This is a genomic window from Nonomuraea sp. NPDC049625, from assembly GCF_040675285.1.
Taxonomy (GTDB): Bacteria; Actinomycetota; Actinomycetes; order Streptosporangiales; family Streptosporangiaceae; genus Nonomuraea; species Nonomuraea angiospora_A.
Map to the genome: position 1 here is coordinate 648,945 of NZ_JBFAOQ010000004.1, position 112,504 is coordinate 761,448.

Consider the following 112,504-nt stretch of genomic DNA (forward strand, 5'->3'; position numbering starts at 1 on the left):
GGGTCCCCGTGTTGGGTGGTCCGGGTGGTGGGTGCTTGCTGGGATGGGAGGCGGGTGCGCCGCAGTATGGGTCGGGCGGGCCAGGCAACGGCTGCTGCGGCCAAGGCTGTGGACAGGGCGACGATCAGGGCTGTGCGGGCGGAGCAGCCGAGTAGGACCAAGGCACTTGCCCAGGCGGCCAGTGCGGGGAGGATGAGGGGCCAGGTGCGTTCACGCTGGGCAGTGTCGGGATCGGGGTGAGTGGCTTCGGTGTTCGTGCTGGCTCCGTCGGAAGAGCTGGCGTTGTCGGCAGGCCGGGCGCTGTCGGCAGGCCGGGCGCTGTCGAGTGGAGAGTTGGTGTTGTCTCGGCTTGGGGGTGTTGGGCGGGTGTCGTCGGTACGCGGGGTGGCCATGTCAGACGCGGACCTTTGGCTTGAGTTCGTCGTACTTTCGTGGGCCTATGCCGGTCACCTCGCGTAGTTGTTCGACGGTGGTGAAGCCGCCGTGGGTGTCTCGGAACTGGGCTATGCGGGCTGCCAGGACTTCGCCCACTCCTGGGAGTTGTTCGAGTTGGTCGGTTGTGGCGGAGTTGAGGTCGAGCACGGTGGTGGCCGGGTCTGTGATGGGTGAGGCTTGGGTTGCCTGGCCGGCGGGGGTGCCTACAACTATCTGTTCGCCGTCGATCAGGCGTCTGGCGAGGTTGAGTGCGCCTGTGGAGGCGCCGCGGGACACTCCTCCGGCTGCTGTCACCGCGTCCGTAACTCGGGCGCCTGTGGGGAGTAGGTAGACGCCCGGTTTGCGGATCTTGCCGGTGACGTGGACGGTCACCTTGGCGACGGCGGTCGGGGACGGCGACCTTGGTGGGTGTGAGATCGGGGTGGGAGGCGGCAATGGCTCCGGTGAAGGCTGGGAGCGCCAGAGGAAGAACGCTGCTACGGCTGCGGCGAGGGCTCCCAAGGCCAGCAGGACTCGGAGGCCGGGCTTGCCTGGGTCGAGGGCTGGGGCCTGGGAGGTGAGGGCTGCGCGGAATGCCTGGAAGGTGGGTGGTACGGGGGCGGGTCCGCGCTTTTGGTCGGGTGGTGGTGATGCGTTTGATCGTTGGTGGGGGATTTGGTGGGATGCGCGTGAGGTGACGGCATCATCATGGTCATGTCCCTCTGGAGGCGTTCGTGAGGGAGTGTCGTTCCAGCGGCTTTCCTCGCCCTCGCCTGATGCTGCGGGTGCAGGGTCCTCCCAGCGGCTTCCCTGGCGCAGGGTGGTGAGGGCGGCATCGTCCCAAGCTTCTCCCTCACGGGGCTCGGTTGAAGGTTGTCCGGGTTGGTGTGCTGAGGCGTGGTTCCGCGCCTGGGCCCCGGCCGTTGGCTCGGCCATGGCGCCAGTGAGCCGACCGAGAGAGCGGCGGGAGCGGCGGGAAGGCGCGGTGATCGACCGTAGCCGGGACTCGGCTATGGTCCGCTCCGCCGTGGGGTCGGGGGTTCGCACGGCTGAGAACGTAGATCCTCAGCGGTTCTCGGGGAGGTCCCGAACCGTGTTCTGGGGATGGGGTGGGAGATGAGCGAAGGGGGTGTGGACAACCAGGTCGGCATGATCAAGGTGAGCGTGCACGTAAGCAAGTTGAGGATCGCGCTCAGGAGGATGCGGGCAGGGCGCGGGGGACTGAAGGACTGCGCAAGAGGCTGAAGGGTCATGCTGAGCGTCGCAGGGCTGGGGGCTGTTGTGTTTGGGGTAGCCGGGCTGGAGGGGTACGCTCGGCCGCCTCAGGGCCGAACGGCTCTGCCGGGCATCGCAGGGCTGGGAAGTTGTAGTGCTGGGCGTCGCCGGACTGGAGGGGTACGCTCGGCCGCCTCAGGGCCGAATGGCTCTTCAAGGCGTCGCAGGGCTGAAGGTGCCGGGCGTTGCTGGGGTGAGGGCCATGCTGGGCGCGGACGGAGGGCCATGCTCGGCGTCGGAAGGCCGAGGGGCCTGCTGGTCGTCAGGGCCGAAAAGCCATGCCGGGCCACGGAGTAAAGGGTCCTGCTGGGCCTCGGAGAGTTAAGGGGCCTGCTGGGCATCTGATGGCTGAGGGTGTGGTGGGCCGCTGAAGGCCAAGGGCGCTGCTGCTGCGCCGCTGAAGGCCGAGGGTGCTGCTGCACCTCTGAAGGCTGAGGCTCTGCTCGGGCATGCAGGCTTGAGGGTTCTGCTGGATGTCGCAGGACTGAGGGTTCTGCTGGGCTTCAAGGGGTGAGGGGCCTGCTGGGTGACTGGGGGTATCGGTCCCTCAGGCAAGGTGGTGTGCGTGCGGCCTCGGCAAAAGGTCAGAGGGTGCCGGATGTGACCGTGAGGCCCAGCATGCCGGGCCCCACGTGGACGCCGATCACCGCCCCCACCTCCACCACCCGCAACTCCACCAGCCCGGCCAGCCGCTTCGGCAGGCGTTCTGCCAGGGCCTCGGCGCGGTCGCTCGCCCCCAGGTGCTGTACGGCCACCTCCACGGGCCCCTCGCCCGCAGCGTGGACGGCGAGGGCCTCCAGGCGGGCGATGGCGCGGGAGGACGTGCGGACCTTCTCCAGAAGCGAGATGCGGCCGTCCACGATGTGGAGCAGTGGCTTGATCATGAGGGCCGAGCCGACGAGGGAGGCGGCGGTGCCGATGCGGCCGCTGCGTCGTAAGGCGTCGAGGGTGTCCACGTAGAAGAACGTCCGGGTGGTCTCCATGCAGCGGCGAGCCGCTGCCGTCACCGTCTCCAGGGCGGCTCCGCGAGCGGCGGCGCGGGCGGCGGCCAGGACCGGGTAGCCGAGGCCCATGGCGATCGAGCGGCTGTCGATCACTTCCACGGGCACGGGCGCATCGGACGCGGCAGTCTGGGCGGAATCGGCGATGCCGGACATATCGCGGGAAACGTGGATCGAGATGATTCCTGTCGCGCCCGCGGCCGCCAGGGAGGCGTAGCAGGAGGCGAAGCTCTCCGGGGCGGGGCGGGAGGTGGTAGCCGTGGTGAGGTCGCCGGTGAACAGCGGCTCGTCGCACGAGACCCCACCGGCGATCACCTGGACGGGGACGACCGTGACACCCGGCACGGCAGGCAGGTAGGCGGTCGAGTCGGTGACCACGGCGACCGAGGGCGGCATAACCCCGAGCGTAACTACTGGACCGGCGTCCCACCCCGCCACACGCGGCGCGGCTTGAGACCGAAGGACCAGGCGAAGGCGCCCTCGTGGTCGGCGTCCCACTGCACGATGTCGGCCAGCCGGCCCGGCGCCAGGACGCCGCGGTCGGGAGCGCCCAGGACGGTGGCGCCGCCGAGGGTGGCCGCGCGCAGGGCGTCGTTGACGCTCATCCCGAACGCCGACACCGCCATGGCGATGACCAGGGACATCGAGGTGATGCCGCAGAAGCCGGGGTTGTGGTCGCTGCCGAGGGCGATCTGGACGCCGTGCTTGATCATCTGGCGGACCGGCGGGAGGTGGCCGCGCTGCAGGGCCGTGGCCGGGCAGACGACGGCGGGCACGCCGTAGCGGGACATGATCGCGATGTCCTCGTCCGACATGTGGTGCAGCCCGTCGGCGGAGGCGCAGCCGAGCTCGGCGGCCAGCTGGACGGCGCCGCGGCGGCTGAAGATGCCGGCGTGGATGCGCGGCAGGAGCCCGACGTTGCGGCCCGAGGCCAGCACCCAGCGGGACTCCTCGGTGGTGAAGTGGCCCTCGTCGCAGTAGACGTCGACGCTGTCGGCGCCCGCCGCGGCGGCGTCGGCGCACCAGGCGCCCACGGCCTCGACGTATTCGCGCTGACGGCCGAAGTATTCGGGTGGCACCACGTGCGCCGCCAGGAAGGTGACGTGCACCCGCGGCATCATCGGCTCCTTCTCCAGCTCGCGCAGGAGCCGCACGTCGGCCAGCTCGCCGTCGCGGGTGAGGTGGTAGCCGGTCTTGGCCTCGACCGTGGTGGTGCCGCTGAGCAGCCAGCCCCGCAGCCGCTCGCGCACGCCGTTGCACAGGGTCCACGGGTCGGTGCCGCGGGTCACGGTGACCGTGGAGCCCACGCCGCCGCCCGCCGCGGTGATCGAGGCGGCGCTGGAGCCGCCGGTGCGGATGGCCAGCTCGGCGTAGCGGTTACCGGCGTAGACGGGGTGGGTGTGGGCGTCGATGAGACCGGGCGTGACGAGCGCGCCGCCGAGGTTTTCGACGTGGTCGACGTCGACGATGTCGTCGACGACTCCGGGGACGCTCTGCGGGAGGTCTGGCGCGCGCCCGACCCACGCGATGCGGTCGTTGTGCACGAGGATGGCGGCGTTGCTAAGGACCTCGTTACCGGTCCACAGGCGGCCGATGTTGGTCAGCAGTCGAACGGTCACCGCATCACCGCCCTGCGTGAGCCCCCGCCCGCGCTCCGGCATGGGCGCAGCGCACAGCTCAGGGGCTGTGCCGCGCCCACTGAGTCCGCTCCGGGTCCGGACGACATGGGGGGTCTCCTGCTCTCATCCGCATCGAGTTGTGCGGTGACCGTATCGCCAGAGTCATGATCCGGCGATTTCAGTTCAGTTACGTTATTTCACAGCTGGGCTTGCTGTACAGGGTTATTCGGAAGAAAGACCACTGATCCCAACCGTCACCCAGCCCCACCTCGTCCCCAAGGCCCCCGTTGACGACTTTGATCACAAGAGTCATCATCCGAAACCTAGACCCAACCCTAGAAACCCGACCGCGTAAGGGGTCTGGCCGATTCTAGCAATCCCAGGGTTCGGGGACCACTGCCGCTTTTGGGTAGCCATGAGTGCTTTGCGGCGAGGGCCACCCCACAACGTAACGTTCGCCGCCGACGTTCCAGCCTGCCACACGCCGCCGTCGCGCCCGACCGGTGTCATCGTTCGCCGACTGTCACGGCAGTCCCGCCCGGACGTGCTCGGCCGGGCGACCCCACCGTACCGCTTGCGTGGGAGTCGCCCGGCCGCAACGACGGAACCGGGGGGTGACCGGAGGGTTAGAAGACCCGCTCCACGGGCTTGCCGACCCGCTCGAGCTCCTGCCACAGACTGGGCAGCACCCGGGCGTGCAGGATCGTGCCGTCCTCCACGTGCTCCACGGAGAGCACCTCGCCCTCCTTGTGGGCCCGGGAGATCAGGTCTCCCCTGTTGTACGGCACCAGCAGCTGGATCTCGTGGTCCAGCCGGGGCAGCTCCCGCTCGATGACCGCCATCAGCTCGGGAATGCCACGGCCGGTCCGCGCCGACACCACGACGCAGTCGCGCTCGCGCCGCATGATCCGGTCGATCACGTCCTGCTCGGCCGCGTCGGCCTTGTTGATCACGACGATCTCGCGGATCTCGGAGGCGCCCTCGATGTCGGCGAGCACCTCGCGCACGGCGGCCAGCTGGCCCTCGGGGTCGGGGTGCGAGCCGTCCACCACGTGCAGGATCAGGTCGGCCTCGGCGACCTCCTCCAGCGTCGAACGGAACGCCTCGACGAGCTGGTGCGGCAGGTGCCGCACGAAGCCCACGGTGTCGGCGATCGTGAAGAGCCGGCCTTCGGCCGTGCGTGCCCGGCGTACGGTCGGGTCGAGGGTGGCGAACAGCGCGTCCTCCACCAGCACCCCGGCTCCCGTGACGCGGTTGAGCAGCGAGGACTTCCCCGCGTTGGTGTAGCCGGCGATGGCCACGGCGGGGACCTCGCGCCGCTGGCGCTGGTAGCGCATCGTGTCGCGCGAGGTGGACATGCCGCTGATCTGGCGGCGCAGCTTGGCCATGCGCTCGCGGATGCGGCGCCGGTCCAGCTCGATCTTGGTCTCACCGGGGCCACGGCCGCCGATGCCGACGCCGCCCGCGGCGCGACCGCCGACCTGCCTGGACAGGTTGCCACCCCAGCCGCGCAGGCGGGGCAGCAGGTATTGGAGCTGTGCCAGCTCGACCTGGGCCTTGCCCTCGCGGCTCTTGGCGTGCTGGGCGAAGATGTCGAGGATCAGCGCGGTGCGGTCGATGACCTTGACCTTGACCGTCTCCTCGAGCTGGCGGAGCTGGCCGGGGGTCAGCTCGCCGTCGCAGATCACGGTGTCGGCGCCGGTCGACTCGACCACGTCGCGCAGCTCGAGCGCCTTGCCCGAGCCGATGTAGGTGGCCGGATCCGGCTTCTGGCGGCGCTGGATGAGGCCGTCGAGCACCTGCGACCCAGCCGTCTCGGCCAGGAGCTTGAGCTCCAGCAGGGAGTTTTCCGCGTCGTCCACTGTGCCTGACGTCCAGACGCCGACGAGGACGACCCGCTCCAGCCGCAGCTGCCGGTACTCGACCTCGGAGACATCCTGGAGTTCGGTGGAGAGGCCCGCCACGCGGCGCAGCGCCTGGCGCTCCTCGAGGTCCATGTCGCCGGTCTCGAACTCGTCGAGGTCGAGCGCGGTGTAATCGTGCATTCGTGTCATCTCTATTAGGGAACGTCTGGACACCTCGGTGTCTTCCCACGATGGTGGCACGACACCCCCGCCACAATCACCCCCTTATCCGGCAGCCACTGTGACGTCGCCGGATCCGGCCTTGAGCGAGATCTTGTGGGGAGAGGAGCTGTCCTTCTTGACCGAGACGTTCGCGTCGCCGGACCCCACCTGGGTCTTCACGTCGTAGGCCCCGTCGGGGACGCGGAGCACGATGTCCCCGGAGCCGGCCTGCAGTTCGGCGCTGCCGGGCGCGGCGGTGTACTTGAGCTCGATGTTCCCGGACCCCGCCTCCGCGACGACCTTCTTGCCCGCCAGCTCCGCGGCGTCGAGGTCGCCGGAGCCGACGTGTACGCCGAGCTCCCCGGTCAGGCCCCTGAGCGTGATGTTGCCCGAGCCGTTGTCCAGGTCGACGGTCAGCCCTTTGGGGATCTCGATCTTGTAGTCGACGCTGCAGCTGCCCAGGCTCGACGGGCAGTCGTACGAGAGGCGCAGCGCGTCGCCCTCGACGCTGTGCTCCGGCTTCGGCTTGTCGTCGCCGCGCCAGCGCAGCGTCTCGGTGACGCGTACGGCGCTGCCGCCGGTCTCGGTCACCTCGGTATCGCCCGCGCCACTCTTGACCTGCAGCCTGACGACCTTGTCCGTCACCTCGTACGACGCGGTCTCCTCGCTGCTCGGGCCGGCGATGCTCGCCATCCCGCACCCCGTCAACATCAGCGCGGAGGCCAGCAGCCCGCCCGCGATCGCGATGGTCTTCATGCCCCAATCCTGTCCGGGAAGAACCCCGGCCACATCGGGGATGCCCCCGACGACTCCCCGAAGGAACCCCAACCTTTGACCCGGGACTACCAGGGGAGTAACTTCACTTCCACAATCCAGAAGTCATTTTCCACGAAGCGGAAAGGCACCCCATGGAGATCACCGGCCCGATGCTCGACCGGTTCGACGAGATCCTCACTCCTGAGGCGCTCGATTTCGTGGCGACTCTCCAGCGGGAGTTCGGCGCCAGGCGGCTGGAGCTGCTGGAGGCCCGTCAGGCGCGGCAGGCGGAGCTGTCCGCGGGCGGCCTGCTCGACTTCCTGCCGGAGACGAAGCAGGTCAGGGAGGCCGACTGGCAGGTCGCGCCGCCCGCGCCCGGTCTGGAGGACCGCCGGGTGGAGATCACCGGCCCGGTCGACAAGAAGATGACCATCAACGCGCTCAACTCCGGCGCCAAGGTCTGGCTGGCCGACTTCGAGGACGCCAACTCGCCGCTCTGGGAGAACTGCGTGAGCGGCCACCTCAACCTGCGCGACGCGCTCGACCGCGCGATCGACTTCGAGACCGGCGGCAAGTCGTACGCGCTCAGGCCCGACGACGAGCTGGCCACGGTCGTCGTGCGCCCGCGCGGCTGGCACCTGGACGAGAAGCACGCCCAGGTGGACGGGCAGCCGGTCTCGGGCTCGCTGTTCGACTTCGGGCTCTACTTCTTCCACTGCGCCCAGCGGCAGATCGACAAGGGCAAGGGGCCGTACTTCTACCTGCCCAAGATGGAGTCCCATCTGGAGGCGCGGCTCTGGAACGACGTGTTCACCAGGGCTCAGGAGCTCCTCGGCATCCCGCACGGCACGATCAGGGCGACCGTCCTCATCGAGACCTACCCGGCCGCGTTCGAGATGGAGGAGATCCTGTACGAGCTCCGCGACCACTCGGCGGGGCTCAACGCAGGCCGCTGGGACTACCTGTTCAGCGTGATCAAGAAGTTCCGGACCCGGGGCCGCGAGTTCCTGCTGCCCGAGCGGAACGCGGTCACGATGACGGCCCCGTTCATGCGCGCGTACACCGAACTGCTGGTGCGCACCTGCCACAAGCGCGGCGCGCACGCCATCGGCGGGATGGCGGCCTTCATCCCCTCGCGGCGCGACCCCGAGGTGAACGCCGTGGCGCTGGAGAAGGTGCGGGCGGACAAGACGCGCGAGTCGGGCGACGGCTTCGACGGCTCGTGGGTGGCGCACCCCGACCTGGTGCCGGTGTGCCGTGAGGTGTTCGACGGCGTGCTGGGGTCGCGGCCCAACCAGCTCGACCGGCTGCGCGAGGACGTCAGCGTGACCGCGGCCGAGCTGCTGGCCGTCTCCGAGACGCCGGGCGAGATCACCGAGGCCGGGCTGCGCAACAACGTGGACGTGGCGCTGCGCTACCTCGCCGCCTGGATGGGGGGCCTGGGCGCGGTGGCGATCCACAACCTCATGGAGGACGCCGCCACCGCCGAGATCTCGCGCTCGCAGATCTGGCAGTGGATCCACAACGACATCACGCTCGCCGACACGGGCGCCCAGGTGACGAAGGAACTGGTCGAGCAGATCATCGCGGAGGAGCTCGCCAGGATCGCCGAGGAGCCCGGCCACGACGACAAGCTGTACGGTCAGGCGACCGCGCTGTTCAAGCAGGTGGCGCTGGACGACGACTTCGCCGAGTTCCTGACGCTTCCCGCCTATGCTCAAATGCCGTAGAACTAGGAAAAAGAGGGGGATCGGGTGCTGGAAACGCTGACAGCGGCCCTGCGCTCGCTGCTGCCCCATGACTCGGTGATCACCGATCCGGTACGCCTGCGCACGTACGAGTGCGACGGCCTCACCTACCACCGGGCGACCCCCGGCGTGGTCGTGCTGCCCGACACGGCCGAGCAGGTCGCCCGCGTGGTACGCGTGTGCAACGACTTCGGCGTGCCCTTCGTGGCCAGGGGCTCGGGCACCGGCCTGTCGGGGGGCGCGCTCCCCCGCGAGGACGGCGTGCTCATCGTCACCTCCAAGATGCGCGGGATCCTGGAGATCGACCTGGACAACCGCCGGGCGGTCGTCGAGCCCGGCGTCACCAACCTGGCCATCACCGAGGCCGTGCGCGACCGGGGCTACTACTACGCGCCCGATCCCTCCAGCCAGCAGGTCTGCTCCATCGGCGGCAACGTCGCCGAGAACTCCGGCGGCGCCCACTGCCTCAAGTACGGCTTCACGGTCAACCACGTCGAGGCCTGCGAGATCGTCACTCCCGACGGCGACCTGGTCACGCTCGACCGCATGGACCCCGGCTACGACCTGCTGGGCGCGTTCATCGGCTCCGAGGGCACGCTGGGCATCGCCACCAAGATCACGGTACGCCTCAGCCGCGCGCCGGAGGCCGTGACCACGGTGCTGGCCGCGTTCGAGAGCATCGAGCAGGGCGGCCAGGCCGTCTCGGCGATCATCGGCGCGGGCATCGTGCCCGCCGCGATCGAGATGATGGACGCGCTGGCCATCGAGGCGGCCGAGGCGGCGGTGGCCTGCCGATATCCCGAGGGCGCGGGCGCCGTGCTGATCGTGGAGCTGGACGGCCCGCGGGCGGAGGTGGACGAGCAGTTCGCCCGGCTCACGGAGATCTGCTCGGGCGCCTTCGAGCTGCGGGTGGCCGCCGGCCCGGACGAGCGGGCGGCGATCTGGAAGGGCCGCAAGTCGGCGTTCGCCGCCGTCGGCCGCATCAGCCCGGCCTACATCGTGCAGGACGGCGTGGTGCCGCGAACGTCCCTGCCCGGCGTGCTGGCGGCCATCGACCGGCTCTCGCACGAGCACGGCATCAGGGTCGCGAACGTCTTCCACGCGGGGGACGGCAACCTGCACCCGCTCGTGCTGTTCGACGACGCGGAGCCGGGGGCCGGCGAGCGGGCCGAGGTGGTCTCCGGGGCGATCCTCGACCTGTGCATCGAGCACGGCGGCTCGATCACGGGCGAGCACGGAGTCGGTGTGGATAAATCCCGCTATATGCCGAAGATGTTCAGCGCGGACGACCTGGACACCATGCAACTCGTCCGGTGCGCGTTCGACCCCCGCGGCCTGTCGAACCCGGGCAAGGTGTTCCCCACCCCGCGCCTGTGCGGCGAGGTGCCGGGAGTGCGCAAGGGCGTGCATCCGCTGGTGGAGTCGGGGAAGGCGGAGCAGTTCTGATGCTGGCCGACACGGGGGTGACCATCAGGCAGGCGGACGCCGACGACGCCGTCAACGGCGTGCCGCCCCGCTGGGTCGCCCTGCCCGAGACGGTCGAGGAGATCTCGGCCGTGCTGCGGGCCTGCGCCGAGCAGGACCTGGCGGCGGTGCCCGCGGGCGGCGGCACGAAGCTGCACTGGGGCGCCCCGCCCGAGCGCTGCGACGTGCTCATCGACCTGTGCTGCATGAACTCCCTCATCGAGCACGCCGCCGGCGACCTCGTCGTGCGCGCGCAGGCCGGGCTGACCATGGACGCGCTGGCCGCCGCGCTCGCCGAGCAGGGCCAGGAGCTGGCGCTCGACCCGCCGTTCAGGGAGCACACCACGGTCGGCGGCACGCTCGCCACCGCGACGGCGGGCCCGCGCGCCTTCCGAAACGGCACCGCCCGCGACCTGCTCATCGGCATCACGGTCGTGCTGCCCGACGGGACCGTCGCCAGGTCCGGCGGACGGGTGGTCAAGAACGTCGCGGGCTACGACCTCGGCAAGCTCTTCACCGGCTCGCAGGGCACGCTCGGCGTGATCGCGGAGGCCACGTTCCGGCTGCACCCGCTGCCCGTGGAGCGGCGCTGGCTCGTGGCGACCACCGAACCGGCCGACGACGTGCTGCTCCGCCTGACCTCCTCCCAGGCCGAGCCGTCCGCCGTGGAGATCGACTGCCCCGACGGCAAGGAGACGACGGTCGCGGTGCTCGTGGAGGGCTCGGCGGCCGAGCAGCGCGCGCTGGCGCTGCGCGAGGTGCTGGGCGAGGGCACGGTCACGGCCGAGGCGCCGGAGTGGTGGGGGCTGATCCTCAGGGACGACGTGCTGCTGGAGGTCCGGTTCCCGCCCGCGCGCGCGGCCGGGGCGCTGGCCGCCGCCGGGGAGGCCGGGTTCGCCTTCCGCGGGTCGGCCGCGGCGGGGCGGGCGTACCTGGAGCTCTGGGACGAGGTCTCGGAAGAAGAGCTGGCGGCGACCGTCTCCCTGCTGCGGGGCCGGATCGAGGCGCTGGGCGGGCGGCTGAACGTGCTGGCCACGCCGTACGAGGGCGTCGACAGGTGGGGGCAGGTGAGCGGGCTGCCGTTGATGCGGCGGGTCAAGGAACGGTTCGACCCCGGGCGCAGGATGTCTCCCGGCCGGTTCTTGGGAGGCATTTGACATGGACCCCGAGCTGATCAACGACTGCGTGCACTGCGGGTTCTGCCTCCCCACGTGCCCGACGTACGTGCTGTGGGGCGAGGAGATGGACTCGCCGCGCGGACGCATCCACCTGATGAAGCAGCACGTCGAGGGCACCCCGGTCACCCCGGAGATGGCCGGGCACTTCGACGCCTGCCTGGGGTGCATGGCGTGCGTCACGGCCTGCCCGTCCGGGGTCCGGTACGACCGCCTGATCGAGCAGACCAGGGCCGAGGTGGAGCGCACGCACGCGCGGGATCCGCAGGAGCGGGCCGTGCGCGGGATGGTGTTCAGCCTGTTCCCCTATCCGCGTCGGCTCCGGCTGCTGCGGCCGGGGATGTGGCTGGCCGAACGCATGGCGCCGTTCCTCGCCAGGGCCAATCCGAGCCTCGGCGCCATGGCCGCGCTCGCGCCGCGCGTCGAGCACCGGCAGCGGATGCCGCGCGTCGTCAGGGCCAGGGGCGAGCGCCGGGCCGTGGTGGGCATGCTCACCGGATGCGTGCAGGGCGAGTTCTTCCCCCAGGTGAACGCGGCCACCGCCCGGGTGCTCTCCCTGGAGGGCTGCGACGTGGTCATCCCGCGCGGTCAGGGCTGCTGCGGGGCGCTCAGCGTGCACTCCGGGCGCGAGGACCAGGCCAGGCGGCTGGCGCGCCGCACGGTCAGGACGTTCGAGCGGGCCGGGGTGGACACCGTCGTGGTGAACGCGGCCGGCTGCGGCTCGTCGATGAAGGAGTACGGCGAGCTGCTCGGGCGCGAGCCGGGGTTCAGGGTGGTCGATCTGTCGGAGTACCTCGCCGAGCTGGGGCCCGTGGCCAAGCGGCACCCGCTGCCGCTCACCGTCGCCTACCACGACGCCTGCCACCTGGCCCACGCCCAGGGCGTGCGCGCCCAGCCGCGCGAGTTGCTGGGCGGCATCCCCGGCCTGGTGGTCCGCGAGATCCCCGAGTCGGCCATCTGCTGCGGGTCGGCGGGCACGTACAACATCTTCCAGCCGGAGGCCGCCCGCGACCTCGGCGACAGGAAGGCCGGCGCGGTCGCCACGACCGGCGCCGAGCTGCTGGTCTCGGCCAACCCCGGCTGCACGATGCAGATCGCCGCGGCCATGCGGCGCGCCGGCTCGGACATCAGGGTGGCCCACACGGCCGAGGTGCTCGACGCGTCGCTGCGCGGGGTCGCCCTATGAGCGTCCAGTCGGTGGAGCGGGCGCTGGACGTGCTGGAGGCGCTGGCCGAGCACGGGGGTGAGGCGGGCCTGTCGGAGATCGCCGCCAGGACCGGCCTGCCGTACGGGACCATCCACCGGCTGCTGCGCACCCTGCTCGCCCGCGGCTACGTGCGCCAGGAATCCGACAAGAGGTACGCCCTGGGCGGCGGCCTCGTGCGGCTGGGCGGCATCGCCGAGAGCATGGTGGGCGTGTGGGCGCAGCCCTACCTGACCAAGATGGTCGAGCTGTCCGGCGAGACCGCCAACCTGGCCGTGCTCGAAGGCGACTTCGTCGTCTACGTGGCGCAGGTGCCCTCGCCGCGCAGGCTGCGGATGTTCGCCGAGGTGGGCCGGCGGGTGCTGCCGCACAGCACGGCCGTGGGCAAGGCGCTGCTGGCCGGGCGGCCCGCGGCCGAGGCGGTGGCCGTCTTCGAGCGCACCGGCATGCCCCGCCGCACCCCCAACACGATCACCGACCTGACGGCCATGCTGACCGAGCTCGAGCTCGTCAGGGCGCAGGGTTACGCCATGGACCTGGGCGAGGAGGAGCTCGGCGTGCACTGCCTGGCCGTGCCCGTGTGGGACGGCGAGCGGGTGGTGGCCGCGATGTCGGTCTCCGGGCCCGCCGAGCGGATCGACGCGATCGACCGCGACGACCTGGCCGAGGGCATGCGCAAGATCGCGCTCGACTTCGGCAACGAGCTCGGCCCGGCGGTCGACGCACGCTGAACGAAGTTACGGTTAGGGCATGTGTAGAAGCATCAAAACCCTGCGCCCCCCGTTCACCGAGAGCGTCACCGAGGAGGACGTGCGGGCGGCGGCGTTGCAGTACGTCAGGAAGATCTCCGGCTTCCGCGCGCCCGCCGCGCACAACGCCGAGGCGTTCGAGCGGGCGGTGGAGACGATCACCAAGGCGTCGGAGGAGTTGCTCGGAGCTCTCCAAGTTCGCGGATCGCGTTGACAGGCACCCGCGGTCGGTGAAGTGTTCCCTCGTGTAGGCCCCGAGCGAGGGAGCGCCCATGATCAGCGGGCTGTACCAGGGACAGGACGGCGACTCGCAGCTGGCGCTCCGGGTCGACGTCGACGGGGCCAGGCCTACCGGGCGGGTGAGCGGCGACCTGTTCACCGTGGCGGGCGCGACGACCTCCTACGCGGGCTCGTTCGTGGTCCACGCGCCCACCGTGCAGGAGTCCCGGATCCAGGGGCGCGGGGTCTTCACGTTCGACACTCCGGTGAAGGACGTGAGCGTCACGATCGCCGACGGGTCGGGCACGGCCGAGGTCGCGGGGCGCACGTACCAGGTGGCCTTCGCCTCTCCGTACTTCCGCAGCGTGCTGCTGGAGCAGGACTCCGTGATCGGGACCGTGCCGTTCGTGTCGTACCAGACCGGCACGCTGCCGGGGCCGGGCGGCTCGCCGGTCAGGGAGCTGAGCGTGCCGGCGGCGTACGCGGAGGCGGGCATCGAGCTGACCCTCGCCCAGCCGGGGGTGATCCCGGTGGACGGGTCGGGCGCGGACCTGGCGTGGGACGACGCCGAGCTGCATCACGCGATGACGCAGCAGTTCAGCGGGTTCGGCGACGCGCCGGCCTGGCGCGTGTGGCTGCTGGTGGCCAGCAAGCACGTGGGCGGCTACCGGGGGATCATGTTCGACTACAACGACGCGCACCAGCGGCAGGGGTCCGCGGTGTTCTACGACGTGATCAAGGGGGCCACGCCGCAGGCGCAGCGGGCGCAGCTGCGTACGTACGTGCACGAGCTCGGGCACGCCTTCAACCTGCTGCACTCCTGGCAGAAGAACCTCGGCACCCCGCCCCAGCCCCTGGGCCCCGACGGCGGCTTCGGCGATCTGTCGTGGATGAACTACGTGCAGAACTACCGCCCGGGCGGCGAGCCAGGCTACTGGGCCGCCTTCCCGTTCCACTTCACGGACCCGGAGCTGATCCACCTGCGCCACGGCTTCTACCGCGACGTGGCCATGGGCGCGAACGCGTTCGGCACCGGCGCCGCCGAGATCGCGCCGTTCGAGCAGCCCGTCGAGGACCGTTCCGGGCTGCGGCTGGAGCTGCGCGCCAAGGAGTCGTTCGAGCTGGGCGAGCCCGTCGTGGTCGAGTTCAAGCTGTCCTGCGCCGGCGAGCCCCGCGTCACGCACGGCCATCTGCACCCCGACACCGAGTTCACCCAGGTGTCGATCACGCAGCCGGGCGGCAGGACCGTGCTGTACCGGCCGATGATGCGGCACTGCGTGGACACCTCGCCGGAGATCCGGCTGGACGAGGGCAACCCGGCCATGTACCGCAGCGCGTACATCGGGCACGGCCGCGACGGACACTACTTCCAGCAGCCCGGCGAATACCACGTGCGCGCCCAGTACATCGCCGCGGACGGCTCCCGCATCGTCTCCCCCGCGTGCCTGGTCAGGGTGCGCTTCCCGGTCAGCCGCGACGACCACCAGGTGGCCGAGCTGATGCTGGGCGAGGAGCAGGGGCAGCTGTTCTCGCTGCTCGGCTCCGACTCGCCCGCGCTGCGCTCGGGCAACGAGGCCCTGGACGAGGTCATCGACCGGTACGGCGCCCACCCGCTGGCCGTCTACGCCCGCATGGTCAAGGGGCTGAACGCCGAGCGCGAGTTCAAGGCGGTGACGGCGGGCAAGCGGCTGCGCGTCCGGCCGCCGGATCCCAAGCAGGGCATCGAGCACCTCAGCCAGGTCGCCCGCGACGCGAGCATCGACAACATCACCCTGAACCTGGTGATGCGCCGCCTGGCCAGGGCCGAGGCGCGGCAGGGGGACCTGGACCGGGCGAACGCGGTGATGGACCAGATGGTCGCCACGTTCCAGGCCAAGGGAGTGAACCCCGTCGTCCTGGGGCAGATCCAGCGCCAGGCGGAGCTGACGAAGACAGCTCTGAGCGCGGAGGCCTAGATCATTCGAGCAGGCGGTGCTGGGCGGCGAGGAAGCCCGCGTGGAAGCGGGTCCTGGCGTCCAGGCGCTCGCACAGCATCTGGACCCGGCGCTGCACCGTACGCGGGCTGAGCCCCAGCTGCCGGGCGATGGCGTCGTCCTTCATCCCGGCCGCCAGCAGCGCCAGCACCTCCGTGTCGGGGGTGCGCGGCCACACCTCGGGCTCCAGGCCGTCCGTGGCGGTCAGGCGGAGCGGCACGGCGGCCCGCCACAGCGTCTCGAACAGCCCCACCAGAGCGTCCAGCAGCGCGGACGGGTGCACCACGAGCGCGCTCTCCACGGCCTGGTCCTCGTCGGAGACCAGGGGCAGGATGGCCGTGCGGGCGTCGGCGATGGCCAGCTTGACCGGCACCTGCCCGAGCCTGGCCTGCTCGCCGTCGGCGATGGCTCGCCGCGTGTGGGCCAGCATGCCGGGGTGCTCGAACGCCTGCGGACCGTAGATGCCGCGGATGGGCGCCCCCTGCCGGGCCGCCCGCCTGCGGTTCTCCCGGTCGTCGCTGACATCCACCGCGTACGGCGGATGCACCAGCACGAGCATCTCCCGCGTGGCGTTGCGCTCCAGCTGGAGATAGCGGCGGGCCACGGCGTCGCGCCCGCTCACCACCTCCAGCACCTCCTCCGGGTGCGGCCCGTTGCGCTCGGCGACCTCGGTGGCCAGCAGCGCGGCGGCGGCCCTGCTGTGCGCGATCTCCTCCTGGCGGCGCGCGACGAGGATGTCGATGGCGACGTTCGGCGGAGTGGCGATCAGCCGCAGCGGCCGGCCGGCCACGCGGGAGATGAGGCCTAGGTCCTCCAGCCTGGGCAGCATGCGGCGAATGGCCGCGGCGGACGAGCCGGTCTCGGCGGCGAGTTGGCTCAGCGTCGCCGGTCCGTGCCTGAGCAGCGCGCGGTAGGCGGTCTCCTCGGCGACGGTGACGCCGAGTCCCTCCAGCAAGCGCCGCTGCGCCATGTCCCCTCTTTCCGACATGCCATGATCCACGTTCAGATTAAGGCAGCCTTGCCCGGAGGTGCACAGGGCCCTATCCACGGCAAAACGGTGAAGCGGCACCCTGGACGCGTGATAGAGCCTTTTATGGGCACTTGACCTAGACTTTACGAAGGTTCGGCGAAGTCTGGGGAGTGGGCGTGGGGCGGCGGGTTCGGGCGTTCATGGCCGGTGCGGCCACGGTGGCGGTGCTGGCAGGCTGTGGCGGGCTGCAGGGGCAGTCCTCGGCCGGCACCGACAAGGGGGGCAAGTCCGACTCGGTGTCCGTCTCGGACGCCCGCAAGAAGCTCGCCAAGTTAACCGTCAAAGGCCGCGCTCCGAAGACCGGGTTCGACCGGGACAAGTTCGGCCCGGCGTGGTCGGACGTCGACCACAACGGCTGCGACACCCGTAACGACATACTCAAGCGGGACCTGGTGGACGAGAAGTTCAAGGCCGGGACCCACGACTGCATCGTGCTGAGCGGCACGCTGCACGACCCGTACAGCGGCAAGACGATCAACTTCAAGCGCGGCCAGGACACCAGCACCGCCGTCCAGATCGACCACGTGATCCCGCTGTCGGACGCCTGGCAGAAGGGCGCGCAGCAGTGGGCGGCGGACAAGCGCAAGGAGTTCGCCAACGACCCGCTGAACCTCATGGCCGTCGACGGCCCGCTCAACGGCCAGAAGAGCGACTCCGACGCCGCCACCTGGCTGCCGCCGGTCAAGTCGTACCGGTGCACCTACATCGCCCGCCAGATCGACGTGAAGACGAAGTACGCCGTCTGGGTGACGTCGGCGGAGAAGGACGCCATGGAGAGCATCCTGTCGAGCTGCTGAAGATCTATACGAACAGTCACGCGGTCCGTAAGATCCGACGGCATGCATGCGACAAAACGGATCAAAGTGATGATGGCCGCGGCGGTCACGGTGCTCGCCTCCACCGCCCTGCCCGTCCCGGCGCACGCCACGACGAACCTCGTGGTCCTCGACTGGAACGTCGCGGGCGACACCGCCGACATGAAGGCCATCGCCGCAGTGATCCGCGGCAGCGGCGCGAACATCGTGACCGTGCAGGAGATCCATCGCAAGCCGGAGGCCGACCAGGTCAAGCAGTTAGCCGACGAGCTCGGCTGGGACATCACGGCCAACGCCCACTTCGGCGCGGGCGACAACCCCGGCCCCTGCGACGATCCGCAGCCCGGCAAGGCGGGCAACGCGATCCTGTCCTCGTTCAAGATCCTCGAGCGCGTGACGATCCCGATCAGCGACTTCGAGACCTGCCCGGTCAACCGCTCCATGGCCGGGGCCAAGCTCGACCTCGGCGGCGGCTCGACGATCACGGTGTTCACCACCCACCTGTCCCCCGGACTGTCGGCCACCTCGGTGGCCCGCCGCGAGGCCCAGGCGGACAAGGTGCGTAATTACCTCGCCAACCGGTCCCCGCTGATCCTCACCGGCGACTTCAACGCGCCGCCCACGGACGCGCTGTCGAAGAAGTTCGTGAGCGCGGGGTGGGTGGACACCGGCGCCAGGTACGCCAACCAGCCGACCCACGGGGACGCCCGCATCGACTACATCTACACCAAGGGCGTCACCACCACGAGCGGCTCCGTCCTGTCGAGCACCCTGTCCGACCACCGTCCGGTCGTCATGAAGATGACCCGCTGACGGCCGGAAGGCCCACCGCCGCGCGCGGTGGGCCGGTGGCCGTGGGGGGATGCCGTCAGTCGTCGTCGTGGTCGTCGTGGCCGTGGTCGTCGTCCCTGTCCGTCTGGTGCTTGATGACCTTGCCGGTGGCCGCGTCCACGTCCAGTTCGTGCCGTTCCGTACCCTTGGTCAGCTCGACCTCCCACGCGTCGGGCCGCGTACCCCTGCGCTGGTAGTCGATCTCGCTGACCCAGGCCCCGGCCACCTCCCTGTGCGCGATCTCCATGGCCTGCTCGGCCGTGACCTTGGGTGCGGCGGCCGTGGACGTGGTGGCGGCGAAGGCGACGCCCCCGCCCGCGACCAGCGTGACGATCCCGGCACCGACGACGATGAACTTCTTCGTGATCTGCATGACTCCACGAAATCGCGATCGCCGATAATCGCGCGCTAAGCACCGGTTAAGACCATCTCCACCCGCGCGCCGCCCCCTTCTGGCGTGGAGACGGCCAGGTGGCCGCCCGAGGACTCGGCGGTACGGCGGGCAATGTCGAGGCCGAGGCCGGTCGAACCGCCCCCGCTGTTGCCCCGTTCCAGCAGCTCCGGGTCGAAGCCCGGCCCCGAGTCCTCGACCGCCAGCACGGCCCCCGACGGGTGCGGCGTGAGCCGTACCGCCATGGAGGCCCCTTCCGGGGTGTGCGCGAAGACATTGCCGAGCAGGGCGTCCACGCAGGCCGCGAGCTCCTCGGCGCTCACCGCGACGGGCAGCGGCCCGTCGGGCAGCGAGATCGACACCTCGCGGCACTGGTCCTCCGCCAGCACCGACCAGAACCGCACCCGCTCCCCGACCACCGCCGCCGCGTCGCAGGACGCGCGCCCGGCCGAGCGGCGCCGCGCGTCCGTGATGACGGCGCTCACCGCCCGTTCCAGGGCGTCCACGCGGGCCTGCAGCCGCGCCGCCTCCTCCGGGTCCCGCAGCGACTCGGCGTCCAGCCTGAGGCCGGTCAAAGGGGTACGCAACCGGTGCGACAGGTCGGCCACCGACTCCCGCTCCGCCACCAGCAGCTCGTCGATCCGCCCCGCCAGATGGTTGAGCGCCAGCGCCACCGAACGCACCTCAGGAGGCCCGCCCGGCTCCGCCCGAGCCGTCAGGTCGCCCCCGGCCAGCCGGTGCGAGACCCGGGCCAGCCCGTCCACCGGCCGCGTGACGGCCAGCGCCAGCCGGTCCGCCAGCACGATCCCCAGCACCACCAGGACGATCCCCAGCACGAGCAGCCCGAGCCACGCCTCGCGCACGCCCTTCGCCAGCTCCGCGTCCGGCACGAACACCCTGATCACCGCCGTCCCCCCGGACGACTGCGCGGAGACCAGCACCTCCCTGCCGCCGGAGGTCACGGCGGTGACGCTGCGCCCGGTCGCGGCCAGGCGTACCGCGTCGGTACGGGCCGCCGCCGCGCCCACCGAGCGCCCGCCCGGCAGGAACACCGTCACCGGACGCGGCACCTGCGCCATCGCCAGCTCCAGGTCGGGCGTGCCCACCGCGACCGCCACGGACTCCGCCGCGGCGGTCGCCCTGCCCATCGCGCCGTTCTCGGCCACGGCCCGGATGAGCAGCGCCATCGGCACCAGCAACGCGATCAGCACGAGGGACGTCGTGGCCGCCACCAGCAACGCCAGCCACCGCCTCACGCCCGCCCCCTCCACGCCTCTGCGGCCGCCGTCATCTGCGTCATGACGGCTCGACCAGCTTGACGCCGACCCCGCGCACGGTGTGCAGGTAGCGGGGCTCCGCGGCCGTCTCGCCCAGCTTCCTGCGCAGCCACGACAGGTGCACGTCCACGGTCTTGTCCGCGCCCCCGTACGGCAGCTGCCACACCTCCGTCAGCAGCTCCCGCTTCGTCACCACCTCGCCGGGCCGCGCGGCCAGATAGTGCAGCACGTCGAACTCGCGCGGCGTCAGATCCAGCGCCGTCCCGCCGAGCGTGGCCGTACGCGCCCGCGGGTCCACCCGCAACGCCCCCACCGCCAACGCCGGCTCCGGCGCCGACCCCCCGGCCCGCCGCAGAACGGCCCGCACCCGCGCGTCGAGCTGGGCCGCGCTGTACGGCTTGACCACGTAGTCGTCGGCCCCCGCGTCCAGCACCGGCACCATCTCGGCGTCCCCGTCACGCGCGGTCGCCACGATGACCGGCACCCTGCTGACCGCCCGCAACATCCGCAGCAGCTCCACCCCGTCCAGATCCGGCAGGCCCAGGTCGAGCACGATCAGGTCGGGACGGTCCTGCACGGCCAGCCGCAGCCCGTCCAGCGCCGTCGGGGACGAGGAGACGGCGTGACCGAGCTCGCGCAGGCCGCGGCTGAGCGCCGTACGGATCGCCACGTCGTCCTCGATGAGCAGGATGTCAGCCATATACAAGAACGTAGACGGTCGATGACGATGCCCCGAGCAGCCTTAGCACCGCCTTAACCTGGCGTTAGCCGTACATGGGGGATGGTTGTCGACCATGAAGAGACTCGTGCTGGCCTGGGCCGCCACCGCCGTCGCCGCGACCGGCGCGGCCGTGGCGGTGCTCACCCTGCTCGGCACCGGCCTCACCGGCGACTCCGGCCACGTGCTCAGCCCGGCCGAGGTCCGCGCCGCCCTGAACACCGCCACCCAGCGCGCCACCGGCACCCCGGCCGGCGAGGCCACCCCGACGGCGGGGACGCCGCAGCAGACGGCCCAGGGCAAGCTGATCCGCACCGCGGGCGGCACCGTGATCGCCTCGTGCGAGGGCGACCTGGTCACGCTGCGCTCGTGGAGCCCGGCCCAGAACTACTCGGTGGACCAGGTCGAGCCGGGGCCCGCCCGCAAGGCCAAGGTGGAGTTCGAGCCGGAGGAGGGGGCGGAGGTCGAGCTCAAGATCGAGTGCTCGGCCGGCCGGCCGGTGACCAGCTTCGGCTCGTAGCCGCCCGCGTCAGGTGAGCAGCACTCCGCCGTCCACCGGAAGCGTCACCCCGGTGATGTACGAGGCCGCGTCGCCGGCCAGGAAGACCGCCGCGGCCACCAGTTCCGCCGGATCGCCCGGCCGCTTCATCACCACCCTGGACTCGACGACCGCCTCCACGTAGCCGGGCTTGAACTGCTCGGTCATCTCCGAATGGAAGAACCCCGGCTCCAGGCAGTTGACCCGGATGCCGCGCCGGCCGGTCCACTGCTGCGCGAGGTCCCTGGTGAGGCCGATGATCGCCGCCTTCGAGGCGCTGTAGGCGGCCTGGGGCAGCCCGGCCGTGGTCTCGCCGAGGATGCTGCCGATGTTCACGATCGACGAGCCGGGCCGCATCACGCGTGCGCATGCCTGGGCCATCCAGTACGTGCCGAGCAGGTTGACGTCGATGACCTGCCGGAACTCCTCGGGCGTCTCCCGCAGCGCGGGCACGGCGGTGCCGATGCCGGCGTTGTTGATCAGCACGTCCACGGCGCCCATGGCGTCAACGGCGGCGGCCACCAGCGCGTCGCAGTCCTCCGGGCGCGCCACGTCCGTCTGCACGGCCAGGCACCGGCGGCCGGTCTCCTCGACCAGCCGCTGCGTCTCCTCCAGGCGGTCGGCACGCCGGGCTCCGATCACGACGTCGGCGCCGGCCTCCGCGAGACCGCGGGCGAACGCGACACCCAGCCCCGAGGACGCGCCGGTGACGATGGCCACCTTGCCGTCGAGCGCGAACCGCTCCAGCACGTCACATCCCGCCTTCCCGCTCACCTACACGCGCCACTTCCCGGGAAAGGGCACCACGCGCGGGTGATGCCCTTCCGTGGTCCGGGACGCAGCCGTCAGAGGCCGTATTCCTTGACGATCCGCTCGTGCCGCTCGACCTCGACGTCGATCTCGCGGGCCAGGTCGAGCCAGGCCAGCGGGTGCACCCACCGCTCCGTGGCGTCGTCGAGCAGCGCGTCGACCTCGGAGGCCGACACGTTCGGCGGGACCGCGACCCAGCCGAACACCCCGGGCAGCGCCTCGCCCGAGCTCGGGTGGGTGATGGTGTAGTTCTCGTCGCTGTAGACCCACATGGGCCAGCCGCGCTCGGCCATGACCTCGGTGAACTCCGCCCAGTCCTCCTCGCTCGGCGCGGCGCCGTCGAAGAAGTAGCTGGTGTAGCCGCCGGGCCGCAGGATGCGCACCGCGGCGAACGGCGGCACGAAGTTCTGCTGCTCCTGCGGGTCGTCGGGCACCGGCTCCAGGAGCTGCGGGTCGAAGACGACCAGGTCGCCGGCGTTGTAGTCCATGCCGCGCGGCTGGGGCAGGGCGAGCCGGGCCGTGGCGGGGCCGGTGCGGATGGACAGCACCTGGCGCTGGCCTCCGTCGGGCGCGGGGAGGATGAGCCGGATGAGGCCCATCTCCTCCTCGATCGGGCCCTCCTTGGACTTGATCGGCATGCCGATCTTGGCCGCGCCCTTGCGTACGGTGTCCCAGTCCTCCGCCGAGGTGGCCATGACGATCATGCGCCAGACGTCCTCGTCGACAAGCTCGTCGATCACCTCCAGCAGCACCTCCGCGGCCCTGGAGTTGGCGTCGAGCTGCTGGGCGGCGCCGGACAGCAGGCGGCGGGCCTCGATCCCGGCGCCGGCCGCGACGGCGTGCTCGGCGGCCTCCACCGTCTCCTCCCAGCGCTCGCGGGCGCTGTGCAGCCGGGCCAGCGTGAGGTGCTGGGCGGCGTGCGGCAGCATCGCGGCCATCTGCTCCAGCCGCTCGTCCTGGCGGGCCTCGACGAGCAGCGTGGTCAGGTAGGCCACGTCGTCGGAGTCGGCGCCGGCGATGTCGCCGGTGTCGACCAGCATCTTCCAGTAGATGTCGGCGCCGGTGGCGGGGTAGCCGAGGAAGCCGAGCGTGGTGGTGTGGCGGCGGGTGGCCTCCAGGTCCTCCCCGGACAGCGGCGCCAGCCAGCCGACCCACCGCTCCGGGTCGGCGTTGAAGCCGTCGGCGGCGTCGAAGAGGCCGACGCGCTCGCCGAGCGGGCCCGGGGCCTCGGGCTCGGAGGTGGCGTCGGCGGCGGCCCGCAGAGCGGCGACCCGGTCGGCGACACCCTCGGTCTCGCGCAGCTCGGCGGCGGCGGACTCGGTCAGGTCGGCCAGCAGCCTGGCCTGCCACACACCCTGCCTGGCGATGGCCAGGTCGCCGGCGACCAGCGCGAGCTCGACGCGGGCGCGGTAGCCGCCCATCATGCCGAAGTAGTCGATCCACTGGCGCAGCACGCGGCCGAGCTGCCAGGTGTTGGTGATCTGGGACGAGCCGGCCAGCTTGCTGACCGCCTGCGACCACTCCACGAACACGCGCGGGTGCTCGCCGACCACGTCGAGGTCGGGCAGCGCGTCCACGGCCTCGGCGGTGCGGCCGAGCGTGGCGAGGATCAGGGCCCGGCGCACGCCGTCGCGGTGCTCCTTGGCCACCGGGTCGTCGGCCTGGAACTCGGCCGCGGCCTGCAGCGCGTTGAGGGCGTCCTCGGCGCGGCCCGCGGCGAGCAGCGCGCGGGCGCTCTCGGCGCCGAGCTCCCAGCTGGCCTCGCGGCCCGCGACCCGCAGCCGCTCGACGGCGGACTCGGCGTAGGTCACGGCCTCGCCCGCCTTGCCGGCGTCGATGAGCGCGGCGACGTATTCGGTGACCAGGCCCGTGAAGGCGGGCTTCTCCGGGCTCATGCCCTCGATGTGCGCCCCCAGCGCCTCCAGGCGCTCGCTCGCGTAGCCGGGGCCGTCGGTGTTGGCCCAGGCGATGGCGAGGGCCTCGACGGCCGCCGGGGCGGCCGGGCAGTCGCGTACGTCTTCGCGCTGGGCGAACGCCAGCAGCTGCTGCGCGTCGTCCACGGCGACCGCGCCCTGGGCCCGGTCGCCGATGCGGCCGATCAGATGCCAGTAGCGGGCGTAGAACTCGAGCCAGGGCAGCTCAAGGGCCTCGGCCTGCTGCGCGATGGCCGGGGCCATGACGTCGAGCTGCGGATATCGGCCCTCATAGGCCTGTGCGGGGAGGTCTCCCAGCGCCATGGCGAGGCCAACGTTGCCCGCCTCGGAAAGCTGCTGCTGGGTTTCGCCGACCCAGGCCCAGATGTCCACGTCCATGGGGAGCCAGTCTGCCAGGTCAACGAGCGTCCCCAAAACGCAGAAGGCCGATCAGCTCGTCCGTTTCGCTGCTGTCAAGGACCGAAAATGCCGATGCCATCAGGTCGTCCGTCGTCTCCTCCACCGCGGCGCGGCGCGCCACGACCTCCGGGCCCGGCGTGGCGTACGGCTCCGGCCACTGGAAGAACTTGGCGATCATCTCTCCCGTGGTGGCCCCGAACGGGGTCGCGTCGTGGCCGCTCGCGAGCGTGGCCTCCAGCGGGTGCAGGCCGGCCGCGATCACGGCGTTGGCGTGCAGTCCGCCGCGCAGCTCGCGTACGACGTGCATGAGCTGTACGGCCCGCGCGGGCGGGTCGTCGGGCAGCGGCACGGCCCGCCAGCCCGCGAACAGCGGGACGCCCGCGCACGGGGCGGCATCGACGACCGGCTGGAGCAGCTCCGCGAGCCGCGCGCAGCCCTCGTAGCCGCCAAGTTTGCGCCGCCCCCAGGCCCCGCAGACCTCGGCGTACAGCTCGACGGCCTGGTCGACGGGGAGCTTGCGGCCGCCGTTCCAGCTCTGCTCGACGTGGTCGGGCGGGAAGAAAACGGCGACCGAATTGACGACGTCGGCGTCGCATTCGCCGAGCACGCCGCAGCGCCCCCGGAAGTAGAACTCGCGGGCGCCGAGGCCGTACTCCTCGCAGACGGCCTTGGCCTCTCTGGAGATCATGAACCCGCCGCCGTACTGGCCGATCGCCGCTTTGACCTGCCTCGCGGTGGTGCGTGGGTCAGCCATGGTCCACCTCTCAGTTCGCGAAGTGGACCCAGCATCCCTCAAGAGAACATTATTCTGCAAGCATCAGCTCGCCCCGGGCCACGATGACCGCGGGGCCGGAAAGGTAGCTCGTCTCCTCGTCCAGGACGACGGTCAGCGTGCCGCCGGGCACCTCGATCGTCCAGGTGCCGGTGGTCTCGCCCGACAGGGCCGCGGCGGCGACCGCCGTGGCCACCGTGCCGGTGCCGCAGGAGCGGGTCTCGCCGCAGCCGCGCTCGTGGACGCGCATGACCGCGCGGCTGATGCCGACGGGGTTGAACAGCTCGATGTTGACCCCGGCGGGGAAGACGCCGGGGTCGAAGCCCGGCTGGTAGTGGAGGTCGAGCTGGGCGACGGGGTCGCCGATGGCGCAGGCCAGGTGGGGGTTGCCCATGTCGACGTGGAGCCCCGTGTATTCCTGGCCGCCGACGGTGGCCCAGCTCTCGCCGCGCACGACGGGCTTGCCCATGTCGACGGTGATGTCGCCGTTGGGCTCGACGAGGACCCTGCGTACGCCGCCCCTGGTGGCCAGCATGAACTCGCCGGGCTTCTCCAGACCCTCGTCGAGCAGGTAGCGGGCGAACACGCGCACGCCGTTGCCGCACATCTCGGCCACGCTGCCGTCGGCGTTGCGGTAGTCCATGAACCACTCGGCCACGGCGGCGTGCTCGGCCACCTCAAGGCTCTCCTTGGTGCGCGTCACCACCAGCACGCCGTCAGCCCCTAGGCCGGCTCTCCTGTCGCAGATCTTGGCGACGAGCGAGGCGGTCACGCCTGTCTCTCCGCCAGGGTCGGGAAGGATGACGAAGTCGTTCTCGGTGCCGTGCCCCTTAAGAAACCGCATCTTGCAAGCTTATGCGAACGGGTTTGCGGAGATCAGCGCCAGGGACCTCTCAAGCAGATCAGGCGCGTCGTACGGCAGCCAGCGCACCCGGGGATCGCGGCGGAACCACGACTCCTGGCGGCGGGCGAAGCGCCTGGTGGTCCTGACGGTCTCCTCGATCGCCTGCTCCTCGCTCCACTCCCCCTCCAGAAAGCGGATGACCTGGGCGTATCCGAGGGCACGGCTCGCCGTACGGCCCTCGGCCAGGCCCTGCCCGAGCAGCCCCCGCACCTCCTCGACCAGGCCCGCCCGCCACATGCGCTCGACCCTGAGCGCGATCCGCTCGTCCAGCTCCGGCCTGGGCACCTCGAGGCCGATCTGCACGCTCGGGTAGACGGCGTCGTAGCCGGGCATGGTGGCCGAGAACGGGCGGCCGGAGTGCTCGATCACCTCCAGCGCGCGGACGATGCGGCGGCCGTTGCTCGGCAGGATCGCCGCCGCGGCCACCGGGTCGAGGTCGCGCAGGCGCTCGTGGAGCGGGGCGGGGCCGCGCTCGGCCAGCTCGCACTCCAGCCTGGCCCTGATCTCCGGGTCGGTGCCGGGGAACTCCAGCTCGTCGATGGCCGCCCGCACGTACAGGCCGCTGCCGCCGACCAGCACGGGCACCGCGACGGAGTCGATGACCTCCCTGGCCAGCTTCTGGTATTCGGCCACGCTGGCCGTGACCGTGACGTCCCAGACGTCCAGCAGGTGGTGCGGGACGCCGCGCTGCTCGGCGGGGGTGAGCTTGGCCGTGCCGATGTCCATGCCGCGGTAGAGCTGCATGGAGTCGGCGTTGACGCACTCGCCTCCGAGGCGGAGCGCGATGTCCACGGCGAGGTCGGACTTTCCGGCCGCCGTGGGGCCCACGACGGCGATGACTGGCTGCTGACGCACGAGAACAAGTTTGCTAGAGATCGAGGAGTGTCGGCTGCAGGTACCCCTCGTGGGTGAGCAGCCAGCGCTTGGTCTCCACGCCCTCGCCGCCGCTGAACCCGCCCAGGCCGTTGCCCGCGATCACGCGGTGGCAGGGCACGATGATGGGGATGGGGTTGGACCCCATGATCGAGCCGATGCCGCGGGCGGGCACGCTGGAGCCGCTGCGCGTGGCCAGTTCGCCGTACGTGACGGCGGTGCCGTACGGGACCTCGTGCAGCGTCTGGAGCACCCGCAGCCGCGAGCCGGACATCAGCCGCCAGTCCACCGGCGTCTCGAAGGTCTTCAGCTCACCGGCGAAATAAGCACTCAGCTCGGAGACCACGAAGGCCGTACGATCCGAATCATGGACTTCAGCCAGGGCGAGCCGCTCGTCCAGCCGCGGCCGGGACCTCCAGCCCGACGCGACGAGCCCGACCTCGGTGACGGCCAGCACGAACGGCCCGACCGGCGTCGGCACTTCGGCGAACGCGACTGTGGTCATCATGTCCTCACGTGAGTTGGTGGTGCTGGGCACTTCCAGCGCGGTTCCTACCCGACACCGTAACCACAACGGTTACCTTCTGCGCTGGGATGGACAAGGCTTCCTTTTCGACCCAGGCGAGGGCACCCAGCGGCAGATGCTGCACGCCGGGGTGAGCGCGAACGACGTGCACTGGATCTGCGTCACGCACTTCCACGGCGACCACTGCCTGGGCGTGCCCGGGGTCGTGCAGCGCATCGCGCGTGACAGGGTCAGGCATCCGGTGCGCGCCGTCTTCCCCGGCTCCGGCACCGAATACTGGCGCAGGCTCCGCCACGCCGCCGCCTTCGCCGACACCTCGGTGATCTCCGAGCACCCGCTCTCCGGCGACCTGGCCACCGTCGGCGCACTGACCGCGCGCCGCTTGTCCCACCCGGTCGAGTCCTACGGCTACCGCGTCCAGGAGCCGGCCGGCCGCACGATGCTGCCCGACCGGCTGGCCGCGTACGGCATCCGCGGCCCGGAGGTCGGCGAGCTCCAGCGCACCGGCTCCGTGCGCGGGGTGACGCTCGACCGGTGCAGCGTACCCAGGCCGGGGCAGAGCGCGGCGTTCGTCATGGACACGCGGCTCTGCGACACCGTGTTCGAGCTGGCCTCGGGCGTGGACCTGCTGGTGATCGAGTGCACGTTCCTGTCGTCGGAGAGCGCGCTGGCCAAGGAGTACGGGCATCTGACGGCGTTCGAGGCGGGGCTGGTGGCGGCGGACGCGGGGGTGCGGCGGCTGGTGCTGACGCACTTCTCCGAGCGCTACGGGTTCGCCGACGAGCCCGCCTTCGTGGCGGAGGTGCGCCGGCACTTCGACGGGGAGGTCGTGCTCGCCCGCGACCTGATGAAGATCCCGGTGCCGAAGCGTCAGGTCCACAGGCCGGCGACGTAGCCCACGCCGTACGGGGCCGTCTCCATGAGCAGGCGGCCCTCGTACCTCTGCGTGCCGGCCGCGCCGGCCAGCACCTGGAGGGCGGCCCGCCCGCCGACCCACAGCCGGTCCGCCTGCGCGGGGTCGAGGGCGGCGAGGGCGCCGGGGTCGGCCTGGGCGACGGCGTTCGCGATCAGGTGGTTGTACGGGCCCGCGGCCTCGTCGTACTTGCCGGGAGCCCTCGGGCTGAGGCAGGCGGAGCCGTCGGCCATGACCAGCAACGCCACCTTTTGCGCGATTTTTCCTAGTTTTTCGCCCGACAGGAGGCATTCGGCGCTCGGCGCGTCGAGCGCGACGGACCGGAAGCCGTCCGGGGCACGGTCGCCCAGCAGCCAGCGGCCCACGGTCAGGGACAGCGGGAGCACGGGGTCCTCGCCGCCGGCCGTGACGTCGATCCCCCACGGGCGGAGGGTGCCCGCCGCCTGCCCTCCGTACGCGGCCGCCGTGTCCGCGCCGCCCACCACGATCAGCGCGTCGGGACGGGCGTCATGGAGCGCGGCGATCGCCGTGTGACAGGCCGAGCGGAGCTCGTCGAGCTGGAGCGTGATCAGCGGGGTGGGCGGGCAGACGGCCGCGGCGACAAGCACGGGGCAAGCGTACGCGGCGGCCCCCTCAGTACGGACTGCGACCTGCCCTGACCTTCGCGAACAGGCCCTGGGCGTAGACGTGAACAGCTTGGTGCAGCCCGCTGCCGAAGCTGATCCGGGCCACGCCGAGCTCGGCCAGCCGAGCCGGCTCCGCGGCGCCGGGCCGGACGTAGACGTTCACCGGCGCGCCCAGCTCGCTCACCAGCGCCCGGATCTCGTCCTCGTCGGCCAGCATGATCGGGTAGACGCAGTCGGCCCCCGCCGCCAGATACCGCCGCCCGCGCTCCAGCGCCGCCTCGCGCGTCTTCGGGCCGAGCAGGTAGGTGTCGACCCTCGCGTTGATCACCAGCGCCTGACCCGCCGCGGCCCGGACCTCGGCCAGGAAGTCGGCCTGCTCGCCGGGATCGATCAGCCCGCCGGCGCCGGAGTCCTCCAGGTTGCAGCCCACGGCTCCGGTGGCGAGCAGGCGTTCGACCAGTTCGGCGGGCTTGAGCCCGTAGCCGCGCTCGATGTCGGCGGTGACGGGCGCGTCCACGACCCTGGCGATGCGGGCGACGGCCGCCATCATCTCGCCGACCGGCGTCCGCTCGCCGTCCTCGTACCCCAGGACCCGGGCGACGGCGGCGCTGCTGGTGGCCACGGCGGGGAACCCGGCCTCCCGCACGGCCAGGGCGGAGGCGGCGTCCCAGACGTTCGGCAGGATCACGGGGTCTCCCGGCACGTGCAGCGCGCGCAGGGCAGAGGCTCTGTCAGTCGTCATGGTGCGACTCTACGGACCGGGGCGGCTCCCGCCGTAGGTCCAATGCCACCGATAAACGCCGAGCCACTTGACCAGGCCGGATCAGCACCCGCTCTTGGAGCACTGGCCGCTGAGCTCGCCCGCCGGACCGTCGGCGGGGTTGTCACCGTCGGACGGCTGCGCCGACTTGGTGGGGGCCGACTTGGTGGGGCCCGGCTTGGCGGGGGACGTCGTGGCGGGCCGCTTGCCGCCCGTGGAGGAGTCCGTGCCGCGGTCGCTGCCCGTGGGCTCGTCGCCCGTGCCCAGGTCGGGGGCGGCGTCGCCCACGCTGCCATCGTCGGGGGCGCCGTCGGGGGCGTCGGTGGTGACGTCGCCCATGGTGGCGTCGTCGTCGCCACCGAGGTCGTCGTTCCCCGCCGTGCTCTGGGCGGGCGCGGGACGGGCGCCGCCCGGCTGGACGGTGCCGGCGGGGTTCGCGGCCAGCATGTAGCCGACGCCGCCCGCCGCGAGCACGGCGACGAGCGCCGAAGCGGCGATGGCGATGGTCTTCTTCGTGCTCTTCGGGGGTTTGTCCGCCGGGCGGGTGTCCCCGGGCCCGGACAGGATCTCGTGACGATCCGGCTCGATCGGATCTCGCATGGTGGTACAGCTCCCTGCGGTCGTATCGGCGAAAGCTAACCGGCTTCCGCGGGTGATGGACCACACTAGCCGCAACGGATGAATGCTCGCACACCAATCACAAAGGAATCACGACATGTCCCCCCGTGGATCCGTTTACCCAGGTCGCCGCGCCCACCTCGCACCGGTCGCCGGAGTCGCCGGGGTGCTCGCGACCGCGATCGCGGGCATATTCCTGGCATTTACCAACTCCGCCGAACCACCCGCGCAAAGCCCACCGGAATTCGATCAGAAAAGCCCGCTTACCCCAAGATCGAATTCTCCTTCCGCGATACCGAGCCCGGATCAATCGCTTGGATCGTTCCAGGAGCTCTCGTGGATCCAGGCCGTTCCCTCACCCGGTGCGCCGGCCACGGCGGACCCCCTGGCCTCGCTCTACGACGTACCGTCCCTCGACCCGGGCCCGCTGGCCTCGGTCTACGGCGACCCGCCGCTCCCTCCGGCACCAGTCCCGGACCGGCTCACCCCTACGACCCGGCCTCCCGCCTCGGTCGCCACGACGCCACCGCCCGCGAGAACGGCCCCGAAGCGCTCGGCGCCACCCCGGAACGAGGTGGCCGTGCCGCCACCGGCGAGCTCACCCACGCCCCAGGCACCGCCCGAGGTGCGCTCCGCCCCGGAGCCGGACCGGCGCGCTGACCCGCCGCCGGCGATCTCGGGAGGGGCCGATCCCTGCGCCACGTTCCACGACTTCCGCCGCGAGCCCTGCTACGCCTACCTCAACCGCCTCGCCCGCTGACCGGGCCCAGGGCGGCGTTCAGTGCGCCGAGCAGGCTCCGGAAGGGGCGGCGGGGGCAGGGGCCGGGCGGCCGATGGTGGGCATGCCCAGCAGAACCCCCGGCGCGGGCTTCGCTCCGCCCTGGCGGGCCTCCCAGGCGTCGCCGGCCCTCGTGCGCCGGACCGTCGCCGCCGGACCGTCGGCCACCAGGTGGTGCGGGGCCGCGTACGTGACCTCGACCGTGACCATGTCACCGGGCCGCGGCGTCTCGGCGCCGACCGCGAAGTGGACCAGGCGGTTGTCGGCGGCGCGGCCCGACAGGCGGCGGGTGGCGTCGTCCTTGCGGCCCTCGCCCTCGGCGACCAGCACCTCCAGCGTGCGCCCCACCTGCCTCTTGTTCTCCTCCCAGGAGATCTCCTCCTGCAGGGCCACGAGCCGCTCGTAGCGCTCCTGCACGACCTCCTTGGGCACCTGGTCGGGCATGGTGGCCGCCGGGGTGCCGGGGCGGATGGAGTACTGGAAGGTGAAGGCGTTGGCGAAGCGGCTCTCGCGGACCACGTCTAGCGTGCCCTGGAAGTCCTCTTCGGTCTCCCCCGGGAAGCCGACGATGATGTCGGTCGAGATGGCCGCGTCGGGCATGGCCGCGCGCACCCGCTCGATGATGCCGAGGTAGCGCTCCGCCCGGTAGGAGCGGCGCATCGCGCGCAGGAGGCGCGAGGAGCCCGACTGCAGGGGCATGTGGAGCTGGTGCATGACATTGGGCGTCTCGGCCATGGCGGCGATGACGTCGTCGGTGAAGGCCGCCGGGTGGGGCGAGGTGAAGCGCACGCGCTCCAGGCCGTCGATCGTGCCGCACGAGCGCAGGAGCTTGCCGAAGGCCAGGCGGTCGCCGAACTCGACGCCGTAGGTGTTGACGTTCTGACCCAGCAGCGTGACCTCGAGCACACCCTGGTCGACCAGCGTCTGGACCTCGGCGAGGATGTCGCCGGGGCGGCGGTCCTTCTCCTTGCCGCGCAGCGACGGCACGATGCAGAAGGTGCACGTGTTGTTGCAGCCGACCGAGATGGACACCCAGGCGGCGTAGGCGGACTCGCGCTTGGTGGGCAGCGTGGAGGGGAAGACCTCCAGCGACTCCTTCAGCTCGACCTGCGCCTCGCCCTCGATGCGGGCCCGCTCCAGCAGCACCGGCAGCGAGCCGATGTTGTGGGTGCCGAAGACCACGTCGACCCACGGAGCCTTGCGGACGATCTCGCCCTGGTCCTTCTGCGCCAGGCAGCCGCCCACCGCGATCTGCATGCGCGGGTTGCTCACCTTGGCGGGCCGGAGATGGCCGAGGTTGCCGTAGAGACGGTTGTCGGCGTTCTCCCGCACGGCGCACGTGTTGAACACGACGACGTCGGCGGTCTCGCCCTCGGTGGCGGGCACGTAGCCGGCGTCCTCCAGCAGACCGGACAGCCGCTCGGAGTCGTGCACGTTCATCTGGCACCCGTATGTGCGCACTTCGTATGTGCGGGCGCCCTCCTGGGTCACAGTCATGGCACGTTCAAGGGTAGTCGCTGTCCGGCTCCACATAGTCCCGACTGCGCTAAAAGGCCAGCTTGGTGGCATGATGTGATCGGATCGGTACCGCTTGGTTAGTGACCAGCGTTCTAGAGACCCTTACGGTTTGACCCATGACGGAGAACGGTAACGACGCTCCACTCGTACGGTTGGAGAACGTCAACAAACACTTTGGGGCGCTGCACGTCCTGAAGGACATAAACCTGACCGTCTCCCGCGGCGAGGTGCTGGTCGTTATCGGTCCCTCGGGCGGCGGCAAGTCCACGCTCTGCCGCACGATCAACCGTCTGGAGACGATCAGCGAGGGGCAGATCATCTTTGACGGCCAGGTGCTCCCCCAGGAGGGCAAGGGGCTGGCGAAGCTGCGCTCCGAAGTCGGCATGGTCTTCCAGTCGTTCAACCTGTTCGCTCACAAGACCATCCGTGACAACGTCACGCTCGGTCCGCTCAAGGTGCGCGGCGTCTCGAAGGACGCGGCCAACAAGCGGGCGATGGAGTTGCTCGAGCGCGTGGGCATCGCGGCGCAGGCGGACAAGTATCCGGCCCAGCTCTCCGGCGGCCAGCAGCAGCGTGTCGCCATCGCCAGGGCACTGGCCATGGAGCCGAAGATGATCCTGTTCGACGAGCCGACCTCCGCTCTGGACCCCGAGATGGTGCAGGAGGTGCTCGATGTCATGATCGGGCTGGCTCGCGACGGGATGACCATGATGGTCGTCACCCACGAGATGGGCTTCGCCCGGAGGGCCGCCAACAGGGTGGTTTTCATGGCCGACGGCCAGATCGTGGAGGAGAACACCCCCGACGAGTTCTTCACCAACGCGCAGACCGACCGGGCGCGTGACTTTCTTTCCAAGATCCTCACGCACTGATCATTGAGGCAGGTATACATGCACATGCGTCATATGGGAGCAGTGCTCTCAATTGCGGCACTCGCCGCCGGTCTGACCGCTTGCGGCGGCGGGAGCAAGACTTACGCCAGCGTGGTGGACAAGGTCAAGGACGGCGGCACGATCGTCGTCGGCACCAAGTGGGACCAGCCGAGTCTGGGCCTGAAGGCGGCCAACGGGCCCGAGGGCTTCGACGTCGACGTGGCCAAGGCCGTGCTGAAGCAGATCAACGGCGGCAAGGACCCGCAGATCAACTGGAAGGAGTCGGCCTCGTCCAACCGCGAGCCGTTCCTCCAGAACGGCACGGTCGACATCATCTTCGCCACGTACTCCATCACCGAGGAGCGCAAGGGCAAGGTCACCTTCGGTGGCCCCTACGTCGTCGCCCACCAGGACGTGATGGTCCGCAAGGACGACACCGCGATCAACGCGCCGCAGGACCTCAAGGGCAAGAAGATCTGCAAGGCGGCCGGCTCCAACTCCTACAAGCGGATCACCGACCCGCCCCCGGACGGCAAGCTCGACATCGACGCCACCACCGTCGACGCGGCCAACTACTCCGAGTGCGTGCAGAAGCTGACCGGCAGCAACCTCGACGCCGTCACCACCGACGACCTGATCCTGGCGGGCTTCGCCAAGCAGGCCGGCGGCAACTTCAAGGTGCTCGGCCAGGGCTTCACGGACGAGAAGTACGGCGTCGGCCTGAAGAAGGGCGACACCAAGACGTGTGAGGCCGTCAACACCGCCGTGAAGGCGCTCTGGGACAACGGCACCATGAAGCAGCTGCTGGAGAAGTGGTTCGGCGGCATTCAGGGCCTGAAGTTGTCGGAGGCGGCACCGCCCGCCGAGGGTTGCAGCTGATCATGCCAGAGGCGGCGGCCGGTGACCCGGCCGCCGCTCCCCTATGCGGTGGAGCACGATGGAAGATCTGATTAGGTACGCGCCCGACCTCGCACTGGGGTTCCTGGAGAACATCAAGCTCTCCATCGTGGGCGCTATCGCCTCGCTCATTCTCGGCACCGTCCTGGTGGCGATGAGAGTTTCCCCCACGCCGGTGCTGCGCGCGGCCGGCACGATCTACGTCAACATAGTGCGCAACACCCCCCTCACGCTGGTGCTGGCCTTCTCCGCGCTCGGCCTCAGCGACCAGCTCGGGCTCGTCTTCTCCGACGTGCCCACCACCAACTCGTTCTGGATCGTCGCGATGGGCCTGTCGGCCTACACCGCGGCCTTCGTCTGCGAGGCGCTGCGCGCGGGCATCAACACGGTGCCGCTCGGGCAGGCCGAGGCGGCCAGGGCGATCGGGCTGACGTTCATGCAGTCGCTGCGGATGATCATCCTCCCGCAGGCGTTCCGCGCGGTCATCGCCCCGCTCGGCAGCGTGATGATCGCCATGGTCAAGAACACGACCGTGGCGACCGCCGGCGGGTTCGCCATGGACTCCGCGAGCAAGATGAAGGAAGCCTTCGACCAGGTCGGCGCGTCGATCCCGATCTTCCTCGGCATCGTGGTCGCCTTCATGGCCGTGACGCTGCCCATCGGCTTCTTCACCGGCCGGCTGGCCAGGCGTCTGGCGGTGGCGCGATGAGCACCACAGTCCTGTTCGACGCCCCCGGGCCGCGCGCGCGGGTGCGCAACGGCCTCCTCACGGTGATCAGCGTCGTGGCCGTTGCCGCCGCCCTGTACGGCGTCTACCGCGGCTTCGACGCCAAGGGCCAGTGGGAAGGCAAGATCTGGCAGCCGTTCCTGCAGTGGGGGACGTGGGAGACCTTCATCTTCCCCGGCCTGCTCGGCACGCTGCAGGCCGCCGTGGTGGCCGCGGTGCTCGCGCTGGTGTTCGGCGCGGTCTTCGGCCTGGCCAGGCTCTCCGACCACGCCTGGATCCGCGTCCCGGCGGGCGTGGTGGTCGAGGTCTTCAGGGCCATCCCGCTGCTGCTGCTGATCTTCTTCATCTTCTACCTCGCACCGGCGGTGGCGGGGGGCGGCGACTACACCTTCATCGCGGTCGTGCTCGGCCTGATGCTCTACAACGGCTCGGTGCTGGCCGAGGTGGTCAGGGCGGGCGTGCACGCGGTGCCGCGCGGCCAGTCGGAGGCGGCCTTCGCGGTGGGCATGCGCAAGAACCAGGTCATGCGCCTGGTACTGCTGCCGCAGGCCGTCACGGCGATGATGCCGGCGATCGTCAGCCAGCTCGTGGTGCTGCTGAAGGACACCGCGCTCGGCTACATCATCGCCTACGTCGACCTGCTCAACACCGGCTTCAAGATCCTGCCGGCCGCGTTCTTCGGCTCGCTCATCCCGGCGGCGATCGTCATCGGGATCATCTACGTGGCGCTCAACATGGCGCTGAGCTTCCTGGCCACGTGGCTGGAGCGGCGCAGCAGGCGCAGCCGCAAGACGGCCGCCGCCCCGATCGCGGCGCCCGGCTCGGCCGAGGTCAGCGTGGGCGCGGGCGAGGGCACCGAGGACGCCGGGCTGGGTCCCGACCGTTCCGTGGAGTGATCGGAGGTACGGGCGCAATGGCACCCGTACCTCCGCAAATCTCCAAGAAGGCCCCATTTCTCCGTTGAAACCGCCCCAAGTCCGGCCCGTACGGTTTGCCCAGCCACCAGACTGTCTCCATGCGTGGGGTGGCGCTCGCGGGGGCGGCCGTGGTGGCATTGGCCGCCGCGTGCGGAGGTGCGGGCTCCTACACCAGCGTCGTGGACAAGATCAGGAACGCCGGCAGGGTCGTCATCGGCACCAAGTGGGACCAGCCGAGCCTGGGCCTGAAGACCGGCGACGGCCCTCCCGAGGGCTTCGACGTGGACGTGGCCAAGTACATCGTCAGGTACCTCGCCCGCGGCCGGCACGTGCAGATCACCTGGCGCGAGTCGCCCTCGTCCACCCGTGAGGTGCTGCTCCACAACGGCAGCGTGGACCTCATCGTCGCCACCTACAGCGTCATCCCGTCGCGCCGGCCCAAGGTGACGTTCGGCGGGCCCTACATCGTCACCCCGCAGGACACGATGGTCCGCGCGAGCGACACCAGCATCAAGAAGGTGACCGACCTGCGGGGCAAGCGGCTCTGCCTGGCGGAGGGCTCGAACGCGTACCGGCGGATCGTCGATCCCCCGCCCAACGGCAAGCTGAGCCTGCCCATGCAACTGGTGCCCGCGGCCAACTACTCCGACTGCGTACGCAGGCTCGCCGCCGGCCAGCTCGACGCGGTCAGCACCGAGAACCTGGTCCTGGCGGGGTTCGCCGAACAGGAGCCGGGCCGCTTCCGGCTGCTGAACGACCCCGTCAGCAACGAGTACTGGGGAGTCGGCATCAAGAAGGGCGACACCGCCACCTGCGAGGCCGTCGACCAGGCGGTCGCCGCGATGTGGCACGACGGCACGGCCACGCGGCTGCTGCGCAGGTGGTTCGGCAAGACGGGGCTCAAGCTGCCGTCGTCCCTCCCGGCGCCCGCGGGGTGCCCCTGAACTGTGGGGACCGCCCCACGCTCTTGCCGATCTTCCGGCAGGATGCGGGTATGCCTTTCTGGCCCTCCCCCATCTCGACCAGAGACGTGGCCGCCTCCGGCGTGCGCCCCGGCTGGCCCACGGCCCAGGACGGCCGGATCTGGTGGACCGAGGACCGTCCGGACGAAGGCGGGCGCACCACGATCGTGTGCCGCGACGCCGACGGCACCCAGCGTGACCTGCTGCGGGCACCGTGGAGCGCGCGCACCAGGGTCCACGAGTACGGCGGCAGACCGTACGCCATCACAACCAGGGGCGAAGTGGTCTTCGCCAACTTCAAAGACCAACGCCTGTACATTCTGGGCGATTACGGCGAGCCGAAACCCATCACGGACGAGGGATGCCGCTACGCGGAACCGCTGGTGCGCGACGGCCAGGTCTGGTGCGTCCGCGAGCGCCACACCGAAGACGGCAAGGTCACCCGGGCGATCGTGTCGATCTCGCTGGACGGCGGCGAGATCCACGAATGGGCCACGGGCTGCGACTTCTACGCCTCTCCCGCCCTCTCCCCCGACGGGCGGCACCTGGCCTACGTCTGCTGGAACCACCCGCGCATGCCCTGGGACGGCACCGAGCTGCGCGTCACCCGGCTGTCGGGCGGCGGCGCCTGGACGGTGAAGGGCGGCCCGGCTGAGTCGGTGCTGGCCCCGGCCTGGAAGGACGACTCCAGCCTCTACCTGGTCTCCGACTGCTCCGGCTGGTGGAACCTCTACGAGGTCGGCCTGCGCGGCGACGGGCTCCGAGCGCTCCACGCCGCCGAGGAGGAGTTCACGCTGCCGCCGTGGCGGCTGGGCGGGCAACCGTACACCGTGCTCGGCGACGGCCGCCTCGCGGTCCTGCACGGCCGCGGCGACCTGCGGCTGGGCGTGCTGGACCCCGGCTCGGGCACGCTCACCGACCTCGAGCTGCCCTACGACGGGTGGGACGCGGCGCTGGCCGCCGAGGGCACGTCCGTGGTCGGCATCGGGTACGCCCCCACGCTCCCCCGGTCGGTCGTCAGCGTGGACGTCGCCTCCGGCGCGGCCGGCCCGCTCAAGAGCGACCTCTCGCGCCTGCCCGACCGGGCCCTCCTGCCCGTTCCCCGCGCGGTCGAGTCGCCCGCGCCCGCCTTCCTCTACCCGCCGTACGCCCCGGCGACCGAGGGCACGCCACCCTACGTGATCTTCGTGCACGGCGGGCCGACCGCGCACGCCGACACCGCGCTCGACCTGGAGAAGGCGTTCCTGACCTCGCGCGGCATCGGCGTGCTCGACCTCAACTACGGCGGCTCGACCGGCTACGGCAGGGCCTACCGCGAGCGGCTGAAGGGGCAGTGGGGGCTGGTGGACGTGGCCGACACGATCGCCGCCGCCCGGTGGCTGGCCGCGGAGGGACTCGCCGACCCCCGCAGGATCGCGGTGCGTGGCGGCAGCGCGGGCGGGTGGACCGTGATGGCGGCCTGCTGCCGGTCCGACGTGTTCGCCGGCGGGGTGTCGTACTTCGGCGTCAGCGCGCTCGCGCCCCTCGCGGCGCACACCCACGACTTCGAGTCCCGATACGTGGAGTGGCTGGTGGGGCCGGAGGACCCGCAGGTGTACGCCTCCAGGGAGCCGCTCGCCCTCGTCAACGGCGTGAGCTGCCCCATGCTGCTCCTGCAGGGGCTCGACGATCCCGTGGTGCCGCCCGAGCAGTCGACGGCGTTCGCGGACGCGCTGTCGGAGCGGGGCGTGCCGTGCACGTATCTGGCGTTCGAGGGCGAGTCGCACGGCTTCCGCCGCACGGAGACGCGGGTGACCGCGCTGGCCGCCGAGTTGGCCTTCTACCAGCAGCTTTTTAGCTAATGTCGTAATTCTTTAACAGAATTCGCACCAAATCAGTATTACTTACCAGTCGCTAATCATCATCGGTTGTATAACCGGCTTTTCTCCTGCGCTTCCTCCGGCGTGACCATGCAAAGTGGGACGTGCTCCGCGGCCACGGCGCACGCCCCACACGGCCAGCCATGCACGCCCCGCATCTCGGCACGAGGGAGGCCAGATGGCCAGCATGCGCCATTTCAGCATTGCCGTGGCGGTCTTCGCAACTTTGTTCGCCACCGCCTGCCAGACAGACACCGGAGCCAGGAATTCCGCCCCGCCCACCTCCTCCGCCCCCGGCCAGCCGGTTTCCGGGGGCACGCTCAGGCTCGTGGGCGGCGGGGACGTCGATCACCTCGACCCCACCAGCTCGTACTACACGGTCACCAACGGGATCCTGCGCACGTACGCCCGCGGGCTCTTCGCGCTCAACGGGGTGGCGAAGGGGTCCGACACCACCAAGGGCTTCGCGCTCGTCCCCGACGTCGCCTCCGAGCTGCCCACGACGGGCAACGGCGGCCTGAGCGCCGACGGGCTCACGTACACGATCAAGCTCCGTGACGGCGTGCAGTGGGACACGCAGCCGCCACGCGACGTGACGGCGGGTGACTTCGTCCGCGGCTTCAAGCGCATCTGCAACCCGGTGGCGGGCTCCGGCGCGCCCGGCTACTACACGAGCACGATCAAGGGCATGAAGGCGTACTGCGACGCGTACACCAAGGCGTTCACCAAGGCCAAGCCCACCGCCGCGGCGCTGGCCGACTTCCAGAACTCCCACGAGATCGCGGGTGTCCAGGCCAAGGACGACAAGACGCTGGTGTTCACGCTGACCCAGGCCGCCAGCGACTTCCTCAACATCCTGTCGCTGAACTTCTCCGTGGCCGCGCCCAAGGAGTACGACCAGTACGTGCCGGACGACGCCACGTTCCGCCAGCACACGATCTCCGACGGCCCGTACCGGATCACCCAGTACGTGGCCACCAAGTCGATCAGGCTGGAGCGGAACCCGGCCTGGAAGCAGGATTCGGACCCGATCAGGCACCAGTACGTGAACGCCATCGAGGTCAAGATGGGCGTCAACGAGCCGGACGCGGTGCAGCAGCAGCTCGAGGCCGGCAGCGCCGACCTGTCGTGGGACCTGCCGGTGCCGACCGCGCAGATCCCGCGGCTCAAGAGCTCCGGCGACCCCAACTTCACGATCTTCCCGGGTGCGGTGAGCAACCCGTACATCGTCTTCAACCTGCAGAGCAAGAACGCCGGCGGCGCCATGGGCAAGCTCAAGGTCCGCCAGGCCATCGAGTACGCGGTCAGCAAGGTCGCCATCGCCAAGGTCTACGGCGGCGCGGACGTGGCCACGCCGCTGCACACCGCGATCCCGCCGGGCAACATCGGATACCAGGAGTACAACCCGTACCCGAGCCCGGGTGACGCGGGCGACCCGGCCAAGTGCAAGCAGCTGCTCACCGAGGCCGGCTACCCGAACGGGCTGACCCTCATCGGCGCCTTCCGCAACGCGGGCAACCATCCGGCCAACTTCCAGTCGTACTCGGCGGACCTGCAGAAGTGCGGGATCACGGTGAAGGGGCTGCCGGTCCGGCAGGGCGACTACTACGGCGCCTTCCTGCAGAACACGTCCATCGCCAAGGCCAGCAAGTGGGACATCTCGGCGCCCGGCTGGGTCCCCGACTGGTACGGCAACAACGGCCGCGCGGTCGTCCAGCCGCTGTTCGAGACCAACTGCAACCCCGGCACCAGCAACTACGGCTGCTACAGCAACCCCAAGGTGGACTCGCTGATCAAGCAGGCGCTGGCCGAGCAGGACCAGACGAAGTCGGCCGCGCTGTGGCACCAGGTCGACACGACGGTGATGGGCGACGCGGTGATCGTGCCGCTCAACAACCAGAACACGCCGATCTACAAGAGCAAGCGCGTGCAGAACGCCCTGTATCTGCCGGCGTTCCAGCTCTACGACTTCACCAACCTCTGGCTCGACCCCAACAACCCGTGATGAGCCTGCTCGAGGTGACGGACCTCCGCGTGGCCTTCCCCACGTCCGACGGCGTGGTGCAGGCCGTGCGGGGGCTGTCGTTCCGCATCGAACGCGGCCGCACGCTGGCGATCGTCGGCGAGTCCGGCAGCGGCAAGACGGTGAGCACGCAGGCCATCCTGGGGCTCACCCCCGGGGCCGACATCTCGGGCAGCGCCGTGTTCGACGGCGTCGACCTGCTCGAACTCGACGGCGAGCGGCTGCGCCACATCCGCGGCGCCGAGATCAGCGTGATCTTCCAGGACCCGCTGACCAGCCTGCACCCGCTCTACAAGGTCGGCTGGCAGATCGAGGAGCTGATCAGGGTGCACCGGCCGGACACCTCCCGCGCCGAGGCCAGGAGGCGGGCGGTCGAGCTGCTCGGCCTGGTCGGCATCCCCCGGCCGGATCGCCGGGTGGACGACTACCCCCACCAGTTCTCCGGCGGCATGCGGCAGCGGGCGATGATCGCGATGTCGCTCGCGCTCAACCCGAAGCTGATCGTGGCCGACGAGCCGACCACGGCGCTCGACGCGACCGTGCAGGCGCAGATCCTGGAGCTCATCACGCGGGTGCAGGCGGAGTTCGGGATCGCGCTCATCCTCATCACGCACGACCTCGGCGTGGTGGCGGGCATGGCCGACGAGGTGCTGGTCATGTACGCCGGGCTCGCCGTGGAGCGGGCCGACCGGCGCACGCTCTACTACCGGCCGCACCACCCGTACACCAAGGGCCTGCTGGAGTCGATTCCCGGCAGCAGCGGGGACCGGGACGGGCGGCTGCGGCCCATCCCCGGCTCGCCGCCGAGCCTGATCGCGCTGCCGTCCGGGTGCGCGTTCCACCCGCGCTGCCCGTACGCGATGCCGGTCTGCTCGGCCGAGCGGCCGCCCCTGGCCACGGTCACAGGTGAGGGCAGTCACGCCTCAGCTTGTTGGCTGCCACACGAGGCGGTCGGGCTGGGCGCGGCGGCGGACGCGCTGCGGCTCAAGGCGAAGGAGTCGTGATGCTCCTCGAAGTCTCGAACCTGGTCAAGCACTACCCCATCACCACGGGCGCGCTGGTCAAGCACGTGGTCGGGCAGGTCAAGGCGGTCGACGGGGTCAGCTTCGCGCTGGCCCCCGGCGAGACGCTGGGCCTGGTCGGCGAGACCGGCTGCGGCAAGTCCACGCTCGCGCGCTGCATCGCGGGGCTGCATCCGGTCACCTCCGGCAGCGTGCGGTTCGACGGCGCGGACATCACGAACCTGCCCAGGAAGCGCATGCGGCCCTACCGCCGCGACATCCAGGTCATCTTCCAGGACCCGTACGGCTCGCTGAACCCGCGCCGGCGGGTCGGGTCGATCATCGCCGACCCGCTCGTGATCCACCGGGTCATGAGCGGCGAGCAGCTCCGCCGGACCGTGCAGGAGCTGATGGAACGGGTCGGGCTCAATCCGGAGCACTACAACCGGTTCCCCGCGGAGTTCTCCGGCGGGCAGCGGCAGCGGATCGGGGTGGCCAGGGCACTCGCGCTGCGGCCCCGGCTGATCATCTGCGACGAGCCGGTGTCGGCGCTCGACGTGTCCATCCAGGCGCAGATCCTCAACCTGCTGAAGGATCTGCAGGCCGAGTTCGGGCTGACGTACCTGTTCATCGCCCACGACCTGTCCGTGGTGCGGCACATCAGCGACCGGATCGCGGTCATGTACCTGGGCAAGGTGGTCGAGGTGGGGGACGCGGAGCCGGTGTACGACCGGCCGCGGCACCCGTACACGAACGCGCTGCTGTCGGCCACGGCAGTGGCCGACCCGGACGAGGCGGAGCGGCGGCAGCGGATCGTGCTGACCGGGGACGTGCCCTCGCCGATCGATCCGCCGTCCGGGTGCCGGTTCCATCCGCGCTGCCCGCGGGCCCAGGAGGTCTGCTCGTCCGTGGAGCCCCAGCTCGAAGGGTCGGCGGCCTGCCACTTCCCCATTGAGGTGGTCGTATGACACTGACCGAGATCAGACCCGGCGCCGTCACCTCCCAGGGGATAGCCGGGCGCGGGCCCTGGCAGCTCGCCTGGCGCCGGATCAGGACCGACCGGGTCGCCATGGTGTCCGGCCTCGTCGTCATCCTCCTGTGCGCGCTGGCGCTGGCCGCGCCGCTCATCGCCGCCTGGAACGGCCACGGCCCCGACGACCAGTTCCGCGACACCGGCATCACGGCCCAGGGGCTGCCCGTGCCTCCGAACGGGGAGTTCTGGTTCGGCACCGACCGGCTCGGGCGCGACCTGTTCATCAGGGTCCTGTACGGGGCCCGGGTCTCGCTGCTCGTCGGCGTGGTCGCCACCGGCCTGGCGGCGTTGGTCGGGGTGGTCGTCGGGCTGCTGGCCGGATATTACGGCGGCGTCGTGGACACCGTGCTGTCGCGGCTCATGGACGTGGTGCTGTCGTTCCCGTACCTGATCTTCGCGATCGCGGTGGTGTCCATCGCCGGGCCCTCGCTGTCCGCCACGATCGGGGTGATCGCCTTCTACTCGTGGGCGGCCATCGCCCGCGTGGTGCGCGGGCAGACGTTGTCGGTGAAGGAGCGCGAGTACGTCGACGCGGCCCGGTCCATGGGGGCGGGCGACTTCCGGATCATGTTCGTGGACATCCTGCCGAACCTGCTCGCTCCGGTCATCGTGCTGACCACGCTGCTGGTGCCGGCGGCCATCGTGTTCGAGTCGACGCTGTCGTACCTGGGGCTGGGGATCGTCCCGCCCACCCCGTCGTGGGGGAACCTGCTGAGCGAGGCACAGGGGTTCTACCGGGTGGCGTACTGGTACCTGGGGTTCCCGGCCGCCACGCTGCTGGTCACCACGCTCGCGTTCAACCTGGTGGGCGACGGGATCAGGGACGCGCTCGATCCGCGGATGGAGCGTCTGTTCAGCCGCCGCCGACGTACCCGTAAGGGGGCGTGATGCTGCGCGCGTTCCTGTTGCGCCGGGCCCTGCTCGGCCTGCTCGTGCTCTGGCTGGTCACCCTCGGGACGTTCCTGCTGTTCTTCGTCGCGCCGAGCGATCCCGCCAGGACGCTGGCCGGGCGGCAGGCCACTCCCGAGCAGGTGGAGCTGATCCGGCACAACCTCGGCCTCGACCGGCCCACCCTCGTCCAGTATCTCGACTATCTGGGCAGGCTGCTCCACGGCGACCTCGGCCAGTCGTACTTCTCCGGCGAATCGGTCGGCAAGCTGCTGGCCGCCGACTTCCCGCCGACGTTCTCGCTGGTGCTGGGGGGCGCGGTGCTGTGGTTCACGCTCGGCGTCGGCGCGGGGGTGCTCAGCGCCACCCGGGCCCGGTCGCTGGTGGATCGCGGCCTGACGCTGCTGGCGCTGGCCGGGGTCTCCATGCCGACCTTCGTGGTGGGCCTGCTGCTGCTGTACTTCCTGTTCTTCCAGCTCACCATGGCTGGGGTGCCCATCCTGCCGCCCGACTCGTACGTGCCGTTCTCGCAGAACCCCGCCGAATGGGCCCGCCACCTGATCCTGCCGTGGATCACGCTGGCCACGGTCCAGGCGGCGTCGTACGCCCGGCTCACCCGCGGCTCCATGCTGGACGTGCTCGGCGAGGACTACATCCGCACGGCCCGGGCCAAGGGAGTGCCCGAGCGGCGCGTGATCTACCGGCACGGCCTGCGGGCGGCGCTCACGCCGGTGGTGACGCAGCTCGGGGTGGACGTGGGCACGCTGATCGGCGGGGTGGTGGTGACGGAGTCGGTCTTCGGCCTGGGCGGCGTGGGGCAGGCGGTGGTGCAGGCGTTCGTCAGCGGGGACCTGCCCGTGATCATGGGCGTGGTCACGCTGGCGACGACCGCGGTGGTGGTGGCGAACTTGCTGGTGGATGTGGCGTACGGGCTCCTCGACCCCCGGATCCGCCTCGCCTGACGCTCGTCCCGGGGTGGACTCCGGCGGGCGTGCTCCGGCGCCTCAGCCTCCCTCAGGCACCGCCACGCCCGCCGGCCCTCCCCGCCCATTGGCCCCATTTGCGCCCGCTGGCCCTCCCCAACGCCGCCCCTTCGCGCCCGCTGGCCCGCCACGCCCGCCGGCCCTCCGCGAACGCCGGCCGATCAGCGCGAACCCGGCCCCGGCCCTCTCCGGACACCACCACACCCGGCATCCCCACATGGACGATCGAGCACCGCCACACCCACGAGCGCCGACCAACCATCACACCCACCGCGGTGTTCCCCCACCGCGGTTTTCCAGACCGGCGCCGAGTCCTACCTCGCGAACTCGGTGGCCCGGGACTCCCTCACCACGGTGATGCGGATCTGCCCCGGATACGTCAGCTCCTCCTCCACCTGCTTGGCCACATCACGGGCGATCACCTGCGCCTGGATGTCATCGATCGCATCCGGCTTGACCATGACCCGGATCTCCCGCCCGGCCTGCATGGCGAAGACCTTCTCCACGCCGTCGTACGACTGCGCGATCTCCTCCAGCCGCTCCAGCCGCTTGACGTACGCCTCCAGGGACTCGCGGCGGGCGCCGGGACGGCTGCCGCTGATCGCGTCGGCGGCCTGCGTGAGAACCGCTTCGACGGTGCGCACCTCGACCTCGTTGTGGTGCGCCTCGATGGCGTGCACCACGTCCTCCTCCTCGCCGTACCTGCGGGCGATCTCCGCCCCGATCAGCGCGTGGCTGCCCTCGACCTCGTGCGTGAGTGCCTTGCCGATGTCGTGGAGGAGCGCGCAGCGCTTCATCAGCGGCTGGTTCATCCTCAGCTCGGCGGCCATGATCCCGGCGATGTGCGCGGACTCGATCAGGTGCTTGAGCACGTTCTGCCCGTACGACGTCCGATACCTGAGCTGCCCGAGCAGCAGCGTCAGCTCGGGATGCATGTCGGTGATCCCCAGCTCGACCAGGGCGTCCTCGCCGGCCCGCGCGCACAGATCCTGCACCTCCTGGCGGCTGCGATCGTGCGCCTCCTCGATGCGCTGGGGGTGGATGCGCCCGTCCAGCACGAGCTTCTCCAGCGTCAGCCGGGCCGTCTCCCGGCGCACGGGATCGAAACACGACAGCAGCACGGCCTCAGGGGTGTCGTCGATGATGAGATTCACGCCGGTCGTGGACTCGAAGGCCCGGATGTTCCGCCCTTCGCGCCCGATGATCCGGCCCTTCATCTCGTCTCCGGGCAGATGCAGCACGCTGACGACCGACTCCGCCGTCTGCTCCGCCGCCACCCGCTGCACGGCCAGCGTCACGATCTTGGTGGCCCGCTTCTCGCCCTCCTTGCGGGCATCGCTCTCGATCTCCCGGACGATCAGCGCGGCCTCGCGCTTGGCCTGGTTCTCGATCTCCTTGACCAGCTCGGCCTTGGCCTGGTCGCCGGTCAGCCCGGAGACCCGTTCGAGGATGGCCCGCCGTTCCCCCTCGACCTGGAGCAGTTCCTCGCGCCGGTCGGCCAGCTCGACCTCGGTCTCGCCCAGCTTCCTGTCGCGCTCGGACTGCCGCCTGGCCTCCTCGTCCAGCCGCTGCTCCCGCTCGGCCAGCCGGGACTCCCGGCGCTCCAGGTCGGCGCGCAGCTCCTTGAGCTCGGACTTGAGTATCCGGCTCTCCTCCTCGACCTCCCGCCGCATCTGCGCGGCGCTCTCGGCCGCGGCCTCCGACCTGCGCAGAATCTCCTGGGCGTCGGTCTCGGCCTTGTGCCGGATCTCCTGCGCCTCCTCGCGCGCCTGCTCAAGCTCCTCGTGTACGACTTGCTGCTGCTCGGGACTGGTTTTGGAAGTGCGTGGCAGACTGCTCGAGGTGCGCCTTATGACGACGAGAAGCGCGACGATCATCCCGAACGCGAGCACGAGCACCGCCACCATCAGCACTACGACAAGCGGCCCCATGTGCGCCCCGCCCTCCTCGCGTCGTCAACACCTCATAACGCGGCCACAAACGGGAGGGGTCACAAGCGCGCCACGAATAGCCCGGTCGGCGTCTGGATCGATATACAGCCAAGGCTGACCGGGCGTCGACTCGTAAAGCCGACACCTCGCCCGCCTAGATCAACCAGCCTCGTTCGTCCGTCGTTCACCGGTATGGCAATCCGCGCTGCGCGGAGTAACTCCTCACTGCCGTCGAGGTTATGCGTCGAACAGGTCACGAGCAAGCAAACGCGTCATCAAGCGTGTCTTACGGGCCTGCATCTCTACCGACACCTACAGGCAAGACAGGGGACGCGCATGGGCAAGGAAGCATGTGCGAGTGCAAGAGCACCCGCACCCGCATATGCACCCGCAATCTCTGCCGCACTGGCAGATGCAGATGCAAGAGCACATGCAGACCGAGCAATCCACCAAAAGCCGCCGCCCGAAGATCCCCAAAACGGACCAGCCCAGAACGAGACAAACCCCAAACCAGGACAGCCACAGAACACGAGGACCCACGGAAGCCCGGAGAGAGTCGTGGAACCGCAGCGCGCCAGGCAAGCCGCAGAGAACCCAAAACGAGGCAGCCGTGAAGCCGGGGAACCCGCAGAACAGAGCGAGCCCCAGGACTCGGGGACCCCACGGAACCCCGGGCGCGGAGAAGCCCGAGAGCCCGAGAGCCCGAGAGCCCGAGAGCCCGGGGAGAGCCGTGTATCCGGGGCGAGCCGTGGAGCGGGAGATGTTACGGGAAGTCCTCATCCATCTCGATCCCCTCCTGCTCAAGCGCCTCGCGGATGACGCGGAAAGCCAGCCCTGAGGCGTACCCCTTGCGTGCCAGCATGCCCGCCAGCCGCCGCGTGCGGGTCTGCGGGTCGAGCGACCGAGTGGACGCGAGCTTGCGCTCCACCAGCCGCCGAGCCGTCTCCGCCTCCTGGTCGGGATCCAGCCGCTCGACTGCCTCCTTGACCGTGTCGGTGTCCACACCGCGATGACGTAGCTCAGCGGCCAAGGCACGCTTGGCCAGCCCTCGGCCGTGGTGCCGCGAGTCGACCCAAGCCGCAGCGAACGCCCCGTCGTTGATCAGCCCCAGCTCGGAGAAGCGACTGAGGACCGCTTCGGCGGCTTCGTCGGGCACGTCACGTTTCCGGAGCGCCTCGGCAAGCTGGGCCCGCGTCTTGGGCGCCATGGTGAGCAACCGAAGACAAATAGCCCGCGCCACCGACTCCGGATCAGCGTCCTGTCCGCCCCCGCCGAAGCCTTCACCACTCAGCCCAGACCTGCGAGACCTTCCACCTCTCCGCCCGGATCCGGCAGAGCTCCCATCACCCTGCCCGCCCCCGTCATCACGCTCGGCCCCAGCGAAGCCCTTGCCACGCCGCCTGGATCCGCCAGAACGCCCATCACCACGCCCCGTCCCGGCAAAGCCCCCGCCACTGCGCCCAGCTCCGCCAGGACGCTCGTCATCAGGCCAGGCCCCAGCAAACCCGTCACCGCCTCGCGCGCTTCCAGCGAAGCCGCCGTCCTGTCCGGCACGGTCCTCGCTGTCACGCTTCAATCCGGCCGCGTCAGCGCCATCGCGTGCCGCTCCGGCGGGGCTCCCGTCATCCCACCTGGCCCCGGCGAAACCGCCGCCGTCGTCTGGCGCTCCGGCGAAGTGGTGGCCACGCTGCGCAGCTTCGGTGGTGGAGGGCTCACTGTCCTGTCGGCTTTCGGCAGGGCCTTCGGCGTCCAGCTCCTCGGATGGCCAGCCGCGCCCGCGGGTATTTCGCCCGGCCCGTCCGTTGGAGCGGGCGGATCGCCGCCCTCTGCTCGATCGTTTCCTCCCGGTCTCGCCGTCGTCCGACGGTTCGGCCGAGAACCAGCTGCTCCCCGCGAGCACCTCGGAGTGCCACCCACCGTCCCCCCGGTTGGCAGGCCCGGCAGGCGCGGCCTCCTCGGTGGCACGCCATCCCTTGGTGGTGGCCCATCCGCCGTCCGAGTCTCCCCGGTCGGCGCCGGCAGGACTCGGGTCAGCGTCAGCGGAGCCACTGTCGCCAGGGTGTCCGGCAGCCTCAGCGTCTGGGCTGGCCTGGGTATCGGTGCGCATATCGTGCTGATCGTCTGCGACGGCCTGGCCCTCGGCAGCGATCCGGGATGCGCGCTGATCATCCGCGCCGGCTTGGGTGTCGGCGGTTGTGCGAGATTCGTACTGGTCGGCTGATCGGGCTTGGGCCCCGGGGATGAAGCGGGGTCCGTCCTGATCGTCGGTGTCGTCCCCGAAGAAGGGGTGTCTGCCGGTGCGTTCCCGGTAGAGGTGGCCTGTGGCCTCCCGGATGCCGGTGGTCACGTGATCGTCGGTGTGGACGCCGTCCTGTCCGCCCATGGCGGCACGGACATCATCCGGCTCGCCCGTGGCGGCATGCACAACGCCCTGCCCGTCTGTAGCCGTGTGCTCGTCGTGCTGTTCGCCTGTTGCCGCGTGCTGGTCGGGCTGCCTGTCTGTGGCGGTGTGTTCGTCGTGCTGTTCGCTTGTGGCGGTGAGCCCGTCGGGCTGCCCGTCAGTAGTCGTGTGCTTGTCGTGCTGTTCGCCTGTGACCGTGTGTTCGTCGGGCTGTTCGTCTGTGGCGGTGGGGCTGTTGGGGTGCCCTTCCTGGTCTGCCGCGGCCTCGCTCTCGGTCGAGGCGCGTTGGCGGGTGCGATGCTCGCGCCACTCGTCGACCGATGGCCAGCCGTCCGCGGCCGAGCGGGCCAGGTCGCGGCCCCGGGAGGGGGAAGGGACGGGCCGGGCGCCCCCGGATTGGGGCGCCGGTGGCCGGTTCGGGTTACTCATGGGAGGGGGCACGATCGCTCATGGGGTGGACGATCAGACGTCACCCGGCTTCGGGGTGGACTTCGAGCCACGGCCGGAAGGAGCGGCGGCCGGGGCAGGGGCAGGGGCCGCGGCGGCTTCGGCCGGGGCGTCGAGGCGGGGGCCCACGCCCAGCTTGTCCTTGATCTTCTTCTCGATCTCGTTGGCCATGTCGGGGTGGTTCTTCAGGAAGTTGCGGGCGTTCTCCTTGCCCTGGCCGAGCTGGTCGCCCTCGTACGTGTACCAGGCGCCGGACTTGCGGACGAAGCCGTGCTCCACACCCATGTCGATGAGGCCGCCCTCACGGGAGATGCCCACGCCGTAGAGGATGTCGAAGTCGGCCACGCGGAAGGGCGGGGCCATCTTGTTCTTCACGACCTTGATCCTGGTGCGGTTGCCGACCGCCTCCGTGCCGTCCTTGAGGGTCTCGATGCGGCGGATGTCCATCCGGACCGAGGCGTAGAACTTGAGCGCCTTACCACCGGTCGTGGTCTCGGGGCTGCCGAACATGACGCCGATCTTCTCGCGGAGCTGGTTGATGAAGATGGCGGTGGTGCCCGTGCTGTTGAGCGCGCCGGCGACCTTGCGCAGGGCCTGGGACATGAGGCGGGCCTGGAGGCCGACGTGGCTGTCGCCCATCTCGCCCTCGATCTCGGCCTTGGGCACCAGCGCGGCCACCGAGTCGATGACGATGATGTCGACGGCGCCGGACCTGATCAGCATGTCGGCGATCTCCAGCGCCTGCTCACCGGTGTCGGGCTGGGAGACCAGCAGGGCGTCGGTGTCGACCCCCAGCTTCTTGGCGTATTCGGGGTCGAGGGCGTGCTCGGCGTCGATGAACGCCGCGATGCCGCCGGCACGCTGGGCGTTGGCCACCGCGTGCAGGGCGATCGTGGTCTTACCGGAGGACTCGGGGCCGTAGATCTCGACGATGCGGCCGCGCGGCAGGCCGCCGATGCCGAGGGCCACGTCAAGGGAGATCGACCCGGTGGGGATCACCTCGATGGGAGCTCGGGCGTCATCGCCCAGGCGCATGACGGAGCCCTTGCCGAACTGTCGCTCGATCTGAGCGAGCGCGGTCTCGAGGGCCTTCTCGCGGTCGTTGATTGCCATGGGAACTCCCCCTGGAGGGTCGTGGTCCGATCAGTCGAGTGAAAGCTACGGCCTGCCACCGACATTTTTCATGCGACTGCCGGGGAAGACGTGGCTCGGGCGAAACCCATCGTAGCCGAACGGCTGTTCGATCACAGCAGGAACACGCAGGTCGCCGTCAATCACCCGCCCTGGCGTCCCGTGTCACTGAAGGCTGGTCGTTGTCACCGAAGGTTGATGAGCACTGGTTTCGTGCCGGCGAAGGTTGATCTCGGGGGCCGAGGGGTGCGCAAGCCTGCGGCGGAGCTGTTCGTCATCGCGGCCCGGCGGCGTGGCCCGGCGGCGTGGCCCGGCGGCGTGGACGAGGGCGGCTGGAAGATGGGCGCCAACCTTCTCGCGGACATCGCGGGCGCGTGGGAGGCGAGCCTGCGCGGCGTTTGGGTCGACCACGACACCTGGCCGCCTGCTGGAGGACATCGCCCTGATCGCGGGCGGCCGGCTCAGTTCTGGGTCGTCGGGCGGATGACGATCTCGCCGATCTCCACATCACGGGGCTGTTCGATGGCGAAGGCGACAGCGCGGGCGACGGCTTCCGGCGCGATGGCGTACTGGTTCATGTTGCGGCGGATCTCCTCGCGGACCTCGGGGTTGTCGATAGAGCCGGCGAGTTCCGTACGCACGTAGCCCGGCGAGACCGCCGTCGTCCGCAACACGCCGTCGGTCGACTCCTGCCGCAGCCCTTCCAGGAGGGTGCGTACGGCGTTCTTGGTCGCGGCGTAGACCGCCATCGTGGGTGTGATCTTCAGCCCGGCCGTCGACACGGTGGTCACGAGGTGGCCCTGTCCCTGCTCGCGGAACACCGGCAGCGCGGCGGCGATGCCGTGCAGCACGCCGCGTAGGTTGACGTCGATCATCGCCGACCAGCCGGCCACGTCAAGGTCGGCCACGGGGCCGATCTTGCTGATGCCGGCGTTGCCGACCAACACGTCGAGCTGCCCGAACTCCGTCACGGCCAGGCCGACGAGTTGTTCGAGGTCCTCGCGGGCGGTGACGTCCACGGCTCGGGTGACGGCGCGCCCGCCGCGGTCGCGGATCTCACGGGCGATCTTGTCGAGCCGCTCCGTCCGCCGTGCGCCGAGCACGACGGCGGCGCCCCGCTCGGCGAGCAGGCGCGCGGTGGCCTCGCCTATCCCGCTGCTCGCCCCGGTGATGGCCACGACCTTGCCCCTGATGGCTGACATGGGGATTTCCTCCACAGTAAACTGGACACGTGTCCGGTTAAGGACTTCCACCGTACCGGACACGTGTCCGCTTATCCAACTCGCCATGAAGAGGACCGATGAACGCCCCCCGCCGCCGAGCCGACGCCACCGAGAACCGCGCACGGATCCTCAAGGCCGCACGAGAGGTCATCGTGAACGCGAACGAGGTGAAGCTCAATGAGATCGCCAAGCGGGCGGGCGTCGGTCAGGGCACCCTCTACCGCCACTTCCCGACTCGGGAGGCCCTGCTCGCCGAGGTCTATCGCAAGGACGTGGACGACCTCGTGGCCGCCGCGCCGAAACTGCTCGCCGAACACGAGCCGCTGCCCGCCCTGGTCGGCTGGCTGGACCGGGTGGCCGAGTACGCGAAGGTCAAGCGCGAGGTGTTCGCAGCTGTCGAGGCGGGGGTGTGGCAGGGTCTGTCCGCGCACAGCCTCGGCCCGATCGGCGAGACGCTGACCACGCTCCTCGACGCGGGCAAAGCCGAGGGCGTCGTCCGCCCCGACGTGGACGCCCGCGACATCATCCTGCTGATCGGCTACCTGACCCGTCTGGAACCCGCCGAGTGGGACGCCCGCGCCCATCACCTCCTGCGCGTCATCGTCGACGGCCTGCGCCGTCACGCCTGAGCAGGTTCCACGGGACCAAGCGCCGACCGCCGAAGGCGAGCCGATCGACGATGGCGACGCGAAGGCCTGAGTCAAGAGTGAGTCACGCCAGGCGGGGGCCTGACCGCTCAAGCTTCGCTGTCACGGGACACCTGGGGGGCGGTGAGGAGCCCGAGCGCCGTCCTGAACAGCTCCGGAGGGCGCTGCTCAGGAGCGGGAAGGGTGAGCGGGCGCATGCCGATGTCCAGCGACTTCAGTATCGCGTCGGCCCGCTCGTACGGGAGCTCCCCCAGCCCGCTGCCGGGAGGCGCGAGAGGGTGGCGGCCGGGGGGCCCCGGCGGGAACAACAGCGCGACGAGCTGGTCACGGACGGTGGGACGGCGGGTCGCGTGGACCATGAGCTCGGTGGCCATCCGGGCGAACGTGTCCTGATCGCCGTCGCGTCGGTGAACGGCGCTCCGCCTGCCCTGTTCTTCCTCGACACGGGCGCGTTGTTCGCCCTCAACCAGGAGTACGCCGACCGCCTGCGCGCCCCCATGTACGGCTACACGACCGGCAGAACCATAAGGCGTACCAGAGACACGTAGACCGGCTCGCTATGGGCGACCTCCGCATCGAGAACGTGCCCGTCCACACCATCCCGGACACGATCCGGCTCTCCGCGCCCGACGGGCGGGTCACCCGGGGAGCGATCGGCACGAGCGTCCTGTCGCGGTTCCTGTCCACGATCGACTATCCGGCCGAGAAGCTCGTCCTACGCAGGAACAGCCGGAGCACAGCGTGCCCATGTGGTACGTGGGCGACCACTTCCTGCTGTCCCACGGCACCGTGAACGGCCTGGACCGGATGGTGTTCCTCGTCGACACCGGGGGCGCCGGAGTCCCGATCCCCCGGGCGACGGCTTTCACGCGGTGACCGTGGACGAGGTGACGCTCGGGTCCGTCACCCGCCGCCGGGTGCCCGGGTTGTCCGGCGCGCTCCCCTCCTGGTTCGAGCACGGTTTCGGCTTCCGCATCGGGGACCTGCCCACGCACGAGTTCTTCAAGCCGTATGCGCTCACGTTCGACTTCGGACGCATGCGCATCCCCATGAACACACCCCGCTGATGTTGGCCGCCAATGTGTTGTCCGGGCAGTGAGCTGGGGAGACTCACTGCAGGGCCGAGGGTTGGAGGCGGCGAGTGTCGAGGGGCTACACCAGGGAACGGCGCACCCATCTGGAGGCACTCGCCGAGGTGCTCCCCCATCATGGCCTGGTCAGTCGCATGGTCGGCAATGACGATCCGGTGCTGTGGGTCTGGCACCCGCGTACGGGCCGTCAGACGATCATTTTCGCCACCCCGTCACACCACGGATGGACGTTCCTGTGGTCGCCCGGAGGGCAGGGCAGCGTGGACGAGCTGGAGCTCACGGCCGCCGCGTTGCAGCAGGCCCTGGACATGTCACAGCCCTGACGCCGCCGCGGCTAGCGGAGCTTGGGTGAGACGTCCTCCACCTGGCAGACCGCGCGCCAGACGGTCTTGGCGCTCTCCCCGTCGGCCAGCGCCTGTATGACGGTCCGGCCGCCCAACGGCGCGAGCACGTAGTCGCGGGCCCACGACTCGGCGTACGTGTCGCCGAAGTGAGCGTTCATCCGTCTCCAGAACTCGGTCAGGCGCATGGATTCAAGTATGGAATCGCCTGGGGGGTGGGTAGGACATCCCCATGCCAAAGACCCCCAAGTCTTCGCCACCGAAGACAGCCGAGACCAAGGCCCACAGGGCCAGGCGCCGCCGATTACTGCACACGCTGCGCCTCACCGTACAGAAGGAGAAGTCTGAGCGATCAGAAAGGCACGCGGGCGTCAGGCAGGAGCCCCGTGCGGGCAAGCCGCGTACGCGCAGGGCGTCGCGGCGCTAGACCCGCGGTCACAGCACACGCGAGCCGTACATCTCACCGAGATGGTCGGCGAGCAGCTCCAGCCGGGCGCCATCGGGGTCCTTGAAGTAGATGGAGGCGCCGCTCTCTATCTGGTGCGGCACGCCGGCCATCTCCAGCTTCCCGCGCAACCGCTCCCAGGTGGCGGGGTCGACGGAGATCGCGACGTGGTGCAGCCCGCCCAGCACCTCTTGGTACGGCCCGAGGTCGAGGCCGGGGAAGTCGAAGAACGCGAGCAGGTTGCCGTTGCCGATGTCGAAGAAGAAGTGGTTCGAGCCCTTGTAGTCGCGGTTCTCGATGATCTCCGTGAGCGGGAACTCCAGGAGTTCCTGGTAGAACTTGATGGTGCGTTCCACGTCCGACGAGAGCAGGGCCATGTGGTGCAGGCCCCGAGCGCTGCTCGATGGCCGGTGCGCTAAGACGTGGCGCCGTCTCATCTCCGCTCGGCGGGCTTCGATGGCCGCATAGTCAATGGTCACGGTCGCTGTATGTCCGCCAGGGCCCCCGCTCAACCGCTCGCCGGGGAGCCAAATGCGTTTTCTGTCGGTGGCGCGAGGCAATATGTGCTGGTGAGCTCGCTAGACCAGTTCAGCCAGGTGACCAGGCAATGGTTCACCGGGGCCTTCCAAGCTCCCACGGCCGCCCAGGAGGGGGCGTGGGAGTCGATCTCGCGCGGCGACAACACCCTGGTCGTCGCTCCCACCGGGTCGGGCAAGACGCTGGCGGCCTTCCTGTGGTCGCTCGACAGACTGGCGTTCGAGCAGACCGGCCCCACCGCCACACCCGAGGCCGGGCCCACCGCGTCCGAGGCCGCCGCCGCGCGTAAGGGCGCCGCTGTGCGCAAAGACGCGCCGAAGGGGACGCGGGTGCTGTACGTGTCGCCGCTCAAGGCCCTGGCCGTGGACGTCGAGCGCAACCTGCGCGCGCCGCTGGCCGGGCTCAAGCAGACAGCGCGCCGGCTCGGGCTGCCGGTGCCGGAGATCTCGGTGGCGATCCGCTCGGGCGACACCCCCTCGGAAGACCGCAGGCGCTACGCCGCCAAGCCGTCCGACATCCTGATCACGACGCCGGAGTCGCTGTTCCTGCTGCTCACCAGCCAGGCGCGCGAGGCGTTGCGGGGCGTGGAGACGGTGATCGTGGACGAGGTCCACGCGGTCGCGGCCACCAAGCGCGGCGCTCATCTGGCGCTCAGCCTGGAGCGGCTCGACGCGCTGCTCGACAGGCCGGCGCAGCGGATCGGGCTGTCGGCGACGGTGCGGCCGGTGAGCGAGGTGGCGGCGTTCCTGGGCGGCACGCGACCGGCCACGGTCGTGCAGCCGCCGTCGGAGAAGCGGATCGAGGTCGAGGTCGTCGTCCCGGTCGAGGACATGACGGAGATGGAGGGCCGGCCGCAGCCGGAGGGCCGGGAGGAGTTCGCCCCCGAGCCGGGCAACCGGTCGATCTGGCCCCATGTGGAGGACCGGCTGTTCGACCTGATCGGGGCGCACAGCTCGACGATCGTCTTCGCCAACTCGCGGCGGCTGGCCGAGCGGCTGTGCACCCGCCTCAACGAGCTCGCGTACGAGCGGGAGGGCGGCGGCGTTGAGGCCATCGACCTCTCCATCTGGGAGACGCCCTCATCACCGCAGAAGCCCCAGCGGATGCCCGCCGACATGATGGCGCAGGCCGGGGCCAGCAAGGGTGTCGTGACCGAGATCGTCCGCGCGCACCACGGCTCGGTCTCCAAGGAGGAGCGGGCGCAGATCGAGGAGGCTCTCAAGTCGGGCCGGCTGCCCGCCGTGGTCGCCACCTCCAGCCTGGAGCTGGGCATCGACATGGGCGCGGTCGACCTGGTCGCGTGCGTGGAGGCGCCGCCGAGCGTGGCCAGCGGGCTGCAGCGCATCGGCCGGGCGGGCCACCAGGTCGGCGCGGTGTCCAAGGGTGTGATCTTCCCGAAGTACCGGGGTGACCTGGTGCAGACGGCCGTGGTGGCCGAGCGGATGAAGAGCGGCCAGATCGAGGAGTTGCGCTATCCGCGTAACCCGCTCGACGTGCTGGCGCAGCAGATCGTGGCGATGACCGCGCTCGACGAGTGGACGGTCGACGAGCTGGAGTCCGTGGTCAAGCGGGCCGCCCCCTATGCCACGCTGCCCAGGACCGCCCTGGAGGCCACGCTCGACATGCTGGCCGGGCGCTATCCGAGCGAGGAGTTCGCCGAGCTGCGGCCGCGCATCGTGTGGGACCGGGTCACCGGCACCCTCCAGGGTCGTCCGGGCGCGCAGCGGCTGGCGGTCACCAACGGCGGCACGATCCCCGACCGCGGCCTGTTCGGCGTCTTCCTGGTGGGTGAGAAGGCCTCTCGGGTGGGCGAGCTGGACGAGGAGATGGTCTACGAGTCGCGCGTGGGCGACGTGTTCGTGCTGGGTGCGACGTCCTGGCGGATCGAGGACATCACGACCGACCGGGTGCTCGTCTCGCCCGCGCCGGGCCAGCCGGGCAAGCTGCCGTTCTGGCACGGCGACGCGCCCGGGCGCCCGGCCGAGCTGGGCAAGGCGATCGGGCAGTTCCTGCGCGAGCAGGCCAAGAACGGCTCGACCGAGCGCATGCGGGAGGCGGGGCTCGACGAGTTCGCCTCCGGAAACCTGCTGTCCTACCTCCACGAACAACGCGAGGCCACCGGCTACGTCCCCGACGACCGCACCCTCCTCGTCGAGCGTTTCCACGACGAGCTCGGCGACTGGCGCGTGGTCATCCACTCCCCCTACGGCGCGCGGGTGCACGCCCCGTGGGCGCTGGCGATCAACCGGCGCCTGCGCGAGCGCTACGGCATCGATGTGCAGGCGGTCCACTCCGACGACGGCATCGTGCTGCGCATCCCCGACACGCTGGCCGAGCCGCCGACCGACGTGGCCGCGTTCGATGCCGAGGAGATCGAGCAGATCGTCACGGAGGAGCTGGGCGGGTCGGCCATGTTCGCCTCCCGGTTCAGGGAGTGCGCGGGGCGGGCGTTGCTGCTGCCGCGCCGCACGCCGGGCAAGCGCAGCCCGCTGTGGCAGCAGCGCCAGCGCGCCGCCCACCTGCTGGGCGTGGCCTCGCAGTACGCCTCGTTCCCGATCGTGCTGGAGACCATGCGCGAGTGCCTGCAGGACGTCTTCGACGTGCCGGGGCTCGTCCAGCTCATGCGGGACATCGCCGCCCGCAGGGTGCGGCTGGTGGAGGTGGAGACCTCGCAGGCCTCGCCGTTCGCGGCGTCGCTGCTGTTCCATTACGTGGGCGCGTTCATGTACGAGGGCGACGCGCCCCTGGCCGAGCGGCGCGCCCAGGCGCTGGCGCTGGACACCACGCTGCTGGCCGAGCTGCTGGGCCAGGCCGACCTGCGCGAGCTGCTCGACCCCGACGTGATCTCCGACACCGAGCGCGAGCTGGCCAGGCTCGACCGGCCGCTGCGCGACCTGGAGGACCTCGCCGACCTGCTGCGCTCCCACGGGCCGCTGCTCGCGCCCGACGTGAGCGTGCGCGGCGGCGACCCGGCCTGGCTGGCGGAGCTCGAACGCTCGCGTCGCGCGATCCGCGTACGCATCGCCGGCGAGGAGCACTGGGCGGCCATCGAGGACGCGGCCCGCATGCGTGACGCGCTGGGCGTGCCGCTGCCGGTCGGGGTGCCCCACGCGTTCCTGGAGCCGGTCGCCGATCCGCTGGCCGACCTGGTGGCGCGGCACGCCCGCACCCGCGGGCCCTTCCACGCGGGGTCGGCCGCGGCCCGGTTCGGGCTGGGCGTGGCCGTGGTGACGGACGCGTTGCGCCGGCTGGCCGCGTCCGGGCGGGTCGTGAACGGGGAGTTCCGGCCCGGCGGACGGGGCGAGGAGTGGTGCGACGCCGGGGTGCTGCGGATGCTGCGGCGCAGGTCGCTGGCCCGGCTGCGCAAGGAGGTCGAGCCGGTCGCGCCGGAGACCCTGGCCCGCTTCCTGCCCGCCTGGCACGGCATCACCGGCTCGGGGGCCGCGGGGGCGGCCGGCGGCCGGGGCGCGAGCGAGGCGGCCCGGGCCATGGACGCGCTGGTTCGCTCCATCGAACAGCTCCAAGGGGCCGCCGTGCCCGCGTCCGCGCTGGAGACGCTGGTGCTGCCCGCGCGGGTGCCCGGCTACCATCCGGCGCTGCTCGACGAGCTGACCTCGTCGGGCGAGGTGATGTGGGCGGGACAGGGCTCGCTGCCCGGCGGCGACGGCTGGGTGTCGCTCTACTACGGCGACACCGCGCCGCTGCTGCTGCCCGAGCCCGCCGAGATCACGATGACCCCTCTGCACGAGCGCGTGCTGGAGTTGCTGGGCGGGGGCGGCGCGCTGTTCTTCCGCGGCATCTCCGACCAGCTCGGGTCCCTGGACGACGCCACCCTGGCGGCGGCGGTGTGGGATCTGGTGTGGGCGGGGCGGATCTCCGGCGACACGCTGGCGCCGCTGCGGGCCACGCTCGGCACCGGCCGTCCCGCGCACCGGCCCGCCACCACGCGGCGGCGCCGGGCCGTGCTGCCGAGCAGGAGCGGGCCGCCCACGGTGGGCGGCCGGTGGTGGCTGCTGCCCGCGCCCGCCGCCGACACCACCCAGCGGGCGCACGCTCAAGCCGAGGTGCTGCTGGAACGGCACGGCGTGGTGACGCGGGGCGCGGTGACGTCGGAACGACTTCCTGGGGGATTTACGCCCGTATATCAGGTCTTGCGGGCGTACGAGGAGAGCGGGCGCTGCCGCCGGGGCTACTTCGTCGAGGGCCTCGGGGGCGCGCAGTTCGCCCTGCCGGGAGCGGTCGACCGGATGCGCGCCATGGCGCCCGGCCTCGTGCCGTCCGACGGTCCAGGGCTCGCCCCGGGGATCGGCTCGGGTGTTGGGAGTTTTGGGTCCAGCTCCGGGGCTGGGGGTGTGGGGTCCGGCTCTGGGGGCGGGCGGAGGGCCGTGGTGCTGGCCGCCGCCGATCCGGCCAGCCCGTACGGCGCCGCGCTCCCCTGGCCGCAGCACCCCGGCGAACTCGGGCACAAGCCTGGCCGGAAGGCCGGTTCGCTGGTCGTGCTCGTGGACGGGCACCTGGTGCTCTACGTCGAACGGGGCGGCAAGACGCTGCTGTCGTTCGCCGACGACGACCGGCTGCAGCCCGCCGTCGACGCCCTTGCGCTGGCTGTTCGGGACGGGGCGCTCGGGAAGCTGACCGTGGAACGGGCCGACGGCACGGCCATCGTCGAGTCGCCGCTGGCGGCGGCCCTGGAGGCGGCCGGTTTCCACCCCACCCCCCGGGGGCTGCGCCTACGCGCCTGAACCCCTGCGACGCGACACCGAACGGCTCGAGGGCCGAGAGGTGGGGCGAGGGGTCAAGAGCGCAGGAGCCGGAAGGGCGGAGGGATCGCGGGCCGAAGGCGCGGGATCCGGAGGCGCGCAGCCCCAAGGGGCGAGAGTGCGGGAGCCGGCGGTGCGGGGTCGCGGGCATCGCCTCCGGCCCGCAGCTGGCGATGTGGGAGCCGGAGGCGCGGAGGTCGAGGTGGTGTGGGTGACGAGGGTTGGGTTGGGGGTGGGGCGGGCTGGGTGGGGGAGTTGGTCCGGGCTGTATACGATTGTCGCCTCATGGCTGATTTGACGCTGGGCGCGGCCCATCCGACCTTGCGCGACGAGGTCACCAAGGAGCTGCGGCGACGCATACTCTCCGGCGAGCTCGCCCAGGGTGAGCGGCTGGTCGAGGACCGGCTGGCCGCGCTGCTCGGCGTGTCGCGCAACCCCGTGCGCGAGTCCATCCGGGTGCTGGCCGCCGAGGGGTTCGTCGAGGTCGTGCCCAGGTTCGGCGCCACCGTCGCGCGGCTGTCGGCGGCGGAGGGCGAGGAACTCTTCGACGTGCGCATGGCGGTCGAGGGCCTGGCGGCGCGGCTGGCCGCGCGCAAGCGCACCCCCGAGTCCGCCGAGCGGCTGCAGCAGGTGCTGGAGCAGGCCAAGGAGGCCGTGGAGAACGGGCGGCTGGAGGAGGTGGCCGATCTCAACACGGCCTTCCACCTGGCCGTGGGTGAGGCGGCGGGCAACTCGTACCTGAGTCTGATGATGAAGCCCATGCTCCTGCGGGCGCAGTGGGTCTTCAGCCAGACCGCCGCCGCCCGCGGGCCGCACTCCTGGACCGAGCACCTGAGCCTGTGCGAGGCCATCGCGGCGGGCGACGAGGACGAGGCGCAGGCCAGGGCCATTGCGCACGTGGCCGCGGCCAGGCGGTCGTTCCTGGCGGCGATCCGCAGGGCAAATCCCCCGAACGATTAGAAAACACTCAGATAACAACACAGGGTCAGGAAACACCAGTGAAATGTGAGGTCTTGTATACAGTCTCCTAAACCTTTCAACGGAGGCCCCATGAGACCGTCCCCCAGGCTCGTCGCGGCGCTCGCCGTTCTCCCCCTTGCCCTGACAGCTTGCGGCGGAGGCGGATCGAGCGGCACCCCCGCAGCCCCTCCCTCCATAGCCGACGCCTCGGCCGACAACCGGCCGGTCAAGGCGGGCGGCACGCTCAACGTGGCGCTCAGCGCCGACCCCGACGCGCTCGACCCGAGCATCTCGACCACGCTGGTGGGTCGCGAGGTGTTCGCGAACATGTGCGAGAAGCTCTTCGACATCGACGCGCAGTCGAGCCTGGTCCCGCAGCTGGCCAGTGCCTTGCCCGAGGTCTCCGGCGACGGCAAGGAGGTGACGATCAAGCTGCGCGAGGGCGTGAAGTTCAACGACGGCACGGCGTTCGACGCCGAGGCGGTCAAGAAGTCGCTGGACCGGCACCGCACCTGGGAGAAGTCCGCGCGCCAGGCCGACCTGGCGGCGGTGTCCAAGGTGACCGTGGTCGACCCCACGACGGTCAAGCTCACGCTGACGCAGGCGTTCACGCCGCTGACCGCGCAGCTCGCCGACCGCGCCGGCATGATCATGTCGCCCAAGGCCCTGGACGCGGGCAACGACAACTTCGGGGCGAGCCCGGTCTGCGTCGGGCCGTTCAAGTTCGCGAGCCGCACGTCCGGCAGCCAGATCGTGCTGGAGAAGGCCTCCGACTACTACGACGCGGCCAAGGTCAAGCTCGACAAGCTCGTATACAAAATCATCGTGGACCCGAACGTACGGGCCGCGAACCTGAAGTCCGGCGACGTCCAGGTGGGCGACAACCTCGCCACCACCACGGTCAAGGGCGTGCAGAGCGACCCCAACCTCAAGGTCGTGTCCGGCGGCGGCCTCGGCTACTACGGCATCACGATCAACACCGGCAACGCCGGCGGCTCCACCGAGAAGCCCGGCACGGTGAACACGGCGCTGGCCAAGAGCCCGCAGCTGCGCGAGGCGTTCGAGCTGGCCCTCGACCGCGACGTGATCAACAAGACCGTCTACAACGGCCTGCACGAGGTGGACTGCTTCCCCGTGCCGGTGGACAGCCCGTACCGCGCCAAGGACCTGCAGTGCCCGGCGCGCGACCTGGCCAAGGCCAAGCAACTGGTGCAGGCGTCCGGCGTGCAGACGCCGATCCCGGTCACGCTCACCAGCCCGAACGACGCCACCAACGTGCGCCTGGCGCAGGTCATCCAGCAGATGACCAAGGAGGCGGGCTTCAACGTGAACGTGCAGACCGCCGAGTTCGTCAGCACGCTCGAGCAGGGCAAGTCCGGCAAGTTCGACGTCCTGCTGAACGGCTGGTCGGGCCGCGTCGACCCGGACGGCAACCTCACGAACCTCATCACCAGCCGCGGCAGCAACAACTACAGCGGCATGTCCGACCCGGGCATCGACGACCCGATCAAGCAGGCCGCCGCCGAGTCGGACCCGGTCAAGCGGGCCGAGCTCTACGCGGGCGCCCTGAAGAAGGCCGCCGAGGTGAGAGGCGTCCTGTACCTGTACCACAACAAGTACTACCTGGGCATGAGCAAGAACGTGGCCGGCGTCCAGTACTTCAAGGACGGCCTGCCGCGCTTCGTCACCGCCGGGTTCACCGCGTAATGCTCTGGTTCATCCTCCGGCGCTGCGGATCGGCCGTGATCGTGCTGTTCCTGGCCAGCATCCTGATCTTCCTCGGGATCAGGGCGCTGCCCGGGGACCCGGCCACGGTCATGGCGGGCGAGGAGGCCTCGCCCGCCGTGATCGAGGCCATCCGGCACGAGTTCGGCCTGGACAAGCCGCTGCCCGCCCAGTACCTCGACTACGTCGGCCAGACCCTGACCGGCAACCTCGGCCGCTCCACGCAGGACCAGCTCCCGGTGATCGACATCATCGCCGAGCGGCTGCCGGTGACGCTGGAGCTGTCGGCCCTGGCCATGCTGGTCGCGATCGTCGTCGGGGTGGGCGCGGGCATCGTCGCGGCCGTCCGGCGCGGCCGGCTCGCCGACTACCTGGCCACCGGGTTCGGCCTGGCCGGGCTGTCGGTGCCGCACTTCTGGCTCGGCCTGCTCGGCATCCTGCTGTTCGCGGTCACCTGGCGGGTCCTGCCCGCCTCCGGGTACGTCCCCTTCACCCAGGACCCCGGCCAGAACCTCCAGCGCATGATCCTGCCCGCCCTCGTGCTCGGCACCGGCTTCGCCGCCATCCTCATGCGGCAGACCCGCTCGGCCATGCTCGGCGCGCTCTCGGCCGACTACGTCCGGACCGCCAGGTCGAAGGGCCTGTCCGAGGTCAAGGTCGTGGGCGCGCACGCGTTGCGCAACAGCCTGACGACCGTGGTCACGGTGCTCGGCCTCCAGCTCGGCGCGCTGATCAGCGGCGCGGTGGTGACCGAGCAGATCTTCGTGATCCCCGGGTTCGGCAAGCTGACCGTGGACGCGGTGCTGACCAGGAACTACCCCGTCATCCAGGCCGTCGTGCTGATCACGGTCATCGGCTACGTGCTGGTCAACCTGCTGGTCGACATCGTGTACGCGTTCCTCAACCCCCGGATCAGGCTGTCAGGGAGCGCGAATGACTAGGCTGTGGCGGCGTTTCAAGCGGCGCCCGATGCCGATGGCCGGGCTGGTGCTGGTGGTCGCGTTCGTGCTGCTGGCGCTGATCGGGCCGCTGGTGACCGGCGACCCCACCACGCAGGACTACCTGGCCACGCTCGCGCCTCCGTCGGGCGCACACCCGATGGGCACCGACGACCTGGGCCGCGACGCGTTCGCCAGGATCGCGCACGGCGCGCAGGTGTCGTTGCAGGCCGGCGTGCTCTCCACGCTGCTGGCGATGGTCGTGGGCATCCCGATCGGCCTGGTCGCCGGGTTCTACCGGCGCTGGCTCGACCCGGTCGTGATGCGGCTGGTGGACGTGACGCTGGCGTTCCCGTTCCTGGTGTTCGCGGTGGGCCTGGCGGCGATCATCGGGCCCTCGCTGAAGGGCGTGGTGTTCGCGCTGGGCTTCTCGCAGCTGCCCGCCGTCATCAGGATCACCCGTGGCGAGGTGCTGGCGGTCAGGGAGATGGACTACGTGGCCGCGGCCGTCGCCGACGGCGCGGGCGACGGGCACCTCATCTTCCGTTACGTGCTCCCGAACTGCCTCAACCCGCTCATCGTGCAGGCCACCGTGGCGATCCCGGGGGCGATCATCGGCGAGGCCACGCTGTCGTTCCTGGGGCTGGGCGTGCAGCCGCCCACGCCCTCGTGGGGCGTGATGCTGACGACCGCGCAGCAGTATCTGAGCGACGCCCCCTGGCTGGCCGTCTGGCCCGGGATCATGATCGCGCTGGCCACGCTCGGCTTCAACCTGCTGGGCGACGGGCTGCGGGACGTTCTGGACCCGAGGAGCGGCCGATGAGCCTGCTGGAGATCACCGACCTGAGGGTCGGCTTCGACACCGAGGACGGCCTGGTGCAGGCGGTCAGGGACATCTCGCTCACGCTGGACGAAGGCGAGATCCTGGCGCTGTGCGGCGAGTCCGGCTGCGGCAAGTCGGTCACCGCGATGTCGGTGCCCAGGCTGCTGCCGCCCGAGACGACCCGGCTGTCCGGCTCGGTCAAGCTGGACGGGCGCGAGCTCACCACGCTCCCCGAGGCGGACCTGCGGCACGTACGCGGCAAGGACGTCTCGGTCGTCTTCCAGGAGCCGATGACCTCGCTGAACCCGTCGTTCAGCGTCGGTTACCAGATCATCGAGGTGCTGCGCAGGCACGAGCGCCTCTCGCGCCAGGCCGCCAGGAGCCGCGCCGTCGAGCTGCTGGAGCTGGTCGGCATCCCGGCGCCGCAGCGCCGCATGAAGGAGTACCCGCACCAGCTCTCCGGCGGCATGCGCCAGCGCGTGATGATCGCGATCGCGGTGGCCTGCTCGCCCCGGGTGCTGATCGCCGACGAGCCCACCACGGCGCTCGACGTGACGATCCAGGCGGGCGTGCTGGACGTCTTCCGCGACCTGCGCGACCGGCTCGGCACGGCGATCATCCTCATCACGCACGACCTGGGCGTGGTGGCCGACATCGCCGACCGGGCCGTGGTCATGTACGCCGGCCGCGCCGTCGAGCAGGCCCCGGTGGCCGAGTTGTTCGCGAACCCGCGGCACCCGTACACGCTGGGCCTGATGAACGCGCTCCCGTCCGCGGCGGTCAACGGCCGCCTGGCCGAGATCCCCGGCATGGTGCCCTCGCCGCTGTCGGATCCCGACGAGTGCGCGTTCCAGGCCCGCTGCCCGCGCGCCCAGGACGACTGCCGCGCGGCCAGACCCCCGCTCGAACGGCACGCGGACGGCCATCTGGCGGCCTGTTTCCACCCGGGAGGCAAGCAGTGATCCTGCGGATCGACAACCTGGTCAAGCACTACGGCCAGGTACGCGCCGTGGACGGCCTGTCGCTGGAGCTCGCCCAGGGCGAGGTGCTCGGCCTGGTCGGCGAGTCGGGCAGCGGCAAGTCCACGGTCGGCAAGTGCGTGCTGCGCCTGACCGAGCCCACCTCGGGGGCCATCGAGCTGGACGGCCGCGACATCACCCATCTGTCGCGCCGGGCCATGCGCCCGCTGCGCAGGGACGTCCACATGGTCTTCCAGGACCCCTACTCCTCGCTCAACCCGCGTTTCACGATCGGGCAGATCGTCGCCGAGCCGCTGCTGCGGCACAAGGTGGCCGACCGGCGCGAGGTCTCCGGACGCGTGTCCGCCATGCTGGAGAAGGTGGGGCTGCGGCAGGAGATGCGTTCCCGGTTCCCGCACGAGCTGTCCGGCGGGCAGCGGCAGCGGGTCGGGCTGGCCAGGGCCCTGATCCTGGAGCCCAAGCTGGTCGTGGCGGACGAGCCGGTGTCGGCGCTGGACGTGTCGGTGCAGGCGTCGGTGCTCAACCTGATCACGGACCTGCAGCGGGACATGGGGTTCTCGTGCCTGTTCATCACGCACGACCTGTCGGTGGTGGAGTTTCTCGCCGACCGGATCGCCGTCATGTACCTGGGCAAGATCGTCGAGTCCGGCCCGACGGCCGAGATCTTCGCCGCGCCGCGGCACCCGTACACGCAGGCCCTGCTGTCGGCGGCGCCGGTGCCCGATCCGGTCCGGCAGCGGGAGCGGCGCAGGATCGTGCTCGGCGGGGACGTCCCCAGCCCGGTCGACCCGCCGTCCGGGTGCCGGTTCCACACGCGGTGCCCGCTGGCGTACGACGCCTGCCGTACCGAGGAGCCGCCCTTGACCGACCCACGTGGGAACGGCCATCCGGCCGCGTGCCACTTGGTAACGGCGGACCACGTCCCCGACGCGGCCGCCAATCACTAGAAGGAGAGATCTTGTTCACCACCAGGCCCGAGCTGACGGGCGACTTCGGCATGGTCGCCAGCACGCACTGGCTGGCCTCGGCCACCGGCATGGGCGTGCTCGAACGCGGCGGCAACGCCTTCGACGCGGCGGTGGCCGCCGGGTTCGTGCTCCAGGTCGCCGAGCCGCACCTGAACGGCCCCGGCGGCGAGGTGCCGATCCTGCTGTGGAGCGAGGACGAGCAGAAGGTGTCCGTGGTGTGCGGGCAGGGCGTGGCGCCGGCCGCGGCCACCATCGAGCGCTACACCGGGCTGGGCCTGGACATCGTGCCCGGCACGGGGCTGCTGGCGGCCACCGTGCCGGGGGCGTTCGGCGGCTGGATGCTCATGCTGGAGCGCTGGGGCACCTGGTCGCTGGCCGACGTGCTGGCCCCCGCGATCCACTACGCCGAGCACGGGGTGCCGGTGCTGGAGCGCATCGCGGCCACGATCGAGTCGGTCGAAGGACTGTTCAACGACGACTGGCCGACGTCGGCGGCGACCTGGCTGCCCGGCGGCCGGGTCCCGGCGGCGGGGTCGAAGCTGGCCAACCCGGTGCTGGCGGCCACCTACCGGCGGGTGGTCGCCGAGGCCGAGGCCGCGTCGAGCACCCGCGAAGGACAGCTCGACGCCGCCCGCCGCGCCTGGTACGAGGGGTTCGTGGCCGAGGCGATCGCCGAGTTCTGCGCCAAGACGGCCTGGCGGGACAGCAGCGGCGAGGCGCACGGCGGGCTGCTCACCGGCGACGACCTGGCCCGGTGGTCGGCCTCGGTCGAGGAGCCGCTCGCCTTCGACTACCGCGGCCACACCGTCTACAAGACGCGGCCGTGGGGGCAGGGGCCGGTGTTCCTGCAGCAGCTCGCGCTCCTGCAGGGCTTCGACCTGGACGGGATGGAGTTCCTCGGCGCCGACTACGTGCACACGGTGACGGAGGCCGCCAAGCTCGCCTTCGCCGACCGCGAGGCCTGGTACGGCGACACCGACGTCCCCGTGTCCGACCTGCTCAGCGAGGCCTACAACGCCGAGCGGCGCAAGCTCATAGGCGCGCAGGCCAGCTTCGAGCTGCGGCCCGGCGCCCCGGGCGGCCGCGTGCCCAGGCTGCCCGACTACCCCGCGCCCGGCACGGCGAGCGACGCCCCCGGCATCTCCGGCGCGCGCTCCCCGCAGGGCGTCGGCGAGCCGACCGTGGCCCGTGACGGCACGGTGAAGGGTGACACCTGCCACCTCGACGTCGTGGACCGGTACGGCAACATGGTCTCCGCCACCCCCAGCGGCGGCTGGCTGCAGAGCTCCCCCACCATCCCCGAGCTGGGCTTCTGCCTGGGCACCAGGGCTCAGATGTTCTGGCTGCAGGACGGGCTGCCCGCCTCGCTGCGCCCCGGCACGCGTCCGCGCACCACGCTGACGCCGTCGTTCGCGCTCAGGGACGGCAGGCCGTGGCTGGCGTTCGGCACTCCCGGCGGCGACCAGCAGGACCAGTGGAGCCTGAACTTCTTCCTCGCGGTCGTCCACGGCGGGCTGAACCTGCAGGAGGCCATCGACGCCCCCATGTTCCACTCCGAGCACTTCCCCAGCTCGTTCTTCCCGCGCGGCTCCCGTCCCGGCGTGCTGCACGTCGAGGACCGGGTGGACGCGGGCGTGACGGCGGAGCTGCGGCGGCGCGGGCACGAGGTCGAGGTGCAGGGCTCGTGGACGCTCGGCAGGCTCAGCGCCGTCGCCCGTGACGGCGAGTTCCTCAAGGCCGCCGCCAACCCGCGCGGCGCCCAGGGCTACGCAGTCGGCCGATGACGGATCTCCTGTTCATGCTGGGCGCCGGTCTGCTGGCCGGTGTGGTGAACGCGCTGGCGGGCGGCGGGACGCTCATCTCGTTCCCCGCGCTGCTGGCGCTGGGTTATCCGAGCCTGACCGCGTCCGTGACCAACGCGGTGGCGCTGTGGCCCGGCTACCTGGGCGGCGTGCTCGGCTACCGGGCCGAGCTGCGCGGCCAGCGGCGCCGGGCGGCGGCGTTGTCGATCACGACCGTGCTGGGCGCGGGCGTGGGCAGCGCGTTGCTGCTGCTCACGCCCGGCCGGCTGTTCGAGTCGCTGGTGCCGTGGCTGGTGGCCTTCGCCAGCCTGGCGCTGCTGGCCCAGCCGTGGCTGCGCAGGCTCTTCGGCGGTGAGGCCGACGGGCCGCCCAGCAAGCTGGTGTACGCCGGGGTCTTCCTGGGCGGCTGTTACGGCGCCTACTTCAACGGTGGAATGGGTGTACTGCTCCTGACAGTGCTCGGCATGTTCCTGCACGACAACCTGCACCGGGTGAACGCCGTGCGGGCCACGCTCGCGCTGGTGATCAGCACGGTGTCGGTCGTGGCGTTCTCCCTGTTCGGTCCCGTGCAGTGGCAGGCCGTGGCGGTGATCGCGCCGGCCAGCCTGGTCGGCGGGTTCCTGGGCACGCGTCTGGCCAAACTCATGTCGGCCAAGGTCCTGCGCGGCGTCGTTGTCGCGTTCGGCCTGGGTGTGGCCGTGGCGCTTGCCTTGCGTTAGGCGGTATCGCTACGCGACGGTGGCCTCGATGAGGTCGTCCACCACGTCGGCCAGGTCGTGGCCCCTGGCGTGCACCCGGCGCTGGCGCATGGCTCCCGAGCCCTTGCGCAGCAGCCGGTCCAGCCCCTCCTGGACGAACGTCAGGTCGCCGGCCTCCGCCAGCGCCGGGCGTACGTGCTCCAGGAGGCGGCCCGCCATCACCGGCGCGGGCACGAGGGCGCCGTGCCGCACGTCCATGCTGTCGCTCGTCAGCCCGTAGCGGGCCGCGCGCCAATAGGCGGCGCGCAGCACCTCCGCCGGGATCGGCAGCCCACGGTCACCCCGCTCCACCGCGGCCAGCGCGGTCACCACCAGCGCGCGGATGAGCCCGATCAGGGTGAGACTGTCGCTCACGTCGAGCGGCACGTCGGCCACCCTGATCTCGACCGTGGGCAGCCGGGACGACGGCCTGGCGTCCCAGTAGACCGTCTTGGCGTCGAGCAGCACGCCCGAGTCCGTGAGCGCCCGCACCGCCAGCTCGTAGTCGCCGAACGACGGGAAGTACGGCGGCGCGCCGGACACCGGCCAGCGACCCCAGCTGATCACCCGCCAGGACGCGTAGCCGGTGTCGCGGCCCACGAAGAACGGCGAGTTGGCGGCCAGCGCGATCAGCGTGGGCAGCCAGGGACGCAGGTGGTTGCCGACGTAGACGGCGTGCTCCTCGTCGGGCACGTCCACGTGCACGTGCAGGGCGCAGATGCTGATCTCGTCATGAAGTGCGCGATAGAGCGTCCTCCCTTGGTGATAGCGATCGTCGTCGGCGAGCGGCGGCGGCATGACGTTCCCCAGCACGGGGATGCCGCTCGCGACGACGGCCAGTCCGCACGAACGGGCGGCGGAGGCCACCTCCTGCCGCGCGGAACGCAGTTGCGAGCCGAGCTCGCTGAGGTCGGCGGAGGGCGGCGTGCGAGCCTCCACCTGGAAACGCGTGATTTCTTGCACCACGTCGAGCACATCCGTCGCCGCGGCCAGGACATCGGCCGCTCGGGGAGCCACGTGGCGGGTGCGGGGATCGACTACGAGGTATTCCTCTTCGATCCCGATCAACGGAACCATACCCACACCTCGCTGGGAGTCCAAACCTCCGACTGAAGGTTGTGCCCGGCGCACGCCCAGGGGAAAACCCCTGGAGCAAACGATTGCTCAGATAGGCCCGTAGAGGGCGTGGGCAAATCCCGTGGACATGGCCCAATAACGGTCGCCGTACGACCAGTGCCACCACTCGGTGGGGTAGTTGACCAGGCCGGTGGGCTCCAGAGCGGCGGCGAGGAGCTTGCGGTGGGCGCGCGCGTCGGCGGTGATATTGGGGGCGGCCGTATAGCAGGCGCCGTCGCTCTGCTCCGGGTTGTCGTTGACCTGGGTGCCCATGTCGTACTCGACGCCGTCGGGGTCGCACAGGGTCAGGTCCACGGCGGCGCCGGCAGTGTGGGGGGCGACCTCGACCGGGGACACGTACCGACTCGCCGCGATATATGACTCGTCGGGGGAAATTTCGGGGAATGTGGTGTGGAGTTCCGCCCGGTACGTCTCGAAGATCCGCCGCTGGGTGGCGATGGGCCGGTAGCCCTCGACGATCAGCAGGTGGAACCCGTCGGGCAGCGAACGCTCGGCCCGCTCCAGCCGGTCGAGCAGGCCGGAGCGCAGATGCGCGTACGCGCCCTCGTCGTCGGCCAGCCGCGTGTCGACCCGCAGCCGCCCGCGCACGTCGGCCAGCGGCTCGCCGCACTCGCGCACGGGAAGCGCGGTCACCCTGGGGTCGGAGATGAGCACGACATCGTTGGGGGACAGCCACATGAGCAGAAATTCTCACACAGTATCGGAGAAGACCTGCTCCCGGGCCTGCTCCAGAGCGGCCACCAGCGCCCCGCGCAGCACGGGGTTGCCCGCGACCTGGGTCGTGACCACGGCCGGCCGGCTGGGGCAGACGCGGGCCACCGCCTCCTGCACCTTGGCGGCCAGCCGCGCGCCGCCCGCCCGGCCGATGTCGCCGCTGAGCACGATCAGCCCGGGATCGAGCACGACGGTCACCGCCGCCGCGCCCACGGCCAGCCGTCCCGCCACCTCGTCCAGGTAGCCCTCGTCGCCGCCGCGCACCAGGTCGGGCACCGTCCTGCCGGTCACGCCGTGCCGGTCTGCCAGGCCGCGCAGCGCGTCGTGGCCCACCAGGCGCTGGAACGAGCCCGACTGCGGCTCCGAGACGTCGGTCGGCAGCGGCTCGCCGGGGACCGGCAGCCAGCCGATCTCGCCCGCTCCCCCGCTGATGCCCCGATGCAGCCTGCCGCCCAGCATGACGCCGAGGCCCTGGCCGACGCCGGCCCAGATCACCACGAAGTCGTCGTGGCCGACGGCCGCGCCGTGCTTGTGCTCGGCGAGCGCGACCAGGTTGACGTCGTTCTCGATGGTGACGGACGCGCCGAGCGTCTCGCGCAGGCTGGCCAGCACGCCGACGTGCCAGTCCGGCAGGTCGTACGACCAGCGCACGTCACCCGTGATCGGGTCGACCACGCCCCTGGTGCCGATGACGAACGCGCGCAGCCGCGACAGGCTGACGTTCGCCGTGTCGCAGGCGCGCTGCACCGCCTCGTGGACCGCCTTGACCGGGTCGCGGCCGTCGGACGGGTTGAGCGTGATCTCCACGACCACCCTGCCTGTGATGTCCGCCACAGCGACCTTGAGGCTGTCGGGCAGGACCTCGAGCCCGGCGACGTACGCGCTGGAGGGAACGACGGCGTACAGGGCGGCGTGCGGCCCCCTGCCCCCGGCGCGCTCCCCCGCGACCTCGACCAGCCCCCGCTCCTCCAGGCGAGCGAGCAGCTGACCTGCGGTTACCTTGGAGAGCCCGGTCCTTTCCCCCAGCTCGGCCCGGGTGAGCGGGCCGTCCATCAGGAGGAGTTCGAGTGCCGCGCGATCGTTCAACCTGCGCAGCAGCCGGGGGACTCCCGGGCTTCGACTCATTACCGCACCCCTCTCGTCACGAATGGCTAACGGGCGTTTCTTTTAAGAAAGTTTCTTGTTAGTTTAGCAGCGTTGTTCGACATTTGACGATCAGCCTGGTGCGGACCGTAGGCCGGCACCCGGGAAGGGAGAACCCTGTGAGGATCGCGAAGATCACAGCCGCTACGGTCAGCACGGCCGCGCTGGCCCTGGGTCTGGCCGCCTGTGGCTCGAGCGAGACCCCCTCGTCCTCACCAAGCGCCGCCGCACCCGCCAGCAGCGGCCCCAAGTACGCCGGCAAGACGCTGACGTTCTGGCGCCTCGGGGACACCAACCCCGCCGCCCAGAAGTACACCGACGAGCTGGTCGCCGAGTTCGAGAAGGAGACCGGCGCCAAGGTGAACGTCGAGTGGATCCCTTGGCCGCAGGTCAACGACAAGTTCACGGCAGCGGCCGCCGGCGGCACCGGCCCTGACGTGACGGAGATCGGCAACGACCAGGTGCCGCTGTGGCAGAGCCAGGAGGCCCTGGAGCCGATCACCGACATCGTGGCGGGCGGCGACCAGGCCCAGATCCCCAAGAACCTCATGGGGCTGGAGACCATCGACGGCGAGACGTACGCCGTGCCGTGGGGCGGCGGCAGCCGGGCGGTGCTCTACCGCGCCGACTGGTTCAAGGAGCTCAAGATCGAGATCCCCAAGACCTGGGACGAGCTCGTGGCGGCCGCCAAGAAGATCCAGGCCAAGAAGGGCAAGGACGTGGACGGCTTCGCCTTCAACGGCGGCTCCGACGCCAACCACCTGCTCGGCGCCCTCGCCTGGACCGCCGGCGGCGACTACGCCGCCAAGGAGGGCGACAAGTGGGTCGGCAAGCTCACCGACCCCGGCTTCAAGGAGGGCTTCGCCCAGTACACCGGCCTGGTGACCGACGGCCTGTCCAGCAAGTCGCGGCTCAACCAGAACACCACCGAGATCCGCACCCGCTTCGCCAACAACAAGGTCGGCATGTACCTCACCGCGTCGTGGGACCTGCCGGGGATCGCGGAGGACAGCAAGGGCAAGCTCAAGGGTGACAAGCTGGCCTTCTTCCCGCTCCCGTCCAAGGCGGGCGGCGAGGCGCAGTCCTTCCTCGGCGGCAACGACATCGCCGTGTGGGGCTCCGCGAAGGAGAAGGACGCGGCCAAGGAGTTCGTGAAGCTGGCCTCCAACAAGCAGTGGGGCGTCAAGTACGCCACCGACGGCGGCCTGCTCCCCGTCTACCCCGAGGCCCTCGCCGCGCTGTCCAGCGACCCCGCGCAGGCGCCGTTCGCCGCCGCCTTCGCCAAGGCCAAGGCCTTCCCCGCCGACCCGCAGTGGACGGAGGCCAACGAGACCAAGGCGGTGCTGCAGAACGCGGCCCGCAAGGTCATCGAGGGCAAGGCGAGCGCGGATGACGCGCTGGCCGCTGCCAACAAGGAACTCGAAGACATCCTCAACGCCTCCTGAGTCCTGTGACGAACACGTCAACGCTCGCCCCCCGGGGCGGAGGCCGCGCCTCCGCCCCGGGGCGGCGCCGCTCACACCGGCCACCGCGGGCCAGCGGGCTGCCCGCCTGGTCGATCCCCTACGTCCTGCTGATCCCGGGGCTGCTGGTCATCGGCGCGCTGCTGCTGTGGCCGCTGATCCAGATGGTGATCATCTCCTTCCAGAAGGTGGGACTCGTCCAGATCTCGGGCAAGAAGCCGGCCACCTGGGTCGGGCTCGAGAACTTCACCAAGGTCTTCGAGAACGACATCTTCTGGTCCTCGCTGCGCAACACGCTGGTGTTCGCGGTGATCGCGGTGCCGCTCACGCTGATCCTCGGCACCGCCGTCGGCGTCCTGCTGCACCGGCTCGGCAAGAAGATGTCGCTGTTCGTCATCATCGGCATCATGTTCGCCTGGGCGGTCCCGCCGGTGGCGCAGGGCATGATCTGGCGCTCGCTCTTCGACGCCGAGGCCGGCATCGTCAACTGGGCGCTCAACCTGCTGCCCGACGGGCTCTCCAAGGCCCTGTTCGGACGGGCCGACTGGACCGGTCAGCCGTGGCTCAACGACGCCTGGTCCATCTACATGGCGCTGATCGTCTGCGTCGTCTGGGCCGGCTTCCCGTTCATCGCGGTCTCGGTGCTGGCCGGCCTCAAGGGCATCCCGGCCGAGCTGTACGAGGCGGCCAAGGTGGACGGCTCGGGCGCCTGGCGCACGTTCAGGAAGATCACCTTCCCGCTGCTCAAGCCGGTGTTCGCGGTGCTGACCGTGCTCTCGATCATCTGGGACTTCAAGGTCTTCTCCCAGCTGTACGTGCTGGCCGGCACCACCAACCGGGAGGCCTACAACCTGTCGATGTACGCGGTGACCGAGGCGTTCAAGGCCCCGCCGAAGATGGGATCGGGCGCGGCCATCGCGGTGGTCCTGACCGTGATCCTGCTCATCGTCACCGCGGCCTACATCCGCCAGATGTTCAAGCAGGAGGAGCTGTGAAGAGCCCGCAGGCCCGCAGGCGCCTGGGCAAGGCCACGCTCAACGCGGCAGGCGTGCTGGTCTTCCTGGTCGCCGTCTTCCCCGTCTACTGGATGGTCTCCACCGGCTTCAAGGCGAACGACCAGATCTTCACCACCGAATTCATCCCGTTCCCCACGCACTTCACCTTCGAGCACATCACGCGGGTGCTCACCGACGGCGTGGCCGGGCACTCGATCTGGCTCTACATGCGCAACAGCGCCATCGTCGCGCTCGGGACGGTCCTGATCGGCGCGGTCTTCGCGCTGCTGTCGGCCACCGCCGTGGCCCGGTTCCGCTTCAAGGGGCGCACGGCGTTCCTGAGCCTGCTGCTCGTCGCGCAGATGATCCCGGCCGAGGCGCTGCTCATCCCGCTGTTCCTCGGCGTCAAGCGGCTGGGCCTCTATGACCAGTTGCTCGGTCTGATCGTGACGCAGGTCGCGCTGACGCTGCCGTTCGGGATCTGGATGCTGCGCACGTTCGTGGCCGCCGTGCCCAAGTCGCTGGAGGAGGCGGCCTGGATCGACGGCGCGAGCCGGTTCACCACCTTCTGGAAGGTGCTCTTCCCGCTGGTGGCCCCGGGTCTGGTCGCGACCAGCATCTTCTCGTTCATCACCGCGTGGAACGAGCTGATCATGGCGCTGTACCTGATCAACGACCCGACCAAGTACACGATGCCCGTCGCCCTGCAGTACTTCTTCGGGCAGAAGGGCACCGACTGGGGCGCCATCATGGCCAGCTCCACGATGATGACCATCCCGGTCGTCATCTTCTTCCTTTTCGTACAACGCCGCATGGTCTCCGGCCTGGTCGCCGGGGCCGTGAAGGGCTGACATCCGCAGGGCGAATGCCTTATTCGACCCTGCCCATCTTTGGGCCTGAAATCCGATGAGGAGCTATGAGTCAGAGTGATCGGGGGCTGCGCCGTCTCGCGGCCGGCACGCTGCTCGTCGCCTTCCAGGGCACCGTGGCGCCCGAATGGGTGCTGCGCGAGCTGGAGCAGGGCCTGGGCGGCGTCACGCTCTTCGGCTTCAACGTGGCCGATCCCGGCCAGGTGAGCGACCTGACGTCCGCGCTGCGGGGCGCCGGTGAGCCCGTCATCTCGCTGGACGAGGAGGGCGGCGACGTGACGCGGCTGGCGTACCACGTCGGCAGCCCGTACCCGGGGAACGCGGCGCTGGGCGCGGTGGACGACGTCGAGCTGACCCGCCGGGTCTACCGCGCGATCGGCTCGGAGCTGGCCGCCTGCGGCATCAACCTGGACATGGCGCCCAGCGCCGACGTCAACACCGAGGCCGACAACCCGGTGATCGGCACCAGATCCTTCGGGCCCGACCCGGAGCTGGTCGCCAGGCACACGGTGGCGGCCGTGGAGGGCTTGCAGTCGGTGAACGTGGCCGCCTGCGTCAAGCACTTCCCCGGCCACGGCGCCACCCGGGTGGACTCCCACCTGGCGATCCCCGTCGTGGACGTGGACCTGGACGTGCTGCGGAAGCGGGAGCTGGCCCCGTTCCGCGCGGCGGTCGGCGCGGGGGCCAGGTCGGTGATGACCGCGCACGTCGCGGTGCCGGCGGTGACGGGCGAGACGCCCGCCACGCTGTCCAGCGCCGCGCTCACCGGGCTCCTCAGGGGCGAGCTCGGCTACGACGGCGTGGTCATCACCGACGCGCTCGACATGCGGGCGATCACCAGGAGCGTGGGCCTGGCCGGCGGCGCGGTGCTGACGCTCGCGGCCGGGGCCGACCTGCTGTGCCTCGGGCCGCTGCCGACCTACGACGACGTCCAGGCCATCATCGCGGAGATCGTCTCCGCGGTGCGCGCGGGGCGGCTGCCGCTCTCGCGGCTGGAGGAGGCGGCGGCGCGGGTGGCGGCGCTTCGGGCCTGGTTCGGGGCGCCCGCGCCCGTCGCCGCCGAGCAGAACGTGGTCGGCCTGCACGCCGCGCGCCGCGCCGTGCGGCTGACCGGAGCGACGGAGCCCCTGGTCGAGCCCCTGGTGATCGAGGTGGACACCCCGCCGACGATCGCCGTGGGCGACGTGCCGTGGGGCGTCGGCCCGTGGCTGCCGGACGCGGAGATCGTCCGGGTCAAGCCCGCGGCCGCCGACGTCCCTGACCTGCTGGCCAAGGCCGTGAACCGGTCCCTGGTCGTGGTGGTCAAGGACGCGCACCGCCACCAGGCGAGCCAGGAACTGGTCTCCGCGCTGGTGGCGGCCCGTCCGGACGCGACGGTGATCGAGATGGGGCTGCCCGTGTGGCGCCCCGACAGCGCCGCCTACATCGCCACGTACGGGGCCGCCCGGGCCAACGCCCAGGCCGCGATCGAACTGCTCACGGCCTAGCTCCTCGCGGGCCCGGTCGAGCCGCTCACCGCCTGAAGCGCGGGCAACTCCTCGCGGGCCCGGTCGAGCCGCTCACCGCCTGAAGCGCGGGCAACTCCTCGCGGGCCCGGTCGAGCCGCTCACGGTCTAAGGTGCCAGCAGCTCCTCGCGGGCCTGGTCGAGGGCGGCCAGCACGGCGCCGCGCAGCACCGGGTTGGCGTCGGTGATCTTCGTGGTGACGACCTGGGGGCGCACCGGGCAGATCCTGGCCACGGCCTCCTCCACCCGGGACGTGAGCGCGGGTCCGCCGGCGTGGCCGATCTCCCCGGCCAGCACGACCAGCCCGGGGTCGAGGATCACGCACACGGCGGCGACGCCCAGGGCGAGCCGGTTGGCGATCTCGTCGAGCAGCGGCTCGCCCTGGGCGCCCGCCGCCATCGCGACCTTGACGCACTCGCCCGCGCTGCCGGCCGCGAACCCGTACGTCTGGGCCAGCTCCGCCACCGCCTCGGCGCTGACCAGCGACTGCAGGCCGCCGGCCAGCGAGGGCAGCCGCCCGGGCTCGGTGCGGATGTCCTCGGGGAGCGGCACGCCGGGCACCGGCAGGTAGCCGATCTCGCCCGCGCTGCCGGAGCGGCCCCGGTGCAGCTTGCCGCCGAGCATGATCGCCAGGCCCAGGCCACGGCTGGACCACAGCAGGACGAAGTCGTCGAGCCCCTTGGCCGCCCCGTCGGCCCGCTCGGCGATGGCGGCGAGGTTGACGTCGTTCTCGATGGTGACCGCGCGCCGCAGGTCGCCGGCCAGGGCCTCGTGGATGCCCTCGTGCCAGCCCGGCAGGTCGAACGAGAAGCGCACGTCGCCGCTGCGCGGATCGACCACGCCGGGGGTGCCGATCACGACGCCGCGCAGCTTGGAGAGGCTGATCTTGGCGCTGCGGCAGGCCTTGACGATCGCGCCGTGGACCACCGAGACGGGGTCGTCGTGGCCGCCGGGGTCGACCGTGACCTCGGCGATCGTGTGGCCGTGGATGTCGGCCACCGCGGTGGAGATCAACTCGGGCCCGACCTCGAGACCGGCCACGTACGCGCTGGAGGGGATCACCGAGTAGAGCGCCGCGTTGGGCCCCCGCCCGCCTGCCTGGGCGCCGACCACCTCGACCAGGCCGCGCTCCTCCAGCCTGGCCAGCGTCTGCGAGGCCGTGACCTTGGACAGGCCGGTCAGATCGCCGATCTGGCCACGGGTCATGGGGCCTGTGGCGAGCAACAGGTCCAGCGCGGCCCGGTCGTTGATCTCCCTGAGCAGTCTGGGCACACCAGGGCGTCGCTCCACGCTGAATTCCGCCGTCTCATGAGAACCGCTGTTATCGAAAAGGTTGTTGGAAGTTTAGCGCTCCCACCATCGGGTGCATTCGGATCGTGCCCAGGCCGTGGATCAGGCCCGCGATACCCTCGCCACTCTGGACACCACAGAGGAGCCTGGAAGTGAGTGACAAGACCGCTCTCGGCGACCGCATGAAGGCGTACGAGGCCGCCACGAGGACGATCCTGCCGAGACGAACCCACTGCCTGGTCAGGGTGGACGGGAGAGCCTTCCACTCGTTCTTGAGGGACGCCGACAAGCCGTTCGACGAGGCGGTGATGGCCGGCATGAACGCCGTGGCCGAGGCGCTGTGCAACGAGATGTCGGGGGTGGCGTTCGCGTTCACCCAGTCGGACGAATGCTCAGTGCTGTTGACCGACTTCGAATCGCACGGAACGCAGCCGTGGTTCGGCGGGGTGGTCCAAAAGATCGCATCCATCGCCGCGTCGACTGCGACCGTGGCGTTCAACCGCGCCTACGGCGTGCGCCATGACGACGCCTACGCCACCTTCGACGCCCGTGTGTTCACCATCCCCGACCCGGTCGAGGTCGCGAACTACTTCCTGTGGCGGCAGCGGGACTGCGTTCGCAACAGCATCACCATGGCCGCGCAGGCGAAGTTCTCCCACAAGCGACTCCACGGCGTCTCCACCGGCACCATGCAGGAGATGCTGTGGAGCGAGCACGGCATCAACTGGAACGACTACCCGGCCGGCGCGAAACGAGGGCGGGTGTGCGTCCGCCACACGGAAGAGCAGGACGTCACCTGGACCGAACGCCACACGGGGAACCAGATGACGAGCAGGGCGTTACGCTCGCGCTGGCTGTCCGAGGCGGCCCCGCACTTCACCGCCGAACCCGGCGGATGGCTGGCCGCGACGATCCCGCCGCTGCCGTCCCTCATCGCCGCCCCTGGTGAGGTTCGATGACCCTTGACCGCCACCCTGGAGAGCTGTGGATCGTGGACCTCGACGGCACCGTGGCCTTACGAGGAGACCGAGGCCCGTACGACTGGAACCGGGTAGGCGAGGACCAGCCGAACCCTCCCGTCGTGGCGATAGTCCAAGCCCTCCTCCGAGACGGCCACCGCATCGCCTACGTGTCCGGCCGGAAGGAGCAGTGCCGCCGTCAGACCGAGAGGTGGCTCGCCCGGCACGTCGGCGGCGACATCGAAGGGTTGTGGATGCGCCGCGACCGGGACAACCGGCCCGACACGGCGGTAAAACGAGAGATCTACCAGGAGCATTTCGCCGACCAGGAGGTGTTCGGGGTGATCGACGACCGGGCGACCGTGGTGGCCATGTGGAGGATGCTCGGCTTGACCGTGTTCCAGGTCGCTGAACGCGACCGATGATGGACCTCCTCGATGTGGTGTGTCTGCGGCAACAAGCCCACGGACCCGGTCTCACTCGCCTACGGGATCGGCCCTGACTGCCGGCGCAAGCCCGCCTGCCGGGCCCTGGCAGGCGCACTCGCGCCGCTCTTTCACTGCCAGGACGTCACCGACAGCGATTCGGATGCTCGGTTGCGCGGCAGGCGGTCGGTCAATGGCCCGCGGAACTGCCCGCCCGGAAGATCGCGGACGGGCTGCCTGGTGTCGCCGGGAACGCGGCCTCGACCCGTGACAGGGCTACGACAAGGGCAGTTCCGACAGGTACGCGCGGCGAGGCACGAGCCAGGACCTACTGCCCTTGCAACCCGTGCCTGCCTCGGCCGCAAGTGGGCCATGACGCCTACAAGGTCGGCTACAACGAAGGCTTCCAGTTGTCGTACGGCAGAGGATTCGACGACGGCGCCGCGAAATACTGCAGGCCCGCGTAGCAGCTAGGGTCGGTGATAGGACCAGGTCGCTAGAAGCGGACTACGTGATGTCCGCGCTGTTGAGCCTGATGCCGCGCCCGAACCAGTCTCCGAAGGAGACGGCGGTCACGAACGCCTGGACCAGGCGACTCCCGGAGGACGGCAGTGCCTGAGTCCGGTGCCTCGCAAGCTCGGCGAAATGAAGTGGAAGCCACCTCTTCCTTTCTGGGATAGTCGGGCTGCCTGCATAGCTCAGTTGGTGAGAGCGCCGCACTCATAATGCGGAGGGCCCGAGTTCGAATCTCGGTGCAGGTACGCGAAGGCTTCGGTCCCGGGTCGCCTCAGTCGTCGCCGAAGAGCGTCGGCCTGGTCGGCTGGCCTCAACGCAGGAGGAGACTCCGAATCCGGTCGAGAACGCGGTGTGGGGTCTTGGAAATCATGAGACTCCGCGAGATCTACCGAGACGCATACTCTTGTCCGATCGCAGGTAGGGCACACCCGGCACCCTCCCAACCAGGACACGAGCGCACCAACCGCGTTCACCAGGGGGGATAATCGAGAACATGCGCCTTTCCGCTCGTGTCGACTACGCCCTCCGTGCCGCCGCCGAACTCGCCGCAGCCGGTGCAGGGCCGACTACCGTGGGCGAACTCGCCAAGGAACAGGACATGCCGCCCAAATACCTGGAGAACATCCTGTTGCAGATGCGGCGTGCCGGGCTCGTGCGCGGGCAGCGTGGGCCCGAGGGTGGCTACGTGCTGGCCAGGCCCGCCACCGACATCTCGCTGGCCGATGTGATCAGGGCCGTGGACGGCCCGCTGGCCAACGTGCGCGGCGAGCGGCCCGAGCATGTCGGCTACCGGGGGCCCGCCGAGTCGTTGCAGCAGGTGTGGATCGCGTTGCGTGCCACCGAGCGTTCCATCCTGGAGGAGGTCACACTCGACCAGGTCGCCTCCGGGGCGTTGCCCGAGCGGGTCCGCCAGCTCGCCGCCGACCCGGCCGCCTGGGACTGATCACTTCCGGGTGAACCAGAGCACCACCCGGGCGATCTCGGTCTTGGGCCCGGCGGCCAGCTTGCGCACGGTGCGGCCGGTGGCATCCGCGAGGACCACGTCGGTGTTCTTGCCGACGGGCGTGGTGGCCAGGAAGTGGGCGTCGTCGAGCCACCCGTGGTAGGCGCCGCCCTTCGGCAGCCGGGCCACGCCTTTTTTGGCGCCGCTCTCCGCATCCCAGAAGCAGACATTTGCCGAAATATCGGGGCATTTAGTGGAAAAGATTGACCCGAGCGTGGTGCGGGCCACGCCGCCTTCGTAAAGCTCGCCCACCCCCATGAACGTCCGCAACGCCCTGCCTTCGAGATCCAGCACCCGCACGGCCCCGCCGGGCATCTCGTACAGCACGCTCTTGCCGTCCGCGCCCCACCCGAACCTGACGTCGTTCCCGCCGGCGACCTTGGTGACCTTGACGGTGCCCGCGACAGCGTCCACGACCGCGAAGCCCACCACGCGGTCCTGTTCCTGATCCTCGATGACGGTGGCCAGCCACCGACGCCCGTCGGCCGACCAGTTCGGGCGGAACAGCGTGGCGGGTTTGTCGACGGTACGGATCTGCCGGTCCTGGCCGGTGACGCGGTCGCGTATCCGGACGGACTCGAAGTCCGGCGTGCGGAAGCGGGTGGCCGAGAGCGAGGCCACGTAGCCGCCGCCGGGCGAGACGATCGGCTCCTCGAAGCCCCCGAAGTAGCCGAAGGTCCCGTTCGACGGGTCCCGCACGTACGACGGGTAGCCGCTGCCGTCGCGCTGGTCGTGGTACGACGAGACCCAGATCGGGTCGGCCGGGTTCTCATACAGCGTGATCTTGGTGTCGGGGATCTGCACCTTCGCCGTCGAGGTGAGCCCCATCCGGCCCTCGCGCGGCGCGGGCAGGGGCGCGGCGATCAGCGTGGGCGTGCCCGTGCCGGGCGGCGGCGGGGCGGACCGGGTGAGCAGCACGGCCGCCGTCACGGCCACGGCGGCGGTCACCGCCCCGGCGGCGAGCCACCACCGGCGGCCCGGCGCTCGGCCGGGAGGCGGTGCCGCCGACTGCTGCCCTTCGGCCAGGAGCCGCTGCTCCGGCACGTGGTGGCCGAGCAGGCCGAGCAGCGCCCGAGCCGCGGTGGGGCGGGCCTCCGGAGCCTTGACCAGGCACCGCGCCACCAGGTCCCGCAGCTCCTCGTCGAGACCGCCCAGGTCGGGCTCGGCGTACAGGATCCGGTTGATCAGCGCGGGCACGTGGCCCGCCCCGAACGGCGGGGTGCCCGTCGCGGCGGCCACCATGGTCGAGGCCCAGGCGAACATGTCGGCCGCCGGCCCCGCCGCCCGCCCGCCGAACTGCTCGGGAGCCATGTACGGCGGCGTCCCCACCAGGTGCTCCCCCGCCAGCTCCGACTCCTCCAGCGCCCTGGAGATGCCGAAGTCGATCACCCGTGGCCCGTCCCTGCTGAGCAGCACGTTGCCGGGCTTGAAGTCCCTGTGCACCACGCCCGCCTGGTGGATGGCCGACAGCGCGGTCAGCGTGCCGATGGCGAGCCTGCGCAGCTCCGCTCCGCGCAGCGCGCCGCGTTCGCGGATCATCTCCGCCAGCGAGGGCCCGTCGACGAACTCGCTCACCACGTACGGGCTGCCGTTCAGCTCGCCGCTGGCCAGCACCTGGGCGGTGCAGAACGCCTTGACCCGGCGCGCGTACCCGATCTCCTGCTGGAAGCGCGTCCGCGCGTCGGGGTCGTCCAGCCCGGCCCCCAGCATCTTGACCGCGACCCGTCTTCCGCCGGGCGCCTCACCGAGGTAGACCACCCCCTGGCCGCCCTCGCCGAGCCGGCCCACGATGCGGTACCCGCCCACCTGGGCGGGGTCACCGGCGCTCAGCGTTCTCGTCATCGCGGCGCGGCGGCGAACTGCATGGAGGCTTTGAGCAGGAGCACGTCGGCGAGCACGCGGACGGTGTCACCGACCAGATCGATGACCTTGACCTGGGCCGTGCCCTTCTTCTTGCCCGGCTCCTGCACCAGCAGGTGCGACTCGCTGAACCAGCCGAGCAGGTTGCCCTCCGAGGTGGCGCGGGGCACCGTTTTCAGCCTGACGCCGGTCGCGGCGTTCCAGACGCACAGGTCCTTGCGACCGCCCGGGCAGACGGTGACGAACTGCTTGCCCGACGGCGAGTACCAGTCGCGGTCACGCGGCAGGCCCACCCAGTGCATCGACCTGGTCACCTCACCTGAGTCGCTGTAGAAGTCGATCCCGTTGGTCTTGCCGTCGAAGTAGGCCTTGGCGATCCTGCCGTCGGGGGTGAAGGTGAAGTTGAGCGAGGCGTTGTCGGTGAAGGCCGTCTCGACGTGCACGGCCTTCCTGGCGGCCACGTCGACCAGCACGAAGCCCACGATCCGCTGCGGCTTGCCGTCGTCGACGACCGAGAGCAGCAGCCTGCGCCCGTCGCGCGACCAGGCCGGGATCATGGTCCGCAAGGGCTTCTTGACCGTGGCGACGGTGAAGCTCTCGCCGGTGGACAGCCTGGTGAACTTCACCTGGTCCATCTCCGCGTTCTGGAACTTCAGCCACGGGTTGAGCGCGACCCAGTCGCCGTCGGGCGAGACCATCGGCTCCTCGGCCAGGCCGACGGCCTTGAAGGCGCCCGACCTGTCCCTGACGTAGCTGGTGAACTTGCCGGCGACCTCCAGGTAGGCCGTCAGCCTGACGGGGTCCTTGGGGTTCTCGTGCAGGGTCGCGCCGACCGCCGGGAGCTTGGTGTCCGTGGCGGCCTTCGCCTCCACCTTCTCCACCGGCACCCGGTTCAGCGAGGAGGTGACCGTGGGCGTGGTGCTCGGCGTGGCACCGGTGGTCGCGGCCGCCTGCCTGACCGGTGCCGGTTCGTCGACCAGCACGTACACCCCGGCTCCTGAGACCAGCGCCCCGGCCGCGAACGCCGCCGCCAGCGCGGCCGGTCCTCTTCCCCCACGCCTCGGCCGGTTGGGCGGCGGTGGCTGCGGGGCGGGCGGCTCCGCCTGCCCGGTCAGGAACACCGTCTGGCCCACCAGCCGTAACAGCACCGCGCTGGCGCTGGGCCTCCCGGCCGGATCCTTGTCCAGGCACGCCACGATGAGGCCGTGCAGCTCACCCAGGTTGCCGGGCAGCGTGGGCGCGTCGCGGACGATCCGATCGACCGTCGCGGCCATGGAGCCGCCGTCGAACGGAGCCGACCCGGTCGCGGCGAACACCATGGTGGCCGCCCAGGAGAACACGTCCGCGGGCGGCTCGGCCCCCGCGCCCCGCAGTCGCTCGGGCGCGGTGTACGCGGGCACGGCGACCTTGCGGGTGGAGATGGCCGCCTCCGCCATCGCCTGCTCGAGCCCGGCGTTGATCACCCGTGGCCCGTCCGGGCCGAGCAGCACGTTGCCGGGCCGGATGTCGCCGTGCACGAGCCCCGCCTGATGGATCGCGACCAGCGCCGTGATGGTCCCGACGGCGAGCCGGTGGAGCCCCACCTCGCCGAGGAAGCCTCCGGCCTCTTCGAGCGCGGGCCCTTCGACGTACTCGCTGACGACGTACGCCTGCTCGCCCAGCATGCCGGTGGCCAGGATCTGCGCGGTGGTGACCGCGGAGACGGCCTGCTGACGCTCCATGGCGAGGAGGAACGGTTCGGGCTCCATCTCGGCCGGCAGCAGCCTGACGGCCACGGGTTCCCCGGAGCGGGAGCGTGCGGCGTACACGCTGGAGCCCAGGCGGCCGGTCAGCCGATATCCGCCGATCTCGGCGGGGTCGCCCCCACGTAAACCTGTGATCTCCGGCATGCCGCGATCAGCCTTCCGCCAGGCCTACTCCTCGCCGTCATTATGATCCCCGCACCGCCCCGACGCAGCCGTTCTCGATCATCAACCGCCCGCCTCACCCTGCGGCGCCGCGCGATCCTCGACGGTAGCCGGGGGGCGTGCCCTGCCGGCCGCCCAGAAGAGCGCGAGGGCGGCCAGCTCGACGGCGGCCGCGGCCAAGGGCAGCCGGCCACTTCCGTGGCTCTCCAGAACGAGCCCGCCCACCGCGCCACCGCCCGAGACCCCGACGTAGACGGCGCTGCTGTTGAGCGCCAGCGCCTGCGGCCCGGCCGGGCCGGCCAGGGCGAGCAGCCGGGTCTGCGCGGGCGGCGGGATCCACCACGACACGGCCGCCCACACCAGCAGCAGCGGCAGGAGCGCGGGCAGCGGCAGCGGCCGCAGCGCCCAGCAGACGGCGAACAGGCCCATCACCGCCGTGAACCCGGCGATGCCCACGATCAGCGCCCGGTCGGCGCCCCACCGGTCGGCGGCCCACCCGCCGAGCTGTCCGCCCGCCAGCCCGGCGAGCCCGGCCAGCGCGAACACCCACCCCAGCTCCGCCGGCCCGGCCCCGGCCAGGTCCCGCAGGAACGGCGCGAGATAGGTCATCAGCATCATGCTGCCCAGCACGATCCCCACGACCCCGAGCAGGCCGAGCAGCACCTGCGGCCGGGCCAGCGGCGCCAGCCGCTCCCTGACCGGCATGGCGGCCGCCGGGGGTGACTCGGGCAGCGTCGCCCTGATCGCGACCAGCGCGACGAGCCCCAGCAGCCCGCCGAGCCCGAACGTGGCCTGCCAGCCGAACGCGCCGCCCACCCACGTGCCGACGGGAACGCCGAGCATGAGCGAGCCGGTCATCCCGCCCATCACCAGAGCCAGGTAACGTCCCCGGCGCTCTTCGGGGGCCAGCGAGGTCGCGAGGGCGTACACGGCGGGCACGACGGCAGCCGCGGCCAGCGCAGCCAGCACGCGCAGCCCCATGAGGACGGCGTAGGAGGTCGTGAACGCGGCCGCCCAGTTCGCCGCGGTGAACAGTGCCAGGGCCCAGGTGAACAGCCCCCGCCGCGACCAGGTGGCGCTCACCACGGAGGCCACGGGCGCCCCCAGCGCGAACGCCAGCGAGAAGGCGGTGACGAGCTGGCCGCCCGCCGCCACGCTGACCCCGAGATCGGCGGAGACCTCGGGCAGCACGCCCGCGATCACGTAGTCGTCGGTGGCGAAGGTGAACATGGTGAAGACCAGGGCGAGCAACCACGCGGGCATGGGTATCCCCTCGATAAGGGTAACAGTCGTTTCCCATATAAGGTAACAGTCGTAACCCCAATGACCGCAAAGGGATTTCGCCGATGGCCAGGACCGCCGACCCGCACCGCCGGGCCGAACTGCTCGACCAGATCGTCGATTACCTGGCCGGACATGGCCTCTCAACCCTGTCGATGCGCCCGCTCGCCGAGCACCTGGGCAAGTCCACCCGTGTGCTGACCCACCACTTCGCCGACAAGGAAGCGCTGCTCTCGGCCACCATGGAGCGCCTGGACGAGCGGCACCGCGAATGGCTGCGCGCGCTGCCGGGCTGGTCGGGCGCCGACAGCGTGGGCACGATCATCCGCCGCACCTGGGACTGGCAGGCACGAGAGGAGAACCTGCCGGTCGCCCGCCTGATCCGCGAGATCGAGGGGCTGGCGGCCGGTGGCCGGCTCATGGGGCACGTGCCCCGGCTGCTGGCGGACCGGTCGGAGTTCGTGGCGGGCCTGCTGCGCGATCGGGGCGTCCCGGAGGCGGAGGCGCTGCGGATCTCCACGCTGGTCAACTCGGCGTACTCGGGGCTGCAGATCGACTTCCTCACGACCGGCGAGCGCGAGCGTGCGGAGGAGGCGCTGGATCAGTTGTGCGCGCTGGTGGACGGCTGGGTGGCCGCGCACGAGGCGGGTGCGCGTTCCTAGACTGGAGGGATGCCCGAAGGAGACGCCGTCTACCGCACGGCCGCGAAGCTGCGCGGCGCGCTGGACGGCCAGGTGCTCACCAGGTCGGACTTCCGCGTCCCCAGGCACGCCACGGCCGACCTGACCGGCCGTACGGTCATCACCACGGTCTCCAGGGGCAAGCACCTGCTCACCCGCGTCGAAGGTGACCTGACCGTGCACACCCATCTGCGCATGGACGGGAGCTGGCAGGTCATGGCGGCCGGACGCCGGACCGCGCCGGGCGACCAGGTCAGGCTGATCCTGGCCAACGAGCGGTGGCAGGCGGTGGGGGTCAGGCTGGGAATGGTGGATCTCGTCAGGACAGGCGAGGAGGCACGGCTGGTCGGCCATCTGGGGCCGGATCTGCTCGGCCCGGACTGGGACCCGGATGAGGCCGTGCGAAGGCTGCGAGGGGCGCCCGACAGGACCATCGGGGAGGCGCTGCTCGATCAGCGCAACCTGGCTGGGATCGGCACGATCTATCGCGCCGAGACCCTGTTCCTGCGCGGTGTCTGGCCGTGGAAGAAGGTCGGGGAGATCGAGGATCTCAACGGGCTCGTGTCACTGGCCCAGCGCTTGCTGGACGCGAACAAGGGGCATGCGGGCACGGTGACCACAGGTGATCGCCGCCCGGCGAACCAGACGTGGGTCTACGGCAGGGCAGGGAGGCCCTGTCGCCGATGCGGCACCCGCATCAGCCGTGGGGAGATGGGGGCGCAGCCACAGGAACGGCTGATCCTGTGGTGTGCTGGCTGCCAGCTGGGTTAGGCAGCCACCATGTCCTTGACTTCGGGGAACACGGAGTCGGAAATAGACCCGGGGACCGTCTCCGTAAGGGGCAGCCGTTCGCGATCGGGCACGTCGGCCAGCACAGGGGCAGCCTGGAGCTCCGCCAGCGCGAACTGGTCGGAAACCTCACGCAACACCTGCGAAAGGGGCACTTCGAGTGCGCCGCAAATGGACGCCAGCAGCTCCGACGAGGCTTCCTTCTGGCCGCGCTCGACCTCGGACAAGTAGCCGAGCGAGACACGTGCCTGGGTGGACACCTCGCGTAGCGTGCGTCCCTGCCGCACCCTCAACCGCCTCAGCACGTCGCCGAGCAGCTGACGCAGCAGAATCATCTGTCGCTCCCTCCCCGGCGCGGATGACTTCACCACGCCCCGCGCGATCGGATCGTGCCGCACTGTGGTCTTCTTAGCTTCGTACATACTCCTCGCCGTCATCATGGGGCGTGGCCGCCCCTGGACCGCCGCTCGCGACGCTTCAGGCCCGCCTGCCGGGCGCTCGGTGCTTGCAGTTGGCTCACGGACCTCACTCACAGCTCCACCGTACCCGTATCCACCGACACCGCGTCAGACCGTGCTTCGCATGTTCGCTCGGGACGTAACACGGTAATCACCCGGAATGTTCCCCTATGTTCGCCTTCAGCACACCTGACAGTAGATCGACTGCCTCGTCCACCGTCTCTACCCTGATACGTTCGCGCGACCCGCCAAGTCTCAATTCACGCCCCCAAATCCTGCCCCCTGGCCCGCAGACGGCCGCGTACACGGTGCCGACGGGCTTGCCGTCCTGCGGCTCCGGCCCGGCCACACCCGTCACGGCCAGCCCGTACGTGGCCCCGCAGAGCCGCGCGACCCCCGTCGCCATGGCCGCGGCCACCTCAGGATGTACGGCCCCCTCGCGCCGCAGCAACTCCCCCGGCACCCCTAGCAGCTCCTGCTTGAGATCGGTGGCGTACGAGATCACCCCGCCCCTGAACGCCTTCGACGACCCCGAGACCGACGTGATGGCGGCCCCGATGAGCCCGCCGGTCAGCGACTCGGCCACCGCCACCGTGGCGGACCGGCCCACCAGCATCGTCAGAACCTCGGCCACGTCGGCCATCGATCACTCCCCGCGCACCTGCTTCGCGACCTTGCGCAGCCGCACTGCCCTGATGACGTAGTCGACCCCGGTGGCCACGGTGACCACCAGAGCCGCCCCCATGACCACCCACCGGACGGGCCCCGGCACCCCCGGCAGGAGGTAGAGCACGATCGCGGCGATCTGCAGCACGGTCTTGACCTTGCCGCCGTAGCTGGCCGGGATGACCGCGCGCCGCAGCAGCAGGAACCTGAGGGCCGTGATGCCGAGCTCCCTGCTGATGATCGGGATCGTGACCCACCAGGGCAGCTCGTTGAGTATGGACAGGCTCACCAGCGCCGCGCCGGTGAGCGCCTTGTCCGCTATCGGGTCGGCGATCTTGCCGAAGTCGGTGATCAGGCCGTACCGCCTGGCCAGCTCACCGTCCAGGTGGTCGGTGATCGAGGCCACCGCGAAGACCGCCAGCGCGGCCACCCGCCAGCCCGTCCCCGGCAGGAACAGGCAGACGACGAAGAAGGGGACGAGCACCAACCGGAGAACCGTGAGGACGTTGGCGATGTTCCACGGGCTTACGACGCGGCGCTCGTCCCTTTTCATGGACTTGCCTTGATACGCGCGATCAGGTCGACCCCCTCGGAGTCGACCACGACCGCGCGCACGATCTGCCCCCTGACGAGGCCGATCCCCTGAACCGTGACGGAGCCGTCGACCTCGGGCCCCTGGTGGGCGGCCCGGCCCTCGTAGCCCCCGTCGCCCAGGTCGTCGTCGATCAGCACGTCGACCTCGGTGCCTATGCGCTCCTCCGCGCGCTGGGCGGTCAGCTCCTCGGCCAGCTCGGTGAGCACGCGCACGCGCTCGTCGATGACCTCCTGGTCGAGCTTGCCCGGCAGATCGGCGGCCTCCGTGCCGTCCTCGTCGGAGTAGCCGAACACGCCGATCACGTCGAGCCTGGCCGCCTCCAGGAAGCCCACCAGCTCGCCGAACTCCTCCTCGGTCTCGCCGGGGAAGCCCACGATGAAGTTGGAGCGCACGCCCGCCTCGGGAGCGCGCTCGCGGATGGTCTCGAGCAGCCCCAGGAAGCGCTCCGGGTCGCCGAAGCGGCGCATCCTGCGCAGCACGGTGCCGCTCGCGTGCTGGAAGGACAGGTCGAAGTAGGGGGCGACGCCCTCGGTGCCCGTGAGCACGTCGATGAGCCCAGGACGCAGCTCGGCGGGCTGCAGGTAGCTGACCCGCACCCGGGAGACGCCCTCGACGGCCGCCAGGTCGGGCAGCAGCTTCTCCAGCGCCCGGAGGTCGCCGAGATCCTTGCCGTAGGACGTGGAGTTCTCGCTGACCAGGACGAGCTCGCGCACGCCACGGTGGGCCAGCCAGTCTGCCTCGGCCAGCAGCTCGTCGGGCCGGCGCGAGACGTAGGAGCCGCGGAAGGCCGGGATGGCGCAGAACGTGCAGCGCCGGTCGCAGCCGGAGGCCAGCTTGAGCGAGGCCACCGGGCTCTCGTCCAGGCGCTTGCGCAGCACGCGCGGGCCGCTCGCGGGCGCCAGGCCCGCGGGCAGATCGCCGTGACCGGGGATGTTGGCCTTGGGGGCACTGGCACGGTCCACCGGCGAGATGGGTAGCAGGGTGCGGCGGTCACGTGGCGTGTGGGGCTTCAGCGGCCGCCCGGCGAGGACGTCGTCGAGGCGGCCGCCGATCTCCGTGTAGTCGTCGAAGGAGATCACCGCGCTGGCTTCGGGCAGCGCCTCGGCCAGCTCGTTGCCGTAGCGCTCGGCCATACAGCCCGCTGCGACCACCTTTGCGCCGGTGTCGGCGGCGGCCAGCAGCGTGTCGATGGAGTCCTTCTTGGCCGAGTCGATGAAGCCACACGTGTTGACGACGACGACATCGGGGTCGTCGTCGCCCAGCTGCCAACCGGCAGCCTCAAGTCGCGCGGCCAGCTCCTCGGAGTCGACCTCGTTGCGCGCGCAGCCCAGAGTGATCAGCGATGCGGTTCGGCGGGATGACATGGTGAACACTACGGTATCGGGAGTTGGCCACCACCCGATGCACGGGCTCCCGCCAGATGGCTATCGCTCGGTCGTTTTGGGCGGCCCGAACGAGCGCCGCAGCATCTCCCCCCTGCCCGCGTCCAGCTTCACTTTCTTGCCGTTCACCTGCAGCGTAACGGCCGACGCATCCGCCAGCAGCACGCTGACCTTGTCTTCCGCACTCCACGTGTCGGACTTTCCGGCCTTCAGCGTGCCCGAGAACAGCTTGCGCCCCATCGCGTCGTGAGCCTGGACGTACGACGACCGCTTCGCCTTGATCTCGACGGTCACCGTGCGTTTGACCGCCTTGCCCGCCGCCGGCTTCGGCTGGACGGGCATGTTCGGCGGGACCTTGGGCCGGGCCGAGGCCACCTGCACGTCGGCCGTCCGCACCTGGTCGCTCGCGCCGCCCAGCACTCGCATCATGCCGAAGACGACCACGATCGCCAGCGCCACCCCGAGCGCCATCGTCCAGTTGGGCCCCCGCCGCTCCGGAACGTTGATCTTCTTGTCGGCCTGGAACACGGCCGAGGCCGCGACCGGCCTGGGCGCCCCGCCGTGCTGCTGGTCGTAGAGATGGACGGTGGCCTCCGGATCGAGCCCCACCGCCTTGGCCACGGCCTTGACGTGCCCCCTGGTGTAGAAGTCGCCACCGCACTGGCTGCCGTCATCCTGCTCCAGGCCATGGATGATCGCCTCGCGGATCCTGGTGGCCGCGCTGACCTGCTCGACGGTCAGCCCGGCAGCATGCCTGGCTGCCGCCAGCATGGCCCCGATGCTCTGCTCCTGCACAACGAACGCCTCCCCCACGGCACCTGCACCTGCTACCACAATGGGTAGTGATTTATATTCAACCAGTTACTACCCGGCAGGCACGCATTGGGGTCATTCGCCACGCAGGTCGGCCAGCAAACCCGGCAGATCGTCCGGTTTGACCAGCACCTCGCGGGCCTTGGAGCCCTCGCTCGGGCCGACCACGTTCCGGCTCTCCAGGAGGTCCATCAGCCGTCCCGCCTTGGCGAACCCGACCCGCAGCTTGCGCTGCAGCATCGAGGTCGAGCCGAACTGGGTGGTCACGATCAGCTCGGCGGCCTGGATCAGCACGTCGAGATCGTCGCCGATGTCCTCGTCGATCTCCCGCTTGACCGGCGCGGCGGCCACGTCCTCGCGGTATTCGGCCTGCATCTGCGCCTTGCAGTGCGTGACGATCTCGGCGATCTCCTTCTCGGAGACGAACGCGTTCTGGATGCGGATGGGCTTGCTCGCGCCCATCGGCAGGAACAGCGCGTCACCCTGGCCGACCAGCTTGTCGGCGCCCGGCTGGTCGAGGATGACCCGCGAGTCGGTGAGGCTCGACACGGCGAACGCCAGCCTGGACGGCACGTTCGCCTTGATCAGGCCGGTGACGACGTCCACGGAGGGCCGCTGGGTGGCGATCACGAGGTGGATGCCGGCCGCGCGGGCGAGCTGCGTGATGCGCACGATCGAGTCCTCGACGTCGCGCGGGGCCACCATCATGAGGTCGGCCAGCTCGTCCACGATCACCAGCAGGTACGGGTACGGCTGGTAGACCCGCTCGCTCCCGGGCGGCGGCTGCAGCTTGCCGGCCCGCACGGCCTTGTTGAACTCGTCGACGTGCCTGAACCCCGACGCCGCCAGGTCGTCGTAGCGCCGGTCCATCTCGCCCACGACCCATTCGAGGGCTTCGGCGGCCTTCTTCGGGCTGGTGATGATCGGCGTGATCAGGTGGGGGATGCCCTCGTACACGCTGAGCTCGACCCGCTTCGGGTCGACCAGCACCATCCGCACCTCGTCGGGCGTGGCCCGCATCAGGATGCTGGTGATCAGCCCGTTGACGCAGACCGACTTACCGGCGCCGGTGGCGCCCGCGATGAGCAGGTGGGGCATCTTGGCGAGGTTCGCGACGATAGTGCGGCCCTCGACGTCCTTGCCCAGGCCGACGATCATCGGGTGATGGTCGGCCTGCGCCACCTGCGCGCGCAGCACGTCGCCCAGGGCCACCAGGTCCTTGTCGGCGTTCGGGATCTCGACCCCGATCGCCGACTTGCCCGGGATGGGCGACAGGATCCGGACGTCGGCGGACTTGACGGCGTACGCGATGTTCTTCGTGAGCGCCGTGACCTTCTCCACCTTGACCGCGGGCCCCAGCTCGATCTCGTAGCGGGTCACCGTCGGCCCCCGGGTGAACCCGATCACCTGCGCGTCGATGGTGAACTGCTCGAGCACGCTGGTCAGCGCGTTGACCACGGTGGTGTTGGCCTTGGTCTGCGGCTTGGGCGCCGTGCCCTGCTTGAGGAACTGCAGGTCGGGCAGGCTGTACGGGCCCGCCTGCGGCGACAGCACGAGCTGCTCCACCTTGCGGGGCGCGGGCGTCGGCTGAGGCGGCTCCGGCCGCTTCTCGGGCTCGGCGGCGGGCGCCTCGTCCTCGTCCGTCAGACCGGGCACGATCTCGGGCGAGTGCTCGGGCCGCTTGTCGGTCTTGTCCGACAAGACCGGGGTGTCGTACGGCTTGACCGAGTCGCCCCCCTCCTCGGCTGCCTTCTTGGAGGTCCTGACCCGCTTCTTGCCCGGCTGCCGCGGCGCGGGCTCGGCATGCCGCTCGAAGAGCATGTGCTTCAGCTCGGCCAGCCGCTCCGGGATCCGGTGCACGGGGGTCGCGGTGATCACCAGCACGCCGAACCCGGACAGGAGCAGCAGCAGCGGGATCGTGATCCACGGCGGCAGGATGCTCATCGGCGGCGCCGACACGATGAACCCGACCATCCCCCCGGCCTGCGCCACCTTGTCCATGCCCTGGCCCTCGCCGGCCGGGTAGGGGGTGCCGTTGGCCACGTGGATGACGCCCAGCACGCCGACGATCAGCGCGGCCCATCCGATCACCATGCGCCCGGTGTCGGCGTTCTGGTCGGGGTGGCGCAGGTAGCGCCAGGCCAGCAGCCCGAACAGCAGCGGCAGCGCCCACGCCAGCGAGCCGAACACGCCGTGCACGGTCGCGTTCACCACGCCGGAGACGGCCCCGTCGGCGTTGCGCCACGTCATGGCCGCCAGCACGATCGCTCCCGCGAGCACCGTCAGGCCCACCCCGTCGCGCCGGTGCGCGGGATCGAGCTCGCGGGCGTTCTTGCCCAGCGCGCGAGCCGTGCTGCCGATGCCGTTGGCGAGCAGCATCCACAGCCCGACGATCAGCTTGCCGATCATCGTGAAGACCCAGCTGATCGGGTCCGGGTGGGTCATCGAAGGCTTGCGACCGGAGGCCGCCCGGGGACGTCCCGTCGACGAGGCCCCGCGCTTGGCGGGGGTCGAGCGAGACGAGGTCGACCGCTTCGCCGGCCCCTTCGATGCGCTTTTCGGCGTACGGGTGGCCATGATGCCAAAGGTACGTCGGAGACACCGTGGATCGCGCGGAGGCTCGCCGACGACCCCGCCAAACGGGCACGAAGATCCCGGGAAGGTTCACCCGATGGCCACGTAAAAGCCGTACGGCCGCAGACAACTCCTTCCTGAATGGTCCTATGCCACTCCTCAACCTCCGGGACATCGCGACGGAGACCGCGCTGCGCCCCGGTGTGCTCTACCGCTCCGCGCAGCCGCACACCCTCACGGCCGAGGACGCGAAGCTGGTGGCCGGGCTGCGGCTCATCGCCGACCTGCGCGGCGACAACGAGCGGGGCCCCGGCGACTGGGCGCCCGTCCTCGGCGGCGCCGTCCGGCACGCGCTGCTCGGCGCGGGCTCCTCCGACGCCTCGCCCGCCCAGCTCGCGGCGCTGCCGCCCGACCTGACCCTCGGCGACCTGTATGTCGGCCTCCTGCGGCACAGGACGACCTGGTTCGCCGGCGTCGTCGCCGAGATCGCCGACGGCCTGCCCGCCCTCGTCCACTGCGCCGCGGGCAAGGACCGCACCGGCATCGTCGTCGCGCTGATCCTCGACCTGCTCGGCGTGGAGCACGAAGCCATCGTCCGCGACTACGCGCTCACCGCGAAGGCGCTGCCCGACGTCATGCTCATGCTGGACATGACGCCGTCGCGGGACGCGCCCGCCGCGCTGCTGGAGGCGCCGGAGAGCGCGATGCGGACGTTCCTGGTCGCGCTGGGCGAACTCGGCGGCGCGGAGGGGCTCCTGCTGGCCAACGGCCTCACCAAGGCGCACGTGGACCGCCTCAGGGCCGCCCTCGTGCCCTGAGCGCGCCGGTCCGGCCCACCTTCTTCACAACAGGAGGTATCAACGGCACCATTCTGACACTCTGAGAGTGACCGTACTGCCACATCGAGTGATGTTCTAGGACGCAGAGTGGACACGACCAGGGTGTCGAGCACGGCCTTCGACGGGACGCCACATGCCCCGGCTCAGGCGCGCAAGTTCGTCCGCCAGGTGCTTGGCGAATGGCGCCTGAGCCATCTGGCGGAGGACGCCGTGCTGCTGACCAGCGAACTCGTCACGAACGCCGTCGTGCACGCGGGCACCGGCGTCGAGCTCACCTGCCGCCTGGACGTGACGGCCAGCCCTCCGAAGCTGGAGATCGAGGTCGACGACCGCCACCCCACGCGGACGATCCTGGCGGCCGGGCCCGCGCCCGAGCCGACGCGTGCGTCGGGGCGCGGCCTCGCGCTCGCGGGCATGCTGGCCGACGCCTGGGGCGTCACGTACACGAGGACCGCCAAGCGCGTCTGGGTGCGCATGGAGATCTCGGACGGCTGCGACGTCCAGGAGGCCGCGCCGCCGCCCACCGCGGCGCCCATCGAGACCCTGCACGTCGGCGTGATCGTCGCCGACCGCGACGGGGTCGTGCGGTCGTGGAACCCGGAGGCCGAGAAGCTGCTCGGCTGGCGGGCCGATCAGGCGGTCGGCCGATCCCTGGAGCGGTTAGTGGCCTGGCGCGGCCACGGGCCGTACGCGCTGTCGCTGGCCGACACCCTCGGCCTGGGCCGCTGGCGGGGCGAGGCGCGCATGCGGCACCAGGACGGCCGGCTCGTCCCCGTCTACGTCTCCCACCTGCGCTCCCGGCGGCAGCGCTGCTCGATCTGGATGGTGGTGGCCGCCGACCACGGCTACGTGCTGACGCCGCCGCCGGCGCCGCAGCTGGGCGGGGCAGGCCGGCGCATCAAGGACCTGCTCGCCCAGGACATGCCGTTCGCCGAGCTGCTCGACACGATCGCCCGGATCGTGCAGATCTCCAGCGGGGGCGACGCCGCGTACGTGCTGCTCGCCGCGGAAGGCGGCAACAGGTTCGGCGTGGCGGCGGGCGCGGGTGCGACGGCGGGGCTGGTGGGGGTGCTGGCCACCGGCGTGTTCGGCGCGGAGCGCACGACCCCCACGATGATCGAGGACCTGCTCGCCGTGGACGTCGAGCTGGCCCAGCAGCTGCGCGCCAGGTCGCTGGCGTGCGCGCCGCTGCTGGTCGGCGGCGAGCTGGCCGGCTACATCGTGGTGACGGCCGCCCAGCCGGACCGCTTCGACCAGGAGCTCACGGTCAGCCTCCAGCACATCGCCGGCCAGGTGGCCGTGCCCGTGCAGCGCGAGCGGCTGGCCGAGCAGGACCGCGCGCACCGGGGGCGGCTGTCGTTCCTGGCGGAGGCGGGCGAGCTGCTCGCGGGCGTGCACGACGAGGAGCTGATCGCGGCGCTGACCGCGCAGCTCGTCGTACCCAAGATCGCCACCTGGGCGGCCGTCTACCTGACCGACCTCGCGGGCATGACCAGGCTCGCCCACGTCTGGCACAGCGAGGAGCGCCACAACGCCGACCTGCGCAAGTCGCTGCCAGCCATCCCGCGCACTGCCCTCAGCGAGGTGAGCTGGCCGGTCGGCCCCGAGACCGTGCTGTCGTTCCCGCTGCTCACGCAGGGCAGGTCGCACGGGGCGCTGGTGATCGGCCGCATCGAGCCGACCCTGCCGCTGGAGCTGGCCGACCTGCTGTCGGACCTGTGCCGCCTGGTGGCGCTCAACCTGCACACCGCCATGCTGTACGCCAGGCAGGCGACCACCTCCCGGGTGCTGCAGCGCAGCCTGCTGCCCATGCGCGTGGCGCCCATGCCCGGCCTGGAGTCCGCGGTCGTCTACGAGCCGGCCGAGGAGGGGGCGCACGTCGGGGGCGACTTCTACGACCTGTTCACGGTGGCCGACCACTGGTGCTTCGCGCTGGGCGACGTCTGCGGCAGCGGGCCCGAGGCGGCCGCCGTCACCGGGCTCGCCCGCCACGCCGTACGCCTGCTGGCCAAGGAGCACTACACGGTGGCCGACATCTTCGACCGGCTCAACCACGCGCTGCTGGAGGAGGGTGAGGAGGGCAGGTTCCTCAGCCTGCTGTGCGGCGAGCTGACCCCGCTGCCGCAGGGCGGCGCGCTCTGCACGATCGCCTCCGCGGGCCACCCTCCCCCACTCCTGCTGCGGCGGGACGGCAAGGTCGAGCCCATGGCGAGCCCGCAGCTCCTGCTGGGCATCGAGTCCGGCGCCAGGTTCTACGTCGAGACGTTCGAGCTGGCGCCGGAGGAGCTGCTGCTGTGCGTCACCGACGGGGTGACCGAGCGGCGCAACGGCGGCCGACTGCTCGACGACGGCGACGGCCTGGCCGAGCTGCTGTCCGGCTGCACGGGGCTGAGCGCCCACGCGGTGGCCGAACGCGTGCGGCACGCGGTCGAGACGTTCGCCGAGGAGCCGTCGCAGGACGACGTGGCCCTGTTGGTGATCAAGGCCTCCGCCGCCCTGCATCCCATCAGGACGTGAACCGGTACGTGGTGGTCGAGGTGCGGCGCGTGCCCGGGCGGAGCACGGTGGAGGGGAACTGGGGCTTGTTGGGCGAGTCGGGGAAGTGCTGCGTCTCCAGGCACAGCCCGCCGAAGGGCCCGTACGGCGTCGCGTCCCCGTCCAGCATGTGGCCGGTGTAGAACTGCACGCCCGGCTCGGTCGTCGTGACCTCCATGGTCAGGCCGCCGGCCGTCACCGTGGCGCCGCCACCGCCGAGCACGTAGCAGTGGTCGTAGGCGCCGTCGTTGCGCTCCCCCACCGCGTGCGGCTCGGTGAAGTCGAACGCCGTGCCCTTGACCGGCGCGAGCTCTCCCGTGGGGATCTTGGCGTCGTCCACCGGCAGGTAGTGGTCGGCGTCGATCCGCACGACGTGGTCGCGCACGTCGCCCTCGCCCGAGAGGTCGAAATAGGAGTGGTTGGTCAGGTTGACCACGGTCGGGGCCTCGGTCTCCATCTCGTAGTCGATGCGGAGCGCGTCGTCCTCGAGCGTGTACGTCACCCGGGCGGTCAGCGTGCCGGGGTAGCCCTCGTCGCCGTCGGGGCTGATCAGCCTGAGCGTCACCGACGTGGCGTCGTTGGACTCGATGGACCACACCTGCTTGTCGAAGCCCACGATGCCGCCGTGCAGGTGGGCGGTGCCGTTGTTGACGGCCAGCTCGTACTCGACGCCGTCCAGGGTGAAGCGGCCGTTCGCGATGCGGTTGCCGTACCTGCCGACGACCGCGCCGAAGTAGCGGCTGCGGGTCAGGTAGTCCTCCAGCGTGTCCAGGCCGAGGACCACGTTGCGGCCGGACACCTCCAGCGAGCGCACGATGGCGCCGTACGTGAGCACCTCGGCGCGCAGCCGTCCCGACGACAGCTCCACCAGCTCGACGCTCTCCCCTGACGGCAGCGTTCCGAAGTTCATGATTGGGCCCTTCCCGTGGACTCTCTGACAATGAGGGCGGTGTCGAGGGTCACTGTCGCGCCCTCGCCCCCCGACTGGAGCAGCAGGTCGACGGCCATCCTCCCGGCGGCCACCGCCGGCATGGCCACCGTGGTGAGCTTGGGCCGGTTGAGCCGTCCCGGCAGGATGTCGTCGAACCCGATCACACTTATCTGGTCTGGTACCCCTATCCCCATCTCCGACAGCCCCTCAATGAGGCCAAGCGCGACGAGATCGTTGTACGCCAGCACCGCCGTGGCTCCGCAGGCCGCCACGTCGGCGGCCACCGCCAGGCCGCCCGACTCCGTGGGCTGGTTGGGGCCGAAGAAGACGAGGTCGAGCCCGGGCGACTCGGCCGCGGCGCCCTGCATCTCGTTGCTGGTCCACGAGCCGATCGGGCCCGACACGAGCGCGATCCTGCGATGCCCCAGCCCGACCAGGTGCTCCAGTGCCAGCTTGGCGCCCTGGGCGACGTTCATCAGCACGGCGGGCATGCCCCGGATGCGCCGGTTGACCACCACGAACGGCACGTCCTCGGCCAGCCGTTCGATCATCTTGTTCGACAGGCGGGGGCTGCACAGCAGGACGCCGTCCACCTGCTTGGCGAACGTCCTGATCAGCTCCTCCTCGACGCGCGGATCCTCGTCGGTGTCGGCCACGAACACGTGGTAGTCGCGGCCCCTGGCCTGCGCCTGGGCGGCCTTGATGAGCGGCGGGAAGAACGGGTTGGCGATGTCCGCCACGATCAGGCCCATGTTGAACGTGCGGCCGGTCGTGAGCGCCCTGGCGGCGCGGTTGGGCCGGTAACCGAGGTCGTCGGCGGCGGCCAGCACGCGGCTTCTGGTGGCAGGATTGACCAGGTGCGGGGCGGAGAAGGTGCGGGACACGGTGGAGACGTGCACGCCGCAGGCGCGGGCCACGTCCTTGATCGTCGCCGCCATCGTCGTTCTCCCTTGCAAACGGTTGCCAGAATAAACCTTGACCTTCGCGCCTCCCGTCGTCAAGGTTCTTGCAACCGGTTGCCGGCCCTTCCGCTTTCCACCCCCTGCGATGCGGCCCGCCCGATACGGCAGCGGCCGCGAATCGACCAGGGTTACCAGCGACCCCCCAGCTCGTTGAGGGTGAACACCCCTCCGGCGCGGTTGTGGAGCGGCTCGGAAAGATCCGGCTCCCCCAGCTCGGCGATGAGCGCCGCCGCCTGGGAGTCGGAGGAGTCGCGGGACTCGTACCCGATGGCCTTGGCCTCCTCCAGCGACCACCACCGCCGCGCGTTGTCCGAGACCCCCCAGACCACGTGGTACCCGGGCGCGGTCAGCGCCGCCTCGATCAGCCGGGTCAGGTCGTCAGGCGAGATCCACGTGGCCAGCCCGCGCGTGTCGCCGGAGGCCTCGTTGCAGGTGCCGAGCCGGACCACGGTGACGTTCATGCCGAACCGGTCGTGGTACAGGCTCCCGAGCGCCTCCATGACGACCTTGCTCACTCCGTAGAAGGTGTCAGGCCGGGGAAAGGCGTAGTCGGGCAAATCGGAGCCGTCAGCGGGGCGGGTGTGGTAACCGGCCGCGTGATGGCTGCCCATGAGCACCAACTGCTGGACGCCCTCCTCACGCGCCGCCTCCAACAGCACTTGCGTGCCGTTGATGTTGGCCTGCACGATGTCCGCCCAGGGATGTTCCCGGCTCTGGCCGCCAAGGTGGATCACCGCGTCCACGCCCTTCATCGCCTCGGCCACCGCGGCCGGGTCGGCGAGGTCGGCCGTCACCCACTCCTCGCCGGGGCCCGGCTCGATCGGGTGAAGGTCGGAAAGCCGCAGGGTGCGGCCGTCACGGGCGAGCCGTGGGCGGAGCAGCGTGCCAACTTTTCCAGCGGCTCCGGTCATAAGAATGCGCATGTCTCATGGTGTACACGATTCTGGCCGAAATTCACATCCTTGAATATTGACCGTGAACCATGCAACTAGTTACGTTCACAGCCACGAGTTCAAGTCCACGACTCATGTCCACGTATGTGAACGGGAGGCGGTCTGATGTCACGTCGTCTGCTCGGGGTCGCGATGACAGCGACCCTGGCCGTAACGCTGACAGGCTGCGGTTCCGGGGGATCAAGCTCAGACAACGCTCTGGAGATCTGGATCAGGCAGGCGCCCGATTCGGACTCCGCCAAGACGGCGGTGAAACTCGCCGACGCATTCACGAAGGCCAGCGGGGTGAAGACGAAAGTCGTCGCGCTATTCGACGACTTCGAGACCAAGCTGAACCAGCAGGCCGCCCAGAAGAAGCTCCCCGACATTGTGATCAACGACACCGCCCAGCTCGGGAACATGCACTCGCAGGGCTGGCTGCGCGAGATCGACAAGGCCACGCTGGCCGGCGGCGACAAGCTGTCCGACCGCGCGTGGGTGGCCGCGACGGGCAGCGACGGCAAGTTCTACGCCGCCCCGTTCTCCGCCCAGGCCTTCGCGCTGATCGTACGGAAGGACTGGCGCGAGAAGGTCGGCATGGAACCGCCGAAGACCTGGGACGACCTGGCCAAGCTGGCGCAGGCGTTCACCGAGAAGGACCCCGACGGCAACGGCCAGGCCGACACGGCGGGCTTCGTCATCCCGGCGGGCACCAAACGCGGCTACGCCTCCTGGTACGCCTCGTCCCTCATCTACGCCAACGGCGGAGACTTCATCAAGAGCACCGGTGGCGGCCACTTCCAGTCCACGGTCAGCGACCCCAAGACCGTCGAGGCCGTCCAGTACCTGCAGGACCAGTTCTGCAAGTCCAAGACCGTCAACCCCGGCGCCGTGAGCAACGACACGACCGTCACGCACGAGGTGTTCGAGAAGGGCCAGGGCGGCATCTACCTGGTCGGTCCGTACGTGCTGGCCCGGTTCGTCAAGAGCGTCGGCACCGACAAGATCGAGGTTCTGCCCCTGCCCAAGGGCCCGTCCGGCGGTCCCGGCACCCTCGGCGAGGGCGAGAACGTCTACCTGATGGCCGGCTCCGACCAGCAGGACGCGCAGAAGAAGTTCGCCGAGTTCGCGATCTCCCCTGACGGCCAGAGGATCGGCATGAACAAGGACGCCAACGGCGCCATCGTCCGCCTGCCCGTCAACACGCAGGTCGACATGGCCGCCGAGCGGCAGGATCCGCGCTGGAAGGTGTTCCAGGACGCGTACGCGAACGCCGTCTACGCCCCGCCCGTGCCGAACTGGGCGCCCATCCGCCAGGACTCCGCCGACTCCATCAACGCGGTCTGGGCCGACTGCTCCTCCAACGTCAAGGCGGCCATGGACCAGCTGAACACCAAACTCACCCAGGAACTCCAGAGCCAGAAAGCGTCATGACCTCGACACTGACCGAGGCGCGCAGCCGTACGGCGACCCCCCACCGCCGCACCAAGCGGGTGCGGTGGCGGGGGCCGCTGATCACCTGGCTGTTCCTGGCGCCCGCGCTGCTGCTGTTCCTGTACTTCAAGTTCATCCCGATGTTCGTGGGCCTGTGGAAGAGCTTCTTCAAGGTCCAGACGTTCCTCGGTGACGAGTGGCTGGGCCTGCAGAACTACCAGACGATCATCAGCGACGCCGACTTCGCCGCGGCCATCTGGCACAGCATCCTGCTGGCGCTGGGCACCACGGTCGGCTCGCTCGTCCTGGGTCTGGGGTTCGCGCTGCTCATCGAGGGACCGGCGCGCTACCTGTGGTTCGTGCGCACCGCGGCCTTCCTGCCCGTCGTCACCACGATGGCGGCCGTGGCCGAGGTGTGGCGGATCATGTTCCACCCGGCCGACAGCGGGATGCTGAACGTCATCATCGGCTGGGCCGGCATCGATCCCCAGCCGTGGCTGGCCAGCGAGCACTCCTCCCTGTGGTCGATCATGCTGATGAGCATCTGGCGCGGCACCCCGTACGACATGATGATCTTCCTGGCCGGGCTGGTCGGCGTCGATCGCACGCTCTACGAGGCCGCGGCCGTCGACGGCGCCTCCACCTGGCACCGGCTGCGGCACATCACGCTGCCCGCCCTGCGGCCGGTGTTCTGGATCCTGTTCACGCTGGCCGCCATCCGCGGGCTGCGGGTCTTCGTCGAGGTGTACGTCCTGACGAACGGCGGTCCGAACGGGTCGTCCGAGGTGCTGATGACGCTGATCTACAAGCTCGGGTTCCAGAAGAACGACCTGGGCGTGGCCTCGGCGGGCGGGATCGTGCTGTTCCTGGCCACGCTGGTGCTCACCCTGGTCGCGCAGATGTTGCGCAGGAGGCAGGCGACATGAGGTTCGACAGCGCGCTGGGGCTGGAGTCGCGCAAGGGGCCTCTGGCCGTCGGCGGAAAAGTCCTGATTTATAGCTTTATGGTGGTCGTTTTCACCGGGCCGCTGGTCGGGCTGCTCGTCAGCGCCTTCAGCAAGACGCTCGACCCCACCGCCTTCTCCCTGTGGCCGGACGAGTTCACGCTGGAGAACTTCGTCCAGGCCAAGGAGAAGAACGTCTACCTCTACCTGCTGAACTCTTTCATCGTCGTGGGCTTCGGCCTGCTGCTGCAGATGCTGGTGAGCGTCTTCGCCGCGTACTCGCTGGCCCGCAAGAAGTTTCGCGGCATGACGTTCGTGCTGCTGCTCATGCTCACCACGATGATGCTCCCCGAGGAGATCATCGCGATCCCCCTCTCGCTGGTCCTGGCCGACATGCCGCTGCTGCACGTGAACCTCATCGGCACGTACGCGGGCATGATCCTGCCGGTCGGCGCCTGGGGCTTCTCCATCCTGGTCATGACCGAGTTCATGAAGGAGGTGCCGGTCGAACTGGAGGAGGCCGCGCGCATCGACGGCGCGGGGGAAATGCGGATCTTCGCCACCATCATCCTGCCGCTGTGCCGTCCCGCGCTCGGCGTGATCGGGGTGTTCGGCTTCACGATGATCTGGGACCAGTACCTGCTGCCCCTGATCGTCGCGCCCGAGTCGAGCATGTGGACGCTGCCCATCGCGCTGCGTTCGCTCCGCTCCGACGAGGAGGTCGGGATCGGCGTGCTGCTGGCCGCCTCGCTGCTGGCGCTGCTGCCGTCGATCATCGCGTTCCTGGCCTTCCAGCGGCAGTTCATGCGCGGTCTGACAAGCGGCGCCATCAAGGGTTAAGTGTCCATGTATCTGGACGCTATCCCATATCCTGGATGTCAACCCGCAGCAGTAGAGGGGATTGAGTATGGAGCCTCAGCTGGTCAAGTCCGCGGAGCGGACGGTGCGCATCCTGGAGGCCCTGGCCGATTCGCACGACAGCCTGACGCTGTCGGAGCTCCAGCAGCGCACCGGGTTCCCGCGCAGCAGCCTCCATGCCCTCATGCGGACGCTGGTCGAGCTCAACTGGGTCGAGACCGACTCGGCCAGGTCCGCGTTCGGGATCGGGCCGCACGCGCTGCTCACCGGCACCGCGTACCTCGACAAGGATCCCGCGTTGCCGTTCGCGCAGGAGACCTTGGAGGACCTGCGGGCAGAGATCGGCCAGACCGCCCATTTCGCCCGCCGGGACGGCGCGCACGTGCTCTACCTGGCCACCCGCGAGTCACGCGAGGCCGACCACGTGATCCCCAGGGTGGGCCGGCGCCTGCCCGCCCACGTCACGGCGCTCGGCCAGGTGCTGCTCGCCCAGCTCACCGACGACGAGGTCATGGCCATCCTGCCCGACCCGCTGTCCTCGCTCACCGACCGCACCATCACCGACCTGAACAAACTGACCGGGGAGCTCGACCAGGTCCGCACCCGCGGCTGGGCGTACGAACGCGAGCAGGGCACCCCCGGCCTTGCCTGCGTGGCCGTGGCGGTCGACTACCGCATCCCGGCCACGGACGCGATCAGCTGCTCGATGCCCGCGAGGCTGGCGCCCGCCGAGGTCGAGCGGATCACCGAGGCGGCGATCAAACACACCCGCAAGCTGGCTGCCACCCTGCGCAGGGAGGGCATCCGCTAGAAAGGACCGTCGATGCGGCTGGATGGTGTTCTCTTCTTCCCGGTGACCCCCTTCGAATCCGGTGGCGACCTCGCCGAACCCGCGCTGGCCCGGCACGTCGCCGACGGAGTCGCGGCGGGAGCGGGAGGAGTGTTCGCCGCGTGCGGCACCGGCGAGTTCAACGCCCTCGACCTCGACGAGTACACCCGGGTGGTGGGCGTCTCCGTCGCCTCCACCGCGGGCCGCGTCCCCGTCTTCGCCGGCGCCGGCGGCCCGCTGCCCGCCGCCAGGGCCATCGCCCGCGCGGCCGCCGCCCAGGGCGCCGACGGGCTGCTGCTCATGCCTCCGTACCTGGTCAGCGGCCCGCCCGCGGGCCTGGTGCGCTATGTACGCGAGGTGGCCGCGACCGTCGACCTGCCGATCATCATCTACCAGCGTGGCACCGCCCGCTTCACCCCCTCAGCCGTCGCCGAACTCGCCGAGCTGCCCAACATCGTCGGCTTCAAGGACGGCCTGGGCGACTTCGACCTGCTGCAACGGATCATCCTCACCGTCCGCCGGTCCACCGGCAAGGACTTCACCTTCTTCAACGGCCTCCCCACCGCCGAACTGACCGTCCCCGCCTACCGCGGCCTCGGCGTCAACCTGTACTCGAGCGCGGTGTTCGCCTTCGCGCCCGAGATCTCCCTGGCCTTCTACAAGGCGGTGACGGGCGGGGACGAGGTGCTGACGCAGCGGCTGCTGACCGACTTCTACCTCCCGCTGGTGGAGCTCCGCGATCTCGTGCCCGGCTACGCGGTCTCGCTGGTGAAGGCGGGGGCGCGGTTGCGGGGGGCGGAGGTCGGAGGCGTACGCCCACCCCTGATGGACCCGACCCCCGAGCACACGGCCTCCCTGGAGCGCATCATCACCACCGGCCTGGCCATAGCCGGTGCCTGACCCATCAGCCCTTGATCCAGCCTCAGCCGACGTCGAAGGGCGGCAGCTCAGCCAGGTTCAGAATGGCTGCCGGCGGGAAGTCCGGCCACGAGCTCGGCGGGTCCTGGTTCAGGTTGCGCAGGTGCTTGTCGATGAAGCGCTGGGCATTGCGCAGAACCCTGACTGCGGTGACGGCGTCGATGGCGCCGTCCTGCAGCGCTTCAGCGAGCTCGTCGAGGTCCAGGACTTCGTAGCGCCGGCTGATCGGGGGCACGACGATGTCCACGTAGAGGTCGTGGACCACCAGCCGCTTCGGGGCCGCCTCCTCCAGTTCGACCAGGTCGACGTACCAACCGCCTTCGAGTGCGTCGACGAAGGTGACCGGCCTTCGGAGCTGTATCCCTTCGTCGGCGATGACGAAGCAGCGATCGGTCGTGGGGCGGCCGGGAACCCGCCATGGGGAAAGGATCTCGACGTCGTAGGCCACGATGTTGTCGCCTGTTCGGACACCAGGGCACCATTGCCCAGTGCGGTGGTGGACACGTACCTCTTCAAGGGTCACGGATCGCAGTATGACCGCGTCGGGACGCAGCGCCCGCCCCAAGCCAACGCCTGACTTCACTCCAGCACCGACGCTCAACCCCACCCAGGGCCGGCACCCAACCCCACCCCCACCTCACCCCGAAGCCGACACCCGACCCCCGACCCCAGGAACCGGACCCAGCCCCATTGCCACGCCGTCGCCATTGGCACGCCGTCGCCATTGCCATGCCATTTGCCACGCCATCGCCATTGGCACGCTGTCGCCTATGGCCGCCTCGGCCCGCGACCGACCAGCCAGCCTCACAGCCGGCCAGTCAGCCGCACGAAACCATCGCCACGAGCCCTGTCAGCCCGCGACCACCATCACCCCCGTTTCGGGAGCGACCCGCTCACACCTCCAGACGACCGTCAACCCTCCGCGGAACGGACAGCGGGTTGTCGTCCTTGAGCTCGTCCGGCAGCAGCGCCTCCGGCCAGTCCTGGTACGCCGTGGGCGCCAGCCACCGATCGATCGCCGTCGCCCCGACAGAGGTGGACGTCGTGGTCGCGGCAGGCCAAGGGCCACCGTGCTGCATCGCCCAGCACACGGCCACCCCGGTCGGCCACCCGTTCCAGATGAGCCGGCCGGCCTTCCTCCCGAGCACCTCGACGACCTCGCCGGCCTCCTCAGGATCGGTGCCGTGGACGGTCGCGGTCAGCGACCCTTCCAGCCGCTCAAGCACGGGCCTCAAATCGGAAATTTCCCGATACGTCACCACGATCGACGCAGGCCCGAAGCACTCCTCGGCGATCCGCGGCAGCTTCTCCTCGAACGTGTCGAGATCGGCGGTGAACACCTTGGGCGTGACCGCCCAGCTCCCCTCCCCAGGCTTGCCCTCGGCCAGCAGCTGCAGCTCGCCCAGCCGCTCGACACCGCCGACGTACCCGTCCCTGATCCGCTCGGCCAGCATGGGGCCACCGCTGGTCCCCTCGACCGCCTCGGCCAGGGCCTTGCGCAGCTCGTCGCCCTCGGGCACGAACATGAGCCCGGGGTTCGTGCAGAACTGCCCGACCCCCAGCGTCAGCGACCCGGCGAACCCCGTGGCCACGTTCTTGGCCGGCGCGGAGGGCAGCACGACGACGGGGTTGACGCTGCCCAGCTCGCCATAGAACGGGATCGGCACCTCCCGCTCGTCGATCAGGCGCTGGATCGCCTTACCCCCGGCCACGGACCCGGTGAACCCGGCCGCGACCACTCCGGGGTGCTGCACCAGATCGATCCCCGCCTGCATGCCCTGCACCAGACCCAGCAGGTCGGGGTACGGGAGCGCGTCACGAACGATCTTCGCCACCCGCTCGGAGGTGTTCGGGTGCCCGGGGTGCGCCTTGACGACCACCGGGCATCCCGCTGCCAGCGCGGACGCCGTGTCACCACCGGCCACCGAGAACGCGAACGGGAAGTTGCTGGCCGCGAACACGGCGACGACGCCCGGCAGCGCGTGCTTCATCCGCCGCACGTCGGGCCGCGGCGGCGCGAGCGAGGCGTCCGCATGATCGATGATGGCCTCGACGTAACCGCCGTCCCTGAGGACCTGGGCGAAGAGCCGGAACTGTCCCGCCGTACGCGCGACCTCGCCGCGCAGCCGTACCTCGCCGAGCGCGGTCTCCTGGTCGGCGAGCTGCCACAGCTCGTCCACGTGCGCGGTGAGCGCGTCGGCGACGGCCTCGAGCGCGAGCGCCCGCTCAGCCGCCGGAGTCGCCCGCCAGGCAGCGCCGGCGGCGGCCGCGGCGGAAACGATCAAGTCGACCCCGGCACTGTCGGTCTCCGGCAGTGCGGCGCCAACGGTCCCGCCGGTCCTGGGGTCGTGTCCGTAGATCATCGAAAGGCCCTTCCGAGCTTGACACTTCTTCAGCTTGATTCTTACAGTTGCGGCAACTTGTCCACAAATCTGGCTATTGTTCACATATCTGGACGGCGGTCTAAATGATCATCAGACAGATCCACGTCACCCCTGTCGCCTTCCGGGATCCGCCGCTTCTGAACGCCGCCGGAGTCCACGAGCCGTGGGCCCTCCGTACCATTGTCGAGGTCGTCACCGATGAGGGCCTGACCGGGTTGGGGGAGACCTATGGGGACCTCGGGCACCTGGGCAAGATACGCGAGTGCGCGCAGGCTCTGATCGGCCTCGACGTGCACGCCACGAACACGATGTACGCCCGGATCAGCGCGATCGTCGGTCACACGGTGACCGACCTGCACGGACTGACCGGTGCCGCCACCAAGGAGAAGAGCATCGACCGGGTCTTCTCCCCCTTCGAGGTAGCTTGCCTCGACATCCGGGGCAAGGCGGCCGGTGTCCCGGTGAGCGACCTGTTGGGCGGCCGTGTCCGAGATGCGGTGCCGTACAGCGCGTACCTCTTTTACAAGTGGGCGGGCCACCCCGGCCAGGACCCCGACCGGTTCGGCGCGGCCTTGGACGAATCGGGTCTCGTAGAACAAGCGTCCCTCCTCATCAAGGAATACGGCTTCGAGTCCATCAAGCTCAAAGGCGGCGTTTTCCCTCCCGACCAGGAAATAGCCGCAACCCGCGCGCTTCACGAGGCATTCCCCGGGGTTCCCCTCCGCCTGGACCCGAACGCCGCCTGGACGGTCGAGACCTCGATCCGCGTGGGCCAGGAACTGGAAGGCACCCTCCAATACCTGGAGGACCCCACTCCCGGCATTTCCGGCATGGCGGAAGTGGCCGCTGCCGTCCCCATGCCGCTCGCCACGAACATGTGCGTGGTCACCCATGAACACCTCCCTCCCGCCATCGCATCCCGCGCGATCGGCGTACTCCTCCTGGACCACCACTACTGGGGCGGTCTCGTACGTTCCGCGCACGTCGCCACCTTGTGCGACACATTCGGCCTGGCGCTGTCCATGCACTCCAACTCCCATCTCGGGATCAGCCTGGCCGCCATGACCCATTTGGCCGCCGCCACACCGAACCTCACGTTCGCGTGCGACACGCATACCCCCTGGCAGGATGGTCAGGACGTGGTGGCGCCCGGCGTCCTGCGCTTCGTGAACGGCGCCGTCACCGTGCCCACCGGCCCTGGCCTCGGCGTCGAGCTCGACCGCGACGCGCTGGCCGTCATGAACGAGCAGTACGAGAAGTGCGGGATCTCCGCCCGCGACGACACGAGTTACATGCAACGCTTCGAGCCCACCTTTTCCGCAAGGAGACCGCGCTGGTGAACGTGGCCTACGTCTACCCCTGGGACATCGTCGGCGACCCCTCCGCCCCCGACCGCCTGGCCGGCCTCGGGGTGGAAGCGGTAGCTCTGGCAGCGAGCTACCACTCGACGAGAGCGGCCACGCCTTACCACCCGTCCCATCGCGTACTCGACGTTCCCTATCCGGCCTTCTACCTGCCGATCCGCCCGGCGTCCTGGTCCCGCCTGGTCCCCGCGACCCCCACCTGGACCCCGGAGGACGCGTACCTCCAGGCCCGAGACACTCTGAAGGCGGTCGGCCTCCAGGTGCACGCCTGGACCGTCCTGACTCACAACTCCCACCTGGGCACCGCGAATCCCGACCTGGTCGTACGCAACGCCTTCGGTGACCCGTACCCGTACGCGCTCTGCCCCGCCCACGAGGACGTCCTGGAGTACTGCGAGCTCCTGGTCAAGGAGATCCTCACTGTGGGCGAGCCGGACGGCCTCATCCTGGAGGCCTGTGGCCCCATGGGCTTCGGCCACCAGAGCGTCCACGAGAAGACCTCCGGCGCGGATTGGACACCCGCCGACTCGGACCTCCTCTCCCTGTGCTTCTGCACTGCCTGCGCCGACCGCTACCCCGCAGACACCCGAGACAGAGTCCGCGCCACCATCGACCGCACGCACCCCGCGCAACCCACCCCAGCCCCCACGCTCGGCACCACCGCCACCAGCACCACAATCGGCACCACCACGGCGGGCAACACCACGGCCAGCGCCACGGCCAGCGCCACCACGGCCAGCACTAGCGCCTCGGCCAGCGCCACAACGGCCGACACCACCACAGTCGGCGCCACCACGGCCAGCACCACCACCACGGCCGGCACCACCACCACGACCGGCACCACGACTCCCAGCACTCACCCACTCACGATCGAACAGGCTCTCGGCGAGCTGACCGACGAGGTCCGCGCCATCCGCGTAGACCTGTCCGACTCTCTCCGCCACCGCCTGATCGCCGTCGCCCGTAGCACCGCCCCCAACACCCCCATCACCCTGCATGCCAACCCGAACCCCTGGGCAGCAGGCGCCTTCGCACCACTGCCGTCAGGCGAACCGGGAGCAGACGTGCTGGTGGCCAACTGCTGGGGCGACCCCGCCACGGACGCCGCCCGCCTCGCCCAGCTCAAGGACCTGTCCGCCCCTGGCCAGCGAATCGGCGCCTACGTCCTGGCCCTGCCCCCTCGTCCGGCCGACGCCGCGGCCCTGGCCGACCAACTCCGTACGTACGCCAAGGCAGGCGCGACCGAGTTTCACCTGTACCACGCCGGTCTGGCCTCCCCACAGCGCCTGGCTGCCATCACAGAGGCCCTACGTCAACACGCCTAACGCGACAACCCCAGCCACCCGAACGAACTCCAGGGTCCTGCGCAATACGTGGAGCCCTGAACGCTGAAGCCCCCGCACCGCAGATAAGTTGCCATACGTGACCAATGTGCGAATTGTGTACCGAAAGTACGGCGGAGCGCTGCACTGGAACCACCCCGGCCAACTGCTGGGCGAGGACGAACACGGAGTCTGGGCCGAAGTCCCCGGCGGAACGGTCGCCCGCAAGGGCGAGGGCCCACCGGTCACGTGGGAGACCACTGCGATCATGCTGTTCCCTCGAAACGCCTGGTGGACTGCGTCCTTCAACGCACCACCCCACCGAAGCGAGATCTACGTCGACGTCACGACCGTCCCCGAGTGGAGAGACGGCGAGGTGACGATGCTCGACCTCGACCTCGACGTGATCAGGATGCGAGACGGCCGGCTCATCCTCGACGACGAAGACGAGTTCGCCGAACATCAGGTCCTCCTGGGCTATCCCCCCGAGCTCATCACCCAGGCAGAAGCCACTGCCCGCTGGCTACTCGACGCAGTAGGCCACAGAAAGGGCCCATTCGGCGGCGCCCACCTCGAATGGCTCACCAGAACCCCCTGACCAACTCACCACCAACTAAAAGAACCCGCACCGCCACGCCTTACAACCACCGAGAAAACCCACACCAAAATATCCACCAACACCCCCTTTTCATCTCTATACGGCACGGGCAGCGCGCCGATCGTGAAGCCCGGCAACGACCTTTCAGAGATGCTCAACCTTGAACGGGCTACAGCAAAGCGTCTGCAACCTGGGCCTTTCGCGCGCTCGTCGAGACCGCGGAGCTTGGCGCCGACTCAGCCGCCCTGGGCGTACGTGTCGCCGTCGCGCAGGTGGGCCAGCACCAGTAATGCCTGCTGGCCAGAGGTGAGCTTGCGCCATCGTGAGCCGCCGGCGGTGCGGTGGCGGCGGCGGATGATGCCGGCGAGGTGACCCAGGGAGCGGCGTGACACCGGTACTGCGGCGCGGTAGAACAGCACACGAAGCTCCTGAACTGGTGTTGCTCTTGGTCGACAACCCGTCACCAGGGGCTTCGCTATTTGTGATCAAGCCGGGTGATCCGCAATCGGCTCATGACCTGCGCCTTCAGATGAGAAATACCTCCCTACTCGATCCGTCAGCGGTCAGTGGCGTGCACAAGGCCGCCGGGCAGGCCCACGCCGCCGACGCCAGAGTGGATCAGCCGTGCAGTCGCACGCGATAAACCCGGTGACGTCGATGGTCATCCCCGCGATAATCGCCAACGTGGAAGAGGTCGAGGTCGTCGTCGCCCATAACGAGCGCGCGACCCTGCGCGTCGGTGACGTGTTTCTGAAGGTCGACTCCGATCAGACGCGCACCGACGTCGAGGCCGAGGCGATGGCTATGGCGCCGATCCCGACGCCGGAGGTCCTGTGGCGGAAACCGCCCGTGCTCGCGCTCGCCGCCCTCCCAGGCACGGCACTCGGCCGCCTCGGCGAGCCGTCGACCGCGTCGCCGGCGGCGTGGGCCGCGGCGGGTGCCGCCGCACGGAAGCTGCATGACGCGCCACTGCCGCCATGGCCCGGTCGGAGCCTCGACGAGATCGCATCGCGCCTCGACGACGAATGCGAGTGGCTCGTCACAAACGGCGTCCTTCCCACCGAGCTGGTCACGCGCAACCGCCAGGTTGCCGAGGCTGCGCTCCGGCCGTGGACACCGGTGTTCACGCACGGCGACCTGCAGATCACCCACGTGTTCGTCGACGGTGACGAGATCACCGGCGTGATCGACTGGTCCGAGGCGAGCCAGGGCGATGCCCTGTTCGACCTCGCCACCTTGACGCTCGGACACGAGGAGCACCTTGGCGACGTCGTCGCCGGCTACGGCACCGACGTCGACCTCGACGTGATCCGCGCGTGGTGGTCGCTGCGAAGCCTGCTGGTGATCCGCTGGCTGGTCGAGCACGGCTTCGACCCGTCCTCGCCAGGCTGCGAGGTCGACGTGCTGAGATCCCGACTGTAAGGCTCCACGAGCCCGACAGGTACGAGTGCCGTTCTACCGCATCAAGCAGGCCATCTCCAGAAGCGCGTCGCCTTCCGGACCAACGAGGTCACGGTCCTCGAAGATCCCCGGCAGCCGGTCGGCGACATCGGCAGCCGACGCACGACTCGAGTCGAAGCTGCACCTCAGCTGAGGACCAGCAACTGCCTCAAATAGACCCAAGATGAAAAGCCTCACCACCGCCCGGCACCTCACCACCGCGCCGCATCCCACCCCCGCCCGGCATCTCATCACCGCCCGGCATCTCACCACCGCGGCATCTCACCACCGCGGCATCTCACCACCGCGGCATCTCATCACCGCGCCGCATCCCACCCCCGCCCGGCACCTCATCACCGCTCGGCACCTCATCACCGCTCGGCACCTCACCACCGCGCCGCATCCCACCACCGGGCATCCCACCACCACGCCGCACCTCACCACCGCG

General features: G+C 70.4%; 103 protein-coding genes, 1 tRNA gene and 2 pseudogenes (1 of these 106 running past the window's edge). 61 read left to right on the forward strand and 45 right to left on the reverse strand.

Annotation, left to right across the window (positions count from 1 at the left end; all coding sequences use genetic code 11):
* Nucleotides 1–393 precede the first annotated feature (393 nt).
* The 5 genes from AB0J87_RS21320 to AB0J87_RS21340 all read right to left on the reverse strand — a co-directional run bounded on the left by AB0J87_RS21320 (nt 394) and on the right by AB0J87_RS21340 (nt 7,131).
* Nucleotides 394–807 carry a ComEA family DNA-binding protein gene (locus AB0J87_RS21320; RefSeq protein ID WP_363967514.1) on the reverse strand — a complete coding sequence of 138 codons (414 nt, stop codon included), beginning with the start codon at nt 805–807 and terminating at the stop codon, nt 394–396.
* Nucleotides 808–2,273: 1,466 nt separating this feature from the next.
* Nucleotides 2,274–3,086 (reverse strand): DegV family protein, encoded by an 813-nt coding sequence (locus AB0J87_RS21325; RefSeq protein WP_363967516.1) that lies wholly within the window; start codon nt 3,084–3,086, stop codon nt 2,274–2,276.
* Between the two features lie 14 nt (nt 3,087–3,100).
* Nucleotides 3,101–4,309 (reverse strand): imidazolonepropionase, encoded by a 1,209-nt coding sequence (hutI, locus tag AB0J87_RS21330; protein ID WP_350724877.1) that lies wholly within the window; start codon nt 4,307–4,309, stop codon nt 3,101–3,103.
* A 626-nt stretch (nt 4,310–4,935) separates the two neighbouring features.
* Nucleotides 4,936–6,363, reverse strand: a complete 1,428-nt coding sequence (gene hflX / locus AB0J87_RS21335) for a GTPase HflX (protein WP_350724875.1) — start codon at nt 6,361–6,363, stop codon at nt 4,936–4,938.
* A 75-nt stretch (nt 6,364–6,438) separates the two neighbouring features.
* Complete coding sequence (locus tag AB0J87_RS21340) at nt 6,439–7,131, reverse strand: DUF4097 family beta strand repeat-containing protein (RefSeq protein ID WP_363967518.1); 693 nt, start codon at nt 7,129–7,131, stop codon at nt 6,439–6,441.
* 152 nt (nt 7,132–7,283) lie between these two features.
* Here AB0J87_RS21340 and aceB point away from each other — a divergent pair, with 152 nt between their 5' ends.
* From aceB to AB0J87_RS21375, 7 genes are read left to right on the forward strand one after another with little or no spacing between them, the layout of a single operon-like run.
* Nucleotides 7,284–8,861 (forward strand): malate synthase A, encoded by a 1,578-nt coding sequence (gene aceB, locus AB0J87_RS21345; protein WP_363967520.1) that lies wholly within the window; start codon nt 7,284–7,286, stop codon nt 8,859–8,861.
* Nucleotides 8,862–8,888: 27 nt separating this feature from the next.
* Nucleotides 8,889–10,325, forward strand: coding sequence for an FAD-linked oxidase C-terminal domain-containing protein (locus AB0J87_RS21350; protein WP_355201996.1), 1,437 nt, complete (start codon nt 8,889–8,891; stop codon nt 10,323–10,325).
* Nucleotides 10,325–11,500: an FAD-binding oxidoreductase gene (locus AB0J87_RS21355; RefSeq protein ID WP_363967522.1), complete on the forward strand. Its 1,176-nt coding sequence runs from the start codon at nt 10,325–10,327 to the stop codon at nt 11,498–11,500. The genes AB0J87_RS21350 and AB0J87_RS21355 overlap by 1 nt, the downstream gene beginning before the upstream one ends.
* A gap of 1 nt (nt 11,501) precedes the next feature.
* Complete coding sequence (locus AB0J87_RS21360) at nt 11,502–12,704, forward strand: heterodisulfide reductase-related iron-sulfur binding cluster (RefSeq protein ID WP_363967524.1); 1,203 nt, start codon at nt 11,502–11,504, stop codon at nt 12,702–12,704.
* The gene (locus tag AB0J87_RS21365; protein WP_363967526.1) at nt 12,701–13,453 is read left to right on the forward strand and encodes an IclR family transcriptional regulator; all 753 of its coding nucleotides are present in this window, start codon (nt 12,701–12,703) and stop codon (nt 13,451–13,453) included. The genes AB0J87_RS21360 and AB0J87_RS21365 overlap by 4 nt, the downstream gene beginning before the upstream one ends.
* A 19-nt stretch (nt 13,454–13,472) precedes the next feature.
* Nucleotides 13,473–13,685 (forward strand): DUF2277 domain-containing protein, encoded by a 213-nt coding sequence (locus AB0J87_RS21370; protein ID WP_350724864.1) that lies wholly within the window; start codon nt 13,473–13,475, stop codon nt 13,683–13,685.
* 58 nt (nt 13,686–13,743) lie between these two features.
* Nucleotides 13,744–15,645 carry a hypothetical protein gene (locus AB0J87_RS21375; protein WP_363967528.1) on the forward strand — a complete coding sequence of 634 codons (1,902 nt, stop codon included), beginning with the start codon at nt 13,744–13,746 and terminating at the stop codon, nt 15,643–15,645.
* A 1-nt stretch (nt 15,646) separates the two neighbouring features.
* On the opposite strand, the gene AB0J87_RS21380 is transcribed toward AB0J87_RS21375, so the two are convergent.
* Nucleotides 15,647–16,633: a helix-turn-helix domain-containing protein gene (locus tag AB0J87_RS21380; RefSeq protein ID WP_363967530.1), complete on the reverse strand. Its 987-nt coding sequence runs from the start codon at nt 16,631–16,633 to the stop codon at nt 15,647–15,649.
* A gap of 176 nt (nt 16,634–16,809) precedes the next feature.
* On the opposite strand from AB0J87_RS21380, the gene AB0J87_RS21385 reads away from it, so the two are divergent.
* On the forward strand, nt 16,810–17,490 hold the full coding sequence (locus AB0J87_RS21385) for an HNH endonuclease family protein (RefSeq protein WP_350724858.1): 681 nt from the start codon (nt 16,810–16,812) through the stop codon (nt 17,488–17,490).
* A gap of 42 nt (nt 17,491–17,532) precedes the next feature.
* Complete coding sequence (locus tag AB0J87_RS21390; RefSeq protein WP_355201750.1) at nt 17,533–18,321, forward strand: endonuclease/exonuclease/phosphatase family protein; 789 nt, start codon at nt 17,533–17,535, stop codon at nt 18,319–18,321.
* Nucleotides 18,322–18,376: 55 nt separating this feature from the next.
* On the opposite strand, the gene AB0J87_RS21395 is transcribed toward AB0J87_RS21390, so the two are convergent.
* The 3 genes from AB0J87_RS21395 to AB0J87_RS21405 are packed head-to-tail and all read right to left on the reverse strand — an operon-like array spanning nt 18,377 to nt 20,707.
* Complete coding sequence (locus tag AB0J87_RS21395; protein WP_363967532.1) at nt 18,377–18,712, reverse strand: PepSY domain-containing protein; 336 nt, start codon at nt 18,710–18,712, stop codon at nt 18,377–18,379.
* 35 nt (nt 18,713–18,747) lie between these two features.
* Nucleotides 18,748–19,986 (reverse strand): HAMP domain-containing sensor histidine kinase, encoded by a 1,239-nt coding sequence (locus AB0J87_RS21400; RefSeq protein WP_363967534.1) that lies wholly within the window; start codon nt 19,984–19,986, stop codon nt 18,748–18,750.
* A 40-nt stretch (nt 19,987–20,026) separates the two neighbouring features.
* Nucleotides 20,027–20,707: a response regulator transcription factor gene (locus tag AB0J87_RS21405; RefSeq protein WP_350724850.1), complete on the reverse strand. Its 681-nt coding sequence runs from the start codon at nt 20,705–20,707 to the stop codon at nt 20,027–20,029.
* Nucleotides 20,708–20,801: 94 nt separating this feature from the next.
* On the opposite strand from AB0J87_RS21405, the gene AB0J87_RS21410 reads away from it, so the two are divergent.
* Nucleotides 20,802–21,245, forward strand: coding sequence for a hypothetical protein (locus AB0J87_RS21410; protein WP_363967536.1), 444 nt, complete (start codon nt 20,802–20,804; stop codon nt 21,243–21,245).
* Nucleotides 21,246–21,254: 9 nt separating this feature from the next.
* Here the strand turns inward: AB0J87_RS21410 and AB0J87_RS21415 are convergent, their stop codons facing one another.
* The 6 genes from AB0J87_RS21415 to AB0J87_RS21440 all read right to left on the reverse strand — a co-directional run bounded on the left by AB0J87_RS21415 (nt 21,255) and on the right by AB0J87_RS21440 (nt 27,463).
* The gene (locus tag AB0J87_RS21415) at nt 21,255–22,013 is read right to left on the reverse strand and encodes a glucose 1-dehydrogenase (RefSeq protein ID WP_363967538.1); all 759 of its coding nucleotides are present in this window, start codon (nt 22,011–22,013) and stop codon (nt 21,255–21,257) included.
* A gap of 95 nt (nt 22,014–22,108) precedes the next feature.
* On the reverse strand, nt 22,109–24,385 hold the full coding sequence (locus AB0J87_RS21420) for a tetratricopeptide repeat protein (protein ID WP_363967540.1): 2,277 nt from the start codon (nt 24,383–24,385) through the stop codon (nt 22,109–22,111).
* Between the two features lie 19 nt (nt 24,386–24,404).
* Nucleotides 24,405–25,160: a hypothetical protein gene (locus AB0J87_RS21425; protein WP_363967542.1), complete on the reverse strand. Its 756-nt coding sequence runs from the start codon at nt 25,158–25,160 to the stop codon at nt 24,405–24,407.
* 49 nt (nt 25,161–25,209) lie between these two features.
* Nucleotides 25,210–26,022: a diaminopimelate epimerase gene (dapF, locus tag AB0J87_RS21430; protein ID WP_363967543.1), complete on the reverse strand. Its 813-nt coding sequence runs from the start codon at nt 26,020–26,022 to the stop codon at nt 25,210–25,212.
* A gap of 9 nt (nt 26,023–26,031) precedes the next feature.
* Nucleotides 26,032–26,937 carry a tRNA (adenosine(37)-N6)-dimethylallyltransferase MiaA gene (miaA, locus tag AB0J87_RS21435; RefSeq protein WP_363967545.1) on the reverse strand — a complete coding sequence of 302 codons (906 nt, stop codon included), beginning with the start codon at nt 26,935–26,937 and terminating at the stop codon, nt 26,032–26,034.
* A gap of 13 nt (nt 26,938–26,950) precedes the next feature.
* Nucleotides 26,951–27,463, reverse strand: a complete 513-nt coding sequence (locus AB0J87_RS21440) for a methylated-DNA--[protein]-cysteine S-methyltransferase (RefSeq protein ID WP_363967547.1) — start codon at nt 27,461–27,463, stop codon at nt 26,951–26,953.
* On the opposite strand from AB0J87_RS21440, the gene AB0J87_RS21445 reads away from it, so the two are divergent.
* On the forward strand, nt 27,462–28,376 hold the full coding sequence (locus AB0J87_RS21445) for a ribonuclease Z (protein ID WP_363967549.1): 915 nt from the start codon (nt 27,462–27,464) through the stop codon (nt 28,374–28,376). The two genes, AB0J87_RS21440 and AB0J87_RS21445, sit on opposite strands and share 2 nt — an antisense overlap.
* Here the strand turns inward: AB0J87_RS21445 and AB0J87_RS21450 are convergent.
* The 3 genes from AB0J87_RS21450 to AB0J87_RS21460 form a co-directional block, all read right to left on the reverse strand.
* Nucleotides 28,352–29,002, reverse strand: a complete 651-nt coding sequence (locus AB0J87_RS21450; protein WP_363967551.1) for a hypothetical protein — start codon at nt 29,000–29,002, stop codon at nt 28,352–28,354. The genes AB0J87_RS21445 and AB0J87_RS21450 overlap by 25 nt on opposite strands.
* Before the next feature lie 25 nt (nt 29,003–29,027).
* On the reverse strand, nt 29,028–29,762 hold the full coding sequence (locus AB0J87_RS21455; protein ID WP_363967553.1) for an isocitrate lyase/phosphoenolpyruvate mutase family protein: 735 nt from the start codon (nt 29,760–29,762) through the stop codon (nt 29,028–29,030).
* Nucleotides 29,763–29,843: 81 nt separating this feature from the next.
* Nucleotides 29,844–30,380, reverse strand: a complete 537-nt coding sequence (locus AB0J87_RS21460) for a hypothetical protein (RefSeq protein ID WP_363967555.1) — start codon at nt 30,378–30,380, stop codon at nt 29,844–29,846.
* A 598-nt stretch (nt 30,381–30,978) separates the two neighbouring features.
* On the opposite strand from AB0J87_RS21460, the gene AB0J87_RS21465 reads away from it, so the two are divergent.
* Entirely contained in the window at nt 30,979–31,158 is a 180-nt protein-coding gene (locus AB0J87_RS21465; RefSeq protein ID WP_363967557.1) for a hypothetical protein, read from the forward strand.
* An 18-nt stretch (nt 31,159–31,176) separates the two neighbouring features.
* On the opposite strand, the gene miaB is transcribed toward AB0J87_RS21465, so the two are convergent.
* Nucleotides 31,177–32,673 (reverse strand): tRNA (N6-isopentenyl adenosine(37)-C2)-methylthiotransferase MiaB, encoded by a 1,497-nt coding sequence (gene miaB / locus AB0J87_RS21470; RefSeq protein WP_363967559.1) that lies wholly within the window; start codon nt 32,671–32,673, stop codon nt 31,177–31,179.
* A gap of 137 nt (nt 32,674–32,810) precedes the next feature.
* Here miaB and AB0J87_RS21475 point away from each other — a divergent pair, with 137 nt between their 5' ends.
* From AB0J87_RS21475 to AB0J87_RS21525, 11 genes are all read left to right on the forward strand, one after another.
* Complete coding sequence (locus AB0J87_RS21475; protein ID WP_192791054.1) at nt 32,811–33,566, forward strand: amino acid ABC transporter ATP-binding protein; 756 nt, start codon at nt 32,811–32,813, stop codon at nt 33,564–33,566.
* 33 nt (nt 33,567–33,599) lie between these two features.
* Complete coding sequence (locus AB0J87_RS21480; RefSeq protein ID WP_363967561.1) at nt 33,600–34,445, forward strand: glutamate ABC transporter substrate-binding protein; 846 nt, start codon at nt 33,600–33,602, stop codon at nt 34,443–34,445.
* A gap of 58 nt (nt 34,446–34,503) precedes the next feature.
* Complete coding sequence (locus AB0J87_RS21485) at nt 34,504–35,172, forward strand: amino acid ABC transporter permease (RefSeq protein WP_363967563.1); 669 nt, start codon at nt 34,504–34,506, stop codon at nt 35,170–35,172.
* A complete protein-coding gene (locus AB0J87_RS21490) occupies nt 35,169–36,086 on the forward strand; it encodes an amino acid ABC transporter permease (protein ID WP_363967565.1) in 918 nt (305 codons plus the stop codon). Before AB0J87_RS21485 ends, AB0J87_RS21490 begins: the two co-directional genes overlap by 4 nt.
* Nucleotides 36,087–36,205: 119 nt before the next feature.
* Complete coding sequence (locus tag AB0J87_RS21495; RefSeq protein ID WP_363967567.1) at nt 36,206–37,051, forward strand: glutamate ABC transporter substrate-binding protein; 846 nt, start codon at nt 36,206–36,208, stop codon at nt 37,049–37,051.
* A gap of 50 nt (nt 37,052–37,101) precedes the next feature.
* Nucleotides 37,102–38,910 carry a prolyl oligopeptidase family serine peptidase gene (locus tag AB0J87_RS21500; protein ID WP_363967569.1) on the forward strand — a complete coding sequence of 603 codons (1,809 nt, stop codon included), beginning with the start codon at nt 37,102–37,104 and terminating at the stop codon, nt 38,908–38,910.
* A gap of 196 nt (nt 38,911–39,106) precedes the next feature.
* Nucleotides 39,107–40,933 carry an ABC transporter substrate-binding protein gene (locus tag AB0J87_RS21505; protein ID WP_363967571.1) on the forward strand — a complete coding sequence of 609 codons (1,827 nt, stop codon included), beginning with the start codon at nt 39,107–39,109 and terminating at the stop codon, nt 40,931–40,933.
* Nucleotides 40,933–41,955: an ABC transporter ATP-binding protein gene (locus AB0J87_RS21510; RefSeq protein WP_363967573.1), complete on the forward strand. Its 1,023-nt coding sequence runs from the start codon at nt 40,933–40,935 to the stop codon at nt 41,953–41,955. The genes AB0J87_RS21505 and AB0J87_RS21510 overlap by 1 nt, the downstream gene beginning before the upstream one ends.
* A complete protein-coding gene (locus AB0J87_RS21515; RefSeq protein WP_350724809.1) occupies nt 41,955–42,920 on the forward strand; it encodes a dipeptide ABC transporter ATP-binding protein in 966 nt (321 codons plus the stop codon). The genes AB0J87_RS21510 and AB0J87_RS21515 overlap by 1 nt, the downstream gene beginning before the upstream one ends.
* Nucleotides 42,917–43,873 (forward strand): ABC transporter permease, encoded by a 957-nt coding sequence (locus AB0J87_RS21520; protein WP_350724807.1) that lies wholly within the window; start codon nt 42,917–42,919, stop codon nt 43,871–43,873. Before AB0J87_RS21515 ends, AB0J87_RS21520 begins: the two co-directional genes overlap by 4 nt.
* Nucleotides 43,873–44,835 carry an ABC transporter permease gene (locus tag AB0J87_RS21525; RefSeq protein WP_192791045.1) on the forward strand — a complete coding sequence of 321 codons (963 nt, stop codon included), beginning with the start codon at nt 43,873–43,875 and terminating at the stop codon, nt 44,833–44,835. The genes AB0J87_RS21520 and AB0J87_RS21525 overlap by 1 nt, the downstream gene beginning before the upstream one ends.
* 335 nt (nt 44,836–45,170) lie before the next feature.
* Here AB0J87_RS21525 and rny read toward each other — a convergent pair whose 3' ends face one another.
* Nucleotides 45,171–46,787, reverse strand: coding sequence for a ribonuclease Y (rny, locus tag AB0J87_RS21530; protein WP_363967576.1), 1,617 nt, complete (start codon nt 46,785–46,787; stop codon nt 45,171–45,173).
* 763 nt (nt 46,788–47,550) lie between these two features.
* Entirely contained in the window at nt 47,551–48,894 is a 1,344-nt protein-coding gene (gene recX, locus AB0J87_RS21535) for a recombination regulator RecX (RefSeq protein ID WP_363967867.1), read from the reverse strand.
* On the opposite strand from recX, the gene AB0J87_RS21540 reads away from it, so the two are divergent.
* Complete coding sequence (locus AB0J87_RS21540; protein WP_363967885.1) at nt 48,847–49,008, forward strand: hypothetical protein; 162 nt, start codon at nt 48,847–48,849, stop codon at nt 49,006–49,008. The two genes, recX and AB0J87_RS21540, sit on opposite strands and share 48 nt — an antisense overlap.
* 753 nt (nt 49,009–49,761) lie before the next feature.
* Here the strand turns inward: AB0J87_RS21540 and recA are convergent.
* Together recA and AB0J87_RS21550 are read right to left on the reverse strand one after the other, a co-directional pair.
* Nucleotides 49,762–50,748: pseudogene (gene recA, locus AB0J87_RS21545) on the reverse strand (recombinase RecA); the annotation flags it as partial.
* Between the two features lie 479 nt (nt 50,749–51,227).
* Entirely contained in the window at nt 51,228–51,968 is a 741-nt protein-coding gene (locus tag AB0J87_RS21550) for an SDR family oxidoreductase (RefSeq protein WP_355201701.1), read from the reverse strand.
* Nucleotides 51,969–52,066: 98 nt separating this feature from the next.
* Here AB0J87_RS21550 and AB0J87_RS21555 point away from each other — a divergent pair, with 98 nt between their 5' ends.
* The gene (locus AB0J87_RS21555; protein WP_363967578.1) at nt 52,067–52,618 is read left to right on the forward strand and encodes a TetR/AcrR family transcriptional regulator; all 552 of its coding nucleotides are present in this window, start codon (nt 52,067–52,069) and stop codon (nt 52,616–52,618) included.
* 107 nt (nt 52,619–52,725) lie between these two features.
* Here AB0J87_RS21555 and AB0J87_RS21560 read toward each other — a convergent pair whose 3' ends face one another.
* Complete coding sequence (locus AB0J87_RS21560) at nt 52,726–53,010, reverse strand: hypothetical protein (RefSeq protein WP_363967580.1); 285 nt, start codon at nt 53,008–53,010, stop codon at nt 52,726–52,728.
* A gap of 33 nt (nt 53,011–53,043) precedes the next feature.
* Here AB0J87_RS21560 and AB0J87_RS21565 point away from each other — a divergent pair, with 33 nt between their 5' ends.
* From AB0J87_RS21565 to AB0J87_RS21580, 4 genes are all read left to right on the forward strand, one after another.
* Entirely contained in the window at nt 53,044–53,184 is a 141-nt protein-coding gene (locus tag AB0J87_RS21565) for a hypothetical protein (RefSeq protein ID WP_363967582.1), read from the forward strand.
* A 193-nt stretch (nt 53,185–53,377) separates the two neighbouring features.
* Nucleotides 53,378–53,512 carry a hypothetical protein gene (locus AB0J87_RS21570; RefSeq protein WP_363967584.1) on the forward strand — a complete coding sequence of 45 codons (135 nt, stop codon included), beginning with the start codon at nt 53,378–53,380 and terminating at the stop codon, nt 53,510–53,512.
* A complete protein-coding gene (locus tag AB0J87_RS21575) occupies nt 53,509–53,703 on the forward strand; it encodes a hypothetical protein (protein ID WP_363967586.1) in 195 nt (64 codons plus the stop codon). Before AB0J87_RS21570 ends, AB0J87_RS21575 begins: the two co-directional genes overlap by 4 nt.
* 74 nt (nt 53,704–53,777) lie before the next feature.
* On the forward strand, nt 53,778–54,050 hold the full coding sequence (locus AB0J87_RS21580; RefSeq protein ID WP_350724795.1) for a hypothetical protein: 273 nt from the start codon (nt 53,778–53,780) through the stop codon (nt 54,048–54,050).
* An 11-nt stretch (nt 54,051–54,061) separates the two neighbouring features.
* Here AB0J87_RS21580 and AB0J87_RS21585 read toward each other — a convergent pair whose 3' ends face one another.
* Together AB0J87_RS21585 and AB0J87_RS21590 are read right to left on the reverse strand one after the other, a co-directional pair.
* Nucleotides 54,062–54,256 (reverse strand): DUF3046 domain-containing protein, encoded by a 195-nt coding sequence (locus tag AB0J87_RS21585; RefSeq protein ID WP_350724793.1) that lies wholly within the window; start codon nt 54,254–54,256, stop codon nt 54,062–54,064.
* A gap of 247 nt (nt 54,257–54,503) precedes the next feature.
* Entirely contained in the window at nt 54,504–54,890 is a 387-nt protein-coding gene (locus AB0J87_RS21590) for a VOC family protein (protein WP_350724791.1), read from the reverse strand.
* A 192-nt stretch (nt 54,891–55,082) separates the two neighbouring features.
* On the opposite strand from AB0J87_RS21590, the gene AB0J87_RS21595 reads away from it, so the two are divergent.
* The 9 genes from AB0J87_RS21595 (at nt 55,083) to AB0J87_RS21635 (ending at nt 68,725) form a co-directional block, all read left to right on the forward strand.
* The gene (locus AB0J87_RS21595) at nt 55,083–59,792 is read left to right on the forward strand and encodes an ATP-dependent helicase (protein WP_363967588.1); all 4,710 of its coding nucleotides are present in this window, start codon (nt 55,083–55,085) and stop codon (nt 59,790–59,792) included.
* 303 nt (nt 59,793–60,095) lie between these two features.
* The gene (locus AB0J87_RS21600; protein WP_363967590.1) at nt 60,096–60,770 is read left to right on the forward strand and encodes a GntR family transcriptional regulator; all 675 of its coding nucleotides are present in this window, start codon (nt 60,096–60,098) and stop codon (nt 60,768–60,770) included.
* Between the two features lie 90 nt (nt 60,771–60,860).
* Nucleotides 60,861–62,477 carry an ABC transporter substrate-binding protein gene (locus tag AB0J87_RS21605; protein ID WP_363967592.1) on the forward strand — a complete coding sequence of 539 codons (1,617 nt, stop codon included), beginning with the start codon at nt 60,861–60,863 and terminating at the stop codon, nt 62,475–62,477.
* Complete coding sequence (locus tag AB0J87_RS21610; protein WP_363967594.1) at nt 62,477–63,436, forward strand: ABC transporter permease; 960 nt, start codon at nt 62,477–62,479, stop codon at nt 63,434–63,436. The genes AB0J87_RS21605 and AB0J87_RS21610 overlap by 1 nt, the downstream gene beginning before the upstream one ends.
* Nucleotides 63,429–64,256 carry an ABC transporter permease gene (locus tag AB0J87_RS21615; protein ID WP_363967596.1) on the forward strand — a complete coding sequence of 276 codons (828 nt, stop codon included), beginning with the start codon at nt 63,429–63,431 and terminating at the stop codon, nt 64,254–64,256. The genes AB0J87_RS21610 and AB0J87_RS21615 overlap by 8 nt, the downstream gene beginning before the upstream one ends.
* Nucleotides 64,253–65,218 carry an ABC transporter ATP-binding protein gene (locus AB0J87_RS21620; RefSeq protein ID WP_363967598.1) on the forward strand — a complete coding sequence of 322 codons (966 nt, stop codon included), beginning with the start codon at nt 64,253–64,255 and terminating at the stop codon, nt 65,216–65,218. The genes AB0J87_RS21615 and AB0J87_RS21620 overlap by 4 nt, the downstream gene beginning before the upstream one ends.
* Entirely contained in the window at nt 65,215–66,183 is a 969-nt protein-coding gene (locus AB0J87_RS21625) for an oligopeptide/dipeptide ABC transporter ATP-binding protein (protein ID WP_363967600.1), read from the forward strand. The genes AB0J87_RS21620 and AB0J87_RS21625 overlap by 4 nt, the downstream gene beginning before the upstream one ends.
* Before the next feature lie 11 nt (nt 66,184–66,194).
* Entirely contained in the window at nt 66,195–67,988 is a 1,794-nt protein-coding gene (locus tag AB0J87_RS21630; protein ID WP_363967602.1) for a gamma-glutamyltransferase family protein, read from the forward strand.
* Complete coding sequence (locus AB0J87_RS21635; RefSeq protein ID WP_350724773.1) at nt 67,985–68,725, forward strand: sulfite exporter TauE/SafE family protein; 741 nt, start codon at nt 67,985–67,987, stop codon at nt 68,723–68,725. The genes AB0J87_RS21630 and AB0J87_RS21635 overlap by 4 nt, the downstream gene beginning before the upstream one ends.
* Nucleotides 68,726–68,734: 9 nt before the next feature.
* Here AB0J87_RS21635 and AB0J87_RS21640 read toward each other — a convergent pair whose 3' ends face one another.
* The 3 genes from AB0J87_RS21640 to AB0J87_RS21650 all read right to left on the reverse strand — a co-directional run bounded on the left by AB0J87_RS21640 (nt 68,735) and on the right by AB0J87_RS21650 (nt 71,719).
* The gene (locus AB0J87_RS21640; protein ID WP_363967604.1) at nt 68,735–69,820 is read right to left on the reverse strand and encodes a glutamate--cysteine ligase; all 1,086 of its coding nucleotides are present in this window, start codon (nt 69,818–69,820) and stop codon (nt 68,735–68,737) included.
* 87 nt (nt 69,821–69,907) lie between these two features.
* Nucleotides 69,908–70,558: a M15 family metallopeptidase gene (locus AB0J87_RS21645; protein WP_355201684.1), complete on the reverse strand. Its 651-nt coding sequence runs from the start codon at nt 70,556–70,558 to the stop codon at nt 69,908–69,910.
* 12 nt (nt 70,559–70,570) lie between these two features.
* Nucleotides 70,571–71,719, reverse strand: a complete 1,149-nt coding sequence (locus tag AB0J87_RS21650) for an ROK family transcriptional regulator (protein WP_363967606.1) — start codon at nt 71,717–71,719, stop codon at nt 70,571–70,573.
* 137 nt (nt 71,720–71,856) lie between these two features.
* Here AB0J87_RS21650 and AB0J87_RS21655 point away from each other — a divergent pair, with 137 nt between their 5' ends.
* The 4 genes from AB0J87_RS21655 (at nt 71,857) to AB0J87_RS21670 (ending at nt 76,551) form a co-directional block, all read left to right on the forward strand.
* Nucleotides 71,857–73,182 carry an extracellular solute-binding protein gene (locus AB0J87_RS21655; RefSeq protein WP_363967608.1) on the forward strand — a complete coding sequence of 442 codons (1,326 nt, stop codon included), beginning with the start codon at nt 71,857–71,859 and terminating at the stop codon, nt 73,180–73,182.
* A 5-nt stretch (nt 73,183–73,187) separates the two neighbouring features.
* Nucleotides 73,188–74,195, forward strand: a complete 1,008-nt coding sequence (locus tag AB0J87_RS21660) for a sugar ABC transporter permease (protein ID WP_363967610.1) — start codon at nt 73,188–73,190, stop codon at nt 74,193–74,195.
* Nucleotides 74,192–75,046: a carbohydrate ABC transporter permease gene (locus AB0J87_RS21665; RefSeq protein WP_363967612.1), complete on the forward strand. Its 855-nt coding sequence runs from the start codon at nt 74,192–74,194 to the stop codon at nt 75,044–75,046. Before AB0J87_RS21660 ends, AB0J87_RS21665 begins: the two co-directional genes overlap by 4 nt.
* 65 nt (nt 75,047–75,111) lie before the next feature.
* Entirely contained in the window at nt 75,112–76,551 is a 1,440-nt protein-coding gene (locus tag AB0J87_RS21670; protein ID WP_363967614.1) for a glycoside hydrolase family 3 protein, read from the forward strand.
* A 126-nt stretch (nt 76,552–76,677) separates the two neighbouring features.
* Here the strand turns inward: AB0J87_RS21670 and AB0J87_RS21675 are convergent, their stop codons facing one another.
* The gene (locus AB0J87_RS21675) at nt 76,678–77,859 is read right to left on the reverse strand and encodes an ROK family transcriptional regulator (protein ID WP_350724758.1); all 1,182 of its coding nucleotides are present in this window, start codon (nt 77,857–77,859) and stop codon (nt 76,678–76,680) included.
* Between the two features lie 152 nt (nt 77,860–78,011).
* On the opposite strand from AB0J87_RS21675, the gene AB0J87_RS21680 reads away from it, so the two are divergent.
* The 5 genes from AB0J87_RS21680 to AB0J87_RS21700 all read left to right on the forward strand — a co-directional run bounded on the left by AB0J87_RS21680 (nt 78,012) and on the right by AB0J87_RS21700 (nt 80,702).
* The gene (locus tag AB0J87_RS21680) at nt 78,012–78,818 is read left to right on the forward strand and encodes a tRNA(His) guanylyltransferase Thg1 family protein (protein WP_363967616.1); all 807 of its coding nucleotides are present in this window, start codon (nt 78,012–78,014) and stop codon (nt 78,816–78,818) included.
* Entirely contained in the window at nt 78,815–79,243 is a 429-nt protein-coding gene (locus AB0J87_RS21685) for a hypothetical protein (RefSeq protein WP_363967618.1), read from the forward strand. The genes AB0J87_RS21680 and AB0J87_RS21685 overlap by 4 nt, the downstream gene beginning before the upstream one ends.
* A 12-nt stretch (nt 79,244–79,255) precedes the next feature.
* Nucleotides 79,256–79,717, forward strand: coding sequence for a DUF6011 domain-containing protein (locus tag AB0J87_RS21690; protein WP_363967620.1), 462 nt, complete (start codon nt 79,256–79,258; stop codon nt 79,715–79,717).
* Between the two features lie 213 nt (nt 79,718–79,930).
* Nucleotides 79,931–80,004, forward strand: a tRNA-Met gene (locus AB0J87_RS21695).
* A gap of 248 nt (nt 80,005–80,252) precedes the next feature.
* A complete protein-coding gene (locus tag AB0J87_RS21700) occupies nt 80,253–80,702 on the forward strand; it encodes an Rrf2 family transcriptional regulator (RefSeq protein ID WP_185071836.1) in 450 nt (149 codons plus the stop codon).
* On the opposite strand, the gene AB0J87_RS21705 is transcribed toward AB0J87_RS21700, so the two are convergent.
* The 3 genes from AB0J87_RS21705 to AB0J87_RS21715 all read right to left on the reverse strand — a co-directional run bounded on the left by AB0J87_RS21705 (nt 80,703) and on the right by AB0J87_RS21715 (nt 85,792).
* Nucleotides 80,703–82,604: a serine/threonine-protein kinase gene (locus AB0J87_RS21705; RefSeq protein WP_363967622.1), complete on the reverse strand. Its 1,902-nt coding sequence runs from the start codon at nt 82,602–82,604 to the stop codon at nt 80,703–80,705. It lies immediately after the preceding gene.
* Complete coding sequence (locus AB0J87_RS21710) at nt 82,601–84,511, reverse strand: protein kinase (RefSeq protein ID WP_363967624.1); 1,911 nt, start codon at nt 84,509–84,511, stop codon at nt 82,601–82,603. Before AB0J87_RS21710 ends, AB0J87_RS21705 begins: the two co-directional genes overlap by 4 nt.
* Nucleotides 84,512–84,592: 81 nt before the next feature.
* Nucleotides 84,593–85,792 carry an MFS transporter gene (locus AB0J87_RS21715; RefSeq protein WP_355201669.1) on the reverse strand — a complete coding sequence of 400 codons (1,200 nt, stop codon included), beginning with the start codon at nt 85,790–85,792 and terminating at the stop codon, nt 84,593–84,595.
* 83 nt (nt 85,793–85,875) lie between these two features.
* Here AB0J87_RS21715 and AB0J87_RS21720 point away from each other — a divergent pair, with 83 nt between their 5' ends.
* Nucleotides 85,876–86,472, forward strand: coding sequence for a TetR/AcrR family transcriptional regulator (locus tag AB0J87_RS21720; RefSeq protein WP_363967626.1), 597 nt, complete (start codon nt 85,876–85,878; stop codon nt 86,470–86,472).
* Nucleotides 86,473–86,481: 9 nt separating this feature from the next.
* Nucleotides 86,482–87,261, forward strand: coding sequence for a DNA-formamidopyrimidine glycosylase family protein (locus tag AB0J87_RS21725; protein WP_350724744.1), 780 nt, complete (start codon nt 86,482–86,484; stop codon nt 87,259–87,261).
* On the opposite strand, the gene AB0J87_RS21730 is transcribed toward AB0J87_RS21725, so the two are convergent.
* From AB0J87_RS21730 to AB0J87_RS21755, 6 genes are all read right to left on the reverse strand, one after another.
* On the reverse strand, nt 87,258–87,614 hold the full coding sequence (locus tag AB0J87_RS21730) for a helix-turn-helix transcriptional regulator (protein WP_185071833.1): 357 nt from the start codon (nt 87,612–87,614) through the stop codon (nt 87,258–87,260). The two genes, AB0J87_RS21725 and AB0J87_RS21730, sit on opposite strands and share 4 nt — an antisense overlap.
* 274 nt (nt 87,615–87,888) lie before the next feature.
* Nucleotides 87,889–88,380, reverse strand: a complete 492-nt coding sequence (locus AB0J87_RS21735; RefSeq protein ID WP_363967629.1) for a nicotinamide-nucleotide amidohydrolase family protein — start codon at nt 88,378–88,380, stop codon at nt 87,889–87,891.
* Nucleotides 88,381–88,383: 3 nt separating this feature from the next.
* Nucleotides 88,384–88,956, reverse strand: a complete 573-nt coding sequence (gene pgsA, locus AB0J87_RS21740; protein ID WP_363967630.1) for a CDP-diacylglycerol--glycerol-3-phosphate 3-phosphatidyltransferase — start codon at nt 88,954–88,956, stop codon at nt 88,384–88,386.
* Nucleotides 88,953–90,362: a 30S ribosomal protein S12 methylthiotransferase RimO gene (gene rimO, locus AB0J87_RS21745; RefSeq protein WP_350724739.1), complete on the reverse strand. Its 1,410-nt coding sequence runs from the start codon at nt 90,360–90,362 to the stop codon at nt 88,953–88,955. The genes pgsA and rimO overlap by 4 nt, the downstream gene beginning before the upstream one ends.
* A gap of 60 nt (nt 90,363–90,422) precedes the next feature.
* On the reverse strand, nt 90,423–91,193 hold the full coding sequence (locus tag AB0J87_RS21750) for a RodZ domain-containing protein (protein ID WP_363967632.1): 771 nt from the start codon (nt 91,191–91,193) through the stop codon (nt 90,423–90,425).
* A gap of 75 nt (nt 91,194–91,268) precedes the next feature.
* A complete protein-coding gene (locus tag AB0J87_RS21755; RefSeq protein WP_363967634.1) occupies nt 91,269–93,770 on the reverse strand; it encodes a DNA translocase FtsK in 2,502 nt (833 codons plus the stop codon).
* Nucleotides 93,771–93,916: 146 nt separating this feature from the next.
* On the opposite strand from AB0J87_RS21755, the gene AB0J87_RS21760 reads away from it, so the two are divergent.
* Nucleotides 93,917–94,585: a tyrosine-protein phosphatase gene (locus AB0J87_RS21760; RefSeq protein WP_363967636.1), complete on the forward strand. Its 669-nt coding sequence runs from the start codon at nt 93,917–93,919 to the stop codon at nt 94,583–94,585.
* Between the two features lie 108 nt (nt 94,586–94,693).
* On the forward strand, nt 94,694–97,123 hold the full coding sequence (locus AB0J87_RS21765) for a SpoIIE family protein phosphatase (protein WP_363967638.1): 2,430 nt from the start codon (nt 94,694–94,696) through the stop codon (nt 97,121–97,123).
* On the opposite strand, the gene AB0J87_RS21770 is transcribed toward AB0J87_RS21765, so the two are convergent.
* From AB0J87_RS21770 to AB0J87_RS21780, 3 genes are all read right to left on the reverse strand, one after another.
* Nucleotides 97,113–98,051, reverse strand: coding sequence for an aldose epimerase family protein (locus tag AB0J87_RS21770; RefSeq protein WP_363967640.1), 939 nt, complete (start codon nt 98,049–98,051; stop codon nt 97,113–97,115). The genes AB0J87_RS21765 and AB0J87_RS21770 overlap by 11 nt on opposite strands.
* Nucleotides 98,048–99,010 (reverse strand): LacI family DNA-binding transcriptional regulator, encoded by a 963-nt coding sequence (locus AB0J87_RS21775; RefSeq protein ID WP_355201651.1) that lies wholly within the window; start codon nt 99,008–99,010, stop codon nt 98,048–98,050. Before AB0J87_RS21775 ends, AB0J87_RS21770 begins: the two co-directional genes overlap by 4 nt.
* A 152-nt stretch (nt 99,011–99,162) precedes the next feature.
* Nucleotides 99,163–99,957, reverse strand: coding sequence for an NAD(P)-dependent oxidoreductase (locus AB0J87_RS21780; RefSeq protein WP_363967642.1), 795 nt, complete (start codon nt 99,955–99,957; stop codon nt 99,163–99,165).
* A gap of 135 nt (nt 99,958–100,092) precedes the next feature.
* On the opposite strand from AB0J87_RS21780, the gene AB0J87_RS21785 reads away from it, so the two are divergent.
* The 5 genes from AB0J87_RS21785 to AB0J87_RS21805 all read left to right on the forward strand — a co-directional run bounded on the left by AB0J87_RS21785 (nt 100,093) and on the right by AB0J87_RS21805 (nt 104,930).
* A complete protein-coding gene (locus AB0J87_RS21785) occupies nt 100,093–101,400 on the forward strand; it encodes a sugar ABC transporter substrate-binding protein (protein WP_363967644.1) in 1,308 nt (435 codons plus the stop codon).
* Nucleotides 101,397–102,326 carry a sugar ABC transporter permease gene (locus AB0J87_RS21790; protein ID WP_350724721.1) on the forward strand — a complete coding sequence of 310 codons (930 nt, stop codon included), beginning with the start codon at nt 101,397–101,399 and terminating at the stop codon, nt 102,324–102,326. The genes AB0J87_RS21785 and AB0J87_RS21790 overlap by 4 nt, the downstream gene beginning before the upstream one ends.
* Complete coding sequence (locus tag AB0J87_RS21795) at nt 102,323–103,183, forward strand: carbohydrate ABC transporter permease (RefSeq protein WP_363967646.1); 861 nt, start codon at nt 102,323–102,325, stop codon at nt 103,181–103,183. The genes AB0J87_RS21790 and AB0J87_RS21795 overlap by 4 nt, the downstream gene beginning before the upstream one ends.
* 67 nt (nt 103,184–103,250) lie before the next feature.
* Nucleotides 103,251–104,012 (forward strand): IclR family transcriptional regulator, encoded by a 762-nt coding sequence (locus AB0J87_RS21800; RefSeq protein ID WP_350724718.1) that lies wholly within the window; start codon nt 103,251–103,253, stop codon nt 104,010–104,012.
* Between the two features lie 12 nt (nt 104,013–104,024).
* Complete coding sequence (locus AB0J87_RS21805; protein ID WP_363967648.1) at nt 104,025–104,930, forward strand: 5-dehydro-4-deoxyglucarate dehydratase; 906 nt, start codon at nt 104,025–104,027, stop codon at nt 104,928–104,930.
* Nucleotides 104,931–104,952: 22 nt separating this feature from the next.
* Here the strand turns inward: AB0J87_RS21805 and AB0J87_RS21810 are convergent, their stop codons facing one another.
* Together AB0J87_RS21810 and AB0J87_RS21815 are read right to left on the reverse strand one after the other, a co-directional pair.
* Nucleotides 104,953–105,471, reverse strand: coding sequence for a DUF402 domain-containing protein (locus AB0J87_RS21810; RefSeq protein ID WP_363967650.1), 519 nt, complete (start codon nt 105,469–105,471; stop codon nt 104,953–104,955).
* Nucleotides 105,472–105,841: 370 nt separating this feature from the next.
* Nucleotides 105,842–107,311 (reverse strand): aldehyde dehydrogenase (NADP(+)), encoded by a 1,470-nt coding sequence (locus AB0J87_RS21815; protein ID WP_363967652.1) that lies wholly within the window; start codon nt 107,309–107,311, stop codon nt 105,842–105,844.
* A 104-nt stretch (nt 107,312–107,415) separates the two neighbouring features.
* Here AB0J87_RS21815 and AB0J87_RS21820 point away from each other — a divergent pair, with 104 nt between their 5' ends.
* The 3 genes from AB0J87_RS21820 to AB0J87_RS21830 all read left to right on the forward strand — a co-directional run bounded on the left by AB0J87_RS21820 (nt 107,416) and on the right by AB0J87_RS21830 (nt 110,616).
* Nucleotides 107,416–108,672: a glucarate dehydratase family protein gene (locus tag AB0J87_RS21820; protein WP_363967654.1), complete on the forward strand. Its 1,257-nt coding sequence runs from the start codon at nt 107,416–107,418 to the stop codon at nt 108,670–108,672.
* Nucleotides 108,669–110,021, forward strand: a complete 1,353-nt coding sequence (locus AB0J87_RS21825) for a hypothetical protein (RefSeq protein ID WP_363967656.1) — start codon at nt 108,669–108,671, stop codon at nt 110,019–110,021. Before AB0J87_RS21820 ends, AB0J87_RS21825 begins: the two co-directional genes overlap by 4 nt.
* 97 nt (nt 110,022–110,118) lie before the next feature.
* Nucleotides 110,119–110,616, forward strand: a complete 498-nt coding sequence (locus AB0J87_RS21830; RefSeq protein WP_363967869.1) for a DUF402 domain-containing protein — start codon at nt 110,119–110,121, stop codon at nt 110,614–110,616.
* A 251-nt stretch (nt 110,617–110,867) separates the two neighbouring features.
* On the opposite strand, the pseudogene AB0J87_RS21835 reads toward AB0J87_RS21830, so the two are convergent.
* Nucleotides 110,868–111,035, reverse strand: a pseudogene (locus AB0J87_RS21835) (IS5/IS1182 family transposase); the annotation flags it as partial.
* A 265-nt stretch (nt 111,036–111,300) separates the two neighbouring features.
* Here AB0J87_RS21835 and AB0J87_RS21840 point away from each other — a divergent pair.
* A complete protein-coding gene (locus AB0J87_RS21840) occupies nt 111,301–112,038 on the forward strand; it encodes a phosphotransferase (protein ID WP_363967658.1) in 738 nt (245 codons plus the stop codon).
* Nucleotides 112,039–112,240: 202 nt separating this feature from the next.
* Nucleotides 112,241–112,504, forward strand: partial view of a hypothetical protein gene (locus tag AB0J87_RS21845; protein WP_363967660.1) — the 5' portion only. The gene runs 156 nt beyond the window's last position; the window shows 264 of its 420 coding nt (coding positions 1–264); the start codon lies at nt 112,241–112,243; its stop codon lies off the right edge, out of view.

Excerpts from the sequence above, each read along its gene's own strand:
- rny (WP_363967576.1), bottom strand. The coding sequence starts at position 46,787 with ATGGGGCCGCTTGTCGTAGTGCTGATGGTGGCGGTGCTCGTGCTCGCG.
- AB0J87_RS21515 (WP_350724809.1), top strand. The coding sequence starts at position 41,955 with ATGCTCCTCGAAGTCTCGAACCTGGTCAAGCACTACCCCATCACCACG.
- aceB (WP_363967520.1), top strand. The coding sequence starts at position 7,284 with ATGGAGATCACCGGCCCGATGCTCGACCGGTTCGACGAGATCCTCACT.
- AB0J87_RS21420 (WP_363967540.1), bottom strand. The coding sequence starts at position 24,385 with ATGGACGTGGACATCTGGGCCTGGGTCGGCGAAACCCAGCAGCAGCTT.
- AB0J87_RS21640 (WP_363967604.1), bottom strand. The coding sequence starts at position 69,820 with ATGGTTCCGTTGATCGGGATCGAAGAGGAATACCTCGTAGTCGATCCC.
- hflX (WP_350724875.1), bottom strand. The coding sequence starts at position 6,363 with ATGACACGAATGCACGATTACACCGCGCTCGACCTCGACGAGTTCGAG.
- AB0J87_RS21440 (WP_363967547.1), bottom strand. The coding sequence starts at position 27,463 with ATGATGACCACAGTCGCGTTCGCCGAAGTGCCGACGCCGGTCGGGCCG.
- AB0J87_RS21395 (WP_363967532.1), bottom strand. The coding sequence starts at position 18,712 with ATGCAGATCACGAAGAAGTTCATCGTCGTCGGTGCCGGGATCGTCACG.
- AB0J87_RS21755 (WP_363967634.1), bottom strand. The coding sequence starts at position 93,770 with ATGGCCACCCGTACGCCGAAAAGCGCATCGAAGGGGCCGGCGAAGCGG.
- AB0J87_RS21645 (WP_355201684.1), bottom strand. The coding sequence starts at position 70,558 with ATGTGGCTGTCCCCCAACGATGTCGTGCTCATCTCCGACCCCAGGGTG.
- AB0J87_RS21635 (WP_350724773.1), top strand. The coding sequence starts at position 67,985 with ATGACGGATCTCCTGTTCATGCTGGGCGCCGGTCTGCTGGCCGGTGTG.
- AB0J87_RS21605 (WP_363967592.1), top strand. The coding sequence starts at position 60,861 with ATGAGACCGTCCCCCAGGCTCGTCGCGGCGCTCGCCGTTCTCCCCCTT.
- AB0J87_RS21485 (WP_363967563.1), top strand. The coding sequence starts at position 34,504 with ATGGAAGATCTGATTAGGTACGCGCCCGACCTCGCACTGGGGTTCCTG.
- AB0J87_RS21500 (WP_363967569.1), top strand. The coding sequence starts at position 37,102 with ATGCCTTTCTGGCCCTCCCCCATCTCGACCAGAGACGTGGCCGCCTCC.
- AB0J87_RS21355 (WP_363967522.1), top strand. The coding sequence starts at position 10,325 with ATGCTGGCCGACACGGGGGTGACCATCAGGCAGGCGGACGCCGACGAC.
- AB0J87_RS21585 (WP_350724793.1), bottom strand. The coding sequence starts at position 54,256 with ATGCGCCTGACCGAGTTCTGGAGACGGATGAACGCTCACTTCGGCGAC.
- AB0J87_RS21690 (WP_363967620.1), top strand. The coding sequence starts at position 79,256 with ATGTGGTGTGTCTGCGGCAACAAGCCCACGGACCCGGTCTCACTCGCC.
- AB0J87_RS21375 (WP_363967528.1), top strand. The coding sequence starts at position 13,744 with ATGATCAGCGGGCTGTACCAGGGACAGGACGGCGACTCGCAGCTGGCG.
- AB0J87_RS21370 (WP_350724864.1), top strand. The coding sequence starts at position 13,473 with ATGTGTAGAAGCATCAAAACCCTGCGCCCCCCGTTCACCGAGAGCGTC.
- AB0J87_RS21550 (WP_355201701.1), bottom strand. The coding sequence starts at position 51,968 with ATGTCAGCCATCAGGGGCAAGGTCGTGGCCATCACCGGGGCGAGCAGC.
- AB0J87_RS21610 (WP_363967594.1), top strand. The coding sequence starts at position 62,477 with ATGCTCTGGTTCATCCTCCGGCGCTGCGGATCGGCCGTGATCGTGCTG.
- AB0J87_RS21620 (WP_363967598.1), top strand. The coding sequence starts at position 64,253 with ATGAGCCTGCTGGAGATCACCGACCTGAGGGTCGGCTTCGACACCGAG.
- AB0J87_RS21700 (WP_185071836.1), top strand. The coding sequence starts at position 80,253 with ATGCGCCTTTCCGCTCGTGTCGACTACGCCCTCCGTGCCGCCGCCGAA.
- AB0J87_RS21770 (WP_363967640.1), bottom strand. The coding sequence starts at position 98,051 with ATGAACTTCGGAACGCTGCCGTCAGGGGAGAGCGTCGAGCTGGTGGAG.
- miaB (WP_363967559.1), bottom strand. The coding sequence starts at position 32,673 with ATGACTGTGACCCAGGAGGGCGCCCGCACATACGAAGTGCGCACATAC.
- AB0J87_RS21805 (WP_363967648.1), top strand. The coding sequence starts at position 104,025 with ATGCGGCTGGATGGTGTTCTCTTCTTCCCGGTGACCCCCTTCGAATCC.
- pgsA (WP_363967630.1), bottom strand. The coding sequence starts at position 88,956 with ATGAAAAGGGACGAGCGCCGCGTCGTAAGCCCGTGGAACATCGCCAAC.
- AB0J87_RS21390 (WP_355201750.1), top strand. The coding sequence starts at position 17,533 with ATGCATGCGACAAAACGGATCAAAGTGATGATGGCCGCGGCGGTCACG.
- AB0J87_RS21730 (WP_185071833.1), bottom strand. The coding sequence starts at position 87,614 with ATGATTCTGCTGCGTCAGCTGCTCGGCGACGTGCTGAGGCGGTTGAGG.
- AB0J87_RS21490 (WP_363967565.1), top strand. The coding sequence starts at position 35,169 with ATGAGCACCACAGTCCTGTTCGACGCCCCCGGGCCGCGCGCGCGGGTG.
- AB0J87_RS21480 (WP_363967561.1), top strand. The coding sequence starts at position 33,600 with ATGGGAGCAGTGCTCTCAATTGCGGCACTCGCCGCCGGTCTGACCGCT.
- AB0J87_RS21800 (WP_350724718.1), top strand. The coding sequence starts at position 103,251 with ATGGAGCCTCAGCTGGTCAAGTCCGCGGAGCGGACGGTGCGCATCCTG.
- AB0J87_RS21785 (WP_363967644.1), top strand. The coding sequence starts at position 100,093 with ATGTCACGTCGTCTGCTCGGGGTCGCGATGACAGCGACCCTGGCCGTA.
- AB0J87_RS21380 (WP_363967530.1), bottom strand. The coding sequence starts at position 16,633 with ATGGCGCAGCGGCGCTTGCTGGAGGGACTCGGCGTCACCGTCGCCGAG.
- AB0J87_RS21790 (WP_350724721.1), top strand. The coding sequence starts at position 101,397 with ATGACCTCGACACTGACCGAGGCGCGCAGCCGTACGGCGACCCCCCAC.
- AB0J87_RS21325 (WP_363967516.1), bottom strand. The coding sequence starts at position 3,086 with ATGCCGCCCTCGGTCGCCGTGGTCACCGACTCGACCGCCTACCTGCCT.
- AB0J87_RS21735 (WP_363967629.1), bottom strand. The coding sequence starts at position 88,380 with ATGGCCGACGTGGCCGAGGTTCTGACGATGCTGGTGGGCCGGTCCGCC.
- dapF (WP_363967543.1), bottom strand. The coding sequence starts at position 26,022 with ATGCGGTTTCTTAAGGGGCACGGCACCGAGAACGACTTCGTCATCCTT.
- AB0J87_RS21760 (WP_363967636.1), top strand. The coding sequence starts at position 93,917 with ATGCCACTCCTCAACCTCCGGGACATCGCGACGGAGACCGCGCTGCGC.
- AB0J87_RS21340 (WP_363967518.1), bottom strand. The coding sequence starts at position 7,131 with ATGAAGACCATCGCGATCGCGGGCGGGCTGCTGGCCTCCGCGCTGATG.
- AB0J87_RS21710 (WP_363967624.1), bottom strand. The coding sequence starts at position 84,511 with ATGCCGGAGATCACAGGTTTACGTGGGGGCGACCCCGCCGAGATCGGC.
- AB0J87_RS21475 (WP_192791054.1), top strand. The coding sequence starts at position 32,811 with ATGACGGAGAACGGTAACGACGCTCCACTCGTACGGTTGGAGAACGTC.
- AB0J87_RS21600 (WP_363967590.1), top strand. The coding sequence starts at position 60,096 with ATGGCTGATTTGACGCTGGGCGCGGCCCATCCGACCTTGCGCGACGAG.
- AB0J87_RS21445 (WP_363967549.1), top strand. The coding sequence starts at position 27,462 with ATGTCCTCACGTGAGTTGGTGGTGCTGGGCACTTCCAGCGCGGTTCCT.
- AB0J87_RS21725 (WP_350724744.1), top strand. The coding sequence starts at position 86,482 with ATGCCCGAAGGAGACGCCGTCTACCGCACGGCCGCGAAGCTGCGCGGC.
- AB0J87_RS21560 (WP_363967580.1), bottom strand. The coding sequence starts at position 53,010 with ATGGCCACCGAGCTCATGGTCCACGCGACCCGCCGTCCCACCGTCCGT.
- recX (WP_363967867.1), bottom strand. The coding sequence starts at position 48,894 with ATGCGCACCGATACCCAGGCCAGCCCAGACGCTGAGGCTGCCGGACAC.
- AB0J87_RS21820 (WP_363967654.1), top strand. The coding sequence starts at position 107,416 with ATGATCATCAGACAGATCCACGTCACCCCTGTCGCCTTCCGGGATCCG.
- AB0J87_RS21670 (WP_363967614.1), top strand. The coding sequence starts at position 75,112 with ATGAGTCAGAGTGATCGGGGGCTGCGCCGTCTCGCGGCCGGCACGCTG.
- AB0J87_RS21510 (WP_363967573.1), top strand. The coding sequence starts at position 40,933 with ATGAGCCTGCTCGAGGTGACGGACCTCCGCGTGGCCTTCCCCACGTCC.
- AB0J87_RS21405 (WP_350724850.1), bottom strand. The coding sequence starts at position 20,707 with ATGGCTGACATCCTGCTCATCGAGGACGACGTGGCGATCCGTACGGCG.
- AB0J87_RS21520 (WP_350724807.1), top strand. The coding sequence starts at position 42,917 with ATGACACTGACCGAGATCAGACCCGGCGCCGTCACCTCCCAGGGGATA.
- AB0J87_RS21720 (WP_363967626.1), top strand. The coding sequence starts at position 85,876 with ATGGCCAGGACCGCCGACCCGCACCGCCGGGCCGAACTGCTCGACCAG.
- AB0J87_RS21455 (WP_363967553.1), bottom strand. The coding sequence starts at position 29,762 with ATGACGACTGACAGAGCCTCTGCCCTGCGCGCGCTGCACGTGCCGGGA.
- AB0J87_RS21495 (WP_363967567.1), top strand. The coding sequence starts at position 36,206 with ATGCGTGGGGTGGCGCTCGCGGGGGCGGCCGTGGTGGCATTGGCCGCC.
- AB0J87_RS21815 (WP_363967652.1), bottom strand. The coding sequence starts at position 107,311 with ATGATCTACGGACACGACCCCAGGACCGGCGGGACCGTTGGCGCCGCA.
- AB0J87_RS21425 (WP_363967542.1), bottom strand. The coding sequence starts at position 25,160 with ATGGCTGACCCACGCACCACCGCGAGGCAGGTCAAAGCGGCGATCGGC.
- rimO (WP_350724739.1), bottom strand. The coding sequence starts at position 90,362 with ATGTCATCCCGCCGAACCGCATCGCTGATCACTCTGGGCTGCGCGCGC.
- AB0J87_RS21365 (WP_363967526.1), top strand. The coding sequence starts at position 12,701 with ATGAGCGTCCAGTCGGTGGAGCGGGCGCTGGACGTGCTGGAGGCGCTG.
- AB0J87_RS21795 (WP_363967646.1), top strand. The coding sequence starts at position 102,323 with ATGAGGTTCGACAGCGCGCTGGGGCTGGAGTCGCGCAAGGGGCCTCTG.
- AB0J87_RS21460 (WP_363967555.1), bottom strand. The coding sequence starts at position 30,380 with ATGCGAGATCCGATCGAGCCGGATCGTCACGAGATCCTGTCCGGGCCC.
- AB0J87_RS21505 (WP_363967571.1), top strand. The coding sequence starts at position 39,107 with ATGGCCAGCATGCGCCATTTCAGCATTGCCGTGGCGGTCTTCGCAACT.
- AB0J87_RS21525 (WP_192791045.1), top strand. The coding sequence starts at position 43,873 with ATGCTGCGCGCGTTCCTGTTGCGCCGGGCCCTGCTCGGCCTGCTCGTG.
- AB0J87_RS21715 (WP_355201669.1), bottom strand. The coding sequence starts at position 85,792 with ATGCCCGCGTGGTTGCTCGCCCTGGTCTTCACCATGTTCACCTTCGCC.
- AB0J87_RS21615 (WP_363967596.1), top strand. The coding sequence starts at position 63,429 with ATGACTAGGCTGTGGCGGCGTTTCAAGCGGCGCCCGATGCCGATGGCC.
- AB0J87_RS21590 (WP_350724791.1), bottom strand. The coding sequence starts at position 54,890 with ATGGCCCTGCTCTCGTCGGACGTGGAACGCACCATCAAGTTCTACCAG.
- AB0J87_RS21705 (WP_363967622.1), bottom strand. The coding sequence starts at position 82,604 with ATGACGAGAACGCTGAGCGCCGGTGACCCCGCCCAGGTGGGCGGGTAC.
- AB0J87_RS21650 (WP_363967606.1), bottom strand. The coding sequence starts at position 71,719 with ATGAGTCGAAGCCCGGGAGTCCCCCGGCTGCTGCGCAGGTTGAACGAT.
- AB0J87_RS21685 (WP_363967618.1), top strand. The coding sequence starts at position 78,815 with ATGACCCTTGACCGCCACCCTGGAGAGCTGTGGATCGTGGACCTCGAC.
- AB0J87_RS21360 (WP_363967524.1), top strand. The coding sequence starts at position 11,502 with ATGGACCCCGAGCTGATCAACGACTGCGTGCACTGCGGGTTCTGCCTC.
- AB0J87_RS21780 (WP_363967642.1), bottom strand. The coding sequence starts at position 99,957 with ATGCGCATTCTTATGACCGGAGCCGCTGGAAAAGTTGGCACGCTGCTC.
- AB0J87_RS21410 (WP_363967536.1), top strand. The coding sequence starts at position 20,802 with ATGAAGAGACTCGTGCTGGCCTGGGCCGCCACCGCCGTCGCCGCGACC.
- AB0J87_RS21555 (WP_363967578.1), top strand. The coding sequence starts at position 52,067 with ATGAACGCCCCCCGCCGCCGAGCCGACGCCACCGAGAACCGCGCACGG.
- AB0J87_RS21775 (WP_355201651.1), bottom strand. The coding sequence starts at position 99,010 with ATGGCGGCGACGATCAAGGACGTGGCCCGCGCCTGCGGCGTGCACGTC.